At 71.3% G+C, this 111,361-nt stretch carries 116 protein-coding genes (2 of these 116 only partly in view); 61 read left to right on the forward strand and 55 right to left on the reverse strand.

Translation table 11 applies throughout. The features are described from left to right. Positions 1-1,798, forward strand: the 3' portion of a protein-coding gene (katG, locus tag KOI35_RS10765) for a catalase/peroxidase HPI (RefSeq protein ID WP_215786097.1). 419 nt of this gene lie to the left of the window's left edge; only the last 1,798 of its 2,217 coding nucleotides appear in the window; the start codon falls outside the window, past its left edge; the stop codon is at positions 1,796-1,798. Positions 1,799-1,854: 56 nt separating this feature from the next. Here katG and KOI35_RS10770 read toward each other — a convergent pair whose 3' ends face one another. From KOI35_RS10770 to pgfA, 3 genes are all read right to left on the reverse strand, one after another. Next, the gene (locus tag KOI35_RS10770; RefSeq protein ID WP_215786099.1) at positions 1,855-2,280 is read right to left on the reverse strand and encodes a DUF6188 family protein; all 426 of its coding nucleotides are present in this window, start codon (positions 2,278-2,280) and stop codon (positions 1,855-1,857) included. Positions 2,281-2,355: 75 nt separating this feature from the next. Beyond that, positions 2,356-2,742, reverse strand: coding sequence for a response regulator transcription factor (locus KOI35_RS10775; protein WP_215786101.1), 387 nt, complete (start codon positions 2,740-2,742; stop codon positions 2,356-2,358). A gap of 249 nt (positions 2,743-2,991) precedes the next feature. Next, positions 2,992-4,059 carry a cell envelope lipid trafficking protein PgfA gene (pgfA, locus tag KOI35_RS10780; protein ID WP_215786102.1) on the reverse strand — a complete coding sequence of 356 codons (1,068 nt, stop codon included), beginning with the start codon at positions 4,057-4,059 and terminating at the stop codon, positions 2,992-2,994. 110 nt (positions 4,060-4,169) lie between these two features. On the opposite strand from pgfA, the gene KOI35_RS10785 reads away from it, so the two are divergent. Beyond that, entirely contained in the window at positions 4,170-5,369 is a 1,200-nt protein-coding gene (locus KOI35_RS10785; RefSeq protein WP_215786104.1) for an acyltransferase family protein, read from the forward strand. On the opposite strand, the gene KOI35_RS10790 is transcribed toward KOI35_RS10785, so the two are convergent. Continuing rightward, complete coding sequence (locus KOI35_RS10790) at positions 5,291-9,454, reverse strand: alpha-(1->3)-arabinofuranosyltransferase (protein WP_215786106.1); 4,164 nt, start codon at positions 9,452-9,454, stop codon at positions 5,291-5,293. The genes KOI35_RS10785 and KOI35_RS10790 overlap by 79 nt on opposite strands. 143 nt (positions 9,455-9,597) lie before the next feature. Between KOI35_RS10790 and KOI35_RS10795 the strand changes: the two genes are divergently transcribed. Then, entirely contained in the window at positions 9,598-10,791 is a 1,194-nt protein-coding gene (locus KOI35_RS10795; protein WP_215786108.1) for a glycosyltransferase family 4 protein, read from the forward strand. On the opposite strand, the gene KOI35_RS10800 is transcribed toward KOI35_RS10795, so the two are convergent. Together KOI35_RS10800 and KOI35_RS10805 are read right to left on the reverse strand one after the other, a co-directional pair. Further along, positions 10,776-10,937 carry a hypothetical protein gene (locus KOI35_RS10800; protein WP_215786110.1) on the reverse strand — a complete coding sequence of 54 codons (162 nt, stop codon included), beginning with the start codon at positions 10,935-10,937 and terminating at the stop codon, positions 10,776-10,778. The genes KOI35_RS10795 and KOI35_RS10800 overlap by 16 nt on opposite strands. 46 nt (positions 10,938-10,983) lie before the next feature. After that, the gene (locus tag KOI35_RS10805; protein WP_215786112.1) at positions 10,984-12,480 is read right to left on the reverse strand and encodes an MmpA family trehalose lipid delivery protein; all 1,497 of its coding nucleotides are present in this window, start codon (positions 12,478-12,480) and stop codon (positions 10,984-10,986) included. Positions 12,481-12,511: 31 nt separating this feature from the next. Between KOI35_RS10805 and KOI35_RS10810 the strand changes: the two genes are divergently transcribed. Continuing rightward, positions 12,512-13,732, forward strand: a complete 1,221-nt coding sequence (locus tag KOI35_RS10810; RefSeq protein ID WP_215786114.1) for a polysaccharide biosynthesis protein — start codon at positions 12,512-12,514, stop codon at positions 13,730-13,732. Between the two features lie 23 nt (positions 13,733-13,755). Further along, on the forward strand, positions 13,756-16,191 hold the full coding sequence (locus KOI35_RS10815; RefSeq protein WP_215786116.1) for a DUF5005 domain-containing protein: 2,436 nt from the start codon (positions 13,756-13,758) through the stop codon (positions 16,189-16,191). Here the strand turns inward: KOI35_RS10815 and KOI35_RS10820 are convergent. Both KOI35_RS10820 and KOI35_RS10825 read right to left on the reverse strand, forming a co-directional pair. Beyond that, positions 16,178-16,900, reverse strand: a complete 723-nt coding sequence (locus KOI35_RS10820) for a class I SAM-dependent methyltransferase (RefSeq protein WP_215786118.1) — start codon at positions 16,898-16,900, stop codon at positions 16,178-16,180. The genes KOI35_RS10815 and KOI35_RS10820 overlap by 14 nt on opposite strands. A gap of 67 nt (positions 16,901-16,967) precedes the next feature. Further along, positions 16,968-17,474, reverse strand: coding sequence for a methyltransferase family protein (locus KOI35_RS10825; protein ID WP_215786120.1), 507 nt, complete (start codon positions 17,472-17,474; stop codon positions 16,968-16,970). A gap of 55 nt (positions 17,475-17,529) precedes the next feature. Between KOI35_RS10825 and KOI35_RS10830 the strand changes: the two genes are divergently transcribed. After that, complete coding sequence (locus KOI35_RS10830) at positions 17,530-17,769, forward strand: STAS domain-containing protein (protein WP_215786122.1); 240 nt, start codon at positions 17,530-17,532, stop codon at positions 17,767-17,769. On the opposite strand, the gene KOI35_RS10835 is transcribed toward KOI35_RS10830, so the two are convergent. Together KOI35_RS10835 and KOI35_RS10840 are read right to left on the reverse strand one after the other, a co-directional pair. Next, positions 17,766-18,221, reverse strand: coding sequence for an AAA family ATPase (locus KOI35_RS10835; RefSeq protein WP_246612879.1), 456 nt, complete (start codon positions 18,219-18,221; stop codon positions 17,766-17,768). The two genes, KOI35_RS10830 and KOI35_RS10835, sit on opposite strands and share 4 nt — an antisense overlap. After that, positions 18,218-18,634, reverse strand: coding sequence for a PH domain-containing protein (locus KOI35_RS10840; RefSeq protein WP_215786124.1), 417 nt, complete (start codon positions 18,632-18,634; stop codon positions 18,218-18,220). Before KOI35_RS10840 ends, KOI35_RS10835 begins: the two co-directional genes overlap by 4 nt. 73 nt (positions 18,635-18,707) lie before the next feature. On the opposite strand from KOI35_RS10840, the gene KOI35_RS10845 reads away from it, so the two are divergent. After that, a complete protein-coding gene (locus KOI35_RS10845) occupies positions 18,708-19,367 on the forward strand; it encodes a hypothetical protein (RefSeq protein WP_215786126.1) in 660 nt (219 codons plus the stop codon). Here the strand turns inward: KOI35_RS10845 and KOI35_RS10850 are convergent. The 3 genes from KOI35_RS10850 to KOI35_RS10860 form a co-directional block, all read right to left on the reverse strand. Beyond that, on the reverse strand, positions 19,358-19,978 hold the full coding sequence (locus KOI35_RS10850) for a hypothetical protein (protein WP_215786127.1): 621 nt from the start codon (positions 19,976-19,978) through the stop codon (positions 19,358-19,360). The two genes, KOI35_RS10845 and KOI35_RS10850, sit on opposite strands and share 10 nt — an antisense overlap. 103 nt (positions 19,979-20,081) lie before the next feature. Further along, positions 20,082-21,488 (reverse strand): MFS transporter, encoded by a 1,407-nt coding sequence (locus KOI35_RS10855; protein WP_215786128.1) that lies wholly within the window; start codon positions 21,486-21,488, stop codon positions 20,082-20,084. After that, positions 21,485-22,150, reverse strand: a complete 666-nt coding sequence (locus KOI35_RS10860; protein ID WP_215786130.1) for a GntR family transcriptional regulator — start codon at positions 22,148-22,150, stop codon at positions 21,485-21,487. Before KOI35_RS10860 ends, KOI35_RS10855 begins: the two co-directional genes overlap by 4 nt. Positions 22,151-22,166: 16 nt before the next feature. Here KOI35_RS10860 and KOI35_RS10865 point away from each other — a divergent pair, with 16 nt between their 5' ends. Further along, positions 22,167-24,932 (forward strand): FAD-binding and (Fe-S)-binding domain-containing protein, encoded by a 2,766-nt coding sequence (locus tag KOI35_RS10865; protein WP_246612880.1) that lies wholly within the window; start codon positions 22,167-22,169, stop codon positions 24,930-24,932. Continuing rightward, on the forward strand, positions 24,929-25,342 hold the full coding sequence (locus KOI35_RS10870; protein WP_308120897.1) for a GNAT family N-acetyltransferase: 414 nt from the start codon (positions 24,929-24,931) through the stop codon (positions 25,340-25,342). The genes KOI35_RS10865 and KOI35_RS10870 overlap by 4 nt, the downstream gene beginning before the upstream one ends. On the opposite strand, the gene KOI35_RS10875 is transcribed toward KOI35_RS10870, so the two are convergent. The 5 genes from KOI35_RS10875 to KOI35_RS10895 all read right to left on the reverse strand — a co-directional run bounded on the left by KOI35_RS10875 (position 25,305) and on the right by KOI35_RS10895 (position 30,132). After that, positions 25,305-26,090, reverse strand: a complete 786-nt coding sequence (locus KOI35_RS10875; RefSeq protein WP_215786134.1) for a hypothetical protein — start codon at positions 26,088-26,090, stop codon at positions 25,305-25,307. The genes KOI35_RS10870 and KOI35_RS10875 overlap by 38 nt on opposite strands. A 56-nt stretch (positions 26,091-26,146) precedes the next feature. Then, on the reverse strand, positions 26,147-26,704 hold the full coding sequence (locus KOI35_RS10880) for a DUF1062 domain-containing protein (protein ID WP_308120898.1): 558 nt from the start codon (positions 26,702-26,704) through the stop codon (positions 26,147-26,149). Between the two features lie 175 nt (positions 26,705-26,879). After that, positions 26,880-27,836, reverse strand: coding sequence for a D-2-hydroxyacid dehydrogenase family protein (locus KOI35_RS10885; RefSeq protein WP_215786136.1), 957 nt, complete (start codon positions 27,834-27,836; stop codon positions 26,880-26,882). Further along, complete coding sequence (locus KOI35_RS10890; protein ID WP_215786138.1) at positions 27,833-28,465, reverse strand: response regulator; 633 nt, start codon at positions 28,463-28,465, stop codon at positions 27,833-27,835. The genes KOI35_RS10885 and KOI35_RS10890 overlap by 4 nt, the downstream gene beginning before the upstream one ends. Then, positions 28,462-30,132 carry a sensor histidine kinase gene (locus KOI35_RS10895; RefSeq protein WP_215786146.1) on the reverse strand — a complete coding sequence of 557 codons (1,671 nt, stop codon included), beginning with the start codon at positions 30,130-30,132 and terminating at the stop codon, positions 28,462-28,464. The genes KOI35_RS10890 and KOI35_RS10895 overlap by 4 nt, the downstream gene beginning before the upstream one ends. 140 nt (positions 30,133-30,272) lie before the next feature. Here KOI35_RS10895 and KOI35_RS10900 point away from each other — a divergent pair, with 140 nt between their 5' ends. Together KOI35_RS10900 and KOI35_RS10905 are read left to right on the forward strand one after the other, a co-directional pair. Then, complete coding sequence (locus tag KOI35_RS10900; protein WP_215786148.1) at positions 30,273-30,755, forward strand: hypothetical protein; 483 nt, start codon at positions 30,273-30,275, stop codon at positions 30,753-30,755. A 17-nt stretch (positions 30,756-30,772) separates the two neighbouring features. Further along, the gene (locus KOI35_RS10905; RefSeq protein ID WP_215786149.1) at positions 30,773-31,498 is read left to right on the forward strand and encodes a MerR family transcriptional regulator; all 726 of its coding nucleotides are present in this window, start codon (positions 30,773-30,775) and stop codon (positions 31,496-31,498) included. On the opposite strand, the gene KOI35_RS10910 is transcribed toward KOI35_RS10905, so the two are convergent. The 4 genes from KOI35_RS10910 to KOI35_RS10925 form a co-directional block, all read right to left on the reverse strand. Further along, positions 31,479-33,269: a CocE/NonD family hydrolase gene (locus KOI35_RS10910; RefSeq protein ID WP_215786151.1), complete on the reverse strand. Its 1,791-nt coding sequence runs from the start codon at positions 33,267-33,269 to the stop codon at positions 31,479-31,481. The two genes, KOI35_RS10905 and KOI35_RS10910, sit on opposite strands and share 20 nt — an antisense overlap. 34 nt (positions 33,270-33,303) lie before the next feature. Beyond that, the gene (locus KOI35_RS10915; protein ID WP_215786153.1) at positions 33,304-34,461 is read right to left on the reverse strand and encodes an RNA polymerase sigma factor; all 1,158 of its coding nucleotides are present in this window, start codon (positions 34,459-34,461) and stop codon (positions 33,304-33,306) included. Beyond that, on the reverse strand, positions 34,458-34,835 hold the full coding sequence (locus tag KOI35_RS10920) for a YciI family protein (protein ID WP_215786155.1): 378 nt from the start codon (positions 34,833-34,835) through the stop codon (positions 34,458-34,460). The genes KOI35_RS10915 and KOI35_RS10920 overlap by 4 nt, the downstream gene beginning before the upstream one ends. A gap of 63 nt (positions 34,836-34,898) precedes the next feature. After that, positions 34,899-37,505, reverse strand: a complete 2,607-nt coding sequence (locus KOI35_RS10925) for a putative bifunctional diguanylate cyclase/phosphodiesterase (protein ID WP_215786157.1) — start codon at positions 37,503-37,505, stop codon at positions 34,899-34,901. Positions 37,506-37,802: 297 nt separating this feature from the next. On the opposite strand from KOI35_RS10925, the gene KOI35_RS10930 reads away from it, so the two are divergent. Continuing rightward, entirely contained in the window at positions 37,803-38,843 is a 1,041-nt protein-coding gene (locus KOI35_RS10930) for an IPT/TIG domain-containing protein (RefSeq protein WP_215786160.1), read from the forward strand. A gap of 42 nt (positions 38,844-38,885) precedes the next feature. On the opposite strand, the gene KOI35_RS10935 is transcribed toward KOI35_RS10930, so the two are convergent. After that, positions 38,886-39,986, reverse strand: a complete 1,101-nt coding sequence (locus tag KOI35_RS10935; protein WP_215786162.1) for a zinc-binding alcohol dehydrogenase family protein — start codon at positions 39,984-39,986, stop codon at positions 38,886-38,888. A 90-nt stretch (positions 39,987-40,076) separates the two neighbouring features. Here KOI35_RS10935 and KOI35_RS10940 point away from each other — a divergent pair, with 90 nt between their 5' ends. Further along, a complete protein-coding gene (locus tag KOI35_RS10940; RefSeq protein WP_215786164.1) occupies positions 40,077-40,634 on the forward strand; it encodes a TetR family transcriptional regulator in 558 nt (185 codons plus the stop codon). Positions 40,635-40,708: 74 nt separating this feature from the next. Next, positions 40,709-40,897: a Flp family type IVb pilin gene (locus tag KOI35_RS10945; protein ID WP_215786166.1), complete on the forward strand. Its 189-nt coding sequence runs from the start codon at positions 40,709-40,711 to the stop codon at positions 40,895-40,897. Positions 40,898-40,901: 4 nt separating this feature from the next. Here the strand turns inward: KOI35_RS10945 and KOI35_RS10950 are convergent, their stop codons facing one another. Beyond that, positions 40,902-41,465, reverse strand: coding sequence for a DEAD/DEAH box helicase (locus KOI35_RS10950; RefSeq protein ID WP_215786169.1), 564 nt, complete (start codon positions 41,463-41,465; stop codon positions 40,902-40,904). A 138-nt stretch (positions 41,466-41,603) separates the two neighbouring features. On the opposite strand from KOI35_RS10950, the gene fdhA reads away from it, so the two are divergent. Genes fdhA through KOI35_RS10975 form a run of 5 tightly spaced genes read left to right on the forward strand, consistent with a single transcriptional unit; the run spans position 41,604 to position 46,117 of the window. Then, positions 41,604-42,842 (forward strand): formaldehyde dehydrogenase, glutathione-independent, encoded by a 1,239-nt coding sequence (gene fdhA, locus KOI35_RS10955; protein ID WP_215786171.1) that lies wholly within the window; start codon positions 41,604-41,606, stop codon positions 42,840-42,842. A gap of 49 nt (positions 42,843-42,891) precedes the next feature. Then, positions 42,892-44,031, forward strand: a complete 1,140-nt coding sequence (locus KOI35_RS10960; RefSeq protein ID WP_215786173.1) for a calcium-binding protein — start codon at positions 42,892-42,894, stop codon at positions 44,029-44,031. An 18-nt stretch (positions 44,032-44,049) separates the two neighbouring features. Then, positions 44,050-44,754, forward strand: a complete 705-nt coding sequence (locus KOI35_RS10965; RefSeq protein ID WP_215786175.1) for a hypothetical protein — start codon at positions 44,050-44,052, stop codon at positions 44,752-44,754. Continuing rightward, the gene (locus KOI35_RS10970) at positions 44,751-45,443 is read left to right on the forward strand and encodes a hypothetical protein (protein WP_215786177.1); all 693 of its coding nucleotides are present in this window, start codon (positions 44,751-44,753) and stop codon (positions 45,441-45,443) included. The genes KOI35_RS10965 and KOI35_RS10970 overlap by 4 nt, the downstream gene beginning before the upstream one ends. Next, a complete protein-coding gene (locus KOI35_RS10975; RefSeq protein ID WP_215786179.1) occupies positions 45,440-46,117 on the forward strand; it encodes a hypothetical protein in 678 nt (225 codons plus the stop codon). The genes KOI35_RS10970 and KOI35_RS10975 overlap by 4 nt, the downstream gene beginning before the upstream one ends. Here KOI35_RS10975 and KOI35_RS10980 read toward each other — a convergent pair. Next, positions 46,114-46,554: a TIGR03618 family F420-dependent PPOX class oxidoreductase gene (locus KOI35_RS10980; protein ID WP_215786181.1), complete on the reverse strand. Its 441-nt coding sequence runs from the start codon at positions 46,552-46,554 to the stop codon at positions 46,114-46,116. The genes KOI35_RS10975 and KOI35_RS10980 overlap by 4 nt on opposite strands. A 25-nt stretch (positions 46,555-46,579) precedes the next feature. On the opposite strand from KOI35_RS10980, the gene KOI35_RS10985 reads away from it, so the two are divergent. Both KOI35_RS10985 and KOI35_RS10990 read left to right on the forward strand, forming a co-directional pair. Further along, a complete protein-coding gene (locus KOI35_RS10985; RefSeq protein ID WP_215786182.1) occupies positions 46,580-47,527 on the forward strand; it encodes a tetratricopeptide repeat protein in 948 nt (315 codons plus the stop codon). A 67-nt stretch (positions 47,528-47,594) separates the two neighbouring features. Further along, on the forward strand, positions 47,595-48,026 hold the full coding sequence (locus KOI35_RS10990) for a hypothetical protein (RefSeq protein ID WP_215786185.1): 432 nt from the start codon (positions 47,595-47,597) through the stop codon (positions 48,024-48,026). Here the strand turns inward: KOI35_RS10990 and KOI35_RS10995 are convergent. Next, positions 47,935-48,372, reverse strand: coding sequence for a hypothetical protein (locus KOI35_RS10995; protein ID WP_215786187.1), 438 nt, complete (start codon positions 48,370-48,372; stop codon positions 47,935-47,937). The genes KOI35_RS10990 and KOI35_RS10995 overlap by 92 nt on opposite strands. Before the next feature lie 77 nt (positions 48,373-48,449). After that, a complete protein-coding gene (locus tag KOI35_RS11000; protein WP_246612882.1) occupies positions 48,450-49,898 on the reverse strand; it encodes an MFS transporter in 1,449 nt (482 codons plus the stop codon). A gap of 78 nt (positions 49,899-49,976) precedes the next feature. Between KOI35_RS11000 and KOI35_RS11005 the strand changes: the two genes are divergently transcribed. Further along, entirely contained in the window at positions 49,977-50,612 is a 636-nt protein-coding gene (locus tag KOI35_RS11005) for a TetR/AcrR family transcriptional regulator (RefSeq protein WP_215786189.1), read from the forward strand. Here KOI35_RS11005 and KOI35_RS11010 read toward each other — a convergent pair. Then, positions 50,599-51,060, reverse strand: a complete 462-nt coding sequence (locus tag KOI35_RS11010) for a DUF427 domain-containing protein (protein WP_215786192.1) — start codon at positions 51,058-51,060, stop codon at positions 50,599-50,601. The two genes, KOI35_RS11005 and KOI35_RS11010, sit on opposite strands and share 14 nt — an antisense overlap. A 20-nt stretch (positions 51,061-51,080) precedes the next feature. Between KOI35_RS11010 and KOI35_RS11015 the strand changes: the two genes are divergently transcribed. Next, positions 51,081-51,494 (forward strand): VOC family protein, encoded by a 414-nt coding sequence (locus KOI35_RS11015; RefSeq protein WP_215786194.1) that lies wholly within the window; start codon positions 51,081-51,083, stop codon positions 51,492-51,494. A gap of 59 nt (positions 51,495-51,553) precedes the next feature. Next, a complete protein-coding gene (locus KOI35_RS11020; protein WP_215786196.1) occupies positions 51,554-52,300 on the forward strand; it encodes a hypothetical protein in 747 nt (248 codons plus the stop codon). Here KOI35_RS11020 and KOI35_RS11025 read toward each other — a convergent pair. Together KOI35_RS11025 and KOI35_RS11030 are read right to left on the reverse strand one after the other, a co-directional pair. Next, a complete protein-coding gene (locus KOI35_RS11025) occupies positions 52,282-53,460 on the reverse strand; it encodes an FAD binding domain-containing protein (RefSeq protein WP_215786198.1) in 1,179 nt (392 codons plus the stop codon). The two genes, KOI35_RS11020 and KOI35_RS11025, sit on opposite strands and share 19 nt — an antisense overlap. Further along, positions 53,457-53,873: a cupin domain-containing protein gene (locus tag KOI35_RS11030; protein ID WP_215786199.1), complete on the reverse strand. Its 417-nt coding sequence runs from the start codon at positions 53,871-53,873 to the stop codon at positions 53,457-53,459. Before KOI35_RS11030 ends, KOI35_RS11025 begins: the two co-directional genes overlap by 4 nt. 90 nt (positions 53,874-53,963) lie before the next feature. On the opposite strand from KOI35_RS11030, the gene KOI35_RS11035 reads away from it, so the two are divergent. The 6 genes from KOI35_RS11035 to KOI35_RS11060 are packed head-to-tail and all read left to right on the forward strand — an operon-like array spanning position 53,964 to position 59,270. Then, positions 53,964-55,607 (forward strand): helix-turn-helix domain-containing protein, encoded by a 1,644-nt coding sequence (locus KOI35_RS11035; protein ID WP_215786201.1) that lies wholly within the window; start codon positions 53,964-53,966, stop codon positions 55,605-55,607. A 55-nt stretch (positions 55,608-55,662) separates the two neighbouring features. Next, positions 55,663-56,208, forward strand: coding sequence for an RNA polymerase sigma factor (locus tag KOI35_RS11040; RefSeq protein ID WP_246612883.1), 546 nt, complete (start codon positions 55,663-55,665; stop codon positions 56,206-56,208). Next, a complete protein-coding gene (locus KOI35_RS11045; RefSeq protein WP_215786205.1) occupies positions 56,205-56,984 on the forward strand; it encodes a zf-HC2 domain-containing protein in 780 nt (259 codons plus the stop codon). Before KOI35_RS11040 ends, KOI35_RS11045 begins: the two co-directional genes overlap by 4 nt. Beyond that, positions 56,981-57,835, forward strand: coding sequence for an ATP-binding cassette domain-containing protein (locus KOI35_RS11050; protein ID WP_215786208.1), 855 nt, complete (start codon positions 56,981-56,983; stop codon positions 57,833-57,835). The genes KOI35_RS11045 and KOI35_RS11050 overlap by 4 nt, the downstream gene beginning before the upstream one ends. Continuing rightward, complete coding sequence (locus tag KOI35_RS11055) at positions 57,832-58,677, forward strand: hypothetical protein (RefSeq protein WP_215786210.1); 846 nt, start codon at positions 57,832-57,834, stop codon at positions 58,675-58,677. The genes KOI35_RS11050 and KOI35_RS11055 overlap by 4 nt, the downstream gene beginning before the upstream one ends. Further along, a complete protein-coding gene (locus KOI35_RS11060; RefSeq protein WP_215786212.1) occupies positions 58,677-59,270 on the forward strand; it encodes a hypothetical protein in 594 nt (197 codons plus the stop codon). Before KOI35_RS11055 ends, KOI35_RS11060 begins: the two co-directional genes overlap by 1 nt. On the opposite strand, the gene KOI35_RS47255 is transcribed toward KOI35_RS11060, so the two are convergent. Then, the gene (locus KOI35_RS47255) at positions 59,227-60,009 is read right to left on the reverse strand and encodes an MBL fold metallo-hydrolase (protein ID WP_308120900.1); all 783 of its coding nucleotides are present in this window, start codon (positions 60,007-60,009) and stop codon (positions 59,227-59,229) included. The two genes, KOI35_RS11060 and KOI35_RS47255, sit on opposite strands and share 44 nt — an antisense overlap. An 80-nt stretch (positions 60,010-60,089) precedes the next feature. Between KOI35_RS47255 and KOI35_RS47260 the strand changes: the two genes are divergently transcribed. After that, positions 60,090-60,326 carry a hypothetical protein gene (locus KOI35_RS47260; RefSeq protein ID WP_246612884.1) on the forward strand — a complete coding sequence of 79 codons (237 nt, stop codon included), beginning with the start codon at positions 60,090-60,092 and terminating at the stop codon, positions 60,324-60,326. A gap of 8 nt (positions 60,327-60,334) precedes the next feature. On the opposite strand, the gene KOI35_RS47265 is transcribed toward KOI35_RS47260, so the two are convergent. Further along, a complete protein-coding gene (locus KOI35_RS47265) occupies positions 60,335-60,685 on the reverse strand; it encodes a hypothetical protein (RefSeq protein WP_246612885.1) in 351 nt (116 codons plus the stop codon). Positions 60,686-60,894: 209 nt separating this feature from the next. Here KOI35_RS47265 and KOI35_RS11070 point away from each other — a divergent pair, with 209 nt between their 5' ends. Then, entirely contained in the window at positions 60,895-62,364 is a 1,470-nt protein-coding gene (locus KOI35_RS11070; protein WP_215786217.1) for an SGNH/GDSL hydrolase family protein, read from the forward strand. On the opposite strand, the gene KOI35_RS48870 is transcribed toward KOI35_RS11070, so the two are convergent. The 4 genes from KOI35_RS48870 to KOI35_RS11090 form a co-directional block, all read right to left on the reverse strand. Further along, positions 62,334-63,788, reverse strand: coding sequence for a GGDEF domain-containing protein (locus KOI35_RS48870; RefSeq protein ID WP_215786219.1), 1,455 nt, complete (start codon positions 63,786-63,788; stop codon positions 62,334-62,336). The genes KOI35_RS11070 and KOI35_RS48870 overlap by 31 nt on opposite strands. A gap of 7 nt (positions 63,789-63,795) precedes the next feature. Further along, positions 63,796-64,911, reverse strand: coding sequence for an MFS transporter (locus tag KOI35_RS11080; protein ID WP_215786221.1), 1,116 nt, complete (start codon positions 64,909-64,911; stop codon positions 63,796-63,798). Beyond that, positions 64,908-66,104 carry a PucR family transcriptional regulator gene (locus KOI35_RS11085; RefSeq protein WP_215786223.1) on the reverse strand — a complete coding sequence of 399 codons (1,197 nt, stop codon included), beginning with the start codon at positions 66,102-66,104 and terminating at the stop codon, positions 64,908-64,910. Before KOI35_RS11085 ends, KOI35_RS11080 begins: the two co-directional genes overlap by 4 nt. 129 nt (positions 66,105-66,233) lie before the next feature. Next, positions 66,234-67,289 carry a LacI family DNA-binding transcriptional regulator gene (locus tag KOI35_RS11090; RefSeq protein ID WP_215786225.1) on the reverse strand — a complete coding sequence of 352 codons (1,056 nt, stop codon included), beginning with the start codon at positions 67,287-67,289 and terminating at the stop codon, positions 66,234-66,236. A gap of 254 nt (positions 67,290-67,543) precedes the next feature. Between KOI35_RS11090 and KOI35_RS11095 the strand changes: the two genes are divergently transcribed. From KOI35_RS11095 to KOI35_RS11120, 6 genes are read left to right on the forward strand one after another with little or no spacing between them, the layout of a single operon-like run. After that, positions 67,544-68,620: an ABC transporter substrate-binding protein gene (locus tag KOI35_RS11095; protein WP_215786227.1), complete on the forward strand. Its 1,077-nt coding sequence runs from the start codon at positions 67,544-67,546 to the stop codon at positions 68,618-68,620. A 31-nt stretch (positions 68,621-68,651) separates the two neighbouring features. Further along, complete coding sequence (locus KOI35_RS11100; RefSeq protein ID WP_215786229.1) at positions 68,652-69,500, forward strand: ABC transporter permease; 849 nt, start codon at positions 68,652-68,654, stop codon at positions 69,498-69,500. Beyond that, entirely contained in the window at positions 69,497-70,324 is an 828-nt protein-coding gene (locus tag KOI35_RS47275) for an ABC transporter permease (RefSeq protein ID WP_215786231.1), read from the forward strand. Before KOI35_RS11100 ends, KOI35_RS47275 begins: the two co-directional genes overlap by 4 nt. Before the next feature lie 11 nt (positions 70,325-70,335). Further along, positions 70,336-71,094, forward strand: a complete 759-nt coding sequence (locus KOI35_RS11110) for an ABC transporter ATP-binding protein (protein ID WP_215786233.1) — start codon at positions 70,336-70,338, stop codon at positions 71,092-71,094. Continuing rightward, complete coding sequence (gene hisD, locus KOI35_RS11115; RefSeq protein ID WP_215786236.1) at positions 71,094-72,392, forward strand: histidinol dehydrogenase; 1,299 nt, start codon at positions 71,094-71,096, stop codon at positions 72,390-72,392. The genes KOI35_RS11110 and hisD overlap by 1 nt, the downstream gene beginning before the upstream one ends. Before the next feature lie 9 nt (positions 72,393-72,401). Further along, entirely contained in the window at positions 72,402-73,391 is a 990-nt protein-coding gene (locus KOI35_RS11120; RefSeq protein ID WP_215786237.1) for an amidohydrolase family protein, read from the forward strand. 64 nt (positions 73,392-73,455) lie between these two features. On the opposite strand, the gene KOI35_RS11125 is transcribed toward KOI35_RS11120, so the two are convergent. The 3 genes from KOI35_RS11125 to KOI35_RS11135 form a co-directional block, all read right to left on the reverse strand. Continuing rightward, on the reverse strand, positions 73,456-75,645 hold the full coding sequence (locus KOI35_RS11125; RefSeq protein ID WP_215786239.1) for a tetratricopeptide repeat protein: 2,190 nt from the start codon (positions 75,643-75,645) through the stop codon (positions 73,456-73,458). A 224-nt stretch (positions 75,646-75,869) separates the two neighbouring features. Next, positions 75,870-76,313, reverse strand: coding sequence for a Het-E N-terminal domain-containing protein (locus tag KOI35_RS11130; protein ID WP_215786241.1), 444 nt, complete (start codon positions 76,311-76,313; stop codon positions 75,870-75,872). Between the two features lie 311 nt (positions 76,314-76,624). Further along, positions 76,625-77,176 carry a TetR/AcrR family transcriptional regulator gene (locus KOI35_RS11135; protein ID WP_215786243.1) on the reverse strand — a complete coding sequence of 184 codons (552 nt, stop codon included), beginning with the start codon at positions 77,174-77,176 and terminating at the stop codon, positions 76,625-76,627. Positions 77,177-77,265: 89 nt separating this feature from the next. Here KOI35_RS11135 and KOI35_RS11140 point away from each other — a divergent pair, with 89 nt between their 5' ends. Further along, on the forward strand, positions 77,266-77,979 hold the full coding sequence (locus KOI35_RS11140) for an SDR family oxidoreductase (protein ID WP_215786245.1): 714 nt from the start codon (positions 77,266-77,268) through the stop codon (positions 77,977-77,979). A 7-nt stretch (positions 77,980-77,986) separates the two neighbouring features. On the opposite strand, the gene KOI35_RS11145 is transcribed toward KOI35_RS11140, so the two are convergent. After that, positions 77,987-78,622, reverse strand: a complete 636-nt coding sequence (locus KOI35_RS11145) for a TetR/AcrR family transcriptional regulator (protein ID WP_215786247.1) — start codon at positions 78,620-78,622, stop codon at positions 77,987-77,989. 26 nt (positions 78,623-78,648) lie between these two features. On the opposite strand from KOI35_RS11145, the gene KOI35_RS11150 reads away from it, so the two are divergent. The 3 genes from KOI35_RS11150 to KOI35_RS11160 all read left to right on the forward strand — a co-directional run bounded on the left by KOI35_RS11150 (position 78,649) and on the right by KOI35_RS11160 (position 80,947). Next, entirely contained in the window at positions 78,649-79,389 is a 741-nt protein-coding gene (locus KOI35_RS11150; protein WP_215786249.1) for an SDR family oxidoreductase, read from the forward strand. 272 nt (positions 79,390-79,661) lie between these two features. Continuing rightward, positions 79,662-80,339, forward strand: coding sequence for a hemerythrin domain-containing protein (locus tag KOI35_RS11155; RefSeq protein ID WP_215786251.1), 678 nt, complete (start codon positions 79,662-79,664; stop codon positions 80,337-80,339). Between the two features lie 26 nt (positions 80,340-80,365). Further along, a complete protein-coding gene (locus tag KOI35_RS11160) occupies positions 80,366-80,947 on the forward strand; it encodes a TetR/AcrR family transcriptional regulator (RefSeq protein ID WP_215786253.1) in 582 nt (193 codons plus the stop codon). Positions 80,948-81,278: 331 nt separating this feature from the next. On the opposite strand, the gene KOI35_RS11165 is transcribed toward KOI35_RS11160, so the two are convergent. Beyond that, positions 81,279-81,611, reverse strand: a complete 333-nt coding sequence (locus tag KOI35_RS11165) for a winged helix-turn-helix transcriptional regulator (RefSeq protein ID WP_215786255.1) — start codon at positions 81,609-81,611, stop codon at positions 81,279-81,281. A gap of 65 nt (positions 81,612-81,676) precedes the next feature. Here KOI35_RS11165 and KOI35_RS11170 point away from each other — a divergent pair, with 65 nt between their 5' ends. Continuing rightward, positions 81,677-82,285: an NADPH-dependent F420 reductase gene (locus tag KOI35_RS11170; RefSeq protein WP_215786257.1), complete on the forward strand. Its 609-nt coding sequence runs from the start codon at positions 81,677-81,679 to the stop codon at positions 82,283-82,285. 4 nt (positions 82,286-82,289) lie between these two features. Then, entirely contained in the window at positions 82,290-82,799 is a 510-nt protein-coding gene (locus tag KOI35_RS11175) for an O-acetyl-ADP-ribose deacetylase (protein WP_215786259.1), read from the forward strand. Positions 82,800-83,124: 325 nt separating this feature from the next. On the opposite strand, the gene KOI35_RS11180 is transcribed toward KOI35_RS11175, so the two are convergent. From KOI35_RS11180 to KOI35_RS11190, 3 genes are all read right to left on the reverse strand, one after another. Then, entirely contained in the window at positions 83,125-83,919 is a 795-nt protein-coding gene (locus tag KOI35_RS11180) for a hypothetical protein (protein WP_215786260.1), read from the reverse strand. A gap of 78 nt (positions 83,920-83,997) precedes the next feature. Beyond that, positions 83,998-84,735, reverse strand: a complete 738-nt coding sequence (locus KOI35_RS11185; RefSeq protein WP_215786262.1) for an SDR family NAD(P)-dependent oxidoreductase — start codon at positions 84,733-84,735, stop codon at positions 83,998-84,000. Between the two features lie 170 nt (positions 84,736-84,905). Next, positions 84,906-85,601: a cyclase family protein gene (locus KOI35_RS11190; protein ID WP_215786264.1), complete on the reverse strand. Its 696-nt coding sequence runs from the start codon at positions 85,599-85,601 to the stop codon at positions 84,906-84,908. A gap of 139 nt (positions 85,602-85,740) precedes the next feature. Here KOI35_RS11190 and KOI35_RS11195 point away from each other — a divergent pair, with 139 nt between their 5' ends. Further along, positions 85,741-86,598, forward strand: coding sequence for an NAD(P)-dependent oxidoreductase (locus KOI35_RS11195; RefSeq protein ID WP_215786266.1), 858 nt, complete (start codon positions 85,741-85,743; stop codon positions 86,596-86,598). Then, complete coding sequence (locus KOI35_RS11200; RefSeq protein ID WP_215786268.1) at positions 86,595-87,014, forward strand: GlcG/HbpS family heme-binding protein; 420 nt, start codon at positions 86,595-86,597, stop codon at positions 87,012-87,014. The genes KOI35_RS11195 and KOI35_RS11200 overlap by 4 nt, the downstream gene beginning before the upstream one ends. 105 nt (positions 87,015-87,119) lie before the next feature. Here KOI35_RS11200 and KOI35_RS11205 read toward each other — a convergent pair whose 3' ends face one another. From KOI35_RS11205 to KOI35_RS11220, 4 genes are read right to left on the reverse strand one after another with little or no spacing between them, the layout of a single operon-like run. Further along, the gene (locus KOI35_RS11205; protein WP_215786270.1) at positions 87,120-87,695 is read right to left on the reverse strand and encodes a dihydrofolate reductase family protein; all 576 of its coding nucleotides are present in this window, start codon (positions 87,693-87,695) and stop codon (positions 87,120-87,122) included. Between the two features lie 57 nt (positions 87,696-87,752). After that, the gene (locus KOI35_RS11210) at positions 87,753-88,379 is read right to left on the reverse strand and encodes a GntR family transcriptional regulator (RefSeq protein ID WP_215786272.1); all 627 of its coding nucleotides are present in this window, start codon (positions 88,377-88,379) and stop codon (positions 87,753-87,755) included. 3 nt (positions 88,380-88,382) lie between these two features. Further along, entirely contained in the window at positions 88,383-89,078 is a 696-nt protein-coding gene (locus KOI35_RS11215; RefSeq protein WP_215786273.1) for an enoyl-CoA hydratase/isomerase family protein, read from the reverse strand. Continuing rightward, on the reverse strand, positions 89,078-90,562 hold the full coding sequence (locus KOI35_RS11220) for an aldehyde dehydrogenase (protein WP_215786275.1): 1,485 nt from the start codon (positions 90,560-90,562) through the stop codon (positions 89,078-89,080). Before KOI35_RS11220 ends, KOI35_RS11215 begins: the two co-directional genes overlap by 1 nt. 169 nt (positions 90,563-90,731) lie before the next feature. On the opposite strand from KOI35_RS11220, the gene KOI35_RS11225 reads away from it, so the two are divergent. Genes KOI35_RS11225 through KOI35_RS11235 form a run of 3 tightly spaced genes read left to right on the forward strand, consistent with a single transcriptional unit; the run spans position 90,732 to position 93,048 of the window. Next, complete coding sequence (locus KOI35_RS11225) at positions 90,732-91,826, forward strand: LLM class flavin-dependent oxidoreductase (protein WP_215786276.1); 1,095 nt, start codon at positions 90,732-90,734, stop codon at positions 91,824-91,826. Beyond that, positions 91,823-92,383 carry a carboxymuconolactone decarboxylase family protein gene (locus tag KOI35_RS11230; protein WP_215786278.1) on the forward strand — a complete coding sequence of 187 codons (561 nt, stop codon included), beginning with the start codon at positions 91,823-91,825 and terminating at the stop codon, positions 92,381-92,383. Before KOI35_RS11225 ends, KOI35_RS11230 begins: the two co-directional genes overlap by 4 nt. Beyond that, the gene (locus KOI35_RS11235) at positions 92,380-93,048 is read left to right on the forward strand and encodes an alpha/beta fold hydrolase (protein ID WP_215786280.1); all 669 of its coding nucleotides are present in this window, start codon (positions 92,380-92,382) and stop codon (positions 93,046-93,048) included. The genes KOI35_RS11230 and KOI35_RS11235 overlap by 4 nt, the downstream gene beginning before the upstream one ends. Here KOI35_RS11235 and map read toward each other — a convergent pair. Beyond that, entirely contained in the window at positions 93,045-93,812 is a 768-nt protein-coding gene (gene map / locus KOI35_RS11240; protein WP_215786282.1) for a type I methionyl aminopeptidase, read from the reverse strand. The two genes, KOI35_RS11235 and map, sit on opposite strands and share 4 nt — an antisense overlap. An 83-nt stretch (positions 93,813-93,895) precedes the next feature. On the opposite strand from map, the gene KOI35_RS11245 reads away from it, so the two are divergent. Then, the gene (locus KOI35_RS11245; protein ID WP_215786284.1) at positions 93,896-94,162 is read left to right on the forward strand and encodes a helix-turn-helix domain-containing protein; all 267 of its coding nucleotides are present in this window, start codon (positions 93,896-93,898) and stop codon (positions 94,160-94,162) included. Here KOI35_RS11245 and KOI35_RS11250 read toward each other — a convergent pair. From KOI35_RS11250 to KOI35_RS11260, 3 genes are read right to left on the reverse strand one after another with little or no spacing between them, the layout of a single operon-like run. Continuing rightward, positions 94,159-94,833: a hypothetical protein gene (locus KOI35_RS11250; RefSeq protein ID WP_215786286.1), complete on the reverse strand. Its 675-nt coding sequence runs from the start codon at positions 94,831-94,833 to the stop codon at positions 94,159-94,161. The two genes, KOI35_RS11245 and KOI35_RS11250, sit on opposite strands and share 4 nt — an antisense overlap. 31 nt (positions 94,834-94,864) lie before the next feature. Continuing rightward, positions 94,865-95,452, reverse strand: coding sequence for a GNAT family N-acetyltransferase (locus KOI35_RS11255; protein WP_215786288.1), 588 nt, complete (start codon positions 95,450-95,452; stop codon positions 94,865-94,867). A gap of 15 nt (positions 95,453-95,467) precedes the next feature. Then, complete coding sequence (locus KOI35_RS11260; protein WP_215786290.1) at positions 95,468-96,346, reverse strand: GNAT family N-acetyltransferase; 879 nt, start codon at positions 96,344-96,346, stop codon at positions 95,468-95,470. A gap of 91 nt (positions 96,347-96,437) precedes the next feature. Between KOI35_RS11260 and KOI35_RS11265 the strand changes: the two genes are divergently transcribed. After that, positions 96,438-97,526, forward strand: a complete 1,089-nt coding sequence (locus KOI35_RS11265) for a DUF3500 domain-containing protein (protein WP_215786292.1) — start codon at positions 96,438-96,440, stop codon at positions 97,524-97,526. Here KOI35_RS11265 and KOI35_RS11270 read toward each other — a convergent pair. Next, positions 97,498-98,502 (reverse strand): Gfo/Idh/MocA family protein, encoded by a 1,005-nt coding sequence (locus KOI35_RS11270; RefSeq protein ID WP_215786294.1) that lies wholly within the window; start codon positions 98,500-98,502, stop codon positions 97,498-97,500. The genes KOI35_RS11265 and KOI35_RS11270 overlap by 29 nt on opposite strands. A 116-nt stretch (positions 98,503-98,618) precedes the next feature. Between KOI35_RS11270 and KOI35_RS11275 the strand changes: the two genes are divergently transcribed. Then, positions 98,619-99,734 (forward strand): flavin reductase, encoded by a 1,116-nt coding sequence (locus tag KOI35_RS11275; RefSeq protein ID WP_215786296.1) that lies wholly within the window; start codon positions 98,619-98,621, stop codon positions 99,732-99,734. A 4-nt stretch (positions 99,735-99,738) separates the two neighbouring features. Here the strand turns inward: KOI35_RS11275 and KOI35_RS11280 are convergent, their stop codons facing one another. After that, positions 99,739-100,437 carry a GntR family transcriptional regulator gene (locus KOI35_RS11280; protein ID WP_215786298.1) on the reverse strand — a complete coding sequence of 233 codons (699 nt, stop codon included), beginning with the start codon at positions 100,435-100,437 and terminating at the stop codon, positions 99,739-99,741. A 96-nt stretch (positions 100,438-100,533) separates the two neighbouring features. Between KOI35_RS11280 and manD the strand changes: the two genes are divergently transcribed. From manD to KOI35_RS11310, 6 genes are read left to right on the forward strand one after another with little or no spacing between them, the layout of a single operon-like run. Then, positions 100,534-101,742, forward strand: a complete 1,209-nt coding sequence (gene manD / locus KOI35_RS11285) for a D-mannonate dehydratase ManD (RefSeq protein ID WP_215786299.1) — start codon at positions 100,534-100,536, stop codon at positions 101,740-101,742. Between the two features lie 5 nt (positions 101,743-101,747). Next, the gene (locus KOI35_RS11290) at positions 101,748-103,061 is read left to right on the forward strand and encodes a mannitol dehydrogenase family protein (protein ID WP_215786301.1); all 1,314 of its coding nucleotides are present in this window, start codon (positions 101,748-101,750) and stop codon (positions 103,059-103,061) included. A 29-nt stretch (positions 103,062-103,090) separates the two neighbouring features. After that, positions 103,091-104,413: an MFS transporter gene (locus tag KOI35_RS11295; RefSeq protein ID WP_215786303.1), complete on the forward strand. Its 1,323-nt coding sequence runs from the start codon at positions 103,091-103,093 to the stop codon at positions 104,411-104,413. After that, positions 104,410-105,426 (forward strand): L-idonate 5-dehydrogenase, encoded by a 1,017-nt coding sequence (locus tag KOI35_RS11300; RefSeq protein WP_215786305.1) that lies wholly within the window; start codon positions 104,410-104,412, stop codon positions 105,424-105,426. The genes KOI35_RS11295 and KOI35_RS11300 overlap by 4 nt, the downstream gene beginning before the upstream one ends. Continuing rightward, positions 105,423-106,376, forward strand: coding sequence for a sugar kinase (locus tag KOI35_RS11305; protein WP_308120903.1), 954 nt, complete (start codon positions 105,423-105,425; stop codon positions 106,374-106,376). The genes KOI35_RS11300 and KOI35_RS11305 overlap by 4 nt, the downstream gene beginning before the upstream one ends. A gap of 48 nt (positions 106,377-106,424) precedes the next feature. Continuing rightward, positions 106,425-107,027, forward strand: a complete 603-nt coding sequence (locus KOI35_RS11310; protein WP_308120904.1) for a bifunctional 4-hydroxy-2-oxoglutarate aldolase/2-dehydro-3-deoxy-phosphogluconate aldolase — start codon at positions 106,425-106,427, stop codon at positions 107,025-107,027. A gap of 3 nt (positions 107,028-107,030) precedes the next feature. On the opposite strand, the gene KOI35_RS11315 is transcribed toward KOI35_RS11310, so the two are convergent. After that, the gene (locus KOI35_RS11315) at positions 107,031-107,951 is read right to left on the reverse strand and encodes an alpha/beta hydrolase (protein WP_215786309.1); all 921 of its coding nucleotides are present in this window, start codon (positions 107,949-107,951) and stop codon (positions 107,031-107,033) included. Positions 107,952-108,089: 138 nt separating this feature from the next. On the opposite strand from KOI35_RS11315, the gene dhaK reads away from it, so the two are divergent. The 3 genes in view from dhaK to ptsP are tightly spaced (at most 4 nt apart) and all read left to right on the forward strand, a layout consistent with a single transcriptional unit that may run on beyond the window. Beyond that, complete coding sequence (gene dhaK / locus KOI35_RS11320) at positions 108,090-109,091, forward strand: dihydroxyacetone kinase subunit DhaK (protein ID WP_215786310.1); 1,002 nt, start codon at positions 108,090-108,092, stop codon at positions 109,089-109,091. Positions 109,092-109,095: 4 nt separating this feature from the next. Further along, positions 109,096-109,713: a dihydroxyacetone kinase subunit DhaL gene (gene dhaL / locus KOI35_RS11325; protein ID WP_215786312.1), complete on the forward strand. Its 618-nt coding sequence runs from the start codon at positions 109,096-109,098 to the stop codon at positions 109,711-109,713. Then, positions 109,710-111,361, forward strand: the 5' portion of a protein-coding gene (gene ptsP / locus KOI35_RS11330) for a phosphoenolpyruvate--protein phosphotransferase (protein WP_215786314.1). The gene runs 643 nt beyond the window's last position; only the first 1,652 of its 2,295 coding nucleotides appear in the window; its start codon is at positions 109,710-109,712; the stop codon falls past the right edge of the window. The genes dhaL and ptsP overlap by 4 nt, the downstream gene beginning before the upstream one ends.

Genomic DNA, 111,361 nt, shown 5'->3' on the forward strand with positions numbered 1-111,361 from the left:
CAACGCCAACCTGGACAAGGCGCGCCGCCTGCTGTGGCCGGTCAAGGCCAAGTACGGCCAGAAGATCTCGTGGGCCGACCTGCTGGTGCTGGGCGGCAACGTCGCTCTGGAGTCGATGGGCTTCAAGACCTTCGGCTTCGGCTTCGGCCGGCCCGACGTGTGGGAGCCCGAGGAGATCTTCTGGGGTCCCGAGGACGCCTGGCTCGGCGACTCGCGCTACGCCACCGAGAGCACGATGACCGACGGCGTCGGCGCGACCGAGATGGGCCTCATCTACGTCAACCCCGAGGGCCCGAAGGGCAGTGCCGACCCGGCAGCGGCAGCGCACTTCATCCGCGAGACGTTCGCCCGCATGGCGATGAACGACGAGGAGACCGTCGCGCTGATCGCCGGCGGCCACACCTTCGGCAAGACCCACGGTGCCGGCGTCGCCGACAACCACGTGGGTCCCGAGCCCGAGGGCGCCGAGCTCGAGTCGCAGGGCCTGGGCTGGCTGAGCACCCACGCCAGCGGCAAGGGCGCCGACACCATCACCTCGGGCCTCGAGGTCACCTGGACCGACAAGCCGACCCAGTGGAGCAACCGCTTCTTCGAGATCCTCTTCGGCTACGAGTGGGAGCTCACCACGAGCCCCGGCGGCGCCAAGCAGTACGTCGCGAAGACCACCGACGAGATCATTCCCGACGCGTACGACTCGTCGAGGAAGCACCGTCCGACGATGCTCACGACCGACCTGTCGCTGCGTGTCGACCCGGCGTACGAGCAGATCTCGCGTCGCTTCCTGGAGAACCCGGACGAGTTCGCGCTCGCCTTCGCCAAGGCCTGGTACAAGCTGCTGCACCGCGACATGGGCCCGGTCAGCCGCTTCCTCGGCCCGTGGGTGGCCGAGCCGCAGCTGTGGCAGGACCCGGTTCCGGCCGTCGCGGGCGAGCTGGTCAGCGAGGCCGACGTCACCGCGCTCAAGGCCAAGGTGCTCGACGCCGGCCTGTCCGTGGCCGAGCTGGTCTCGACCGCGTGGGCCTCGGCCGCCAGCTTCCGCTCGACCGACAAGCGTGGCGGCGCCAACGGCGCCCGGATCGCCCTCGAGCCGCAGCGCAGCTGGGAGGTCAACGCCGCGGCGGCGCCGGTGATCGAGAAGCTCAAGGGCATCGCGGCCGAGTTCAACGCGACCGGCGGCGCGCAGATCTCGCTGGCCGACCTGATCGTGCTGGCCGGTGGGGCCGCGGTCGAGAAGGCCGCGTTCGACGCCGGGGTCAAGGTGACCGTGCCGTTCCACGCCGGCCGCACCGACGCCACGCAGGAGCAGACCGACGTCGACTCGTTCGCCGTCCTCGAGCCGCGGGCCGACGCCTTCCGCAACTACCTGCGGCCGGGAGAGAAGACGCAGCCCGAGATCCTGCTGATCGACCGCGCCTACATGCTCAACCTGACCGCCCCCGAGATGACCGTCCTGGTCGGCGGCCTGCGCGCGCTCGGCAACAACTTCGGCGGCACGGCGCACGGCGTGCTCACCGGCAAGACGGGCACGCTGACCAACGACTTCTTCGCCAACCTGCTCTCCCCGGGCACGAAGTGGAAGGCGTCGCAGTCGGGCGAGCACGTCTACGAGATCACCGACGTCACCACCGGTGACGTGAAGTGGACGGCCACCGCGGTCGACCTCATCTTCGGCTCGAACTCGCAGCTGCGGGCGCTGGCCGAGGTCTACGCGAGCGAGGACGCCCGCGAGAAGTTCGTCACCGACTTCGTCGCCGCCTGGACGAAGGTCATGGAGCTGGACCGGTTCGACCTGAAGTAGTCCGCGTGAATGCAGTATCCGAGCCCGGTCGCCTGTGCGGCCGGGCTCGGCCCGTCTCAGGCGGGCTCGGAGCCCCAGGTGGCGGTCTCGCCGCCGGCCAGGCAGACGATCAGGAAGCCGTCGGGGTCGGTGACCGCCCACGACTCGACGTCGGGGTCGGGGCAGATCAGCAGGACGGCGCCGCTGGTGAAGGAGATCGTGAGGTCGCCCGCCTCGCCGGTCCAGGCCGTGCGGACGGTGTCGCCGAGCAGGCCGGCCAGGGCGTCGGACGGGTGCTCGCCCGGTTCGACCACGGCGTGCCCGTCCGGGCCGGCCAGGTGGGCCGCGGTCTCGATGAGCACCTGACGGCCACCGGTGAAGCTCAGCACGATGGCGTGCCCCAGCCGGACGTACTCCAGTCGCAGACCGGTCAGCAGCGCGATCGGCTGGCCCTGGTCCGGACGCCGCCGCTCACCCATGTCGGTGACCATGACGGGCAACATGCTTACCTCCCGGCTTGTGTTTGCAGGACCGTAGCCGGGGCTTTCATAACAGGGCCTTAAAGGCGCCGAAAAGATTCACACCGCGGCGAGCAGGCCGGACAGGCGGCGCAGCAGCTCCTGCGGGTTGAACGGCTTGATCATGTAGTCGTCGGCGCCGGCCGAGTAGCCGCGCTCGACGTCGCTGTCGCCGACCCGCGCGCTGAGGAACATCACCGGGATGCCTGCCGTACGGGCGTCGCGGCGCAGGTTCGCGCAGACCTCGAGCCCGTCCATGGCCGGCATGTTGATGTCCAGCACCGCCGCGTCGGGCCGGTGCTCGGCGGCCAGTTCGACGGCCGACCGGCCGTCACCGGCGTGCAGGGTGCGGAACCCGGCGATCTCCAGCTTCCAGGCGATCAGGTCGCGGATGTCCTCGTCGTCCTCGGCGATCAGCACGACCGGGGCGGTGGTGGTGGCGTTCATGGTTACTCCTCGATGGCGACGTCCGGCTCAACTGCCGGGTAGATCGACGCCGGCCCCGGCCGGAACAGGTAAGCGAAGGTTGCGGCTGAGTAGCCGCACCCTATGTCCAGCGGTGATTACGAAGCGTGTTCAGTGCTGACGCCGGACTGTGACGAACGGGGTGGAAGGGGGGTCACCCGCTCGACTGAGAGCGGAACAGAGAACGGCCCCGGGGATCACCCCGGGGCCGTTCTGTTGTGAGAGCGAGGATCAGGCCTTGGCGTCCGCGTCCGTGTCGGCCTCGATCTCCTCGGTGCGGTGCCGGGCCGCGGCGGCCGTGCGACGGCGACCGCTCGTGACCAGCACCAGACCGAGGATCAGCAGGATGGCGCCGAGCACGGCCAGGCCGATCGGCAGGTTGCGGCTGATCATCTGGACGCCGCTCTTGGTGTCACCGGCCGACTTCACGTTGTTGGCGATCGTCTGGTCGGTGTAGACGAAGGTGCCGTCGAGCAGGTCGGTCGGCGCCCCGGTGTCGGGCACCAGCGTCTTCTTCTGCTGCTCCTGCACCTTGATGAAGGTGCCGGAGACCGGCTCGACCCAGATGGTGCGGGTGTTGCTGTAGTTGACCTGGCCGCCGGTGGCGCCCTCGGCGAACCGGCTCAGCAGGCCGCTCAGACGCTCTTCGGAGAAGTTGAGCGGCGTCTCGGGGATGGTCTGCACGAACTTGTACGTCTCGAGGCCGTTGATCTCCTCGGCCGCCTCGTACTTGATCGGCATCGCCTTGCGCAGGTCGCGGTCGAAGTACTCGTAGTCCTTCTTCTGCGTGCCGAACGGGAACTTGTAGAGCTGACCCGAGAAGTTCACCGCCGACGGCGCGTCGGGCCCGGCGTCCTGCAGGAACTGGTCGGACCAGTCGACCGCGGCGGCGGTCTTGCGGTCGATGGCGATGCCGGCCTTGTACTGGCTGATCATCTCGCCGGTCTGGAGCCAGGTGACCGTGCCGTAGCCGTTCCACACCAGGGCCTTGCCGGCCAGGTCGCCGGTCATCTCGGTGTTGGTCAGGTCGGCCTGGGGCACGATCTCGATGGTCGAGCGCAGGTCACCGGTCTGGATCGCCACGACCGGGTCGTCGCCCCCCTTGGTCTGCAGGAACTTCGCGCCCTTGGCCTCGGCGACGCTGGGCCGCAGGCACCCCGAGGACTGATCCGGCTTGCACAGCGCCAGGTCGTAGGGCAGCTGGGCCACCCTCGGCGCGACGTAGAAAGCACACCCCGCCGCGATGACCACGGCAAAGATGCCGATTCCGAACAGCAAAGCGCCCCACCGAGCCCTCACGGAGCCCTCCCATCGTTATCAATCGGCCGGTATCCCCGCACGGCCCGATCGCCCATAATGGGCGCAGGTTACTCGCCAGTTACATAGTTGCGCGACCCCTTGGACGGTTTATGTCTGTACCGGTTTCGAATCGGCCCCTGCATCGACTCCCACCACTGGATGCGGTGCGGGTGATCGGTGCTCTGGCGGTGGTCGCGCACCACGTCGGGTTCGCCACGGGCATCAACGTCGGTGACAGTCCGTGGGGCGGCTGGCTGGCCCGTCTGGACGCGGGCGTGGCCGTCTTCTTCGTGCTGTCCGGCTTCCTGCTGTTCCGCCCGTGGGCGCATGCCCGGGCCACGGCGCAGCAGTTGCCGTCGGCCGGCCGCTACCTGTGGCGGCGGGCGCTGCGCATCCTGCCCGCGTACTGGGTCCTGGTGGTGGTCTGCCTGCTGGTCGTGCCGCGCAACCATGACTCCTCGGCCGCCGACTGGGCCCGGCACCTGACGCTGACCCAGATCTACGAGACGTACGGCCTGCGCAACGCTCTCGGCCACACCTGGAGCCTGTGCACCGAGGTGGCTTTCTACGCGCTGCTGCCGGTCCTCGCCATGCTCGCGCTGCGCGGGAAGCGGCGGGCCGGGCGGCCGATCGTCATCCTGGCCGCGTCCGTCGCCGTCACCGGCACGTGGATCGTGCTGCTCGGCACCGGGGTTCTCTCGCTGAGCCGGCACACCACCTGGCTTCCCTCGTACGCGATCTGGTTCGGCGCCGGCATGGCCCTGGCCTCGGTCCACGTGTCGCTCAGCAACGGCTACCTGCCACGATGGCGCTGGATCGACGACCTCGGCCGGGCCCCGCTGGCCTGCTGGGGGCTCGCCCTCGCCCTGCTGGCCGTGGCCACCACGCCGATCGCCGGTCCGCGCGACCTCGAGGAGCCGACCGTGGGCCAGTTCGGGCTCAAGGTCGTGCTCTACGCCCTGATCGCGGTGCTGGTGATGCTGCCGCTCGCGTTCGGTCCGGAGACGCGCACCAAGGCGGCGTTCGGGTCCGGCTTCGCGCGGTGGCTCGGCCTGATCTCGTACGGGCTGTTCCTGTGGCACCCGTTCGTCCTCGAGATGCTCTACGTGCTGAGCGGGCGCCCCGAGTTCACCGGTGACTTCGGGTGGACCTACCTGGCCACGGTGGCCGGGGGAGTGCTGCTCGCCGCGCTGAGCTATTACCTGGTCGAGCAGCCGTTCCAGCGGCTGAGTCACCGGCGCCGGCGACCGCCACCGGCGAAGACGACCGAGAGCCAGAGCGCGACCCCGGTGGCCACCGCGGCCAGCTGAGGCAACGCCGCGGTGTGCCTGCCGTCCCCGGTCACCGTGAACCAGCCGGCCAGCGCGAACAGCACGACCGGCAGCAGGAAGCGCGCCCAGCCGACGGCCCCGCGCAGCCACTGCCGGTCGTTGCTGTCCAGGTGCGGGCGCAGGGCCCGCAGGGTCACCACGACGGCGAGCCCGAGCGCGGCCAGCCCGGCCGCGGTCAGCCCGCCCACGATCAGCAGGGCCGCCCCGCCGACCAGGGGTGGCAACAGCCATCGGCGCCGCCGCCGGGCCGGTGCCACCACCCCGGCGGGAGCGGGCCGCCGGGACGGCACGTAGGCGGCCACGGCCACGCCGGTCAGCAGCACCGCGCCCGCGCCGAGGGCGACGCCGAAGGTCTGGTCGGGCGCGAATCGCAGGGTCACCTCGCCCGCCGGGCCGGCCGGCACGATCCAGCCCTGCTGCCAGCCGTCGACGATCAGCGGCCGTAGGGTCTGACCGGCCATGGTGGCCTCCCAGCCCGGGTTGGTGTTCTCGCGCAGGGCGAGCACCCGCTGGGCCGGGGACGGGTCGAGGTGCAGCCGGCGGTTGGTCGAGGTCCAGTCGTCGATGCGTACGGGACTCTCCAGACCGGCCGTGGTCTCGGTCTCGCCGGCTCCCTGACCGGAGGCCGGCCCGCGCAGCGGGGTGAGGTTGAGCCGCAGCGGATCGGCCGACGCGGACGCGATCGCCACCACCCGGGTGTCGCCCGCCGTCATCCGGACCGGAGTGTTCGCCGCCGGGCCGCACAGTCGCGTGGCCACCTCGCGCATCTCGAGCAGCTCGCGGCGGCTGGCCACCAGCTGGGTGGTGCGCTGCACCCCGCCGATCGACACGGTCGGACCGGTCCCGCACTTGAGGTAGAGCTTGCGGTCGGGGTCGGCCCGCAGCGCCGGCGGGTCGTCCAGCACGCTCAGCTCGCTGACCCCGATCGGCAGTTCCCGGGTGGTGTCGCGATAGGGGTCGAGCGATCGTGCGGGCAGCGAGTTGGAGAAGAGCACGGTGATCGCCCCGGTGCGCAACGGCGGGTCGAAGCGCAGCGAGCCGCCGTCGTCCAGATAGCCGCTGCGCACGCCGGTGTCGCCGAGCGCGGTGACCTGCCAGACCTTGGAGGCGGCGACCCCGCCGGCCAGCCGGATCCGGATCCCGTTGACCTGTCTCGGCTTGAGGAAGCTCAGCCGCAGCCACGGGTTCTCGTCCTCGTCGGAGGCGTACCAGGTGGTGCCGGGGTCTCCGTCGGCGACCACGCCGGGCCGGGCCGCCGGGTCGGCGATGCCGCTGCTGGACGCGGTCACGCTGGGCACGATGCCGCGGGTCGTCGACGCCGCACCACCCGGGTCGAGCAGGGCGTTGAGCGCCGATCCAGGCTTGGGTTTTGCCCGTACGGACACCCGGTACTGCGACGTCTCGGGCACCTGGACCGTACGGTCGATCCAGCCGGCGTCCTCGGAGTCGCGCGCCTTCCCGCCCGAGCAGTACGGGCGGCCCGCCGCGAAGTAGCAGGACGGGGTGGACGGCGCGGCGGTGAACACCATGGCCGCGGCCCGCCCGGGCACCGGCGACGCGGGAACCACGAGCGTGCGCTGGGGGACGACGCCGGGGATGGTCATCTCGGTGATGCCGACGCCGCCGTAGCCGAGCCGCACGTCGCGGACCGTGTCCACAGTGACGCGAACGGTGTCGGCCGGGATGTCGCCGGGCAGCGGGATGGTCACGGTGGTGCCGTAGATCTCGCGGGTCACCGGCTCGTTCGGCCCGACCCGCACGGTGAGGCGCGTGGGCAGCGAGTCGGTGCCCTGGTCGAGGGTGAGCCCGATCTGGTTGACGACCCGCTTCTGCGGTAGTTCGACCTCGAGCCACTGACCGGCCGAGGGTGCGCCCGGCGCGGACCGCCACGAGGTGCCGGGGTTGCCGTCGAGGGCGGCGAACGGCTGGTGGGCCGGGCGCGATCCCTGCAGCGGATCGGCCTCGGAGTAGGCGCTGGAGGCGCGGACCGACTTGATGCCGGTGTAGCGGACCACCGTGTCCTGGCGGTCGCCCCAGGCGGGCAGATAGTCGCGGGCGGGCGCGTCGAGCCGCCCGTCGTCGCCCGCCTCGAGCGTGGCCGACGCGCGGTCGGTGGCCATGCCGAACGCGACCTCGCGGCGGCGCATCCCGTCGGTCATCACCACCGGGCCGGCCGGCAGATCGTCCGGCCGGTCCCCGGCCAGCACCGTGGGACCCTCCGAGATCTGGCCCGCGGCCACGGCCGGGAGCAGTGACTCGGGTCCGCCGACCACGGTGGTAAGCGCGCTCGCGGCGTACGCGGAAACGGGTTTGACCAGGCGGTCGACCTGCCACACCTCGAGCGCGGGGACCCGCACGTCGAGCCCGTCGTCGACGAAGACACCGGGCAACCCGCCGCCGCCCACAGTCGGGCCGAAGGTAGCCACCGGGGTGAGCCCGGCTGAGCGCAACAGGGCCTGACGGGCGACGATCGGCTCGGTGGCCTGGGCCCGGCCGTAGTTCAGGTCGGAGCGCAGCAGCAGGTAGCGCACGCCGGAGCGGGACAGCAGGCCGGCCAGGCCGGGGGAGCCGGAACCGTTGGCCAGGACCTCCTCGACCGAGTCGAGCAGGCGGATGGTGGCGGCCGGGGTGAGCGGGATCGAGTTGCGCACGCCCCAGCGGCTGTGCAGCAGGGCCTGGGTGATCTCGTCGCTCGGGCGGCCCCACAGGTATTGCGGGAAGCGCGCGGCCGGCACCACGAGGACCTGCTCCTGGTCGAGGTTCTTGTCGAGCCACTTGGCGGCGTCGTGCCAGTAGCCGGGCACCTCGGTGAAGCTGCCGGGCGGGGTCAGACCGCCTGCCAGGGCCGGGCTGGCCACACCCGCGATCGCCACCAGCGCGACACCGGTGACTACCCCGGCTCGCATACGTGCGGGCTTTCTGTCCCGAGACGTGGTGGCCGAACGCATCGCGAGGCCGAGCAGGTGGGCCAGGCCGAGGATGAGCGGCAGGCGCAGCACGACGTCGAACTTGTGGACGTTGCGCAGTGGGGCGCCGGCACCGTCGAGGAACGCGCGCTGGCCGTCGGCGAACAGGCCGCCGATCGCGCCGACGTGGCCCAGGCCGACCAGGGCGAGCCCGGCCAGCAGGCCGGTGATCAGGAACCAGCGGTGCGGCATGCCCCGGCGGGCCAGCCCGGCGATGCCCAGCCCGGCCACCACCAGAGTCGCGATGATCACGGCGTGCTCGGTGGCCAGGCGCCAGGCAGCCGGCCACAGCGGACCGAACGCACTGCTCAGGTAGGCGTGCCAGTGCGAGGCGCCGCGCAGCACGGTCACCGCGTCGGTCGGCGCGGTGGTCACGGCGGCGGTCTCGATGTAGTCGAGGAAGGGCGGGCTGTACCGGCCGAGCAGCAGCAGCGGGACAAGCCACCACGCGGTGGCGGCGGCGACCGCGGCACCCCAGGCGACCAGCGCGGTGAACCGCAGCCGGGCCGGGCGCAGGCCGGCCAGCCACAGCACGGCGAGCGGGACGACGGCGAGCACGGCGGTCGCGTTGACGCCGCCCGCGCACGCCACCACCAGGGCCGACCGGGTCACCGCACGGCGTACGGAAACGCCCTGGCGCAGCCCGATCAGCGGCACCAGCACCCACGGGGCCAGCGCGCTGGGCCAGGCCTCGACCGAGATCGGGCCGAGCTCGGTGAGGATCCGCGGGGAGAGGGCGAAGGCGACGCCGGCGATGACGCGGGCCCACGGGGTGCCGATCCGCAGCCGCTCGGCCAGCATCACCAGGCCGGTGAAGGCCAGGCTGAGCAGCAGCGCCCACCACAGCCGCTGAACCACCCAGGCCGGGATGGCCAGGAGCTTGCCGAGGAGGAAAAAGGGGCCCATGGGCCAGAGATAGCCGTATGCCTGATTTTGCAGTTGACCGAAAGTCCCAGCCGGATCCCAGACATGCAGGGCCCGGCCGAGCCAGCCGGCCGGATCGATCACCAGGTCAACCTTGGTATCGATCGCAGTCGACCCGGGATCCTGCAGAAACGCGATCGCGGTCAGACCGGCGCAGACCGCGAGCAGGCGCAAACGCCAGACAGAACGCGGAACGCCATCGTCCACTGACGATTTCACCGCCGGCCGCATGTTGCTCCCGATTGCCCGTTGCGGAGTCGCCGGGCGACCCCATATCGTGACCCGACCGCGAATGCTACTCGCGAGTAGGGGTGATTGTGGACACTATTTCGGCTGATGCCCGGCACGTGCTGTTCCTCAACTGGCGCGATACCCGGAACCCGCAGGGAGGCGGTTCCGAGGTGTACGTCGAGCGGATCGCCGCCGAGCTCATGCGGCGTGGTCATCGCGCCACGCTGCTCTGCGCGAGCCACCGGTTCGGGCCCGCCGAGGAGCGTACGACGGACGGCGTCCGGGTCCTGCGGCGCGGGGGGCGGCACACGCTCTACCTGCGCGCGGCCCTGCTCTGGCTGGCCGGATATCTCGGCCTCGGGCCGCTCAGCCGGCGCCACGGCCGCCCCGGCGTGATCGTCGACGTCGGCAACGGGCTGCCCTTCCTGGCCCCGGTCTGGTCCCGCGTCCCGGTCATCGCACTCGTGCACCACGTGCACCGCGAGCAGTGGCCGGTGGTGCTCAGCCCGCGGCTGGCCAAGTTCGGCTGGTGGATCGAGTCGTCCCTCTCGCCCCGCGTGTATCGCAAGTGCCGCTACGTGACCGTCTCGGCCGCGACCCGCGACGAGCTCGCGGTTCTCGGCGTCGACCCGGAACGGGTGTCGATCATCCACAACGGCACTCCGGACATGACGACCGCGGCTCCGGTGGACCGTACGGCCGATCCGTCGCTCGTGGTGCTGGGCAGGCTCGTCCCGCACAAGCAGGTCGAGGTGGCGATCGACGCGGTGGCGGCGCTCGCCGATGAACTGCCCGGGATCACGCTGGTGGTGGCCGGGCAGGGCTGGTGGGACGTGGCCCTGAAGGACTACGCGGCGAGCCTGGGGGTGGCCGATCGGGTGCGGTTCGCCGGGTTCGTCGACGACGCGCAGAAGCGGACCCTGCTCAGCGAGGCCTGGGTGGCGCTGACGCCGTCGCTCAAGGAGGGCTGGGGCCTGACCATCGTCGAGGCGGCCGCCGTGGGCACGCCCAACGTGGCCTTCCGCGGCGCCGGGGGCGTCGAGGAATCCCTTGTCGACGGTCGGACCGGACTGCTGGCCGACGACTCGGCGGACTACACCGAAAAGGTCCGTCAGCTGCTGACCGATCACAATCGGAGGCTCGCGATGGGCACGGCGGCGCGGGCGCACGCGGCACGGTTCACCTGGCCGGCGGCGGGCGAGCGGTTCGCCGCCCTCGTCGAGGGTGCGAGCCACGTCCCGGCGCCGGCTTCGGCGGACCGGACCTATCTGGTGCCGTAGACCCCGGGTACGACCTGGGTGTCGTCCGTGGTCGCCGCGGCGTCCGACGACTTGCTGGTCAGGCTGGACGCCAGGGCGACCGACCCGATAGCACCGAGAGCCAGGGCGATCACCCCGGCCAGGACCAGGGGAAGGGCCTTACGCATGTGGGGACTCCTTCAAGGGACTGCGATGTGCGCGGGACGTTACCACCTAGTAACTTCTTTGCGAAGACCCGTTCTCGTACAACTGGAGGTCGGATCCGGCATGCACCATTGTCAATCCGGCCAGGGCGGCGGGCGGGACCGGGGGCTCACCCTCGACCCGCTGCACGACGACCCAGCGCATGCCCAGTTGGGCCAGGGGCTGCCCGGCGGCCAGAACCCGGCGGATCTCGGCCGCCCGGGTGCTCTCGCCGGCGATCACCTGACCCCCGACGAGCAGGCGATCGTCGCGCACGACATCGGCGTCGACGAAGCGGGGGAGCGGGTCGATCACGGTCCTTCCCCGGTTCCACCGGTAGGTGTGGTAGCCCACGAACGGCAGCGAGACGACCTCACCCGGCGACGCCTCGATCGTGCGGGCCACCACGGCGAAGTCGGCCGGGTAGCTCACCGGCCGCAGGCGTCCGCCCGCGCCGAACGCGAGGTCGGGCATGACCACCAGGGGCAGAACGAGGGCGCCGGCGAGGATGGCCCGGCTATGGAGGCGCTCGGCGCCGAGCGCGGCACAAAGGGCGACGATCAGCGCGTACGGGATGAGGAACTTGGCGCCGTCCCGCAGCACCCCGGCACCCGGCAGCGTCGTCACGGCCCACTCGAGCAGGCCGCGCCCGCCCGGGACGACGGCCAGCGCGGCCAGCAGGAAACCGCCCCCGGCCAGGATCAGCAGGCGGATCGCCGTGCCGTCCGGCCACCGGTCGCGCAGCGGTCGCCAACCCGTTACGGCCAGCGCGAGCAGCAACAATGTGCCCAGCGGGACCAGTGGGGAGGAACGGCTGGGCAGAGTCGTCTGCGCGTTCCAGATGCCGCCGGTGCCCAGCAGCGCGCCGATCGGCCCGGTCCAGTCGGTGCCGCGCGCGGCGAAGGCGGCCACCCCGCCCGGATCGCTGCGCCCGTCGGCCTGACTGAACGCGGTGGCCAGCAGCCACGGCAGGTTGAGCAGGGCCGGGATGACCGCCTTGCGCGGCGCCAGGACGAGCACGGTCGCGAACGCGATGAGACCACCGGTCGGCGTCACCGCGGCGGGCAGACAGGCGACGAGAAGTTTCCACCACTCCTTCTTCAGCGTGCCCAAGATCCAGGGCAGGCTCCCGTACGCGAGAAGCAGTCCCCACTGCCCGAGGAGCAGACGCTCAGCGAGAAAGGGCGTCCACGCGTACGCCACCGCGGCGACCAGTCGCGGGCCGACGCGCTCGGTCGGCACCAGACGGCCCGCGCCCCACGCGGCCAGCATCAGGATCGCGACCAGCGCCACCCGCTGGATCAGCCAGCCCGGCGCGACCAGCGAGGCGAGCGAGACCAGAGCGTCCTGCGGGACGGCGCGGGGCAGGGTGGCGCTCGGGACGATCAGGTCGGCCCGCAGCGGCTGGTGGGGCACGAACAACATGTCGTACGAGAGCACGTAGCCTGGCGCGGCCAGCGGGGCCAGCACGGCCGCGGTCACCACGACGGCCGTGGCCGGCAGCGCCCAGCGCGTCAGTCGGTGCACGGCGGTCACCTTATGCGAGTCAGGGGTTGTTGTGGCTAGGCAGAACGGGATCGGCGCGGCCAAGGCCGGTCTGGCCGTCACCGCGGCCGGGGTGCTGGCCAACCTGCTGGCCTACGTCGTGCCGGTGGTCGGCGCCCGCCAGTTGAGCGCGGCCGACCTCAGCGCCCTGGCCACGCTGCTGGCGATGACCGCGATCGCGGGCGTGGCCAGCACCGGCCTGCAGATCGCGGTGGCCGTCCACCGCGCCCGGCACGGACCGTCCTCGGTGGCCCGCTCGGCCGCGCTGACCGTGCTGGTCACGGCCGGGGCACTGGTCGCGGCGCTGCCGATCGCCGTGCTCGTGCTGCGACTGCCGGTCTTCGCCACCGTGCTGGCCGGCGTCTCGACCGTCGGCGTGGTCGCGGCCGGGCGCTGGCTCGGCGAGATGCAGGGCGACCAGCGGTTCGGGCCGCTCGCGGTCGGGTTGGCCGTGCTGGCCGGCGGCCGCTACGGCGGTGTCGTGGTGGGCCTGGCCGCGGGGATGGGCCTGACCGGTGCGCTGCTGCTCGGCGCGGCCACCGCCGTCCTCGTGCTGCCGGTGCTGCACCTGCTGGCCCGGCGGCCCGGTGTCGCCGCGGACGGGCAACCGCTGACCGCGCGGGCGGTGCTGACCGCGGGCGGCGCGACGCTGGCCATGCTCGTGGTCTCCTACGCCGACCTGCTGCTGGCCCGCCGGTTCCTGCCGTTCGACGCCTCCGGGGCGTACGCGGTCGGGACCGTGCTGACCAAGGGCGCGCTGTGGGCGCCGCAGGTCGTCACCATCCTGGCGTTGCCCCGCCTGGCCCAGTCCGACCGGCGGACGCTGCGGGTCGCGCTGGCCCTGGTCGCCGCGTGCGGTGTGGTGCTGGTGGCCGGGGCGGCGGTCGCCGGCGGGCTCGCGTTCCGGTTGGCGGGCGGACCTGGTTACGCCGATCTGGGCCGCTATGCGCCCGTCTTCGCGGCCACCGGTGCCGTCTACGGCGTGCTCTTCGTGCTGGTCAACGCGCAGGTCGCGGCGGGTGCCCGGTGGCCCGCGGCGCCGCTGTGGGCCTCGGCCGCCGGGTTCGCCCTGGTCGCCTGGCTGGCACTGCCGCACACCGTGCCCGGCATCGCGTTCGGTGCCCTGGGCACCGCGGTGGTCGCCCTCGTGATCACCTCAGTCCTGGTTGGACTGCGGTTGCGGGCGCCCGTTACCGAGCCGTCACCCGGGCATGCAACGCTGTCCGTCGATTGATCGGCGTGGACGGGGGTCCCTGCGTGCGGTGGTTGCTGGCGGTCTGGCTTTCCGTGGTGCTGCTCGGTTTCGGCGCCGCGGCTCCGGCCTCGACGCCGCCCGTTTCCGCCGGCACCTCGGCCGCCGATCTCACCACGATGTTCCAGCGGTTCGGCGACACCTCGGGGAACTGGCTCGGCGCCGACCGGACGGCCTCGGTGCCGCTGCCCGACGGGCGCACGCTGTGGCTGTTCTCCGACACGTTCCTCGGCCGCCCCGACCCGGACGGCGCCCGGCCCAGGTCGGCCGCCCTGATCCACAACTCGGCCGTCGTCCAGTCCGGTGACCGGCTCGAGCTGGTCACCGGGGGCAGCCCCGGCCGGCCCGCCTCGCTGGTGTCGACCGATTCGGACGACGAGTTCCACTGGATCGGCGACGCGGCGGTCCGCAGCGACGAGGTGCAGGTGCTGGTCAATCGCTACCGGCGCACCGGGCCTGGTCCGCTCGACCACGCGCTGGCCGGCACCGAGCTGGCCACCCTGGCGCTGCCCACGTTCGCCGCCGGGCGCACCCGGGAGCTGCCGCTCGGCGACAAGGTCTCGTGGGGCTCCGAGGTGATGGCCGACGGCGGTTACACCTATGTCTACGGCACCGAGGCGGCCGGACAGATGAAGTTCGCCCACCTGGCCCGGGTCCGCGGCACCGACCTCGCGGGCGCGTGGGAGTTCTGGACCGGGAAAGCGTGGTCGAGCCGGGTCGAGCAGTCGTCCCGGCTGCTCAGCGGGGTGGGAACCAGTTACGGCGTCCGGCGGGTGGGCGACCGCTACGTGCTGGTCACCCACGAGAACAACCTGATGTTCAGCGCGGACTTCGTGGCCTACACGGCGGCCGCGCCGACCGGGCCGTTCGAAGGGCCGCACTATCTGTTCAGCGCGCCCGAGGCCGGGGCCGGGCACGTGGTCTACGACGCCGACCTGCACCTCGACCTGGCCCAGCCGGGTTCGCTGCTGGTGTCGTACAACGTGAACGACCTGGACGAGGCGGTCGCCTACTCGGACGCCTCGATCTACCGTCCGCGGTTCTTCTCGCTCGCGTGGCCCCCTCGCCTGTCGAAGAAGCTCCCCGCGCCTCCGGCCGGGGTGGCCGCGCTGCCCGACGGCGCCGGGACGGCCAGCGTGACCTGGCCGGCCGAGGGCGGGCTGAGCTACCGGGTCTATCGGCGCGACGTGACGGCCGGGCAGACCCACTTCGTCCGCCTGCCCGGCGAGGCGGCCAACGGCACGTTCCGCTCGGAGTTCCTGACCAACGGCAACAAGTACGAGTTCGGGGTGACCGCCGTCGACAAGCGCGGCGAGAGCGCGCTGTCGGCCGTGGCGCCGATGACCGCCACCGTACCGCCGCCGCCCGCGCCCAGCCTGGTGCAGGCCGAGCCGGACAACGCCGGTAAGGTGACGCTGCGCTGGGCCGAGGTGCCGTTCGTCCAGCTGTTCAAGATCAATTACCGCGACCTGACCGCCGGTTCGCCGCGCCGACCGGCCGGCGCGTACCCGGGGCAGAGTGCGACCGTCGGGCCGCTCAGGCATGGGCACGAGTACGAGTTCACGGTGGTGGCTGTGGGCGGCGGCGGGGACAGCAAGCCTTCTGCGGGCGTACGGGCAAAGGTCGTGGTCGCCCCTCCGCCCGCGCCCGCGATGCCGAGTGCGCAGGCCCGGCCGGACGGCACCGTGCAGTTGTCGTGGCCGGCCGTGGCGCCCGGGCTCGGCTACCGCATCTATCAGCGCGACGCGACGACCGGCAACGCCGACTGGGGGCCGCCCGGTCTCGCGTCGACGACCCAGTTCCGGTCGCGGCCGCTGCACCACGGGCGCGAGTACGAGTTCGTGGTGGCGGCGGTCAACGACGGTGGGGAAGGGGCGCGGTCACCCGTGGTGCGGGTCCGGGCCGAGCTGGCACCGCCCGGCGATGCCCCGACCCGGCTGCGGGCCGAACCTCGCGGGCCGGCCGTCGAGCTGACCTGGCGTTCGCGGGCGACGTGGCACTGGGTGTTCCGGCGCGACCTGACCGCGGGGGAGCAGCAGTTCACCCGCGAGGAGGTCGCCGTGCAGGGCACCGAGGCGACGCTGAACAACCTGGTGGCCGGGCACGAGTACGAGCTGCGGGTGGCGGCGTTCAACCCGGGTGGGGTGGGTCCGCAGACTGATCCCGTACGGGTAAAGGTGTCTTCGGCTCTGCCCACGAACCTGGCCGTGGCGGCGACCGGGCCCGGCTCGGTGCGGCTGACCTGGCGGGAGACGCGCACCGACGTGCTCTATCGGGTGCAGATGCGTGACGCTACGGCGGGGGAGCAGTGGCGCACCGATCCGTACCCGGTGGACGGGAACAAGCACGACGCGTTCATGCTCGCCGCCGGGCACCGCTATGAGTTCCGCCTGCAGGTCGACGACCTCACCACCGGCGCTGTCGGGGTCACCGTCTCCTGAGGACGATCGCCAGGTTCCAGCTCAGCACCTCGCGGGCGGCCGGCACGCGGAGAACCCACTGGGCCCACGACGGGTGATAGCGGGCCAGCGAGTCGACGAGGGTCGCGTCGGGTGTGTTGCGCGCCCACTTGAGGGCGGCGCCGACCGAATAGGGGTGCAGGCTGTGGCCGAACTTGTTCTTGGGTGGCTTGCCCATGCGGCGCTCGTAGCGGCGGGCCGCGTACTCCCCGCCCAGGTAGTGCCAGGGGCCCGTCTCGTGCCCGCCGTGCGGTGACAGCCAGGGCGTGAAAGAGGCGTAGATCAGCCCGCCGGGCCGGGTCACCCGGACCATCTCGTCGAGCATGCGCGGCGGATCCGGCACGTGCTCGAGGACGTTGGAGGAATAGCAGACGTCGATGGATCCCGTACGGATGGGAAGCTCCATGCCACTCGCCTTGAGCGTGGCCACGTCGTCCTTCTCCAGCGCCATGTCGCCCGCCTCGGGCTCCAGGCGGACATAGCGGGCACCCGCCTTGCCGAACGCGGCCGCGAAGAAGCCGGGACCGCCACCCACGTCGAGAACGAGTTGATCGCGCAGATCCTGGTAGTTCTCGAGCTGGGCGACCGAGTCGTCGGCGAGGGTGCCGTAGAAGCGGTCGGGGTCGGTCTGCTCGACGAGAAACGCCTGGAAGAGCGTGACGGAACGGCGCAGCGTGGCCTTGTGCGTCACGCTTTCTCCTTGCTATAGACGGGGGTCGCTGGCAATCTACCGGCCGGTAACCCGCTCGTCCAGAGGTTCAGCGACCCGGCCGCCACGGGGTCAGCCGGGGCCACCAGCCCGGCACGGCCCGGCGGTAAGCCCGGTACTCGTCCCCGAACTTACTGGTCAGGGCGGGCTGCTCGTAGCCGATGACGAAGGCCACCATGGCCGCGCCCAGGATCAGGCCCCAGACGATCAGCACCGGCCGCCACAGCAGCAGGGCCTGCCCGGCGACGGTGGAGAGGACCGCGACGTACATCGGGTTGCGCACGAACCGGTAGACGCCGCCGACGACCAGGTGCTCGGGCGGGGCGACCGGGGCCGGGGTGCCGAGACCCTCGATCACGAACCGGCCGAACGCGTGCACCAGGAACGCGGCCCCGGCGGCCAGGACGACGATGCCCGCCACGCGCAGCGGCAGCCAGTGCCCGAACGGCGCGCCGAGCTGCCACCGGGTCAGCCCCCAGGGGATCAGGCCGGCCACGGTGCCCGGGGCGAGGGCGAAGAAGAGCGCGCTGCCGGCCGCGGCTGCACTCCTGCGCATGGTCCTCACTGTACGGCCGCTGTAACGGAAAGGCGCCGTCGCGCGCTCTACCACTATGACGACACTGCGCGTACGAGGTGAGGTCGATCTGACGACGAGGGAAGCCTTCGAGAACCTGCTGCGCACCGACGACCGGGACCTGACCATCGACCTGCACGATCTGCGTTTCATCGACGCCGCCGGCTTGCGCGCCCTGGCCCGGGCGTCTCATCGGCACGAGCTGCGTCTGCTCAGGCCGTCGTCCCACCTGCGGCGGCTACTGACCCTGGTCGGGCTCGACCATCTGGTCTCCTAGTCGCTGCACGGCGTCGGCTCTCCTAGTCGCTGCACGGCGTCGGCGAGCTCGGCCACCGGGCGGCGCCCGTCCAGCTCGACGGTGGCACCCCGGCGCAGCAGCGGCTCCACCTCGTCGACATAGCGGGCGATCTCGGCGCGTTGCTCAGGAGTTCTCCCGTACGGATTCGTCGTGCGGCCCGCCACCCGCTCGAGCAGCACGGAGAGCGGGGCGCTGAGCAGCACGACATGCTCGAACCGGTCGTAGAAGGCGCCCTGGTTGTCCACCGTGCCCGACACGATGACGTCTTGTTCGTCTTGCAGGAGGGCGGCCATTCGCGGCTCGTCCCAGAGCCCGTCGGGCCCGGTCCAGCTGTCGAAATCGGTGTCCACCGTACGGTGTCCACGCCGTGCCAGTTCATCGAGCAGCGTGGACTTACCCGCCCCCGACATCCCCGTGATCAGCACCCTCATGACCGGTGGCGCCTGCGCGCCTCCTCCATCCGCTTCGCCGCCTCGCGGGCCGGTTTCCGGGCCACGGCGATCGCGCGGGTGCCGTGCTGGAACGCCGAGGCGCGCAACTGCCGGCCGTCGGCCATTTCTATGCGTACGCCCTCGTCGTCGGTTCCGCATCGATAGATCTCCGGCCACGCTACCCGGACGGTGCGCAGCCAGTTGACCAGCACCAGCCCGGTCGGCCGGATCTCGACGCGCAGCACCCAGACCCGCACCGCGACCGCGACGGCCACCGCCCCCGTGGCGAGTCCGCCCGGCACCAGCCAGCTGCCCTCGTCCAGGCCGCCCCCGATCAGGACCACGGCCAGGAGCAGGAACAACGCCGAGGGAAGCACCCGCATCCAGACCGGTGGACGGAGGACGGTGGGCACCTCGTCATTGTCCCGCCCTCAACACGGAAAACTCCGTGGTTCCGGGACGGAGAGGATGCCAAGGTCTTCAGTCATGACGATCGACCTCGGGCCTGGGCCGGCCGACCATCGGGACGCCGAGCGGGCCTACCGGGCGGCCGGCTGGACCCCGTGCGGCACCGGCGACTGGGCCATCGCGCTGCGCTCACCGGACGGCACGGCGGCCGCCCGGATCAGCCCGTTCGACCCGACCGGCCCCTACACGGCCGAGCTCTACCGGGCGGCGGCGCACACCCGCCAGGTTCCGGTGCTGTTTTCCCACCGGCCGCTGACCGGAGGCGGTGATCTGCAGGTGATGGAGTTCCTCAGCCCGGTCGCGCCGGCCGAGGCGGCCGCCTTCCACGAGGCCCTCGAGCGGCCTTCGCCCGAGCTGGCCGAGCTGGCCGGCATCGTCCGGCGTGTGCACGAGAAGGCCCGGCGGGAGCTGCCGTGGTGCGGGCCGCTGGACAACAACCCGTCCAACGTCATGCGCACCGCCGACGGCCGGCTGGTGGTCGCCGACCTGTTCTACGCCGACGGTCCCCACCTGTACGCGACCGCGGCCGCGCACCCCGAGGTCGTCGCGGCCCGGATCCCGGAGGCGGCGCGGCGCTTCATGACCGAGATCCCGATGGCCGCCTCCGGCCCGTGGCCCCAGGAGCAACGCGAGGCGATGCGCGCCGGGCTGGCCGCCGCCGACGCTGGTCAGTCGTAGCCCGCGCACAACTCGGTCGGGATGCGGCGCGTGACCTTCATCGTCTCAGGGTCGAAGAGCAGGGACACCGGACCGTCGTCGGTGGTGAGGCGGACCGCGCCGGGCTCGATCGACTCGATCCCGGTGTAGTTGCCGGCCGACTCCGAATAGATGCAGCCGCCGTACGTCTCCACATAGCCGACGCCGTCCTGACGGTGGATGACGACGTCCCAGCCGTCCTCGCCCAGCGCCGCCTGCCAGTGCAGGACGCGCACCTCGTAGCGCCCGTCGGCCGAGGTGGCCTGATCGACCAGCTCGCCGTGGCCCGCCGACGAGCTGAACAGGATCGCCAGCACCAGCCGGAAGGTGCCGCCGCACACCACGACGACGCCGGTTCCGCCGAACACCGCCGCCACCACCGGGCGGGTCCGCCGCCACGACGGGATCATCAGCGCCACTGCGGCCGCGAGCAGCAGCCACAGCGCGGGCCAGAAGACCACCAGCGGCAGCGGATGATCACGCAGCACGACCAGGTGAAACACGTTCCAGTACGCCGTGGCCAGAGCGACCGCAGACAGCAGCGCGACAGCGGCCGCAGTCCACGCCGGTCGTCGTGCGAGATGCTGAAACAACTGGTCCCGTCCTTCAAAAGTCGCGCGGGCCCATCCGCCGCTTCGCACCCATCGGGGGCACATTACGCACGCGGCGGGACGTCCAGTACCTCCGTCCGGCTGATCACGCTTCGATCAGTTCGGCGGCAGTCCGGTCGGCCGTGGCGCGGGCCCGGCCGCTGGTGGTGACGACGCCCAGCGTGAGCACGGACAGGCCGCACCCGACGACGATCCACCAGCCGACGTGGCTGGCCGCGGCGAAACCGGTGGCCATCGGGCCGGTCACCGCGGACACCACGGCGGCGCCGATCACCGCGACACCCAGCGAGCTGCCGACCTGGCGCGAGGTCGAGGCGATGGCCGCGGCCACCCCGGCCTGCGAGCGCGGCATACCCGACACCGCGGTGGTGGTGATCGGGGCGTTGACCAGGCCGAACCCGATGCCGAAGAGCAGGTAGCACCCGATCAGCAGGCCGTCGGGGGTGGTCGCGGTCAGCTGGGTGAGCGGCAGCATCGCCGCCGTCATCGCCGCGCCGGCCAGGATCAGCGGGAGCCGGGTGCCACGGGCGGCCACGATCCGGCCCGAGAGCGGCGCGAACACCGCCGTCATGGCGGCCATCGGCAGCGTGTAGAGGCCGGCGTGCAGGGCGGACAGGCCGCGTACGTCCTGCAGGTAGAGCGTGTTGAGGAACAGGAACCCGGCCAGCGCGCCGAAGGCGGACACCGCGATGACCGTGGCGCCGCTGAACGGGACGCTGCGGAAGAACCGGAGATCCAGCAGGGGTTCGGGGCGGCGTGGTTCGTACGCGAGAAGGCTGGTCAGCGCCACGGCGGCCAGCACGAAACACCCGACGATCTCGACCGAGAGCCAGCCCGACGAGGGGCCTTCGATGATCCCGTACGTGAGGGAGGCGAGCAGCAGGAACACGAGCACCTGCCCCACGGGGTCGATCCGGCGCGGCCGGGGAGCACGCGACTCGGGCACGTACAGGGCGGTCAGCACGATCGCGGCCAGCCCGACCGGCACGTTGATCCAGAAGATGGACCGCCACCCCAGCGTCTCGACCAGGACACCGCCGAGCACCGGACCGGCGGCCATGCTCAGCCCGACCACACCGCCCCAGATGCCGATCGCCCGGGCCCGTTCGCGCGGCTCGGTGAACGTGTTCGTGATGATCGACATGGCCACCGGGTTGAGCATCGAGCCGCCGACCGCCTGCACCATCCGGAACGCGATCAGCCAGCCCAGGCCCGGCGCGACGCTGCACAGCAGCGAACCCACGGTGAACAGGGCCAGCCCGGCCTGAAAGGTGCGGCGCCGCCCGATCCGGTCGGCCGTGCTGCCGGACAGGATCAGCAGGCTGGCCATGACCAGCGTGTAGGAGTCGATCACCCACTGCAGCCCGGAGACCGGGGTGTCGAGGTCGCTCCGCAGCGCGGGCAGCGCGATGTTGACGATGGTCGCGTCCAGCCCGACGATCAGCAGGCTCATGCAGCAGATGGCCAGGACGAGCGCGTTGCGGCGGTTCATGCGGCGACCAGCCGGGCGACCAGCAGGCGGCCGGTGGCCTCGAGGTGGCTGCGCATCGCGGACTCGGCGGCGGTGCCGTCGCGGGCCAGCACGGCGGTGACGATCGGCTCGTGCTCGGCGTAGATCTCGGCCAGGGTGCGGCCGCTCGCGGTGGTCGGCGGGCCGAGCAGGGCCGTGGTGGAGCGCAGGCCGGTGATGACGGCGGCCGCCCGGACGTTGCCGGCCGTCCGCAGCAGCAGGTCGTGCAGGGCGCGGTCGGCGGGCCAGAACGCGGCCTCGTCGGCGCGCGCGACGGCCGACGCCATGGCGGCGAGCGCGTCGCGGATGTGGGTGTGCTGCTCGGGCGTACCGGAAACGGAGGCTTTGAAGGCGGCCGGGGGTTCGAGCGCGAGCCGGATCTCGACGATCTCCTCGATGTCGTGGGCGCGCGGCCGGAGCACCCGGAAGCCCCGGTTGCGGCGGATCTCGACCAGGCCCGCCTCGGCCAGCCGGAGCAGGCCCTCGCGGACCGGGCTGCGGGAGACACCGAGCAGGTCGGCCAGCTGATAGACCGAGTAGGTCTCGTCGGGCACGAGCTCGCCCGCGGCCACCCCGTCGCGGACGGCCTGGGCGACCGCGTCGGCCAGGGTGGGGGCCTCGGGCGGGAGGGTCAGCGTCGGCATGAGTAACATGTTACTCATGAGCGATGTGGTGGCGGCACTGGAGAAGGCCGGACTCGAGGTGCGGTCCGACGCGGGCACCCGGGGCATGTATGCGTCCGACGCCTCGCTCTACCGGATTCCGCCGCTCGCCGTGGTGCGTCCGCGGCACGTCGACGAGGTGGCCGCGGCGCTGGCGGTCGCGCGCGAGACGGGGGTGCCGTTCACGTCGCGCGGTGCCGGCACGTCGGTCGCGGGCAACGCCATCGGGCCGGGCATCGTGCTCGACTTCTCGCGTCATCTGAACCGCGTTCTCGAGATCAACCCCGATTCCCGTACGGCGGTGGTCGAACCCGGCACGATCCACGCGACGCTGCAGCAGGCGGTGACCCCGCACGGCATCCGGTTCGGGCCCGATCCGTCGACCCATCCGCGGTGCACGATCGGCGGGATGATCGGGAACAACGCCTGCGGGTCGCGCTCCCTGGCGTACGGGCGGACCTCGGACAACGTCGCCGCCCTGGAGCTGCTGACCGCCGCCGGCGACACGCTGGACACGACCGACCCGCGCGGCCCGGTCGTCGACAACGTCCGTGCGGTGATCGGAAAACACCTGGCCACCGCCCGCACGGAGTTCGACCGCTTCGGCCGTCAGGTCTCCGGCTACGCGGTGCAGCACCTGCTGCCCGAACGGTTCGACCTCACCCAGGCGCTCGTCGGGTCCGAGGGCACGCTCGGCGTCATCACCAAGGCGACCGTCAAGCTGGTCGTCGACGCGCCGATCCGGGTCGTGGTCGTGCTCGGCTTCAAAGACATCGTGGCCGCCGGTGCCGCCTCGCCCGCCGTCGTCGCGCACGGCCCGACCTCGTGCGAGGGCCTCGACTCCCGGCTGCTCGACGTGCTGCGCGCCCGCCGCGGTCCGGACGCCGTGCCGCCCCTGCCCCGGGGTGGTGCGTGGCTGTTCGTCGAGCTTGCGGGCGACGTCCCGGGCGAGGTCGAAGACCGGGCCCGCAAGCTGGCGGCCGACGGGATCGCCGACGACGCCCTGGTGGTCACCGACCCGCTGACCCAGGCCCGGCTCTGGCGCATCCGCGAGGACGGTGCCGGGCTGGCCGGGCGCTCACCCGCCGACCGGCCGGCCTGGCCCGGCTGGGAGGACGCGGCCGTCCCGCCCGAGCGTCTCGGTGACTACCTGGCCCGCTTCGACGAGTTGGTGGCCGACTACAAGATGAGTTCGGCCCCGTTCGGCCACTTCGGCGACGGCTGCATGCACGTCCGCCTCGACTTCCCGCTCGACCAGCCCGACGGCACCCAGGTGATGCGGGCCTTCCTGGTCGACGCGGCCAAACTGGTCGGCGAGTTCGGCGGTTCGCTGTCCGGCGAGCACGGTGACGGCCGGGCCCGCTCCGAGCTGCTGCCACACATGTACTCGCCCGACGCGATCGCGCTGTTCGCCGGCATCAAGCACGCGTTCGACCCGGGCAACCTGCTGAACCCGGGCGTGCTGGTCGACCCCGATCCGGTCGATGCTTCCGTACGCCCGGCCGCGTTCCCCCTCAAGCAGCTGGCGCTGGCCTACCCGCACGACGGCGGTGACCTGGCCCAGGCCGTGCACCGCTGCACCGGCGTCGGCAAGTGCCGGGCCGACAACTCGGCCGCGGGCGGCGTGATGTGCCCGTCCTACCTGGCCACCCGTGAGGAGAAGGACTCGACGCGCGGGCGGGCCCGGGTGCTGCAGGAGGTCGTGCGGGGCGAGTTGCCGTGGTCGCACCCGAGCGTGCACGAGTCGCTCGACCTCTGCCTGTCCTGCAAGGGCTGCGCGTCGGACTGCCCGACCGGCATCGACATGGCCACCTACAAATCCGAGGTGCTGCACCAGTCGTACGCGGGAAAGCTCCGCCCACGCTCGCACTACACCCTGGGCCGCCTGCCGTTCTGGGCCCGCCTCGCCGGGTGGACCCCGCGGCTGGCCAACCTGGGCACCCGGCTGCCCGGCATTCGGGGCCTCGCCCTGTGGCTGGCCGGCGTCGACAAGCGGCGCTCGGTCCCGGCCTTCGCCCGGCGTCCGTTCCGCCGCACGTTCCGGCCCTCGGAAAAACCGGGCAAACCGGTCGTACTGTTCGCCGACTCGTTCTCCGACGCTTTCTCGCCCGAGGTGGCCGACGCTACCGTCCGTGTGCTGCGCGCGGCCGGCTACGAACCGCGCCTCCCGTCCGGATCGGTCTGCTGCGGCCTCACCTGGATCACCACCGGCCAATTGGACTCCGCCAAGAAAATTCTTTCCCGTACGGTCGAATCGCTCGCCGCCGACGCCAAGGCGGGCGTGCCGATCGTGGGGATCGAGCCGTCCTGCACGGCCGTACTCCGTTCCGACATCCACGAGTTGCTGCCCGGCGACGCCGACGCCGACGCGGTCTCGAAATCGGTGCGGACACTGGCCGAACTGCTCGCCGAGACGCCCGGCTGGACCCCGCCCGACCTGTCCGGCGTCGAGGTCGTGGCCCAGCCGCACTGCCACCACCACGCCGTGCTCGGCTGGAAGACCGACGCCGACCTGCTCGCCTCGACCGGCGCCCGGGTGCGGCGGCTGGCCGGCTGCTGCGGCCTGGCCGGCAACTTCGGCGTCGAGATCGGCCACTACGAGGTGTCGGTCGCGGTCGCCGAGCAGAACCTGCTGCCCGCCCTCGACGCCGCCCCGGACGCGGTGGTGCTGGCCGACGGCTTCTCGTGCCGCACCCAGGTGGCCGACCTGCGCGACCGCCCGTCGGTGCACCTGGCGCAGTTGCTCGACCGGGCGAAGCCGTGACCGTCCGAAGGGGCGGCCCGGCCGACGTGGCCGCGCTGGCCGGGTTGCGCGGCATGGGGGAGGGGCAGCTGGAGGCGTACGGGAAATGGGTCGTCGCCCACGCGGAGACGCACCTGCCGTTCGTCGCCGAGGTCGGCGGCGAGGTGGTCGGCGCGGCCTGGCTGCACATCGCGGAACGGGTGCCCGGCGGTGGTTCGCTCGACCGCAGGTTCGGTGACGTCCAGTCGGTCGAGGTCCGCGAGGAGCACCGCGGACGCGGCCTCGGGAGCGCCCTGATGGCGGCGATCCTGGCCGAGGCCCGTTCGCGCGGGTTGATGCATGTAACCGTCCACTCCGGACGGCGAGCGGTCGATTTCTATCTGCGGAACGGTTTCACGCACCACCGCCAGATGCTTCTCTGGGAGCCGTGAGACGTCGCAGCGAGGCCTCGGTGGTGAGTTCCCAGCGGTCCTCGGGGTGGCGGATGTAGTGCGTCAGGGCGAGCAGCGCCAGCGCCGGATCGGCGGCCAGCCAGCGCCCGCTCACCGTCTCGGGGGCCGACATGAACGAGCCGAGCACGCGCCGGGTCCGGATGTCGGGCGAGCCGATGAACCCGATCCGGATGACCGGGCCCTTGTCCCAGCCCGCGGTGGCGCCGGTCAGCGCGATCCACGGGATGCGGGTGGTGAAGGTGAGCCCGCGATGGTGCACGCCGTCCGGCCCGACCACCAGCTCGCCCGGCATCAGCCGCAGCACGACCAGCAGCAGCACGACGAGCGGAACCGCGAGTACACCCCAGACCGCGGCCGGGAGGTAGGAACCCCGCCCGGCCGCGTCGACGCTGAGGTAGACGAGCGCGGCGTCGGTCAGCACCAGGGTCGCCGTCAGCAGATAGGTGGCCGTGCCGTCGTACCGGAAGATCAACCCGGCCGCCGTACGACTGACCCCGCCGCCGTCGTCCCGCCGCCGGGCGCCGCGATAGGCGTGCAGCCCGATCGCGGCCACATGCCCGGCCAGCAGCGCCCCGCCGCCGAAGAGGACCACCCCGAACAGGTCGCCGTCCCGCCCGAGCCAGACGGCGGCCGCCCCGGCCGCAGCCGCCACCAGCCCCAGGTAGGCGACGCCGAACAGCAGCCGCCGGGGCCGTCGCCGCGTCACCCAGGCCTCCGGCCAGTCCATCTTCCTGCCTCCCCGCGTCCGGCGCGCCGGACGATCCCGACCGGCGCGCCGGATGATTATGCGGTGCGCTTCCAGGTGAAGGCGAAGTCGCTGGAGAGTCGCCCGCTCATCCGGGCCATGGACACGATCCTCCCCTCATCAAGAAGGCGCCCTACCTCGGCCTTCGGGAGACCGAGGCCCGCGGCGATCAGGCGCACCGGCCGCACCGGGATCGGCGCCGCGAACCGGACCGAAACCTCCATCACCTCGGCCTCCGGGGGCGGCGTGTCACCGGTGTCGAGGCGCCAAGCCCCGGACCAGTCGAGAGCGATGCGATTGCGTTTGTGCACGAGCGGGTCGGCGAGCAGTTCGGCCACCAGCCCCGGGTCGTTGTCGTGCAGGCGGTCGAGCAGCTCGGGCCGTACGGTGCGCACGTTCTTCCGCTCGAAGAGAGTGAGCTTCGCGGTGTCTCCGCACGATTCACAGAGGACGAGAAGCCAGGCGTCGAGCAGCTTGTGGTTGGCGTTGACCCGGAACTTGCCGCTGGCCCGGAACCGCCCGAAGGCGCAGACGTGGCAGCGGCGAAGAACGACAGGAAGGCAGGACGGTATGACCGCCCAGGTGGTGAGCAGCACAGGGGTACACCGGTTTCCGTGAGAAATCCACAGCGGAGCGAGCGCCGCGCACAGGCGCGGCGCGCGTCAGATCAGCGCTTGGGGTGTCTCACATGGTGTACAACGGCACGTCCTTGCTCAGCCCACTCGTGTCCAGGCGGACGCTAGTTCCCGGGGTCGCCGCGCGCCACCGGTTTTAATTCAGCACGCGCAGCGGCTCCCCGGCCCGCCAGGCCGTGATGTCCTCGACGGCCTGCTCATACATGGTGCGGTAGGTCCGTTCGGTGACGTAGCCGACGTGCGGCAGCAGGACAGTGTTCGGCGCGCCCCGCAGCGGGTCGCCGGCCGGCAGCGGCTCGACGTCGAAGACGTCCAGGCCGGCTCCGGCGATCGTGCCCGCGGTGAGCGCGGCGGCCAGCGCGTTCCGGTCGACGATCGGCCCGCGCGAGGTGTTGACCAGCACGGCCGACGATTTCATGGCGGCCAGCTCGGCCGCGCCGATCAGGCCGGTCGTGCGCGGGCTGAGCTTGAGGTGGACGGTCAGCACGTCGCTGCGGCCGAACAGCTCGTCCCGGCTCACGTATTCGGCGCCGGCCTCGGCCGCGCGCTCCGGGGTGAGGTTCTCGCTCCAGGCGATCACCCGCATGTCGAAGGCCTGCCCGATCCGCGCCACCTGCGTACCGAGCTTGCCCAGGCCCATGACGCCCAGGGTGCCGCCGTTGAGGTCGGTGCCGACGGTGGTCTGCCAGCGCCCGTCCCGCAGGGCCCGGTCCTCGGTCACGACGTGCCGGTGAACGGCCAGGATCAGCGCCCAGGTCAGCTCGGCTGTGCTCGAGCTGCGTCCGGCTCCGCCCATCTCGGTGCCGCAGACCGTGACGTCGTGAGCCCGGGCGGCCGCCATGTCGATGGAGGCGTTGCCCATCCCGGTGGTGACCAGCAGGCGCAGGTCCGGCAGCTCGCCGAACAGCGCGGCCGGGAAGGCGGTCCGCTCCCGCATGGCGACGACCACCTCGGCCCCGCGCAGCGCCGCGACCAGCAGCCCGGTGTCGTCGAGGTGGTCGTGCAGCACCTCGACCTCGTCCCCGGCGAGCGAGTCGAACGGACCGTAGGAGCGCGCCACCCGCTGATAGTCGTCCAGCACCACGATTCTCATGATCCCCACCGTAGGCCCCGGAACTGGGCTATCGCCTCCTCACGGGTAGCGACGTCCAGCTTGGTGAGCATCTCGGACACGCGGTTACGGATCGTCTTGGGCGCCAGGAACAGGCGCGCGGCGACCTGAGAGGTCGACAGGCCCGAGGCCAGCAGCTCCAGGATCTCCAGGTCACGCGAGTTGAGGGCGGCGAGCGCGCCCGGCCCCGGGGCGGGTGCGGCCGAGGCGGCGGCGACCACCGCGGCCTGGGCGCCCCGGCCGATCACCATGCTGCCCCGGGCGGCGGCGTGGATGGCGGCCAGCACGTCGTCCGGGTCGGAGTCCTTGAGCAGGTAGCCGTCCAGGCCGGCGCCCAGGCTGCGGACCACGAACTGCTCGTCGGCGTGCATGGTGAAGACGACCACGCGCAGGGCGGGCCAGCGCTGCTTGAGGGTGGCGCCGAGGGTGATGCCGTCGCCGTCGGGCAGGTTGAGGTCGAGCAGGGCCACGGCCGGCTCGGTCGCCACCGCGAGGGCCTCGGTGACCGTGCGGGCGGCCGCGACCAGGTCGAGGGCGTCGTCCGAGCGGACCAGCGCCGACAGCCCGGACAGCACGATCGGATGGTCGTCGACCACCATCACCCGGATCACGGCAGCTCCACCCGCAGCCGGGTGCCGGCCGCGCCGCCGGTGACCGACAGGCGACCGCCGAGCTCCTCGGCCCGCCGGCGCAGCGAGGACAGGCCGACGCCCCACACGATCGGGCCCCCGCCGCCGTCGTCGCACACCTCGACGGCCAGGCCACCGCCGGCCTCGCCGTGCACGCTCACCCCGACCCGGGCGGCGCCGGCGTGCCGCATCGCGTTGGTGAGGCCCTCGGCGACCGACCGGTAGACCGCGATGGCGGCCTCCGCGGGCACCGCACGGTCGAGCCGGACGTCGAGCGTGACCGCCGGACCGTTGCCGTCGAACGAGCCCGCCAGCATCCGCAACGCTCCGGCCAGGTCGCCGTCCTCGAGCACCGACGGGGTGAGCCCGGAGACGACCCGGCGCAGGTCGCTGCGGCAGGCCGCCAGCTCGCGGGCCAGCTCGTCGAGCAGCGGCGTGCGCTCCCGCTCGGCGCGGACCCGCAGGCTCATCCCGGCCAGCGCCGGCCCCAGTCCGTCGTGCAGGTCGCCGAGGATGCGGGACCGCTCGACGTCGCGCTGGCGGGCCACGTCGCGGTGGGCGTGGGCGGCCTCGACGGCGAGCCCGACCGCCCGGGCCACCAGCGCCACCGTGGGCAGGAGCTGCGCGACCGTACGCTCCTGGCGCGGCTCGGGTCCCTCCGGATGCGACGGTTCGAAAAAGAGTGTGCCGACCCGGTCGCCGCCGACCACCAGCGGGCACAGCACCCAGTGCGGCGGCACCTCGGGCGCGTCGGGGCCGAGGATCAGCCGTACCTCGCGGTGCCCGCTCGCCGTGGCCACCATCGCCGCCGCCTGACCGAGCAGGTCACGCGGGTCCGAGCGGGTGTGCAGGCCGGCCGTGATCTGGGCGACGTCGGCCGAGGTCAGCGTGCCGTGGCCGTAGCGGTGGCGCAGGAAACGACGGCGCAGCCAGAGCCCGGCGGGCAGGGCCAGCGCGGTGGTCACGACCGCGGCGAACCCGCCGGACAGGTCGGGCCCGGGCAGCCCGGCCCGGGCCGCGACCACCCGGATCAGCGTGCCGACCCCGGCGCCGGTCACCACCGTGGCCACGCCGATCGCGATGTCGAGCGGGGGCTCGTCGACCGGGCGCAGCTCCCGCGCGGTGGCCAGCCGCAACACGATCGCGGCCAGGGCCCACATCCCGAGCATGGTCGCCACCGCCTCGGCCTGCGGGCCACCCACCCGGGACGCGATCATGAGAGCTCCGACGAGGGCCGCCGCACAGACGACGAGCCAGGTCAGACGGCGCCGGGCCAGCCGGTCGGCGGGCCGGTCGACCGCCCAGGCGAGCACGGCCAGTGCGACCACCACCGGGGCGATGCCGAGCCACTGCCACCAGCGTCCGAGGTGGGCCCAGGTGAGGGTGTCCCCGGTGACCAGCGGGCCCAGGAGGATCACCGCGACCGGGACGAGGGCCATCCCGGCGAGCGCGCGGCCCAGCCGGGAGCGGGGATCGCGATCGAGCAGCAGCGCGGCCACCAGTCCGAACGCGGGCCAGCCGAGGCTGCGGACGGCCGCCGTCGGCAGGCTCTCGTCGGTGAAGCCGAGCAGGCCCGGCGTGAAACCCGCGGCCGTGGCCAGGGCCGCGACCACGACGCCCCGCGACAAACCTCGCTCGACCTCGGTCATAGGTCCCATCTTGGGCCCTGGCGGGACGGGTGCCCAGGGGCGCGGGACGATCCGGGACGACGCGGGACACCGGGGGACTGGTGTGCGGGCCGTCGCGGCGAGCACGGTGAATCCATCACCACGAGAGAGGGAGGCCCGAGATGGCCGTCACCACTGATTCCCGTACGAGCCGAGGCGTCACCGGACCGGTCCTCGTCGGCGGCGCTTTCCTGCTGTCCACCGGCGTGAACCTGCTGTTCAAGGTCGGCGAGCTCCTGTTCACCGACGGCGACCCGCACCGGCCCCAGGGCCCGATCGACAGCATCGTCTCCATCTCGGTCGTGGGGGTCGCCGGTCTGGCGCTGGCCCTGGCGATCGCGTTGCCGTTGCGCGCCGATCCGGGCCGGGCACGGATCGGCGCGGTCGTCCTCGGCGCGCTGGCCGTGGTGACCGCGCCGTTCTTCTGGTCCGGGGCCCCGGCCGCGTTCGGCGCCGCCGCGGCCTGGACGGCCGGCCTGAGCAAGGGGGAGAAGCCCCTGACCGGCGTGGCCCGCGGGTTCGGCATCGTCGGCTTCGTCGTCGCCGTGCTGATCCTCATCGCCGTGTTCGTGGGTGCCCTGGCCGGGGTGTTCACCGGCGGCTGAGTGGGTACAGCCGTGGCGTGTGGAGCACCCGGGAAGTGGCCGACCTGGCCGGCACCAGCCTGCGGACCGTCCGGCACTATCACGAGGTCGGGCTGCTCGACGAGCCCGACCGGCGCACCAACGGCTACAAGCAGTACACCGTCGCGCACCTGGTGCGGCTGCTGCGCATCAAGCGGCTCACCGCGCTCGGGTTCTCGCTGTCCCAGATCGCCGCGATGGACGACGACGACCATCAGCCGGTCGAGGCCATGCAAGCCCTCGACGCCGAGCTCGCCGAGACCATCGAACGGCTCCAGCGGGCCCGCGAGGAGCTCGCCCTTCTGATGCGCAAGGCCGTCCCGGACGGGGTGCCGGTCGAGTTCGCCGAGGCCGCCAACCCGGACATGAGCGAGGCCGACCGGTCCTTCATCACGATCCTGACCGGGATCCTCGGTCCCCGGAGCCTGCAGCCGTACGTGGACCTGATGCGCGACACCCCGCCGTTCCCGGTGGGGACGGCGTTCGACGATCTGCCCCCGGACGCCGACGACGCCACCCGGCAGGATCTGGCCGAGCGGATCGCCCCGTACGCGAGGGAGATGCGCGCCCGGTATCCCGGGCTGAACGCCCCGGCGACCGACGCCCCGCGCGGCCCCCACCACGCGCGGACGACGGTCAACCAGGCGATCGTCCAGCTCTACAACGCGGCCCAGCTCGACGTGCTGGCCCGCATGGAGGTCATCCTCAAGGAGCCGGAATCGTGAACGAGGCCGGCAGCGCCGCGGTCAGGTTCACCTGGTGGCGCTTCAGGTAGAGGGCCTGGAACGGCGACGGCTGGCCCTCGGTGGCCACGTCGCCGGCCGGATCGTCCAGGGCCAGCTTCAGCCGCGCGTCCCGCACCCGGATCGTCTCGCGGGACGGCTTGTCGAGCCACGAACCGGTCTGGAGGGTGCCGATCTCGACGCCGAGCACGTGCCCGGCGGCCAGGGTCCAGTCGGTCGACTTCAGGTCGAACGTCGTGCGGCCCGCTCGGACCGCCGACACGTTCTCGTTGATGATGACCGCCTGGCCGCCCGGCCCGACGTCGTAGAGCTTGACCATCACGTTGCCGGTGCCGCGGGCGGCCAGCGACACCTGCGGGGTGCCGGTGAGCCGGGTGGCCTGAGCGACCGGCTTCGAGAATTTGTAGACGGCCGAGGTGGTCCGGCCCTCCTGCAGGCGCTTGAGCTGCACCGCGGCCAGGTTCTTGGGGATCACCGGCTCGAGCGCGCCCGCGCCCTCCTCGGGGTCGGGGTTCGGGTTCGGCGGCACGGGCGGCTCGGTCAGGCCCGCATCGTCCAGTGCCTTCCGCGCATCGGCGCCGCCGTCGTCGACATAGGAACCGCCGCCCAGTGACAGGGTCGCGGTGCGGTCGACGACCGGCCACGTGTCCTGGGCCCGCCACTTGCCGTTGCTGTCCTGTACGGCGTACGGAGGGAACTCGGTCTTGGGTTCGATGCCCTTGAGGTGCTCGTCGTAGAACGACATGACCTCGGTGAACCAGCCGTCGCGGCCCATCTTGAGCTGTCCGTCTTCGGTCTTCTCGTGGCCCTGCACGTGGTTCCACTGGCCGAGCCAGGCCCGGGTCGGTCCGCGGTGACCGGCCAGGAACTCGTCCATGTCCTCGGGCTTGGTGTTGTCCTCGATGAAGCCCTGGGTGACGAAGAGCGGGGTGTCGCTGCCCTTGGCCAGAGCAGGCAGGTCGCGCGCCCGCCAGTGCGCCGATTCCGGGTCGTCGATCAGATAACCGGCGAGGTTCTCGTCCAGGCAGTGCGGATTGGTCGCCTCGTACGCGGCGTTGGCCTGATATTTCTTGTCGTCGTTGGTCATGCCGGGCAGCGACGCGATGCTGTTGTAGACCTGGGACACGCTCAGCATGTGCACCCGCGGGATGCCGTTGGTGTGCGGGCTGTTGACCGGGTTCCAGATGGGTTCCTGGGCCACCACGGCCTTCAGCGGGTCCTGGTTCAGGCCGGCGCCGATCAGACCGGTGATGGCGTCGTACGACTTGCCGAACATGCCGACCGCGCCGGTGGACCACGGCTGCGAGGCGGCCCAGTCGATCGCCGCCCGCACGTCGGCCTGCTCGCCCGGACCGGCGAAGTCGAGGCACCCGGTCGAGCCGCCGAAGCCGCGCGAGTCGACCATCACGAAGGCGTAGCCGCGCTCCATCAGCCCGGCGCCGTCGACGAACGGCCGGAACCGTTCAGACGGGCCCGGCGTCTTGTGGCCCTCGTCCTTCATCTGCCCGGCGTGGCCGAAGTACGGACCGACCGACAGGATGACCGGCACCTTTCCACCCTTGGGCAGGTCGTCGGGCAGCAGGACATCGGCGTGCAGTTCGGCACCGGAGTCATCGGCCGACGGGAAGTAGTGCTGGGACCAGGTCGCGCCCTCGGGCACCCGGGTGTTCGGTTCGGCCGCCACGGCCGCGCCGGCCACCCCCGTCACGATGGCCGCGGCGGTCACTGCGCTCAGGACCTTGATTCTCTTCACGGATTCCAGCAGAACCTGTGCCGTTACGGCATGGTCAAGCTCGCGCCCGCAGAAAGGCCGCCACCAGCGGATCATCGGCCAGCGAAGCCGCCCGCTCGTACGCGTCGCCGGTGTCACGCCCGGCCCGGGCCAGCAGGTCGGCCCGCGCCGCCCAATAGGGCTGGAACGACTCGGCCTCCGCGGGCAGCGCGGCCAGACCGGCCTCCGGACCATCGATCCTTCCCCGTACGGTCGCCGCCGCCACCCGCGCACCCAGGCTCGGCGCCACGGTCAGCAGGGCCGCGTACAACGTCTCCAGCGCGGCCCAGTCGGTCACCCCGGTGCGGCGGCGATCGCAGTGGACGGCCTGGATCGCGGCCTCCAGCTGGAAACGCCCGGGCGGCCCGTCCGGCCGGGCCCGGCGCAGGTAGGCCTCGCCCTCGTCGATCAGCGTCGCGTCCCAGTCGCCGGGGTCCTGGTCCTCCAACGGCACGAAACCGGTGGCCCGCCGGCGCGACAACGTGAGCGTGGTCAGCGCGGCCAGCCCCCACGCCTCGGCCTCGTCGCCGAGCAGGGCGGCCAGTGTCACCGCCAGATATTGCGCCTCGCCGTCACCCTCGCGCCACAGGATGGCCTCGCAGCCGTAGATGGCCTCGAGCACCGGCGGCAGCCGCGACGGCATGGCCCGCCGATCGGGCACGGCGAACGGAATCCGGGCCTGCTTGATCCGCCGCTTGGCCCGGACCAGCCGTTGCGCCATCGTCGCCGCCGGCATCGCGTACGCGCGGGCGATGTCGGCCGCCTCGAAACCGAGCACGGTCTGCAGCATCAGCGGCGTGCGGGCCGACTCCTCGATGGCCGGGTGGGCGCAGACGAACAGCAGCTCGAGCCGCGTGTCACCGATGGCGTAGGGGTCGTGGTCGGCCAGCGGGTCGAACCGGGCACTGTCGTCCTCGAGCGGCGCCGATGTGCGTGCGGCGGCCGATTTCCACATGTCGCGTCGGCGGTTGCGGGCCACGGTGAGCAGCCATCCCTCCGGGTTCTCGGGCACACCGGTCTCGGGCCACCGGCGCAGGGCCTCCTCGAACGCCCCGCCGAGCGCGTCCTCGGCCGAGGCCAGGTCACCGTCGGCCCGGGCGATCAGGGCGACGAGTTTCCCGTACGAGGAACGCGCGGCCCTCTCAGCGGCCGCGCGCGCCTCGTCGCGGCTCACTTGTTCGGCGTCCAGACACCCTCGACCGTGTAGGTGGCCCCGGGCCGGACCTCGACCGTGCCCCACTGCGCGGCCGGCGCCTGCTTGGCCCAGTCGATCGCGGCGTCGAGGTCGGCCACGTCGATCACGGCCGTGCCGCCGAGCTGCTCCTTGGTGTCGGCGAACGGCCCGTCCTGCACCTGGGCCACCCCGTCGCGCACCTGCACGGTGGTGCTCAGGTCGGAGCGGTGCAGCACCTCGGCGCCGACCAGCACCCCGGCCGCCTGCAGGGTGGCCGCATAGCTGGACATCGCCTGCCGGCCCTGCTCCATCGCTTCGGCGCCGAGCTCTTCGGACGTGGCCTCGTGGTAGTGAAACAGCAGCGTGTAGCGCATCTTTCCTCCTCGTTCGTCAGCCTATTCGAGGTGATGACGACCGAGCCCGGTCCCGATCGACAGCTACACCGTGGTTTTTTCGAGCAATGCTTCGAGCCGCTCGGCGGGCATCGGCCGGCCCAGCAGATCGCCCTGGCCGAGGCGGCATCCGGCCGTGGTCGCGGTGTCGACGTCGAGCCCGTCCTCGACGCCGTGGGCGACCACCTCCATGCCCAGCCGCCGCCCGAGCGTCACGGCCACGTCCATCACGGCGCCGGCCTGCCGGAACGTCTCGACCGGGTCGGCGAACACGGCCCGGTCGATCTTCAGCAGGTCGATCGGCAGGATCCGCAGGCGGCTCAGCGACGTGGGCCCGGTGCCGAAGTTGTCGACCGCGGTGCGTACCCCCAGTGCCCGCAGCCGGCCCAGTTGCGCCGCTATCTGGTCGACTGGCGGATCATCCCGTACGCCGGACAGGTGTTGCTCGGCGATCTCGATGACCAGGGCCGAGTGGGGCAGGTCGTGATCTTCCAGCACGGCGTGCACGGTCGCCGGGAAGCCGGGGTCGACCAGCTCGCGCGGCCGCACGTCGACGGCCAGCCAGAGTGACTCGTGCGTCCGCCGCCAGCGGGCGAGCAACCGGCACGACCGCTCCAGCACCGACCGCTCGATCGGCCCGAGCAGTCCCAGGTCGTCGGCGATGTCCAGCAGCTCGGCCGGTGGCACCGGGCCGAGTTTCGGGTGCTGCCAGGCCGGCAGCGCCTCGACGCCGACCGGCCGGTGCCCGTCGAGTTCGACGATCGGCTGGTAGCGGAGGTCGATCTCGCCCCGCTCGACCGCGCCGGGCAGGTCCTGTTCCAGGGTGGAGCGGCGCAGCAGGCGGATCTCCATCTCGGCGTCGTACCACTCGACGGCGCCCGGCGGCCCGGAGCGTACGGACCGCAGCGCCAGCGCCGCCCGCCGCACCACCTCGTCGGTGTCGTGCTCGTCGGTGACGTCGGCCAGACCGCCCCAGGCCGACAGGTGTGACACCGTGCCGGCGGCCAGATAGGGCGCGGCCAGGGCGTTCACCAGTTGGCCGGCGAGCAGGTGGGCGCGGACCGCCCCGGCGTGGGTGAGCACCGCGAACCGGCTCTCGCCGACCCGGGCCGGGATGTCGGCCGCCGCCACCTGCGACCGTAGCCGTCGCGCGGCCTCGACCAGCACCAGTTCGGCCAGGTCACGGCCGTGCACGTCGCCGATCGCGGTCAGCCCGCCCAGCTCGACCACGATCATCGCGCCCGCGTCCGGGATCAGTTCGGCCGCGCGCAGCAGCCCTTCCCGGTTGGCCAGGCCGGTCTGCCGGTCCAGGTGGGTGTCCTGGCGCAGCGCCTGCTCGAGGTCACGCTCGTTGGTGACGTCCCGCACGTGCACGACCAGCGTGTGCGCCGCCTCGGCGGGGTCGGCGCCGCCGGTCGTCCACTGGGTCTGGCGCCAGCGGCCGAAACCGTCGCGCAGCCGGACGTCGAGATGAGCGCCCGGCTCGGTCATCTGCGCGGTCAGGAACGCGTGCACGGCCTCGACCTGATCCGGATGGACCAGCGCGGACACCTCGCGGCCGAGCACCTCCTGGTCGGACAGCCCGAACCGGCGGGCCGTGGCCGGCGACTGCCAGCGCACGGCCAGGTTGGAGTCGAGCACCATGACCACGTCGGCCGAGCCGAACATCAGGGCGCGCAGCCGGTTGCCCTGGTCGGTGAGGTGACCGGCCTGCCGCCGCAGCCCGACCGAGGACACCCACTCGCGGGCGGCCACGGCGGTCACGGCGAGCGCGCCCAGCGCGATCGAGGGCGCGTCCAGGCTCCCGCCGTTGAGCAGGTGATAGACGGTGACCAGGGCCGAGGCGAGCACCGGCAGGGCGAGCAGCGGGAAGCCGGCCGCGGGCTCGGCGCCCGGCGGCGGCATCGGGCTGTCGTCGGGGGAGAGGCGCACCGAGCCGTGCCAGAGCAGCCCGGCGGCCACGTTGATCGCGACGGCGCCGACCACGGCGGCGATCTCACCGTTCGGCTCACCCGGGTGGTCGAGCCCGGCGACCAAGGCGGTCAGCGCGATCAGCAGCAGCGCCGCAGCCGGGCCGCACCACTGCAGCGCGGCCCGCTGGCGCAGCGCGTGCACGCCGTGGACGGCGACGGTGGCGGCCGCGCTGCCCCCGAAGATCAGCGCGGTGATCGTGGCCCCGCGCCGCTCGCCGCCGTCACCGAACAGCAGCATCCAGCTGGCGAACAGCAGACAGGCGGTGACGGCCACGACGTCGAGCCCGATCCGCAGGCGGGCGAGGGAGTCGCGGCGCTGCTGCGGGCGCAGGATCGCGGGCAGAAAGGTGATCGCGACCAGGAACAACGTGACGAGCGGGATCTCGGCCGGCAGCGGGACGCCACCGACCAGGGTGCCGCCGGCGACCAGACTGGCCACGGCGCTGGCGGCGCCCGCGATCGAGGTCAGCCCGATGCCGGCGGCCAGGGCGACCACACGCAGCCGGGGCCCGGCCGGGCGTCCAGTGTGGGCGGCCCGCAGCATCACGACGGCGACCAGACCCGAGCAGGCTGTGAGCAGGCCCGCGACGGCCGGCGGGCGGAGCAGGACGAGCGCAGCGACCAGTGCGGCCGTGGCCACCAGGGCGGCTGCGGCGAGGACGGCGGTTCGGCGATTCATCGATTTCCAGGCAGGGATGTCAGGGGTTACCGGTCATCCTGTCACTTTTGGACGTTCGCACCTATCCACAGGACGGGGGATTGTGGGGCCGCCGAGGCGATCCCTGAGCCTCGTCGGCCCCCAAGAGTCGACGTGGCTCTGGTACGGAGATGGACTGGCCGGCCGAACGGAGATTGGCGGATCGGCTCGCTCCCGTTGAGAGCGGATCTTATCGGGTGACACGCCCTGAATCGCCGCGATACGTGCATCTCTGAGGTGATGTAAGCTGCGTTGCTCTTACGTGGACGGAGCTCAACTTTGTTCAATGGCGAATTTTTCAACGCACTTACCCTGATAGTTGCCTTGATTGCACTCGTTGTCGGAATATTCGCAGCAAGATACGGGCGGCGAGCATTGTTTCCGGCGAAACGCAGGCTGATGTTCAGTGCGCTGCCTCCGGCGCCGTTGCTGGCAGCCGAATCTGTTGCCGATCACGGGGTGTCGGTCACGTATCAGGGTCGAGATCTCACCAATCCTCACGTCGCTACCATCTCGGTTGAGAATAATGGAAGACATGCATTGTCTTCTGATCAGTTTGACCAAGATCGCCCCATTGTCATTGATGTAGGCGTGCCCATCAGGGCCATTCTTAAGGCATCCATGATTCCTGATTCGGGGCGCGCGTTCAAGAATGGAACGGATGGTACCGAGATCAGACTTGGTCCCGATCTGCTGAACCCGGGAGAGACGCTTGTACTCCAAGTTCTGACCGATGGCGTGCCGGAGACATCGGACTTGGACGGGCGGATAACCGCGTTCTTAGGTGACACGAAGTTGGACTACCGTATCGATAATGGTCGGACATCCTCACGTGGTGTCGGTGCGGTGGCAGGTGCAGCTGTCGTGGCTGCGATGCTTTTCATCGTGGTCGGCGGCGCGGTCGCCTACGCCGTGAACAAGATCGGCGAGGTTGATGTTTCCATGACACCTGATAATGGACCGACCGGAACGGCTGTAACTGTCACGGGAAGCGACTTCGACCGGTACGAGGTCATTACTGTCTTGATTGACCCGATGCCCGTCTGGATAACTCCGAGCCCAACTCCGGCGCCGTCCGATGAATCTAGCAGCGATTCTCCGCAGCCGTCACCATCCCCTAGCCTGACCCGTGTGGATCAGCCTCCAGTGGCCCAGGTGCAGGCCGACAAAGATGGCGACTTCACCGCGACATTTACCGTGCCACCCGGTTATCCGAAGGGGCGCCTTGAGTTGACTGTTCGTGGTGAGAGCGACTCTGGTGATCAATATTCCTATGAGTGGGATACGCCAAGCGTGACCAAGACCTTTTATGTTCGGTAGTTGCGGGATCGGCAAGTCGTACGGGAGTTCGGCTGGGCGGTCTCAATGGAGGGTGACCACGAGCTTGGTCGCTGAGACGCCGCGGCGCTGCTGGTCCATGGCGTCCTGCAGGTCGGCCAGCGAGGTGCCGACGACCGACGCGGCAGGCAGCGGCCGGTAGTGCCCGGACGCCAGCGCCGCGGGCAGGAAGTCGCGGAAGATGGCCGGTCCGACCTCGTTCTTCTTCAGGTTTGAGCCGAAGATGAACTTCACGCCGACCCCGCGCCGCCGGGCCTCCCACTGCAGCTTGGCCATCCCGCCGGCCATGCCGGTCACCGTCGGCAGCAGCGAGAACCCGTTCTCGAAGGTGACCGGCGCGGTGGCGGCCGAGACGAAACGCCGGCCGCGTGCGGCGGCGGCGATCCGGACACACGCCAATGATGAGCCGGGGCCGATGGCGACCGCGCCGGCCATCGTACGGTCGCTGAAGGTCTTGATGATGTCGCTCTCGACCGTGGGACTGCGGTAATCGAAGACCCGCGCCGCGCCAAGCGAGGTGAGCAGCTCCGCGTTGCGCGGTGACGCCGTCGTGATCACCTCGTATCCGGAGGCCACCGCCAGCTGTACGGCGTTGAGGCCGACGCTCGTGGACCCGCCCCAGATCAGCACGGTCTCGCCGGTGGGCTCGGCGTCGGCCGCCGGGTGGTGCAGGCCCAGGTGGGTCGTCTGGAACAGGGCGCACGCCGCGGTGGAGAGCCCGAGCGGCAGCACGGCCGCGTCGGTGAACGGCATGGACTCGGGAATGGCCGAGGCGAGCCGTTCCAGGACGACCGTGTACTGCTGGTAGGCCCCCTGCGCCGGGCTGTTGGCGTCGCGGTCGGTGCCCACGGCCAGGGCGAGCACCCGGTCGCCGGGCCGGAAGCGGGTCACGGCCGAGCCGGCCTCGACCACCTCACCGGCCACATCCGCCCCGAGCACGGCCGGGTACTTCAGCCACATGTAGGCCAGGCGACCGGCGACCTGGATGACCCAGTCGACCGGGTTGACGGCGACGGCGTGGTTGCGGACGACGATCTCGTCGGGCCCGGGCGTCGGATAAGGCGCCGGGCCGACTTCGAGACGGCGGTTGCGGGCGGGAATCCAGGCGGCGGCGTTGGTGGGCATGGCGACTCCCCAGAGATTGTGAGTGCACTTGGTGCAGTCACGAGTGTGGCACGTGACTGCACCGGGTGCAATCGTGGGTAGAATCACCGCATGGCTCGGTGGGAACCGGACGCGCGCGGGCGTCTGCAGACGGCGGCCATGACCCTGTTCCAAGAGCGGGGCTTCGCCGAGGTCACGGTGGCCGAGATCGCCGAGCGGGCCGGCCTGACCAAGCGGACCTTCTTCAACCACTTCGCCGACAAGCGCGAGGTCTTCTTCGCCAACGCCCAGATGTTCGAAGAAAGTGTGCTGGCCCGCCTCGACGAGGCCGATCCGGAGCTGAGCGCGATCGACGCCGCCGTGCACGCGGTCACGCTGGCCGGCCGCGAGCTGGCGCCGTACTACGACTTCGCCAAGGCCCGCATCGCCGTTCTCGCGGTCACGCCCGAGCTGCGCGAACGTGACCTGGTCAAGACGGCCGGGCTGACCGCGGCGATGGCCCGGGCGCTGGGCGAGCGGGGGGTGCCGCCGCGGACGGCCGAGTTCGCCGCCCAGGCCGCCCTGACCGTCTTCGCCGTGGCTGCGGCCGAGTGGATCGCCGGGAAGGACGCTGACCTGGCCGTTCTGATGCGGCGAGCGCTCGACGAGCTGCGGGACGCGATTGCATAAGCCCCGAATCCTCAGCCCGGGCCGCGCGGACCCGATCAGTGAGGTCACGGAATCGCAAACAGGCGGGGGCTCTCATGAACTACTTGATCGCGTACGTGCAATCGCGTCTGACCCGTAACGGGGACGAAGGCGCCACCGCCGTCGAATACGGCCTGCTCGTCACTCTGATCGCGGTGGTCCTCATCGCCGGTGCCACGATCTTCGGCAGCAAGATCAGCGACATGTTCTCCGCCGTCGGCAACAAGCTGACCTCGCCGTCCTGAGCGATCACTCCAGGGCCAGCAGGCCGTTGGTCAGCACGGCCGGGGTGAGGTGCCGGTAGCCGACCGCGTCGAACAGCACGGTCAGCTCGTGCTCGTCCCGGGTCAGCAGCAGCCCTGGCCCCCACAGCTTGTGCCGCACCCGTACGCCGTCCCCGCCCCCGTCGCGCGACGGGGCCGGGGACGGCGCACGGTCGTTGTCGCAGTTGCCGCACGGCGCCGGGTAGTGCTCGCCGAAATAGGCCAGCAGCTCGGTTTTTCCCGTACGGATGTCAGCCAGCGCCCCGGTCCGGTCGGTGTGCCGCATTCCCGAGTTGAGCATCCGGGCCGGCACCTTGCGTTCGGTCAGCGAGCGCAGTTGGTCGCGCTGCAGGGCCAGCAGCGGTGACACGACCACGGTCAGCCCGCCCCGCGCCAGCCCCGCGACCTGGTAGATCGCACTCTTGCCGCTTCCGGTGAGCAGCACCGCCAGCGTGTCCCGCCCGGCCACCACCGCCGCTACCGTTTCGCGCTGCACCGGGCGCAGGTCGAAGCCGAATACAGATCGCGCGATTTCCCCGGCGTCGGCCACCGCCGATTCTTATCACCAATTGCGCATCTGACGACACCGTGGACGGTTCAGTTTCGGGAGCCGCGAGGGAAACATGGCGGTCATGGTGCCGTGACGAGATCGTCACTCACAGGTGCCATCCGACGATGGGAGGCAACGATGCCAGCCAATCGCGCGGTGGTCTACGACGGGCCCGGCAAGGTCGAGGTCCGCGATATCGACTACCCCACGTACGAACTGAAGGACGGGCCCGGCGTCAACAAACTGAACGTGGGCCGCAAGGTGCCGCACGGCGCGATCCTCAAGACGGTCGCGACCAACATCTGCGGCAGCGACCAGCACATGGTGCGCGGGCGTACCACCGCCCCCGAGGGCCTCGTGCTCGGGCACGAGATCACCGGTGAGGTCGTCGACGTCGGGCCGGGCGTCGAGTTCATCAAGGTCGGCGACGTGTGCTCGGTGCCGTTCAACATCGCCTGTGGACGCTGCCGCAACTGTAAAGAGGGCAAGACCGGTATCTGCCTGAACGTCAACCCGGACCGGCCGGGATCCGCCTACGGCTACGTCGACATGGGTGGCTGGGTCGGCGGGCAGGCCGAGTACGTCCTGGTCCCGTACGCGGACTGGAACCTTCTCCGCTTCCCCGACCGCGACCAGGCCATCGAGAAGGCGCTCGACCTCGCCATGCTGGCCGACATCTTCCCGACCGGCTACCACGGCTGTGTCAGCGCGGGCGTCACCACCGGCTCCACTGTGTACGTGGCCGGCGCCGGACCGGTCGGCCTGGCCGCCGCCACCTCGGCCTGGCTGCTCGGCGCGTCGGTCGTCATCGTGGGCGACCTCAACGAGGAACGTCTGGCCCAGGCCCGCAGTTTCGGCTGCGAGACGGTCAACGTGGCCCAGGGCGACCCGATCGAGCAGATCCACCGGATCCTCGGCAACGACGCACCCGCGATCGGCGAGCCGCTGGTCGACGCCGCGGTCGACGCGGTCGGGTTCGAGGCCCGCGGGCACGGCGCCGAGGCCGAGGTCGAACGGCCCGCCACGGTGCTCAACTCGCTGATGGAAGTGACCCGGGCCGGCGGCGCGATCGGCATCCCCGGTCTGTACGTCACCGGTGACCCGGGCGGCGTCGACGAGAACGCCAAGGTCGGCTCGCTGTCGTTGCGGCTCGGCCTGGGCTGGGCCAAGTCGCACTCGTTCGTCACCGGCCAGTGCCCGGTGATGAAGTACAACCGCAACCTGATGATGGCGATCCTGCACGACCGGGTGCAGATCGCGAAGAACGTCAACGCCGTGGCGATTCCGCTCGACCAGGCCCCGCAGGGCTATCAGGACTTCGACCAGGGCGCGGCCAAGAAGTACGTGATCGACCCGCACGGGATGACCCGGAAGTAGAAAGGTGCGGCGGGCCCCACGGAGGGGCCCGCCGCATTACGATCCGCCTATGTTGACGGCTGCGGTCCTCGTCCTGTCCGCCCTGCACGCTCCCACTCTCACGCCGGGTGTGGTCTCGGTCGACAGCCCCACGGCGGTGCGCTACAACGGCGGGCAGAAGGCGGTCAACTACGTCGTCGTCACCCGCTCCGGCCGCACGGTCACGATCGACGACCGGGTGCCGGTCCGGGCCGGTAAGGGCTGTGTCGCGGTGAAGGGCGACTCGACCAGGGTGCGCTGCACGACGGCACAGACGCCGACCTCGGTCCTCGTCTTCACGTACGACTACAACGACACCATCGTCAACAAGAGCGACCTGTCGATGACGGCGAACGGCGGCCCGGGCAGCGACAAGATCTACGGCGGGCCCGCGTCCGACTTCCTGCAGGGCGACACCTTCACCGGGCCCAACCCGGGCAACGACTCCATCTGGGGTTACGGCGGCCGCGACTTCCTGATCGGCGCGGGCGGCGACGACGGCCTCAACGGCGGCGACGGCGACGACTACCTCGACACGTACATCGCCGGTCCGGTCGGCGGCGTCAACCCGGCCGCGCAGCTCGGCAACGACCGGCTCTACGGCGGCAACGGCAACGACTGGGCGGTCGGCGGCGCCGGCGACGACCTGCTGTCCGGCGGTGCGGGTGGCGACACGCTCGAGGCCGGCCCGGGCACGAACGTCGTCTGGGGCGGCGAGGGCAACGACTCCATGTCCGGTGGCACCGGCCCCGACGTCTTCCACGGCGGCCCCGGCACCAAAGATGCGGTGAACTACAACGGCCGCAGCAACCCGATCACCGCCGACCTCGACGGCGCCGCCGGTGACGACGGCGAGCGGGGCGAGGGCGACACCATCGGCGCCGACGTGGAGTGGCTCTATGGCGGCACCGGCGACGACGTGCTGACCGGCAACGACGCCGACAACGAGATCTCGGGCTGGCTCGGCGACGACATCGTGCGCGGCGGTGCGGGCAACGACTTCCTGGCCGGCACCCAGGGCCACGACCAGGTGTACGGCGAGGCCGGCGACGACGACCTGCGGGTCATGGACTTCGAAGAGTCCGGCACCCCCGACCTGGCCGACGGCGGCCCCGGCACCGACACGTGCCAGGCCGATTCCGATGACAGCGTGGTCCGCTGCGAGCGATGATGTTCTACCTTTCCATATGTGCAGCTCGAAGCGCTCCGGACGACCTGGCCGGAAGAGGTCCTGACCGGACAGTACTTCTTCCAGGCGTACGGCCCGACGACCACCGACGACGTGATCAGCTTCCTCACCGATGACCTGATCGATGCGGGTGACGACGTCCGGCTGCGGATCACCGACGCCGGTGGGCGCGTGCTCATGAACGTCCTGCGCGGGCGGCACCCGGGCATCCAGGCCGTCGGCGTCCGGCCCGCCCAGACGTGGATCACTCTTCTGCAGCACGTCCGGCCGCCCCAGGGTGAAGAACCGTTCCTGCTGCGCCGGATGCGGCGGCAGCTCACCGATCGGCGGCGCCACTGGAGCTCCCGGATCCGCCGGGCCGCTCGTGAATTCACCGCCGACGTGCACCGCCTCCGGCCGGCGCCGCAGCTGGTCTGGGACGTGCTCGACAATCGGGCCGGCCACGTCATCGGCCGCCTGACCGTGCCGATCGGGGTGCCCGGCGCCCGCACGGCGATCCACAGCGCCACCGGCGGCCCGGCCGCGCTGCTGATGGTCGAGGGCGGCCTGCTCACGGTCCGGATCGGCGAGCGGCCGGTAGCCCAGTTCATGTCCGCCGGGCCCGCCCACCGGGTCGACGTCGCCGGAGCGGTCCCGGCCGGACTTGACCCGCGGCTCGTGCTCGCGTGCGCGCTTCTCGAATACGCCCGGCTGAGCACCACATGATCGACGAACTCCGGACCGGCTGGCCGGAAGCGCTTCTCACCGGGCAGTACACGCTGCGGACGTACGGGGGAACTCTCGGCGGTGAGATCCTGGACGACCTCGGCCAGATGTTCACCGTCGGGCTGCACCGGCCCGGCAACGACCGGCTGCTGAAGGTCACCGTCGACGGCCACCCGGTGCTGACCGTCCTCAACGACCGCGACGGGGTGCCGCCGCGCATCAAGGCCGTGGCCGAGGTCCCGTGGCTGAGTCTGGTGAAACGGCCGGACGCGCAGAGCCGGCCGGACCGCCGGACCATGGTCTTCGGTCCGCTCCTGCAGTCACAGCTCAGCTGGGGGACGCGGCTGCGCCGGTCGGTCCAGGCCTTCCGGACGCCGCCCCCGCCGGACGTGTGGGACGTGGTCGACGACCGCCTGGGCCGCGTGATCGGCCGGTTGGCCGGGCCGGTCGACGAACCACCGGGCACCAAGCGGGTCATCTTCCGTCCCGACGGCTGGCCGGCCGCGCTATTGATGGAAGACCCGTACGGCCGCCTCACCATCGTGGTCGACACCCTGGCGGCGGCCCGGATCTTCCGCGTGCACGCCGGCCACCGGATCGACGTCACCACCCTGACCCCGACCGGCCTCGACCCCCGGCTGGTGCTGGCCTGCGCGATGCTGCAGTTCGCCTATCTGAGCGACAAATGATCGACCACCTCCGGACCGGCTGGCCGGAACCGATGCTGACCGGCCAGTACGCCTTCGTCACCTCGGGCGGGGGCCTGGCCGGCGACCTGCTGAGCGGGTTCGCCGGGATGGTCAGCGCCGGGCTGATCGAGCCGGGGAACCCTTCCTTCCTGCGGATCGCCGTCGACGGCAAACCGCTGCTGGCCGTGGTTCCGGGCGAGCGCGGGCCCCGGGCGGTCGCCCGTGAGCCGTGGATCAGCCTGCACGAACACCCGCTTCCCCCGCGTACGGAGTACAGACAGTTCGCCCGCGTGGTCGGCTCGTTGTTCCTGCGCCGGTACGACATGCGGACCCGGATCCGTATGTCCGCCAGGGAGCTGACCCGCCCGACGCCGGTGCCCCGGATGGCCTGGGACGTGTTCGACGACCGCCTCGGCGAGGTCATCGGTCAACTGACCAACGGGGTCGGCGCCCGCACTGTGATCCTCGGCCCCGACGGCCGGGTCGTCGCACGCCTGCTGCAGGATCCGGACGGCAAGTCCCCGCCGCGGCTGCTCACGCTCGTAGCCGGCCGTCAGCCGGTGGCGCACATGACGCGCGCCGGAAGAGACACCTACCGCGTCGACGTCTCGGGGATCGCCGCCGCCGGTCTCGACCCACGCCTGGTGCTGGCCTGCGCGATGCTGCAGTTCTAGTTGTTGCTGTAGACCCGTTCCGGCGTGACGAGCACGGCGGCGCGACGCTGCTCGACCATGACCCGGTCGTACTCGTCCCAGTCGTCGTGACTGCCGCCGGCAGCGGTGAACACCTCACGCAGCAGCACCCGCAGCCGCTCGGCGTCGACCCCTTCGACCGGGTCGTCCGGCCCGATGATCTGCGCCGGGCCCTCGACGGTGGCCCACTGCCACCCCGACCGCACCGACACGGCGATCCGGGGACGCGCCCGCAGATTGGCCAGTTTGACCTGGCCATAGGTGACAAACCCGATTTCCCGTACGCCGGTGAGCGGATGCCCGAGCACGCCCGCGTTCACGATCGACGCCTGCACACTCCCATCCGCCCGCGTCGTCGCCACGGTCACCAGCCCCTGCTCACCACTGGCCATCCCCGCGAAGTCGTCCAATGTCGTCATGCCTTTTTGTGTACCATCCCGGACCGTGTCCAACACCGCTTCCCTCGCGTTGGCCCGTGTCCTGGCTCATTGCGGCGGCTCGCCGGCCGAGGCAGTGGCCTACGTGGCCGCGGCGATCGAGCACGATCCCGCCGACCCGGAACCGTACGACCTGATTGCCGAGCTGCGCCCCGACCTGGGCGCCCCGACCGGCCTCGCACAGTTCGTGGCCGGTTCCTACCTGCAGTTCCTCGACGGGGACACCGACGGGGCCGCGCGCATGCTGGGCTCGGTGACCGGATTTCGGCCCGAGGTCGCCTGGGCCGCGGCGCCGTGGTTCACCAGCGACCGCTTCCGGTCGACGGTCACGATCGGTGGGCTCGCCGACGCCACGGTCGCCATCACCGACTACGACCGCGATCTCGACAACGACGTGGTGCGCGACAATCTGCGGCCGTGGATGCGGCTGATCGACATCGTCTGCGAGCGGGATCCGGTGGCCGAGCAGATGGCCCGGATGGCGATCCTGTTGCGCTACTGCGGGCGTACGGAGGAATCGTTTGCCTTGTGCGACCGGGCCGACGGCATCGAGAAACTGATGCTGACCGAGGTCGTCCGGGCCGGCACGTGGGGATTCCTGGGCCGCCGGGACGAGCAGGCGGCCGCGTTGCGCCGGGCCCTCGCGCTGGATCCGGCCAACTGGTCGCTCTATCTGGACCTGGCCGATCACGCGGCGATGGCCGGCGATTTCGGCTCGGCGGCCGACCTGGTGAACCAGGGGCTTCAGCACGAGCCCGACGACGTCACGCTACGGGCCGCCGGGGCCACCTACCGGCTGCGGGCCGGCGGCCCGGTGGACGACGTCGACCTGCTGCTCGAGCTGGCCCCGGACATGCCGCACGCCGGATACCGGAACGGCCTGATCGAACAGGCACTCGGCACGCCCGGGCTCCCGGCCGACCGGACCGAGCAGCTCAGCACCTGGTTGTCGTGACCCGCATACCCCGTCAACGAACGGGTGCGGGCGGACGCCGTCGGCCGGACGGACCATACTGTCGGTCGTGAAGGACGAGTCCGTCGACGAGGGTGTCGCGCTCCTCGCGCTCGCCCTGAACCATCCGGATCCCGACGTGGTGCTTCCGCGGATCAGGCGGGCGCTCGCATCGTCCAGCCCGCAGACCCGGGCCAACGCCCTGCAGTCACTGGGGCATGTCGCCCGCCTGCACCGCACGATCGACGCCGACCTGATCGGCCGGCTGCGGTCGGCTCTCCGTGACCGCAGCCGGCTGCACCGCACCGAGCTGCGCGCCTATGCGGCCAACGCCGCCGATGACGTGGCCATGTTCGTGCCCCGGCGCGACCTGCCCCGATGGCTGCGACGCGCGTACCCGGGCCCGCGCCTCAGTTCGCGGGCGGGCGGTACAGGTCGCACCGGCGGCCGCGCTCGGCCTGGTTCACGTTCCAGCCGGCGCACAGCCGGACGGGCGGGTTGACGGCCCGGAACATGTAGTTCGCCTGCGCGCGGAAACTGGTCCGGCCCGGGCCGCAGTGCCGGCCGACGGTCTGCCATTCGAGGCCGTCGGCCGGGCCGCTGCGACCGACCTGGATCACGGCGCACCGCCACAGGCTCCGCGCGGCCAGCGTGCCGGTGATGCTGATCGGCGGCACCGGTCGCTCGGGGATGCTCATCATCTGCTGGTACGTGCCGTAGCCGACGGCGTTCCCCGCGGTCAGCCGGAACTCATTGGTCGCGGCGGCCGTCGCCGGTGCCGCCGCGACACCGAGACCAAGACCGGCGGCGACGAGGCCACCGAGCGTACGCAGGACGAGAGACCGCACAGGATGCTCCTAGGACGAGGACTGCTACCAAGAGCATCAACGCCCGAGCCTGCTTCGAGATGCGTCGAAAGCGGCAATTAACGGACGCTCAGGCCGGCCGCGCCGAGCACGTCGTCGGTTTCGACCTCGGCCACCGTCAGCTCGGGCTCGCGCACCCGAGGCAGGGCCCACGCCACCACGCCGGCGGCGGCTGCGGCCAGCACCGCCCCGACCACGAAGACGGTCACGAACTGGGACTCGTGCGGCAGCGGGACCGACGCCGAGATCGGGTTGCGGGTCATCATCGTGATGACGAACGCGGTGCCCAGCGACATGCCGACCGAGCGGGCGATCGAGTTGACGCTGTTGGCGATGCCGGTCTCGGCCGGTCCGACGTGGGCGATGAGCAGCGCCGGCAGGGCCGCGTAGCCGAAGGTGACGGCGGTGTTGACGATCAGCGCGCCGGCGATGACTTCCCAGGTCGCCGAGTGCAGCACGGCCAGCAGCGTGAAGCCGGCGCCGGCCAGCACGGCCGCGATCACCAGCGTCGCCTTGGCGCCGAAGCGGGCGACCAGGCGGCCGCCGAGCGGGGCCGTGACCACGCCGAGGGCGGTGCCGGGCAGCAGGTAGACCAGGCTGGCGGCCAGCACCGAGGCGCCGAAACCGTAGCCGGCCACGTCGTGCGGGGTCTGCACCAGCGCCGAGACGGCCAGGAAGACGGCGAACATCGCGAAGCCGAGGAACAGGCCGGCCGCGTTGGCCACCACGATCGGGCGGTGGCTGAGCATCCGCGGGCTGACCAGCGGGTGTGTGACCCGGCGTTCGAACAGCACGAACGCGACCAGCACGACGACCGCGCCGGCCAGCAGGCCGAGGACCCGGGCCGAACCCCAGCCCCAGCCGTTGCCCTCCTCGAGGGGCAGGAGCAGCAGCACCAGGCCGAGCCCGAGCAGGGCGGCGCCGGCCCAGTCGAGGCGTCCGGTGGCCACGCCGGCGCGGCGGGGGAGCTGCCACACCCCGGCCAGGCCGATCACGGTCAGCGCGGTGGCCAGCCAGAACAGCTCGTGGTAGTCGCCGCCGTCGCGCATCAGCAGGCCGGTGACGACCAGGCCGAAGCCCGCGCCGACCGAGAGCATGCCGCTGACCAGAGCCATCGCGCCGGTCAGGCGTTGCGGGGGCAGCTCCTCGCGGAGCATGCCGATCGCGAGGGGGAACAGGCCGAAGCTGGCCGCCTGGGCGACCCGCCCGACGATCAGCAGGGGGAGGCTGCTGGTGGTGGCGGCGAGCACCGAGCCGAGCAGCACGAGGATCAGCACGCCCAGCATCACCGGGCGGCGGCCGTGCAGGTCACCCAGCCGGCCCAGGGCCGGCGTGAGCACGGCGGCCGCGAGCAGGTTGGCCGTCACCACCCAGCTGGCCGCACTGGTCGAGACGCCCAGGTCGGCCCGGATGTTGGCGACGACCGGGACGACCAGGGTCTGCAGCGCCGAGACGAGCAGCACCACGTAACAGGCGACGGGCAGCACCAGCCGCGCTTTGAAGGTCATGGGACCGAACGCTAGACGCGTCGCCGAGAATTTTCAACACCGTGTCGATTCCGTGGACCGGCCGGTAGAGTCAGTGCCGTGCCAGCCATCAAAAGCCGTCGAGCTCCCACCAAGGGCGACCAGCGCGAGCAGGCCCTGCTCGACGCCGCGCGGGCGGTCTTCCGCGACAAGTCGATCAGCCAGGTCACGATCGACGAGCTGGCCGGGGCGGCCGGCATCGCCCGGTCCGGGTTCTACTTCTATTTCGAGTCCAAGCAGGCGCTGCTGGCCGCACTGGTCGACCAGCGGCTGGCCGAGGCCGACCTCGAGATGGCCGAGTGGCTGGCCTCCGACGGGCTCGACCGCGACGCGCTGCGCCGGGGCCTGACCGCGGGGCTGGCCCGCTGGAAGGCCGACGGGCGTTGGCTGCGTGAGGCGTTCATCACGCCCGACCCCGGCCCCGAGGTGAAGCATGTGCGCGACCGGCTGGTCGACGAGGGCTGCTCGCTGTTCAGTAAGCGCATCGAGCGGGACGCGCGCGCCGGGCGGACGGTGGCCGGTCCGCCCGCGCTGATCGCCAAGATGGCGGTCCACCTGCGCAGCATCACGTTCGCCGACGCCTATGCCCACCCGTCCCAATACGACGAGGACGAGCTGCTCGACACCCTCACCGACGCGATCCTGCGCCTGGTCTACGGCGACGCACCGGATCCGGCCAGGTTCACCAGCCCATAGTCCCCGGGCCACCCTTGAACGGCCCGGTGATGTCGTCGGTGATCCAGCCGCCGTAGAAGTCGCCCTCCTGCGCGCGCACGAGCTCACCGTCGACCCGGCACTCGTCGACGCGGCTCGGATAGAAGGCCACAGCGCCGGAGATTTCCCCGTACGCGGGCACGGGGTCCTCGTAGGACCAACCGACCTGGGCCACCCGGGTCGAGCCCACGACGAGATCCCAATACCCGGCGACGCCCTTGAACTCGCACAGCGAGCGGCCCGTCCCGGGTTCGAGCACGCCGTCGGCGATGTCGTCGCGCGGGATGTAGTACACCGGCGGATGGGACGTCTCGAGCACCCGCCAGGCCCGTACGCTGTCCGCGACTGTCCGTCCCGCGTGCATGACCGTCACCCGGGCAGCGGTGCGTTCCAACCGCGGCGGGCGCGGGTAGTCCCACACCGACTCCATGGTCCAACGATAGGGTGCACATGCGGATTGCGATGATCGGAATGGTGGCGGCCGCCGAGAAGCCGTCGGCCAGCGCGGCCTGGTTCGCCGAGCATTTCGGGTTCAAGGTCAACATCGACCTGGGCTGGTACGTCAACACCCAGGCCGACGGTCACGAGAAGCTCAACCTCGACTTCGTGCAGCGCGATCACGAGTCGTGGCCCGAGGCGACCCGCGGGAAGAGCGTCGTGGGCACGCTCATCGCCCTCGTGGTCGAAGACGTCGACGCCGAGTTCGAGCGCCTGACGGCGTACGGGATAAACGTGGTCACGCCTCTGGTCACCGAGCCCTGGGGGCAGCGGCGTTTCCAGCTCGCGGGCCCGGACGGCCTGCTGGTCGAGGTGCTGCAGCAGGTCGCGCCCGACCCGCAGTGGCTGGCCGACAACGGGTTCTGAACCGACGGATCAACGACGGCCCGCTGGAGTGAGCCCGGATTCGGGACCACGGTGGGTGGATGCGATTCGACGGTGTCGAGGTCAAGGTCAGCCTGGACGGTAAGGCCGCGGAGACGCTGAACCTGCCGGACGTCGATCCGTGGAAGATCTACTTCCTCGAGGACGTCACGACCGGGCTCGGCGCGGGCACGCCGCTGCAGGACCGGCAGCTGATCCTGCGGGCCCGGCAGAAGACCAGGGGCAAGGACGACGTCACGGTCAAGTTCCGGCCGGGGCGGCGGTCGCAGTTCACCGACGCCTGGCTCGGCACGACGACGACCACCAACGGCAGCCTGGAGTCCGAGTTCAAGGTCGAGGCGGACTGGGCCGGCGACCGGCGCACGCTGGCCGTCTCGCTCACCGCCGACCGGCCCAAGGATCTGGTGGCCGGCGTCGCGGCGGGCGAGCGGAGCATCCGGGCCCTCTTCACCGACGACCAGAAGCGGCTGATCGAGACCTGCGCGGGCTTCCCGGTGAATCTCGAGGTGCTCACCGTGCTGCCCGCGGTGGCGGCCCGGCGCTGGCCCACCTTCGCGGTGAGCGAGCCGGGCCGGCCGCCGCTGGACGTGCGGGCCGAGCGCTGGACGGTCGGCGATCTCGACTTCCTGGAGCTGTCGATCGCGGTCGCGCTCGACGTGGCCGAGGAGGCGCAGAAGGCCCTGCTGGCGTTTGTCGCGCACCGCGGCCTCCAGGTCGCCGAGGGCCAGGCGAAGACGTCACAGGTGCTGGCGCTCCTGGTCGATCAGGCTCAGCGGTCCGGGCCGTAGAGTCCGAAGTGCAGGGCGGGATCGGCCGGGTCCCAGGTGTTGGTGAACTGGGACCGGGCGCCCATCTCGGCGACCCGGCTCAGCAGGTCGTTGCCCAGGGCGAGCCGCTCGGGTTCCCAGGCGGCCAGCGCGGTCGGGATGTCGGTGTGAGCGGCCAGCGCGGCCGCCAATGACCAGGCGTCGGCGGCGGCCTTGGCGGTTCCGGCCGCGGCGTGCGGGCGGGCGGCGAAGGCGGCGTCGCCGATCAGCGCGATCCGGCCGAAGGCCATGCTGCGGACGGCGATGTCCAGGACGATCTGGATGTACGGCTCGGCCGTGCGCTCGATCAGCTCGGCCGCCGCCGGGGGCAGCAACGCCGTCGCTTCGGCTCGCATCGCGTCGACGAAACGTGGCTGCACCTGTCCGGGATGGACGGAGACGGGAGCCGTGAAGCCGCGCAGGTCGGTCGTCATCTCGTCCAGCTCCGGCCCCTCGGCCACGTTGCGGTACCAGACGTAGTTCATCTGCCGGTTGCCGCGGCCCAGGCTGCCGTCCGCCCCGGGAATGGCGTACATGCAGATGTGCGAGTTGTCGATCACCGCGTACGCGAGGGCGTCGTTGATCAATTCGGCCGTCTCGGGCGTCACGTCGCGTTCCGGCACGCACCCGCGCCACCCGATGTAACCGGCGTAGCGGGGGAGCACCCGCGGCTGCAACCGGCGGCGGCCCACCGACGAGATACCGTCGGCGAACACGACCAGCTCGGCCCGCTCGGTGCGCCCGCTGACGAACCGGAGCTCGGCCCGGTCGGCGTCCTGGCTCACGCCCACCGCGTATTCGCCCAGGTGATAGTGATCAGTGCCGAAGTCGTCCAGCAGCACCCGGTACATCGTCGTCCACGAGCTGAACCGCCAGGTGGCCGGTTCCTCGTACGTGATCTTGTTGTCCGGGCCCAGGTAGCGCATCACGGTCGAGCCGATGCTGACGTCGTCCACCCCGAACGGGTGCGGCCGCTCGGCGATCCACCGCACGGTGTCGGGCTGCAGCACGATGCCACCGCCCCGGCCGTCCAGGTGACTCGGCGTACGTTCGAAGATGTCGACCTCGAACCCCTGCTCCCGCAGCAGCAGACCCGCGGTGAGCCCGGCGAAGGAGCCGCCGACGACAATCGCGCGGCTCACCGGATCACCGGCCCGTACGGGTGGTCGTCGAGGTTCACGACGATCGCGTCCTGGGTCGTCCGCGCCACGATCATCCGCACCGGTTCGGTGTCGCTGGCGTTCTCCTCCCAGTGCACCACGTCGGGCTTGATGTAGACGAAGTCGCCCGGATGCGCCTCCTGCATCGTGTCGAGCTGGTCGCCGATCCACCATCGCCCGACGCCGCTGAGGATGTAGAGCGCCGTCTCGGACCGCCCGTGGTGGTGCACGCCGGTCCGGCCGCCGGCGGGCAGCACCGAGAGGCCCATCCACAGGTCCTGCGAGCCGAGGCGGCGGGCCGACACGGCCTCGAACCGCTTGAGTCCGGCCGTCTGCGGAGTCTGGTCGGACAGATCATTGGCGCGAACAACAACTACGCCGACGTCTTCGTTCATGGGCTCAACTCTGCGGATCAGCCGACCGCCGGGACATGTGCCGCCACACAGCTCTAGCGCGGGGTCAGTTGTGCTGGCACAGTCTCCGGCATGCAGACGACGGGTGCCGTGCAGCTCCGCCCCTGGCTCGAGGCGATCGCCGCCATCGCGACCGCGCTCAACCGCCCGGTCTCGCTGCCCGAGGTGCTCGACCTGGTGTCGGCGACGGCTTCCAACCTTCTCGGGTACGACTTCTGCGCCGTCCTGCTGGTCGACGACGCGCGCACCAAGCTGGTCATCACCGGCGCCCACGGCCTGTCCCCGCGCTACATCGAGCAGGTCAACGCCGACCACCCGGTCGTGCTCGAGCCGGACGGCGAGCCCCGGGCCCCGTCCAGTCGCGCCTTCCTGACCGGTGCCTCGGTGCAGGTGGCCGACACCGTGGCCGACGCGACGTTCCTGCCCTGGGGCGGGGTCGCCCGGCAGCAGGGCTACCGCTCGATGATCTCGGTGCCGGTGTTCTCGGCCGGGGTCCCGGTCGGCACGCTCAACTGCTACACCCGCATCCCGCACGACTTCACCCCGGGCGAGCAGGAGCTGCTCTCGCTGCTGGCCGACCAGGCCGGCGTCGCCATCGAGACGGCCCGGCTGCGCGAGCGGCAGGTCGCCACCATCGCCGACCTGACCACCGCCAACACCGCGCTGCGCCGGGGCGAGGAGGTGCACGAGCAGTTCACCCGGGTCGCGCTGCGCGGCGGCGGCGTCACCGGGGTCGCGGCCGCCCTGGCCGAACTGCTGGGCACACCCGTCGCGGTGGTCGAGGAGCCGTCCGGCGCGCACCTGGCCGGGGACGAGACCGCCGCCGGCTGGTCCACGCCGGTCGTGCTCGGCAACGAGACGGTGGCCCACATCCGGATCACCGGGTCGCGCCGGCCGGTGGCCGTCCTCGACGTGCGCGCGCTCGAACACGCGGCCACCGTCTGCGCGCTCGAGATCCTGCGCTCCCGCACCGCCCGTGAGGTGGAGTGGCGGCTGTCCGGCGAGGTCGTGTCCGACCTGCTGACCGGGTCGCCGGCCGGTCTCGTCACGGCGGCCGAGCGCGCCGCCCGGCTCGGGTTCGACCTGGCCAAGCCGCACTCGGTGATCGTGGTCAGCGCGGGTTCGCCGCGGATCCTGTCGGTGGCCCGGTCGCTGGCCGGCCGCGGGCTGGTCGGCACGGTCGGCGACGACGTGGTGCTGCTGTGGCCGGGCGCCGCCGCCGACCGCGCCGACGACCTGCTGGCCCAGTTGCGCCGCGCCGGCGTCGGACCCGAGACCGCGGTGGCCGTCTCCCCGCTCTGTTCGGCGCTGGCTGACTATCCGTCCGCCTACCGCCGGGGCCGGGGCGCCGCGACCGTGGCCCGCCTGCGGGGCCGGACCGCGAGTGTGGCCACCTTCGAGTCGCTCGGCGTCCACGGCCTGCTCCTCCAGTTGGAGGACGTGAACGAGCTGCGCCGGTTCGCCGCCGAGACCCTGGCCCCCGTACGCACCTACGACGCGGCCCGCGGGACGGCCCTGGAAGAGACCCTGCGGGCGTACGTGACCAACGACCTGAACACGGCCGCGACCGCCGCCGCCCTGTTCGTGCACCCCAACACGGTCAACCTGCGCATCCGCAAGGCCGAGCAGCTCCTCGGTGTCTCCACGACCCAGGTCCGCGTCCTGGCCGAGCTGCAAGTGGCGTTGAGCGCCGACGACGTCGCGGACGCCCTCTGAGATTTGCCCGCTGAGCCGGTGAACCGATCGGGGTCCGGCCCGCGACAGTGTGGGCATGGAGACGAGCGACGCCGAGCTGCTCCGGCGGGTCGCGTCCGGCGAGGAGAGCGCGTTGCGCGAACTCGTCGAACGCCACTCGGCCTGGCTGCTGCTGCGGTTGCGACGGCGTACGGCCGACGAGGAGCTGGCCGCCTCGGCCGTGCAGGACACGTTCGTCGCGGTCTGGCACAACGCCAAGGGCTACCGCGGTGACGGCGACGTCGGCGCGTGGATGTGGGGCATCGCGATCCGGCAGCTGGTCTCCCGGCTGCGGGTCCGCCGGCAACCGACCCCGGTCAGCCAGCAGGTCATCTCGGCCCTGTCGCCCCGGCTGCGCAGCGCCGAGGACGAGCTGCTGATCGCGGTCGAGCACGGCGACCTCGGATCGGCCATGCGCGGCCTGTCACCCGAACTGCGGCAGGCGCTGCAGGTGACCGTCGTCGACGGGCTCACCACCCGCGAGGCGGCGCTTCTCCTCGGGGTGCCTCAGGGAACGGTGAAGAGCCGCGTGCGGCTGGCCAAGGCGCAGTTGCGGCAACAGCTGATGGGGGGTCTGGCGTGAGCTGGCATGTCGATCGAGCGACCTGGACGGCGTACGCGGGAAACGGTCTTGATCCGATCGCCGAGGCCGCGGTCGAGGCCCATGTGACGGCGTGCCCGGACTGCCGCGCCGGAGCCCGCGAACTCGTGCCGGATGTGGGGCCGGTCTGGGCGGCGGTGCATGCCGAGATCAGCCGCCCACGACGCTCGTGGCTGGCCCGGCTCGGGATTCCGGAGGCCGATCTGGTGGTGGCCGGCGCCGCCCGCGATCTGCTGCTGTCGTGGTCCGTCGCGGTCGGGGCGGCCGTGTGCTGCGCGCTGCTCACCGGGCTGGCCCCGATCCATCTGCCCGGCGGTGCCCCCGCCTTGTTCCTGATTCTGGCGCCGCTGATCCCGGTGCTGGCCGTGGTCGCCGCCTACGACGCCACCGATCCGTTGCGCTCGCTGACCGGGACCACGCCGTACTCGCCGTTGCGATTGGCCCTGTTGCGGACGGCGGCCGCCCTCACCGCTGCCGTCCCGTTGACTGTCGCATCGGCGCTGGTGGTCCCCGCGTTGCACGGCTACTTCGCAGCCTGGCTGCTGCCCGGACTGGCCCTGACCGTGGCCGCGCTGATCCTGCTCAAGTGGCTCACCGCATGGGTCGCGTGCGCCGTGGTCGGGGCGGGCTGGCTCGTCGTGGCCACCACCGCGAGCGTCACCGCGCTCACCACCACTCCCGGCCAGGTCACCTCCGCGCTCGGCGTGACCGTGCTGGCCGCCGTCCTCGTCCGCGTCAACCGGGGAGTCGCCCGATGACCGCCCGTCTCGACAACGTCGCCAAGTCCTTCGGCCGTACGGTCGCCCTGCACCCGACCACCCTCGACCTCGGTCACGGCGTGATCGGCCTGCTCGGTCCCAACGGCGCCGGCAAGACCACGATGCTGCGGATCCTGTCCAGCGCCCTGCCACCCAGCCAGGGCACGGTCGTGGTGGCCGGGCACGAGGTCACCGGCACGCACGCCGAGCGCACCGACGCCCGCCGCCGCATCGGCTACCTGCCCCAGGAGGTCGTCTTCCCGCGCGGCATGACCACGTTCGGCTTCCTCGACTACATCGCCGTCCTCAAGGAGTGGACTCTCACCGCGGCCCGGCACGCCGAGGTGCGGAGGGTGCTTGCGCTGGTCGACCTGGCCGAGCGGTCGACGGTCAAGGTGAAGGCGCTCTCCGGCGGGCAGCGGCGGCGGCTGGCCATCGCGCAGGCGCTGCTCGGCGATCCGGACCTGCTGATCCTCGACGAACCCACCACCGGCCTCGACCCCGAACAGCGGGCCTCGCTGCGGGGTCTGCTCTCCGGGCGCCCCGGAACCGTGCTCATCTCGACCCACCAGACCGAAGATGTGTCGGCCCTGTGCGACCGCGTGGTCGTGCTCGACGCGGGGCGGATCCGCTTCGACGGTTCGGTCGCCGACCTGCTCGCCACCGCGGTCGGCCGGGTGCATCAGGGCCCGTCGGCCGCTTCGGGGGCGATGCAGACGTGGCGTACGGGAACCGGTCTCATCCGCTCGGTCGGCGGCTCACCGGCCGCCGGCTCCCAGGCCGTCGAACCGACGGTCGAGGACGCTTACCTGCTGCTCAGAAGCTCAGCACCCGAAGGGGCAACGGCATGACCACAACCGCTTTTCCCGTACGCGTCCTGGCGCGCCGCGAGATCCGCCACTACCTCGGTTCCTGGCTCTACTGGGTGGGAACCGCCCTGCTCGCCCTGACCCTCATCCCGCGCGATGCTTCCTCCACCGCCGCCGCCATGATCGCTCCGTCCGCTCTCATCGGCGTCTTCGGCATCATCATCATGGCCGGACTGACCCGTCGCTCGGACCGGGCCGCCGCGGCCGCCGGTTCCGTCGCCGTGCCGGAACGCGCCCGCACGCTGGCCCTGGCCGCCGCGGTCGTGGTCCCGGTGGTGACCGCCCTGCTCTGGTACGTCGCGGCCGTGATCATCTACTTCGTCGACCCGCCCGCGCCGGAAACCGTGCCGTTCCCGCCGTTCGGCGACGGCCACGTCCTGACCGTGATGTTCGCCCTGAGCGTCGTCCCCGCGCTCAGCGGCCCGATCCTGGGTCTGGTGCTCGCCCGCTGGCTCCCGCGTCGCGGCGTCGTCCCGCTCGCCGTCGTGCTGGTCGTGCTGATCACCATCGTCATGCAGGGCAACTTCGAGTCGACCTGGCACTGGCGGGTGATCTGGCCGTGGACCTACTGGTACGGCCCGATCGGCTGGAACACCGGCGACGACCAGTGGGTCGCCCTGCCCGGCTCGCCCCAGCTGTGGATCGTCTACCTGCTGGCCATCTGCGCCGTGGGCGTCCTGGTCGCCCTCTATCACGACCCCGAGTCCGACCGTTCCCGCCTGCGCATGCTGATCGGCATCGGCGCCGCCGTCGCGGTGGTGGCCGTGGTGCTGACCATGGTGCTCGGTCTGCCCGACGCCGTTCCCAATCCGCTGACCGCCTGATGCTCCGCCACGCGGCGCGGGCCGTGCCCTGGTTGCTCGTGGGCGCGGCCGCGCTGCTCATCGTGGGCCTGCTGGCCGCCGTCCGCTACGACAACTGGACGCTGTGGCCGTTGCAGGGCACCGCGGTCGGCCTGCTGGCCGGGGCGGTCGGCTGGTGCCTGGACGAGCCCGCCGCCGCCGTCGTCGATCCCGCGCCGCGCGGCCTGGCCTGGCGGACGGCCGCGCGCGCATCGGGCATCGTGGTGCTGCTGGCCGCCTGGTCCGGCGCGGTGTGGTGGGCGCGCGACGCCCTCTTCGGCCACGCCTCGACGGTGCTGGCTCAGGGTCTGACGGCCGCGGCCGTGGCAACCGCCTGGGTCACCTGGCGTCGCTCGGCCGGCGAGGCGACCCCCGGTCAGCGCTGGGCGACAGTGGTCGTTCCCGTCGTCACCGCGTGGGCCCTGGTCCGGCCCTTCGAGGAGCACATTCCCGTTTTCCCGTACGCCTTCAGCGGCTGGGACACCAGCATCATCGGCTGGAGCACGGCCGGCATCGGAGCTGCGGTGCTGCTCATGCTTGGAGCCGCTGGACCTGCCCGGCGTGTACGTCGCTGACCCACTCCCAGCCCGGCTCGGCATCCGGGCCGATCCGCGGGTCGTCGGGCGTGCGGCCGTCGCGCAGGGCCAGGACGTAGGCGCGGTCCTGCTCGATGCGCCCCTTGGGTTCGCCCACGTTTCCGTGGCCCGGCACGACGACGTCCGCTTCCACCGTCTCCAGCAGGTCGAGTGCGGCCAGGTAGTCCCCGATCGGGTCGGCGGCGTCCAGGTCGAACATCGGAACCAGCACGTCGGAGAGCATGTCGCCGGCGACGAGAACGCCACTCTCCGCGAGAAACAACGCGGCGTGCCCCGGGGCGTGCGCCTGATGCTCGAGGATCCGGGCCTCGGGACCGTCCCACGGCACGGTGGTCGCATCGACGGGCAGGCCGGTGATCTCGCCGAGCAACTCGAGCGGAACCTGGTCGGCGATGCCGGTCTCTTCCAGGTGCTCTTTGATCCGGGCCTTGATGTCCGGCTCGGCCAGCTGTTCGCGGGCGGCGGCGGCACCACGGGCCGTGGCGTAGCGAGGGGCCGCGCCGAACTCGGGGATCCAGAGCATGTGATCCCAGTCCGGGTGTGTGGAGAAGCCCGCGACCACGCTCCGCCCCAGGTCTTCGGCCAGGCAGGCCATCTCGTTCGCCTGAATGCCCGGGTCGACGAGCAGCACCCCGTCACGGCCCGTCACGACAACGGCGTTGCTGAGCAGGAAGTCGCTCACATGGACCTGCACACCCTCGGCAACCTGCTTCAGCACGGACGGGCCTCGCTTCCCCGATCGGTGGCAACTCGCCCCGACGATAGCCTCCCGTTCTCCCCGCGGTGGATCATGGGCGGGTGAGTCCTCGTACGGTCGCCGGGTCGCGCGAGGCCGGCGCCGACGCGGTAACGCTGATGTTCGGCCACGGGACCGGGTCTCGCCGGCACGCCGAGAGCAGCCTGACCGACCTGCTCCCGCTGACCGGTGACGACAGCTACGTCCTGCTCGCCGATCTGTCCCACGCCGAGTACTGGATCCGCTCGAGCGACCTCGCCCATCGCGAGTTCGGCTCGGCGCAGGCCTTGCCCCGCTGACGACTCGCTCACTGCAGTCGCAGCGCGTCGCCGGGCGGCACGTCGAGGGTGAAGATCGCGCCGATGTTCTCCTCGAACCCGAAGTCGACGTTCTTGACCCGCAGGCGCTCGGGGCTCGCCTCGACGATCTCGACCGCGATCGGTTCGGGCCGCCCGTCAAGCGCCAGCAGCCAGCGGCCGGCCAGATAGCTGAGCCCGACGGCGTCGAGGATCTGCCGCGCCTCGTGCTCGTCGGTGACGTCACCGAGCGGATATCCGAAAACGGTAACCGGCCGGAACCGATCGTCGACGGGCCGCAGATAGCCGAGAAGCTCGTCATCCTCGCCACGGCGGTGTGGCATCCAGTCAGCCGGAATCATGGCGTGAACCTAGGCAAGCCACCCACGATCCGCAACGCCAATGCTCGACGGGCGACGCGAATGGGCTGCGGCCAGGCTGCCGGGGCCGGAAACAGGGGGTCGAGCGGACGACCCCGCGCGGGCGATTTTCGAGCTGCCGAAAGGATTCTAGGGTCGGGTGACCCCGCGGCCGATGCGGGCTCAATCGTTTCGCAGGTGAGGGATGGTCCGTGGCTGCCCGTAGACGGAAGTTGCCGCTGGTTCTGGTGGCCGTGTGTGCTCTGATCGCGGGCCTGCCGGTGCCGGCCTGGGCGGCGGATGCGCCGACCATGCCGGTCGACGGCGTGGTCGACGTGGTCGTCACCCGGGTGAGCAGCGGCTCGTGGCCGAACTACGTGACCGTCGGCGACAACAGCCGGCTCTGCTCGGGAGCACCGTCACCGTGTTCGGCTCGGAGCGGCTGGTTCGCGGCGGGAACTGTTCTCGCCGTGTACGCCAAGGAGGGCGACGGCGGCCGCGCGCTGCGGGAGGCCGAGCGCCGTGAACTCGGGCCGGGCCATTGGCTCTTCACCCGGACGCTCAGCTCGGGGCACACCTACACCGTCGAGGTCACCGCGGTCGCCCAGGCGAAGCCGGCCACGCCCGTACCGACGTCGGCCGCCCCCACGCCCACGCCATCTCCGGCGCCGCCCGTTCCGGATGCCTATGTGGCGCTGGGTGACTCCTACGCCTCGGGGGAAGGGTCGCCCAACGAGACGTACGAGAAAGGCACCACCTTTACCGACAAGGACACGCCGCGGGGGCAGACCGGATGTCACCGGTCGAGCCGGAGCTGGGCCCACGGCGTCTCGGCGGCCGCGGTCGAGAAAGGTCTGCTCAAGACGAAGGCCGAATCGATGACCTTCGTCGCGTGTTCCGGGGCGGTGCTCGAGGATCTGTTCTACCCGAACGAGACCTACACGGAGTACGGCGAGTACGAGGATCCGCAGATCGACGCCGTCATCGCCAAGACGCCGAAGCTGGTGACCCTGTCGATCGGCGGCAACGACGCGGGGTTCGCCGACATCCTCAAGGACTGCGTCGATCGTATGTTCCACCGCGGGTTCGGCTGCCGGAACCGCAGCGGGAAGAAGGGTGCCGCGGGCATCGTGGCCGAGCGGCTGGTTCCGCTGGAGCAGGACCGGATCGTGTTCGAGCACGATCCCGGGCATGTGCATTCGCTGGCCGATGCCTACATCGCCATCGCGCGCCGGATGGCGCCGGGCGGCCGGCTTGTCGTCACCGGCTATCCGCTGATGTTCGCGGAGTCCAAGCTGCTCTACACGCGGGTCCGGAACGTAGCGAACTGGGGCAGGTTCGACTGCCGGATCGGTACGGCCGAGGCGGTGATCTCGGCGTACATCAGCTACGAGGACGGCCAGTGGCTCAACGACATGGCCGAGCGGCTCAACGAGGCGATCAGGCGTTCGGTCGTCGCCGCCAACGCCCAGTTGCGCATCACCCGGCCCGGCGTCGAGGTGGACTTCGTCACGGTGACCGAGGAGTTCAAGGGCCACCGGCTGTGCAGCGGCGACCGGTGGCTCAACGGCGCGGTCATCCCGTTCAACCCGAAGGGCCTTCCCGGGCCGGCCAAGCAGAGCTTCCACCCGAACAAAGAAGGCCAGGAAGCCTACGTACGCGCCGTCTCGAAGGTGTTGTAGACGCGGACGCAGCCCTTGCCGGCCCGCTTGGCCTCGTACAGGGCCGCGTCGGCGTGGGTGAGCAGAGAGCTGACCGTGGCGCCACCGCCGGGCTCGTGCACGACACCCACGCTGACGCCGACCCGGGATTCGCCGAGGGCGGAGACCTCGTCGATGACCCGCGACGCCGTGTCCAGCGCTGATGAGGAAGCGGGGTGCAGCAGGATCGCGAATTCGTCGCCGCCCAGCCGGGCGACCAGGGCGTCCGGCGGCACGGCCCGGTGCAGGGCGGCGGCGACCCGGATCAGCACGTCGTCGCCGGCGGGATGGCCGCTCTCGTCGTTGACCTGCTTGAAGCCGTCCAGGTCGGCCAGCAGCAGGGCGACGCCGCCGCCGGCGTCCAGGGCCCCGGCGATCCGGGTGTTGAGCAGTTTGCGGTTGGCCAGGCCGGTCAGGTCGTCGTGGGTGGCCTGGTGGGCCAGCTGGCGGCGCTGTTCGCTGAGCTCGGCCAGCAGCAGGCCGGTCGTGCGCAACGCGAGGAACTGGCGGCCCAGCACGAGCGCGGTGAGCAGCAGGACCGCGGCCACGGCGACGCCGTCGATCTGGCCGCGTTGCTGCAGGACGGCGGCTGTCCCGTACGCGAGCACGACCGGCACGTACGGCAGCGCGGCCCGCACCCCGGTCGGGGCCTCCAGCCACGGCCGGCTGTCCACCGGCATCGGCAGGCGTCCGGCCAGCAGCAGGAGCACGGTGGCCGTGGCGAACAGCCCGGCCATGCTGTGCACCTGCCACGAGCCGCCCCGCAGCGCGACGGCCAGATAGACGAGCACCGAGGCGGCGAACACCGCGAACGCCCCGGCCAGCGCGGTCACGGCGTTGGCGGCACCGGCCCGGCTGCGGGAGAGCAGCACCACGGCGATGGCGAGGCAGACGATGTGGGTCGCCGGGATGCTGATCGCGAGCAGTCCGCCCGCGTTGCCGAGCAGTTGCTGGGTCGGGTGCAGCAGCAGCGGCCACGCGGGGACGAACAGCGCGGTGGCCACCATCAGGCCGTCCAGCCCGAGCCGGACCTGGATGTCGCGGGCCACCGGCGCGGACGGGCCGGCCAGCAGCACGCCGGGCGCGAGCAGGGCCGCGGCGAGCGAGAGCCAGTCGCCGAGCCGGGGCGGGGCCACGTTCGTACCGCGTACGGAATCAAGGGTGTAGAAGGCACTGCCGAGCGCCCACAGGCCGGTCGCGGCCGACGTGAAGATCCAGGCCGAACGGGCGCGGCCGGTCTCCCGGTGGGCCAGCACGGCGTGCCGGCCGGCCGCGGCGAAGGCCAGCGCGGTGGTGGCGAGGCCGGCCGGCACCACCAGCCACGCCGGATGTCCGGTCGTGGTCAGCCAGATCTGGAGGAGGGCGCACAGGAACAGCGCACCGGCTGCCCGGGCCCGAGGATTCACGGACGCCTCATCGGCGGCCGGCGGGCTCACCTGAGAGGACGCGGGGCAGGACTGCGAGCGGCACCAGCCACAGCAGGGCGACGACGAGCAGCGTCGGCGCGGCCCGGCCGTGGTCGGCGGCCCAGCCCACGATCGGGGTCGCGGCCACGACCAGGCCGAAGGCGGCCGTGTTCATCAGGCCGACGGCGGCGGCCGGGCGTTCGGGGGCGCGTGCCTGGCCGGCGCTGACCACGCTCGCGAAGGGCAGCCCGCTGAACAGACCGAGTGCGAGGACGGCGAGTACGGCGACCGCCGGCGTGGTGCGCCACGACAGGGCGGCGGTCGCGAGCGCGCAGGCGATCAGGGCGACGACCCAGACCGTACGGGTGCGGGCGGGCGGGACGAGACCGCCGAGCGGCCGGCTGACCACGGACAGGCCGAGGATGCCCGAGCCGACCACGGCGGCCACGGCCGGCGAGAACCGCCAGATGTCGACCAGCAGGGTGGTCGCCCACGACGACAGCACCAGCCCCAGGCCGAGGGTCACGGCGTGCACCGAGGCGAGCCGGAGCAGTTGGGGGTCGAGTACCGAACCCCGGGCCGTTCTCCCCCCAGAAGAAACGGAAGGAGAGAAGAAGGCGAGCACCAGGGCCGGCACGGTGACCGCCAGGGTGGTCGCCCACGGCCCGCGCCAGCCCAGCGGCACGGACGCGAACGGGACGACCAGCACGGCGAAGCCCGAAGTGGCCAGGGCGAAGCCGCCGAAGACGCCCATGCCACGCCGGCCCAGACCGCTGGCCCGAGCCAGTTCGGCGCCGCAGACGAAGCACACGGCGAAACCGGCGCCGGACAGGGCGCGGGCGGTCAGGGCCAGCCACGGCAGGGGAGCGGTGAGCGCGACCAGATGCGCGGCGACCACCAGAGACAGCCCGGCGACGGCCATCGCCCGCACTCCGAACCGGTCGACCAGGATGCCGGACGGGAACTGCAGGGCGGCGTACGGGAAAGCCATCGCCGACGTCAGCAGACCGACCCAGAGCAGTCCGGCGCCGTAGCCCGTGGCCATCGCCGAGGCGCCGGCACCGGGTGCCGTCAGGGCCCAGCCGGCCGAACCGCCGAGCAGGCAGGCGAGCAGCAGCTTCACATCAGCAGCCGGGCGAGGCGCAGCGCGGCCTGCAACTCGGTGCGCCGCTCGGTCAGCGGGCGGCCCAGCAGCTCGGCCGCCTTCTGCAGGCGGTTACGCACGGTGTGCTCGTGCAGATGTAGGTGGGCGGCCGTGGTCACGTGGCTGCCGTGGCGGTGCGAGGCCTCGACCGTCTCGCGCAGACGGGCCGCGATCTCGTCGTCGGCGCCCAGTTCGCCGAGCTCGGTGCGCACGAACGCGCGGGCCCGGCCCGGGTCGGCCATCAGCAGGATCTCGAGGCTCACGTCGGGGTAGGTCAGCACGCCGCCGCCCCAGGCCGCGCGCACCTGCTGCATGTCGCGCACCTGCCGCCAGCCGTCGCGGATGCCCTGCACGCCCACGTGCGGCTCGCTGATCGAGGCGTCCACGCCCAGCGCGCGGAGCCGGTCGGCGATGAGTTCGGGCCGGCGGGGCCGGGCCAGCCAGACGACGGTGCTGGTCAGGTCGATCGGGTGGACGAGCGTGTCGCGGACGTGGCACTTCTCGCGCAGCGTGTCGAGAATCTGCCGGGCCGCCGCCTCCGGGGTGCCGGGCAGCAGCACAGCCAGGTGCGAGGTGTCGAGCGGATAGTCGAGCAGCACCAGATCGGCCGGCGGCAGGGGAGTGGAGTCGTCGCGGAGCAGGTGCTGCACCAGTCCGGCGCGAACGTGTTCGCGCGACCGGCTCAGCACGTCGTCCGTACGGGCAAAGCTGTCGGCCACCTGCGACGCCACGTGATGCTGATAGGCCAGCACGAGTTCGGTCAGCGCCTGCAACGCCTCCAGGCTCTCCCGGCGCGGCACGTCCTCGGCCTCGGCCCGCTCGACCAGCCGGTCGCTCCACTCCTGCCACATGGTCAGGAACCCCACCCGGTACGACCGTTGCAGCGCGGTCTGCGGCAGGCGCAACCGGGCCTGCAGCACGGCCAGCGCGAACGGCTCGGTCAGCCGCACCCCGGTCAGCGGGATCCGGCCGGTGAGCACCTGACGCAGCGCGCACAGGTTCTCCAGCACGCTGGCCCGCAGCCGGGTCACGAACTCGTCGTGGTCCCGCAGCGTCTCGAAGGCGGCGGCGAGGTCGGCCTCGACGACGCGGCCGGCCAGCGCGGGCAGGTCCACGGCGTCGGCGGCTTCCCGCGCCCAGAGGGGCAGAGGAGCGACTTCGGTGGTCGTCATGGACCTACGGTGCCGCCGCCCGTCAGAGAGGCCGATGTGCGGCCCACCACTGAGTGGCCCGAGAAATGGTCGGCCACACATCGCGGCGGTCACAGTGCCGCCCCGAGGCTGGGGCTTGTAACACAGCCGTCACAGGAGGGAGCCGCCATGCCTCTGGGTCGTCGACCGCTGTACGAGGCTGGTGGCGAACAGTCGCTCCCGTCCGGCGCCGATGTCGCCGTCGTGCTCGATCCGCTCGACCAGCAGCCGGGCCGCCGCACGGGCCATCTCGGAGAGCGGCTGATGCACCGTGGTCAGCTGGAACACCTCCCACGAGGCCATCGGCACATCGTCGAACCCGAGCACCGAGACGTCGCCCGGCACATCCAGGCCGAGCGACTTCACGGCGTCGATGGCCCCGAACGCGATGATGTCGTTGCCGCACAGCAGCGCCGTCGGCGGTTCGGGCAGGCGCAACAGATCCCGCGCGTTCTGATAGCCGCTCTGGTGCGAGTAGGGCCCCTCCTTGATCTCGAGCGAAACATCAAAACCGGCAATTCCTTCCCGTACGCCGGCATAGCGGTCGCGGCTCGTCGAGGTGTTCGCCGGACCGCGGATCACCCCGATCCGCCGGTGCCCGAGTTCGAGCAGGTGCCGCGCCGCCGTCCGGCCGCCGTGGTGGTTGTCCGCGGTCACCCGGTCGACGTCCATGCCGTCGACGTAGCGGTTGAGCAGCACGATCGGCAGGTCCCGCTCGGCCAGGGCGGGACCCAGCTGCGAGTCGAGCGTGGCCGTGGTCAGCAGCACCCCGTCGATCGACGAGTTCAGCAGGCTGAGCAGCGCCTCCTGCCCGGTCGGGAGGTCGGTCCGCTCGGCGAACAGGACGAACCGGTAGCCCATCAGCTGCAGTTCGTCGTGCATCGGGTTGAGCAGCGTGGGGAAGAACGGGTTGGTCAGGTCGGACGCGACGACGGCGATCGACCGGGTCCGGGCCGGCGCATTTTTTGCTGGAGCCAGTGCGGCCCACGACGGGCGGTAACCGAGCCGGTCGGCGGTCTCCTCGATGAGGCGGCGCGTGTCCTCCCGCACCCGGGGGTCGCCGCGCAGTGCTCGCGACACCGTCGACTGGGCCACGCCGGCCGCCTCGGCCACGGTCGAGCTGGTCGCACCGCGCGCGGGGCCGCGGCGGCGTTCCGGATGGGTCATGAGCCTCCTTCGGTCGGCGGAGTGCATAAATTATGCACAGCTCTCGACACTACTCAACGTGCTTTTTGCCAGCCATCCGCATGCATAAATTTCCGAGAAATGCTTGACTTGCACAGGTTGCCAAGGCAGTGTCGGGCGTCACATCCCGGAAACATTTCCCGCACCTTACTGCCGGATCTTTCCGCCGGCTTTGTGCAAGTCCTCGCCTCTGGTCGCACCCATCGATGTGTCGAACCCCTGTGAGAGGTACACCCATGAATGCATCACGCATCCTCCGTTCGAACAGCCGCCGACTGATAGCCACCTCCGCCGTCCTCGCCCTGGCCGCCGCCTCCGGATGCGGCGCCCGTCCCGGCGCCACCTCGGGCGAGAACGCCGAGGCCAAGGACGCCAACGGCGTCGTCAACATGGTCATGGCCCCCGACCCCGTCTGGAAGTGGATGGAGTCGCAGGGCATCAAGCAGGAGATGGAAGAGGCGGCCAACATCCAGATCCTGACCTCGTCCAGCTGGGACGAGTTCGGGGTCTACGCCGGCGGTCACGCCGATGTCGTCTCCGCGGCCTCCTACGAGGTGCCCGAGCTCGAGAAGCAGACCGGCGAGAAGACCACGATCTTCGGCAAGTTCAACTCCGACCGCAGCATCCTGGCCGTCGGAAAGGACAGCACGGCCAAGGACATCTGCGAGCTCAAGGGCAAGAAGATCGTCACGCACAGCGCGGTCTCGATCACCATCATGTGGGGCGTCTTCGCCAAGAAGTGGTGCAACCTCGACCTGCGCGCGGGCGGCGGCGACTACGAGCTCGTGGTGACCGACCCGCAGAACGCGGCCGGCCTGATCCAGCGCGGCGACGCCGACGCCGGGCTGCTGCTGCCCGACTTCTCCATCCCACAGCTGTCCAGCGGCGCGATCAAGCCGCTGTACGACTCGAAATCGGTGTCGCAGATCTACGCCGAGCAGTTCAGCGACGACAAGACGGAGCTGACCCACCCGCAGAACAACGTGTTCGTCGCCCGCAAGGCCTGGGTCGACAAGAACCCGGAGGAGGCGGCGTTCCTGATCAAGATCTGGGACCGCGGCGTCCAGGAGTGGGCCAAGAACCGCGACAAGATCATTGAGGCCTACCCGGAGGACTTCGCCGCCGAGAGCGACAAGGACAAGGCGTTCATCCGTGACTGGCTGGCCAACAAGTACGACTGGTTCGTCGAGTCGACCTACCTCGACCAGGCCTGGGTGGACAGCGAGACCAAGCTGTTCAACCTCATGAAGGAGGCCGGTTACGTCGCCTCCGACGTCCCCGACCCCAACTTCACCATCCTCCCGAAGTCCTGACTCCTTCTCGCCGGGAAAGTAAGGAGAGAACATGACGGATCAGCTGGTCGGTGCGGCTCCGGTCGCACCACCCGCCGACCCCGAGGCCGGCGCCAAGCGCACCGCCCGCCGCCGCCGGTGGAGGCTCACCGGACTGGTGATCCTGGGCTGGCTCGCGTTGTACGGCGTCTGGGAGTACGGCTCCTGGTGGTTCGGCTCGCGGCTGCTGCCCACCCCGTACGAGGTCCTGCTCTCGGCGGTCGAGATCGTCGAGAGCGGCAACTTCCTCACCGACTTCTCGGCCAGTGTGCTCAAGACGTTCGCCGGATTCGGGGTGGCGGCGGCCGTCGGCGCCCCGATCGGCTATCTGATGGGCCGCTACAACTACTGGCGCGCGTTCTTCCACGACGGCGTCACCATCGCCGGTACCATTCCCGCCATCGTTTACGCGGTGATGTCGCTGATCGTCTTCGGCCTGTCCAACCTGGGCCCGATCCTCGCCGTCGCCCTGGTCTCCGCCCCCTACATCGCCCTGAACGTGGCCGAGGGCATCCGCGGCGTCGACAAGTCGCTGGTCACCATGAGCGAGGCGTTCGGCCGTACGCCGCAGCAGATCCGCAAGGAGGTGCTGATCCCGACGATCGTCCCGTACGTGTTCGCCGCGATCCGCATGTGCTTCGCGGTGGCGTGGAAGGTCGAGGCGCTCACCGAGGTGTTCGGCGGCCGCAACGGCGTCGGCTTCCAGATCCGTACGGAATATCAGCTGTACGACATCGCCGCCGTGCTCGCCTGGATGTTCCTGTTCATCGTGTTCATGCTGATCATCGAGCGCCTGGTCCTCGCCAAGTCCGAGGCCCGCCTGCTCTCGTGGCGGCCGCAGGAGAGGAGCTCCGCGCTGTGAGCACCACGATGACTCCCGTCAAGGCCCGCCGCTCGACCACCGAGAAGGAACAGGAGACGCCGGCCTGGAAGAAGCGGCTCACCTCGGACAACGCCGCCCGGGTGGCCGCCCTGCTCAGCTTCTTCCTGTTCTGGGTGCTCATGTCGGCGCTGTTCGAACGGGTCCCCGGCCCGATCGAGGTCGTCCAGCGTCTCGTCGAGGAGTTCCAGCGCGGCGAGGTGTTCGGCAACTTCGGCATGACGCTCTACCGCTTCGGCGTCGGTGTCGCGCTGGCCACCGTCGTCGGCATCGCGGTCGGCGTCATCATGGGCCTGTCCCAGCTGGGCCGCGCGTTCTTCGAGAGCCCGGTGCTGGTCGGCCTGTCGATCCCGGCGATCATCTGGTCGTTCCTGACCGTGATGTGGTTCGGGTTCGGCGACCTCAGCCCGATCATCACGACGTTCCTCACCTCGGTGCCGTTCGTCATCGTGAACGTCGCCCAGGGCGTACGGGGGGTCTCGCGCGACCTGCGGGACATGTCGACGACGTACAACGTGCCGTTCTCCCGCCGCGTACGCGATCTGGTGCTCCCAGCCGTCACCGGTTATGTGGCCGCCGGCGTCCGCTTCGCCATCATCATCGGCTGGAACGGCGTGCTGCTGGCCGAGTGGTTCGGTGGCGGCGGGGGCGTCGGCTACCGCGCCCGCTGGTGGTACGACGCCAACCGGTTCGGCGGGTTCGCCGCCTGGGTCGTGCTCTTCGTCGGCTTCATCGTGCTGCTCGACCGCTTCGTCCTCGACCGCGTGATCCAGCGTGCGTTCCGCTGGCGCGACGCCTCAGCGTAGGGATCTCTCACATGGCTGTTCTGACCATCAAAAACCTGGCCAAGACCTTCAACGTGGGCACCCCCAAGGCCAGCCGGGTGCTCGACGACATCTCGTTCGACGTCCGCGGCGGCACGTTCGTGTCGATCGTCGGCCCGTCCGGCTGCGGCAAGAGCACGCTGCTCAACATCATCTCGGGCGTCGAGGAGCACACGTCCGGCGACATCAGCCTGACCAGCGATTCGGGTGGGCCGGCCCGGATGGGCTACGTCTTCCAGGACCCGCGCCTGCTGCCGTGGCGCAGCGTCATGAAGAACATGATGTACGTGCAGAACGACCGCAGCGAGGAGACGGTCGCCCGGGCCCGGAAGTACCTCGACATGGTGGGGCTGGCCAAGAACGCCGACTTCTTCCCGGGGCAGCTCTCCGGCGGCATGCAGCAGCGCGTGGGCATCGCCCGGGCGTTCGCGGTCGAGCCCGACCTGCTGCTGATGGACGAGCCGTTCAGCCACCTCGACGCGATCACCGCCCGGGGTCTGCGCGCGCAGTTGCAGGACATCTGGGCCCAGTCCAAGAAGACCGTCGTCTTCGTGACCCATGACGTGGTCGAGGCGGTCGAGCTGTCCGACCGCATCATCGTGCTGCAGCCGGGTGGGCGCATCTACGAGGACATCACCATCGACCTGCCACGGCCGCGCCGGCAGACCGACCCGACCGTGGCCACGCTGCAGGCCGAGGTGCTGGGCCGGCTGGAAGCGATGAAGACCCTTTCCCGTACGGCGGCCGCCTGATGCCCACCCTCAAGAACGCCGCGGGCGGCCCCTCGGCCGGTCCCGATGTCCGCGATGTTGTCACCGGTGTCATCGCTGACATCCGGGCCAACGGGGACGACGCGGTCCGCAAGTACTCGGCCAAGTTCGACAACTGGTCGCCCGAGTCGTTCCGCCTGTCACCGCAACAGATCGACGAGATCGTCGCCACGGTGCCGTCCGGTGTCATCGATGACATCAAGACCGTTCAGGCCAACGTGCGCACCTTCGCGCAGCACCAGCGCGACAGCATGCACGACTTCGAGGTCGAGACCCAGCCCGGTGTCCACCTCGGACAGAAGCATCTGCCGATCGTGGCCTCCGGCGCCTATGTGCCCGGTGGCCGCTACCCGCTGACCGCCTCGGCCCACATGACGGTCGTGACGGCCAAGGTCGCCGGGGTCGAACGGGTCACCGCCTGCACGCCCCCGCTGCGCGGGCAGATCCCGCCGGCCACGATCGCGGCGCTGCACCTGGCCGGGGCGGACGAGATCTTCGTGCTGGGCGGGGTGCAGGCGGTGGCGGCGATGGCGCTCGGCACCGACTCTGTTGGCCGGGTCGACCTCATCGCCGGGCCGGGTAACGCCTATGTGGCCGAGGCCAAGCGGCAGCTGTTCGGTGAAGTGGGCATCGACCTGTTCGCCGGGCCGACCGAGATCCTCATCGTGGCCGACGAATCGGCCGACCCGTTCATCGTGGCCGTCGACCTGCTGAGCCAGGCCGAGCACGGGCCCGACTCGCCGGCCGTGCTCATCACGACCTCGTCCGCCCTGGCTCAACGGGTGATCGAGCACGTCGAGGCGATCCTGCCCGGCATGCCGACCAACGACATGGCCGGGCCGGCCTGGCGCGACCACGGCGAGGTGCACGTGGTGTCATCGCTCGACGAGGCGTACGCGCTGGCCGACACGTATGCCAGCGAGCACGTGCAGATCCTCACTGCTGAGCCCCGGCTCGCTCTCTCCGCGATGCGGCACTACGGCGCGCTGTTCCTGGGCGAGGGCACCTGTGTGTCGTACGGGGACAAAGCCATCGGCACCAACCATGTGCTGCCGACCCGGGGTGCGGCGCGATACACCGGCGGCCTGTGGGTCGGGAAGTATCTGCGGACCGTGACCTATCAGGAAGTCACGTCCGAATCGGCGTCGGCTTCGCTGGGCGAGCTTTGTGGCCGCGCGGCTCGGGTCGAGCTGTTCGAGGGGCACGCCCGGTCCGGTGACGTCCGGGCCGCCAAGTACGGCGGGGCGCCTCTGCCCTGGTCTCCACTCGCTTCTCTCTGAAGGACGTTCATGCGCACCATTGATATCCACGGCCACGTGATCCTGCCCGACACGCTGCCGCTCACGGCCGGGTTGATGTCCCCCGAGATGGACCCGTTCACCTACTACGGCGGCGACGAGACCAACGCCTACCAGGTCGGGCACGTCCGCGAGATCATGCCCCAGGCGACCGATCCCGTACGCCGGATCGCCGATCTCGACCGCATGGGCATCGACGTCCAGGCCATCTCGGTCGCGCCGGCCGGCTACTTCTACTGGACCGACCCGGCGCTCGGCCTGCAGCTGGCGCAGATGCAGAACGACAACCTCGCCAAGATCGTGGCGGCCCACCCGGACCGTTTCGTCGGCCTGGCCACGGTCCCGATGCAGGACGTCGACGCCGCCGTGCAGGAACTCGAGCGGTGCGTCCGCGAATACGACTTCCGCGGCGTCGAGATCAACACGAACATCATGGGGCTCGACCTCGACGACCGGCGGTTCCGGCCGTTCTGGGCGAAGGCTTCGGAGTTGGACGTGGTTGTGATGCTGCACCCGAACGGTTTCACCGGCGGCGAGCGGTTCCGCAAGTACTACCTGACCAACGTGATCGGCAACCCGCTCGACACCACGGTCGCGCTCACGAAGATCATTCACGGCGGCGTGCTGGAGGACTATCCCGGGCTCAAGATCGTGGCGGTGCACGGCGGGGGATACCTGCCGTTCTACTCGTCGCGCATGGACCACGCGTACGCGCAACGCCCGGAGGGCAAGCATTTCATCAGCCGGCCGCCGTCCACCTATCTGAAGCAGATCTACTTCGACTGCCTGGTCTTCGACGCCCCGCACCTGGAGTTCCTGGTGCAGCAGATGGGCGCCGACCACGTGGTGATCGGCACCGACTACCCGTTCGACATGGGCCACTACGACCCGCTGGATCAGATCGCCACCGCCCGCCTGGACGAGTCCGTGCGCAACGCGATCCGCGGCGAGACGGCGGCCCGCCTGCTCAAGCTCACGTAGCCGCCACAGCCCCATGCTCGCCGGCCGGCAACGGCGCCGCCCGGCGAGCGTGGTCTGGTTTCGCCTAAGGACTGCCTTTCTGCGGTGGCTGCTCCGCAGGGGTCGCCGGTCTGCCTCGCCAGTAGGCGATGTTGGCGCGGGTGGTCAGGGTGTATGGGTGGTCCGGGCCGAGCACTCGTATGTAGTCGGTGAGCAGTTGCTCGAACGTGGTGGTGGCCTCGCGAGGGTCACCCGCCTGCCCTCGCCAGTGGGCGATGTTGGCGCGGGTGGTCAGGGTGTCCGGGTGGTCTGGGCCGAGTGCCCGCATCTGGTCGGTGAGCAGTTGCTCGAGCTTGGTGGTGGCTCCGCGAGGGTCGCCCGCCTGCCCTTGCCAGTAGGCGATGTTGGCGCGGGTCCTCAGAGTGTCCGGGTGGTCCGGGCCGAGTGCCCGCATCTGGTCGGTGAGCAGTTGCTCGAACTTGGTGGTGGCCCCGCGAGGGTCGCCCGCCTGCCCTTGCCAGTAGGCGATGTTGGCGCGGGTCCTCAGAGTGTCCGGGTGGTCCGGGCCGAGCACCCTCATCTGGTCGGTGAGCAGTTGCTCGAACTTGGTGGCAGCCTCGCTCGGGTCGCCTGCTTTGCCGGTCCACCCAGCGAGATTGCTGCGGGAGTTCAGGGTGTCCGGGTGGTCCGGGCCGAGCGCCCGCAAGTCGTCGGCGAGCTGCTGCTCGAATGCGGTGGCGGCCCCGCCCGGATCGCCTGTCTCACCCCGCCAGTGGGCGACGTTTGCGCGGATGGTCATGGTGTGTCGGTGGTCCGGGCCGAGCACTCGTAAATAGTCGGCAAGCAGTTGCTCGTACGCGGTGGCGGCTCCACCCGCATCGCCTGCCAAACCTCGCCATCGGGCGAGATTGCTGCGGGCGGTCAGGGTGTCCGGGTGGTCCGGGCCGAGCACTCGTAGATTGTCGGCAAACAGTTGCTTGAACGCGGTGGCTGCCCCGCCCGGATCGCCCGCCTCACCCCGCCACCGGGCGAGATCGCTGCGGACGTTCATGGTGTCTCGGTGGTCCGGGCCGAGCGCCTGTTCAACGTCGGCGTGTAGCTGCTGAAAGTGGCCGTGCGCGGCGGCGACCAGCCCGATCTCCCCGAGGCTGCGACCGGCCTGGAAGAACACCGCATGGGCGTCGCCGACACCGTCGAGGGTGTGCCACAGGTGCCCGCCGGCCACGGCCGCCAGGGCGGTGGTGTTCACCCGTAACAGCTGCCCGAGCCGGTCAGTAGCAGTGTCCCGTTCGATGTCCGGCCACAGCTGGATCAGCGCGTCGGCGGCGGCGTGTGCGAGGGCGGCCTGCCGGGGGTCGGGGGTGCTTTCCCGGACGACGCGCTGGACCAGGGCGTGTACCCGCAGCAGCTCACCGTCGAGGTCCGGGTCGGTGACGGTGTCGGCCAGGCCGAGCCGATGCAGCATCCGGATCGCGTCGCGCGTGTCGTCGCCGTCCACGGCCCGGTCGAGGCGCTGCCGGTAGTAGCCGGCTGCCGCCTGGCTGGTGAACAGGCTGCTGGGGATGCCGTTGGGGTCCAGGATCGCGGCCAGCTGCAACACGACCCCGGCCAGCCGGTCGGTGAGAGTGTCGGCCAGCTCGATGGACAGGCCCCATGTGTCGGTGACGGCCCGCTGCTGACCGTCCGGGAGCACCTGCGGCTGCATCCGGTCCAGCCGCCGTCGCTGCAGCCGGTCACGGTAGCCGGCGCAGGTCATGTCCTGATCCCGGATGTAGATGGCGGCCTGGGCGAGGGCGAGGGGCAGGAACCCGAGGTCGGCGGCCAGCAGGTCGGCCTCGGCGAGCCGGTCCGGGTCGAGCCGCCCGTGCAGATAGTCGGCCGCCTGGCCGGGGGTGAACGTGCCGACGTCAACGAGGTGCCGGCCGTCGAGCAACGCGGCGTCCCGGCGGCGGGTCGTGACCACCGTTCGCCCGTACCGGGTGTCCGGCGGCCACAGACCGGCCAGGGCCTGCGGATCGGCGACGTCGTCGAGGATCACCAGCCACCGCTTCCCGGTGGACGCCAGCCATCCCAGCAACCGCACGGCGGCCCGCTGCGGGTCCGGGTCGTCGGTCCCGGTCAGGTCGGCGTCGGCTTGCGCATAGGTGTTGATCACACTGTCGCGGCTGGTGGCGGTCACCCACAGCAGCAAGTCCACCGCTCGGGCCTGCCACAGGTGCTCGGCGAGGTTCGCGGCCAGCTGGGTCTTCCCGACCCCGCCCATTCCGGCTACCACTTGACACACCACTGCTGTCCCACCCTCGGCGAGCGCAGCGGCGAGCACATCGTCGGCTGGGCGTCGCTGCCGGTCGACCGCCAGCCGGGGCACTGCCCCCACCCGATGGGGCCACGACACCGCAGCCCGTCCACCGATTGTGACCGGGCCGTGGAAGATCCCCGCCGCCCCGTGTACCGGGCCGGTGTCCACACCGGGCAAGTACGCGCCGGTAGCCGCTGCCCCTACCCGGCTACCGGCGGGGCTGGGGGGAGTTGCGTGCGCTGGTCGAACGACACGGGCGCGTTGAACTGACCCGCCGCCCCGTGCACCGTCCCGCTGATGTTGAACGTCGCCGCCCGTCCCGGTTCCACCAGAGCGAGCAACTCCCGTGCCGCCTCCAGGATGTGCTCGTCGATGGCCGCGCCCGAATCCTCCAGGGCCTCGCCGATGCTGGCCTGCCACACCCCGGGCTCGGTCTCTTCGGCCTCCAGAGCCGCCCGCGCCTGATCCCGGCCGGCGAACCGGCGACGGATCAACGCCTTCAACAACGTGTAACCATCTTTGATCGCCTCGGTTGCGGTACCCGACACGCCGGCACTCGCTCCGGCCGCCAACGCTGCCACGATCACGTCTACCACTGGGCCGCCACCCTCCAAAATGATCACCAGATGGAACCGCAACACCACGTAGAGTCGCAGACTATCGGGCGGCGGCAACCGGCACGACACCCGAACAGTCCGCCTGTCGCCCCGCCGTTCGGGGCGTACTCAGCGGACGGTCCCGGCCGAACGGCGTCGTTCCCGACCCGGGGTTCCGGTCCGCGCGGCCGGATCGGAGTCGGCGACGACTCGTCTGCTCGATCGCCCGCACAGCCCCCGCGACCGGGGTCGCCGAGCATATGGCGAGGCGCCGGCCGTTCGTGCCAGGGGTTCACGCCCCGACGAGTGTCAAGCTCACCAAGGCGACCTGAAGTCGGGGAGCCCGAGCGGGCTTGAGGTCAACTTCGGATCGCGGCTGTGGCCAGCAGGACTCGGCGGCGGGCGGTGGCCTCGTCGTCGCCGAAGCGGTCTACCGCCCACGAAAGAGCCAGCACCAGCTGGTAGGCCTCGTCGGCGGTGACGCTTTCGGCGCCGGCTTCGGTCAGCAGCGCGGCCGTGCGGTCGACCAGGGGATCGTTGGTCGGGCGCATCGGTGACTCGTCTTCGGTCAGGGCGGAAGCCAGGCAGTAGGGCAGGTCGTGCCAGATGCGTAGCTGCCAGGTCAGGTGGACCAACCACTCGGCCAGCGCCTCGCGAGGTGACAGCGTGCGTGCGAGCGACTCCGACTCGGCCAGCGCCTCGGTGATGCTGCTCTGCATGACGGCGGCGAGCAGGTCGTCGCGGGTGGGGAAGTTGCGGTAGAGCGTCGCGTTGCCCACCCCGGCCCGCAGGGCGATGCCGTCGAGCGAGGTGAGGACGCCCTCGGCCTCGAACGTCGCGCGGGCGGCGGCCAGGATCGCGTCGCGGTTGCGTTGCGCGTCGGCGCGCAGTTTCTTCCCGGCAGTGGCCATCAACACTCCTCGCGACTTCTCATGGACGAAGTGGGGACTGTCCCCGCATAGTGAAGCGGGGATGTTCCCCACTTGCCTGAGGAGTTTAGATGAACGGTCGGACAGTCCTGGTCACCGGTGCCAACGGCGGGCTCGGCGAGGAGTTCGTACGCCAGGCGATCGAGCGCGGGGCGTCGAAGGTCTACGCTGCCGCCCGTACGGGAAAAGAATGGTCTGACCCTCGCGTACAGCACCTCGCGCTCGACCTCACCGATGCCGCGAGCGTGACCCGGGCCGCCGAGGCCGCGCCGGACGTCGACCTGCTGATCAACAACGCGGCCATCGCGCCGGCCGGCGACTGGATCCTCGGACCCGAGGACGAGGTGCGGAAGATCTTCGAGACCAATTTCTTCGGTACGCTCCGGGTCGCGCGCGCGTTCGCCCCGGTGCTCGCGGCCAACGGCGGCGGCACCCTGCTCAACATCCTGTCGGCAGCGGCGTGGATCAGCGTGCCGACCGCGTACGGGGCGTCCAAGGCAGCCACCTGGTCGGCCACCAACGCGATGCGGGTGCAGTTGCGCGGCCAGGGAACGCACGTGATCGGCCTGCTGGTCGGCATGATCGACACGCCGATGGGGGCGCGCTGGGACGTCCCGAAGGTCAGCCCCGCCAGCGTGGTGACCCAGGCCTACGACGCCGTCGCGGCGGGCAAGCTCGAGGTGCTGGCCGACGATTCGACGCGCTTCGTCAAGTCGCGGCTCGGGACCGAGGCCGAGGAGCTCTACCCGTGGTTCGACGAGCAGCTGGCCGCGTTCGTCCCGTGACCGGTGGTCAGTCGCGTGTGGCCCGGAGGCCGTCGACCAGGATGGAGAGCAGGCGCGGGCCGCGGGCGTCGAGTTCGGTGTCGTCCAAGCGGGACAGCCAGCTGATCAGCACGATGACGTCGCGAGCCTCGGCGTCGGGGCGGACGGTGCCGGCTGCCCGCCCCGCGATCAGCAGCGACTCGACCGCGTCGCCGATCGGGCCGAGGCTGTGCGCGGCAAGATCCCGCGACGTCCCCGCCTCGACGGCGGCGAACACGTCACGCTTGATCCGGGCGTAGGCGGCCACGCGATCGAACCAGGCGGCCAGGGCGTCGAGCGGTTCGTGCCGTGCCAACAGCTCGGGGGCGGCGGCGATCAGCTCGTCCACCTCGTGGCGGTAGACCTCGGCCAGCAGGTCCTCACGCGTCGGGAAATGCCGGTAGAGCGTCCCCTGCCCGATCCCGCACGCCTTGGCGACCGCGTTGAGTTTGAGCTCGCCCGGCTCTCGCACCAGCTCTCGGGCCGCCCGCAGAATCCGCTCCCGATTGAGCTGTGCGTCAGCCCGGCGCGGCGGGGCGGCCAGCTGGGCCTCCTTCTCGCCGGGGCCGCTGCGACGGGCGGAAGCGGACACGTGTCCGCTAGGCTGGATGGGATAACCGGACATGTGTCCAGTCTAGCCGGGAGGCACTCATGACCATCCAGGGCAAGGTTGTCACGGTCACCGGGGCCAGCAGCGGCATCGGTGAGGCGACGGCCCGTCATCTCGCGTCCCGCGGCGCGGTCGTCGTGCTCGGTGCCCGCCGGACCGACCGCCTTGATCGGGTGGTCGCCGAGATCGAGGAGGACGGCGGAACCGCGGCCGCGGTCCCGGTTGACGTCACCGACCCGGACGACCTCAAGGCGCTGACCGCCACGGCCGTCGACCGCTTCGGCCGGCTGGACGTGCTGGTCGGCAACGCCGGGATCACCCGGATCGGCCCGATGGCCGACCTCGACGTCGCGGGCTGGTCGGCGATGGTCGACGTGAACGTCAACGGCATCCTGCACGGGATCGCCGCCGCCCTGCCGATCTTCCGCCGTCAGGGGAGCGGCCACCTGGTCACCGTCGTGTCGACGTCGGGTCTGAAGATCGTCCCCACGCAGGCGGTCTACGCCGGGACCAAGAACGCCGTCCGCACCTTCCTGGAGGCGCTGCGCCAAGAGAGCACCGACGGCGTCCTGCGGACGACATCGATTTCGCCGGGCTACGTGCGGACCGAGCTGATCGACAATGCCGTCGACGATCCGGCCGTACGGGAACAGGCTCGTCAGCATATGGCCGACCTAGGCATCGATCCGTCCGCGGTGGCCCGCGCAATCGGTTTCGCCATCGACCAGCCCGACGATGTCGAGATCGGCGACCTCACCATCCGGCCCACCCGTCAGGGCTGAAGCCCACCCGCGCCGAAGTCCCGCCCGGCAGGGCTGAAGCCCACCCGTGCGCTGAAGTCCCACCCGCAGGCCGAAGTCCCACCTGCGCGCTGAAGTCCGCCCGCGGGCCGAAGTCCCACCTGCGCGCCGAAGTCCCGCCCGGGCGCCGAAGTCCCACCCGTCAAGGCCGAATCCCGGCGACACGAACCTGCCAGGCTTGTTTGTCAATCAAGCACTTGATGGATACAGTGGCCGCAGCCGTAGCGGAGGTCTGCGGCGGGGAGGACTTCGCCATGACCGCGCTGCCGCACTTCGACGGCCCCCTGACCTGCGACGCCAGCGGGATGATCGAGATCCACCGCATGTTGCGGAAGTCGTTCGAGGAAGCGCCGGGCCTGGTCGACGGCGTGGCCGATGGCGACCGGGCCCACGCCGCGGCGGTCGCCACCCAGCTCCACCTGATCTCGACGGCGCTGCACGCCCATCACGAGGGTGAGGACACGCGGCTCTGGGACATGATCGATCAGCGCGCGCCCGCCTGCGTGCTGCACGTCGAACGGATGAAGGCCCAGCACGCCGAGATGCTCGTACACCTGGAAGCCATGGATCGTGCCCTGCCCACGTGGCGGGCGAGCGCCTCCGTAATCGATTCCGTCCCGGTCCGGGCCGCGGCCGAAAGCGTGGCCGCCGCGCTGGCACGGCACTTCCCCGACGAGGAGGAGTCCATCGTCCCGGCCATCGAGCACACGGTCACCGACAGCGAGATCGGCTGGTTCGAGAAGCACGGCCGCGCCGCGACGCCCAAGGGCCAGGCGTGGAACATGCTCGGCGCCATCCTGGCCGCCCAGCCCGACGGCGGGAAAGCCTGGCTCAGGAAGCACATGCCCGGCCCGGCCGGTCTGATCTGGCGGTTCATCGGCGCGCCCCGCTACGCCCGCTTCCGGGCCGCGGTCGAGGGGCGCCTAGGCTGAACGCCCACCACTTCTCAGGAGGCCCGATGCCGGCCGGCAGGCGCAGCGGGGTCGACGGCGAGCAGCGCCGGGCCCAGATCGTCACCGCCGCCCAGCACGCGATCGCGACTTTGGGCTTCGAGGGTTTTCGCGTACGCGACGTGGCCGCGCAGGTGGGCATCAACATCGCCACCCTGCACTACCACTTCCCGACCAAGGAGGCGCTGATCGCCGCCGTGGTGCAGCAGATCGTCGGCAACCTCGACCGGGTCCCGTACGATCCGTCGGCCGACCCGCGCCAGGTCCTGACCGACCACCTCGGGCACATCCTGGGCCGCTTCGACACCGAGCGCGAGCAGTTCCTGGTGCTCAACGAGCTGTACGCGCGCGGCGGCCGCGACCCCGAGCTGCGCACCATCCTGGTCGCCAACGACGAGGCCTGGGCCGACTACCTGCGACCGGTCTTCGTCGCCGGCCGCGACCAGGGCCGGTTCCGCGCCGACCTCGATCCCGACGCCGCCACCGCGCTGGTCATCGGCTTCCTCAAGAGCCTGCTTTTCCAGTACGACCTCACCCCCGACCGCATCCAGCGCACTGCCGCCGAGATCCTGCGCGCGGTCGAAGCCTGACCTACGGCAGGTCGTCGCCCTCAACCAGCGGACGGCCCCGAGACCCGGCGGGTGGTCGAAGCCTGGCCTACGGCTCGAACAGGTCGTCGCCCTCACCAGCGGACGGCCCCGAGACCCGGCGGGTGGTCGAAGCCTGGCCTACGGCTCGAACAGGTCGTCGCCCTCACCAGCGCACGGCCCCGAGACCCAGCGGGTGGTCGAAGCCTGACCTGCGCCAAGCCAGGTCGTTGCCGTGCCGCCGGCGCCCACATCGGTCCGTCGATCGACGAGCGGCCCCAGCGTTTTCAACGGCCAAGGCCGCTTCGTGGCTGGGCGGTGCTGTGGCGGGGCCTCAGGCGTCGACCAGGTCGTCGCCGTACTGCAGGACCCAGTCGGCCAGCGCTCGCATCGGCCCGTCGGCGAATGAGCGGCCCAGCGCCGTCAAAGCGTAGTCGACCCGGGGCGGCGCCTCGGCGTACGACCTCCGTTCGAGCAGACCACAGGCGACGAGCCGGTGCAGCGACTCGGTGAGCGCCTTGTCGCTGATGCCGCCGATGCTCACCCGCAGCGCGCGCCGGCGTTGCGGCCCAGCGACGAGTGCGGCCACGACGACCGGATCCCACACGTGGGCGAAAAGGTCCGTGCCCTGTCGCATCCGGCAGTCCGCCACGAAGTCGCCAGCCATCAAGCCATCGTGGCACGGCCGATACATACCTCCCGGTGCGCGCCGGACTGTCTAGCGTCCGACCCATGCGTATCGGCATCCTCGGCACCGGAACCCTCGCCGCCGCCCTGGCCACCGCCTGGGTCCGGACCGGACACGACGTCAGCATCGGCGGCCGCTCCCTCGCTCGGGCGGAGCTCGCCGCGAAGGCCTCTGGCGCACGGGCGCGGCCACTGCCCGAAGTCACCGGTGACACGGACGCCGTGCTGCTCGCCGTGCACCGGGATGGCATCGCCGACATCCTCGCCGCGGCCGGCCCGTTCACCGGTCAGCCCCTGATCGACCCCACCAACGCGGTCGAGCACGGCATCGGCGTACTGCTCACCGAGCCCGGGCGTTCGATCGCGCAGCACGTCGCCGAATTGGCCCCCGATGCCCACGTGGTCAAGGCCTTCCACCTGTTCCCGGCCACCCAATGGGCCACGCCGGGCATGTCACCGGTGACAGTCGCGATGTGCGGTGACGACCCGCAAGCTTTGGAGACAACCGCTTCCCTCGTACGTGACACCGGTGCCATCCCCGCCGTGGTCGGCCGGCTCGATCGGGCCCGCCAGCTCGAGGAGGTCGCCGGTTTCGTCATCGCGCTCGCCTTCGCGGGCCTGGATCCGCGCTCGGCGGTCCCCGCAGTACCGTGAGTTCGTGCACATCGAACTGGTCACCGGTGACATCACGACCGAGACGGTCGACGCGATCGTCAACGCGGCGAACTCGTCCCTGCTCGGCGGCGGCGGGGTCGACGGCGCGATCCACCGCAAGGGCGGACCGGCCATTCTGGAGGAGTGCCGCGCACTGCGGGCGAGCCGGTACGGGCGCGGCCTCCCGGTCGGCGAGGCCGTGGCCACGACGGCCGGCCGGTTGCCCGCGCGCTGGGTCATCCACACGGTCGGCCCGGTGTTCAGCTCCGAAGTCGACCGTTCCCCGCTGTTGCGCAGCTGCTACACGAGGTCGCTCGAGGTCGCCGCCGAGCTGGGCGCGCGGTCGATCGCCTACCCGCTGATCTCGTCCGGCGTCTACCGCTGGCCCAAGGAGGACGCCGTCCGGCAGGCGCTGGCCGCCCTCAACGCCGCAGACACGAGCATCGACCTGGTGCGACTGGTTCTCTTCGACGAGGCAACCCGTCTCATCGCCGAAAAGGTGGCCCACGAGTAAGCCCCGCTGGCTCGGCCTTTGTCGAGTCTTCCGCGCCAACCTGTGCGGGCTGAGCCGCGGGCGCTGGCTCGGCCGTGCTGAGCCGTGCTTGCTGGGTCGGTCGTGCTGGGCCCTGCGTGCTGGGTCGGTCGTGCTGGGCCCTGCGTGCTGGGTCGGTCGTGCTGGGCCGTGCGTGCTGGGTCGGTCGTGCTGGGCCGTGCGTGCTGGGTCGGTCGTGCTGGGCCGTGCGTGCTGGCTCGGTCGTGCGTGCTGAGTGGTCCGCGCAGGTTTGGCCCCGCTGCGTTGGTTGTGCTTTGCCGGCCCCGCCCCGTGAAGCCGTCTGCGGTCAGTCGGCTGTGCCGGTCTGGAAGAGCACTCGCCCGTCCTTGGCGATGACCATGTTTCCGTCCGCGCGGAGGATCAGCACCGCCCCCGGATTGCCGTCCGTTTCGCTGCGGAAGACGGCCGCGTTCTTGCTGTCGTAGAGCACCAAGTGCCCGTCGTTCTGCATGACCAGCTTGACGCCGGTCGTTGTCCCCGTCTGCCACACCGTCCGACCCTGGTCCTGCAGCACCAGATTGCCGCCACTGGTAACGGTGAGCCGCAGACGGTTGGTCGACCAGCTCTGCCCGGTGGTGAGTTCGCTGGTCGCCTCGATGGTCTTCTGCCCGAAGACGACCGGCGCCTTCGACCGGGCGGGCGATTTCGACGTCGCGGGAGGGCGCGTCGTGGCCGGCGGCGAAGCATAAGTAGGCGACGCATACGTAGGCGACGGCGTGGGCGTGGGGGACGGCTCCGGCGCGACCGACACCGGAATCGCCGGGTTCTCACCTACAGCCGGCGCGGGCAGGGTGAAATCGTCCAGCGGCCGCCCGTCGTCGCCGAGCCGGACCCCGATGTAGACCGCCGTGACCAGCCCGACCAGCACGGCGGCGCCCACCACGAGGGCCGTGCGGCGCACACTCCCGGAACTGTCGTGCCACCGGTGACGTGGCTCGCGCAGATACAGCACGACCCGGTTGTGCCACCGGTGACGCTGCTCGCGGAGACGAGGCACAACCCGGTCGTGCCACCGGTGACGTGGCTCGCGCAAATAGAGCACGACCCAGCCGAACCAGGCCGGGCGATCGTGTCGAGCCATGTAGTCCTTCCCGGGTCCGATCAAGACCAGGAGGGTACGTCGATCAATGCATCGCCCGGCTCACCCGGTCGGCCGGTTTCAGGGGGCCACCATTCCGGCCGAGAGGTCGATGTCGGCGGCGCACAGGCCCGGCATGTGCAGCATCGCGATGACCGCGTCGGCCACCTCGGACTCGGTCAGCATGCGGTGCAGGGCCGCCCGCGACACGAACGCCTCCTCGGCCTGCTCGTAGGTGACGCCGGTCCGCTCTGCCTCGAGCGTGAAGTTGCGTGTCATGCGCGGGCCGTCGACCGGGCCGGGGGAGAGCGAGTTCACCGACACGCCCGCCGGCCCCACCTCGTACGCGAGGGTGCGGGTCAGGCCGATCACCGCCATCTTGCTCGCGGTGTACGGCGTGCGGCGGATGAGGGGACGTTTGCCGCTGACCGAGGCGACGTTGATGATGTCACCGGTGCCACGGGCCACCATCGCGGGCAGGAACGCGCGGCACATCAGGTAGGTGCCGCGGACGTTCACGGCGAAGACGTCGTCCCACTCGTCCGGCTCGATGTCGGTCAGCGCGGCCACCGGGCCGGGCACGCCCGCGTTGTTCACCAGGATCGTGACATCGGTGACTTGAGCCGCGAGGGCGTCGACGCTCGCCGGGTCGGAGACGTCGGCCGCCAACGCCCGGATGTTCGGCCCCGGCAACGCCTCCAGCTTGGCGAGATCCCGCCCCACGGCGATCACGTTCGCGCCCCGGGCGGCCAGGGCGAGCGTGATCGCCCGCCCCAGCCCGTTGCCGGCACCGGTGACAACAGCGGTCCGCCCGGCCACACGATCGACGCCGACATGTCCAGAAAGGCCCGGGCCGGCCACACCGGCATGTCCCGATGCGCCCGGGCCCGCCACGCCGGCATGTCCCGAAGCGCCCGAGCCGGCCACGCCAGCATGTCCCGATGCGCCCGAGCCGGCCTCTCCAGCATGTCCAGAAGCGCCAGGATCGGTCATGCCGGCTCGTCCAGCAGCGCCACCGCGCGGGTCGGCCCACCGTGCGCACCGATCACCTTGAGCGGGAACCCCGAGAACGTGAACCGCTTGCCGATCAGCTGGTCGAGGTTCGTCAGGTTCTCGTAGTGGGTGATGTGGTGCCGCCGGCACATCATGTGACACGGGTAGGACTTGCTGACCGGGTTGTCCGGCGTCGGGCTGTCGACGCCGAACGTCTTCACGCCGTGCGAAACGATCCACTCGCTGCCGGTCTCGCCGAGCCCCGGGAAGTCGGTCAGATACTGCGCGGTCCCCGCGTACCGGCCGTGGGTCCCGGTGTGCAGCAGCAGGATGTCACCCGGCTGCACGGTCACGCCGTCAGCAACCTGAGCCGCGTCGAGGTGCTCGGCCGTGATGTCCTGCGCCGCCTCGACGTGCGACACGTCGAGACAGACGGCCGGCCCGTAGAACAGGTCGAGCGACATCTGGTCGATGGTCTGCGCCGACGGGTCCGGGTCGAGGTGCGAGAACGAGTCGACGTGGGTCGGCCCGTTGTCGTTCATCATGAAACCCTTGGTCTGGAACGAGAACCCGCCCACGAAACGCAGCGCCGTCTCCTCGTGCGACGCGTGGTCGAACACCACCGTCTTGAGGTGACCGGGATAGACCTGCATCCCCTGGTAGATGTCCTGCGACAAGTCGACGAGGCGCACGGCGGTTCTCCTTCCATCGGTGGGAAGAACACTAATTTTCCCGTACGCCGTAACGACTCCCGCCGAGCAGCAGTCCGGCCCGGCCCCACTGACGCCGAACGACAGCCGGTCGCCCGCCGCCGCGAAATACGGTGCTCGGATGACGACAAGGACGACGGTCGGCGTGGTCGGTCTCGGCATCATGGGATCGGCGATCGCCGGCCACCTGCTCGATGCCGGTTTCGACGTGACCGGCAGCGACGTGTCACCGGTGGCACTCGACGAGTTCCGGGCCCGCGGCGGCCGTCCCGCGCCCGATCTGGCCACCCTGGCCCGGGAATCCGCGGTGGTGGTGACCTCGCTGCCCACCGCCGAGGCGGCCCGCCAGGTCTGCCGCGAACTGTCCGGCGTCCCGATCGTGGTCGAGACCTCCACCCTGTCGCTGGCCGAGAAACAGCAGTGCCGCGCCCTTGTCACCGGTGGCGAGCTGCTCGACTGCCCCATCAGTGGAACGGGGGCCCAGGCCCGCGTACGGGATCTGGTCATCCTCGGCAGCGGCGACCCGGCGGCGTTCGAGACCGCGCGCCCGGTCCTGAACGCTTTCGCCCGCTCGGTGCGCCACCTGGGCCCGTTCGGCGACGGAACGCGCATGAAACTGGTCGCCAACCTGCTCGTTTCGATCCACAACGCGTCCACCGCCGAGGCTTTCGCGCTGGGCGTCGCCGCCGGCCTGGACCCGCAGCTCCTCTACGACACCGTTCGCGACGGCGCCGGCGGTTCGGTCATCTTCGACAAGCGCGGCCCGCTCATGGTGGACCGTGCCTACCGCCCGGCCACGGCTAAGGTGTCGATGTTCATCAAGGACGTTTCCCTCGTACGCGACCTGGCCGACTCGGTCGGCGTCCCCACCCCGGTGCTCGACGCGACGGTGCCGCTCTACGAACGGGCCGCCGCCACGGGCTGGGCCGACGCCGACGCGGCCGCGCTGCTCGAGGTGCTCGAGGAGGGCAAGCCATGACACCGTTGACATTGGCCCGCGCCGACGCGCTCGCCGATTCCACCCTGCGCCAGGCCCGCTCCGTCAACGCCGCACCTCTGACCGTCGTGGTGCTGGACGCCGGAGGCCACGCGGTGGTGGTCAAGCGCGAGGACGGCTCCGGCATCCTGCGCGTCGAGATCGCCACGGCCAAGGCGTACGGCGCCCTGGGCATGGGTTTCTCCTCCCGCGAGATCGGCGACCGGGCCGACGCTCAGCCGGTCTTCTTCGGCGCGGTCGCCACCGTAGCGGGCGGCCGCCTGGCCCCCGCCGCCGGCGGCTTGCTGATCCGCGACCCCGACGGCCATGTCATCGGTGCCATCGGCGTAAGCGGCGACACTTCCGACGTAGACGAGGCCTGTGCGGCCGCCGCCCTGAGCGACTCGCCCGGCCTCTGACGTCGCGGGCGCCGTGTTGAGCGACCGGCCGGGACGTCGCGGTCGTCGCGTTGAGCGACCCGCCCGGACGTCGCGGCCGCCGGGTGCGCCCGCCACTGATCAGGGTCAGGGGTGCAGGGTGGGGCGGTAGGTCAGCTCCTGGGTACGGCCGTCCAGGGTTCGGGTGTCTACCAGGTCGAGGTCGAAGTCCTCGGCGCCGGCGAAGATCGGGTCCTGGCCGTTGCGGCCGGTGATGACCGGGAAGACAGTGACCTGCACGAAGTCGACCAGGCCGGCCGCCATCAGGGCGCGGTTCATCGACAGGCTGCCGTGGGAGCGCAGCGGCACGTCCGACTCTTCCTTGAGGCGGGCCACGACCTCGAGGGCGTCGCCGGCGACGACCGTGGCGTCGGGCCAGTCGATCGCCTTGTCCAGAGAGGTGGACACGACGGTGGCGGGCAGGTTGACCATCTTGGTGACCCACGGGTCGTAGACGGCCTGGTCGACGCCCGAGGAGAGCAGCTGGGCGAAGATGCGGTAGGTGTTGGCGCCGAGCACCATGCGTTGCGGCTGGTCGTAGAGGGCCAGGCGGTGTTCGAGCAGTTCGGGGCCCTGCTTGCCCCAGTATCCGGACCAGTCGCCGCCGGCCGCGCCGAAGCCGTCGAGGCTGCTGAATACGTCGAACGTGTACGTCGTGGTCATGGTTGCTCCTCTGCCGAAGTGGGCTTTCGACAGAACAGACCGGGGACGGGCTCGAAACTAATCGGTCAGCAGGTAGTCGAGCACCACGGCGTGTGAGGACGCGAGGTGCGCGCGGGTCAGCTCGGCGGCGGCGGGGGCGTCCTGAGCCCGTACGGCGGAAAGGATCTGCTGATGCTCGTCCTGCAGGTGGGCCGCCCGGCCGATCACGTCGAGGTGCAGGTAGAGGTAGCGGTCGGTCAGGCGGCGCAACTGCTCGACCAGCGCGATCATGCGCGGGCGGCCGGCCAGGGCGTAGACCTCGGCGTGGAAGGCGGCGTTGGTCTCGACCCAGGTGCCGGGTGGCAGGCCGGGGTCGTCCATCTCGGCCAGCAGGCGGGTCATCCGGGTGATCCCGGCCCGGCCGACCCGCGGCGTGCCGAGGCGGGTGGCGACCGGCTCGACCGCCTCGCGCAGTTCGTACAGCTCCTGCAGGTCGTCGACGGACAGGGGAGTGACGACCGCGGTGGTGCCGCGGAGTTCGACCAGGCCCTCGCCGGCCAGTTGGTGCAGAGCATCCCGTACGGGGATCCGGCTCACGCCGTACTCGGTGGCCAGGCCGGCCTGCGACAGCGCGGTCCCGGGCGGCACCTGGCCGCTGGAGACACGCTCGCGCAGACCGGCCGCGACCCGCAGTGCGGCACTCACGAGCTAGCCCTCGCCCCGGCGCAGCGAGCCGACCACGAGCCGGTCGACGCTCGCGTCCAGCGCGCTGTCGTCGCCGAGCTCGCCGAACGCCCGCAGCATGTCCTTGATGTCGGCGTGCACCCGCGGACTGTGCGACCGGAGTTCCGCCACCATCTCGTCGACCCGCTTCGTCAGGGCCGGCTGATCCGCGACGACCTCGTTCAGCAGGCCGAGCGAACACGCGCGGTCAGCGGCCAGCGGCGAGCCGGTCGCGGTCAGCCAGAACGCCTCCCGCCGCCCGACGACCCGGGGGAGCCAGGCCAGCACCAGGGCCGGCGCGAGGCCGATGCCGACCTCGGGGAAACGGAACGACGCATTCCGTACGGCCACGGCGATGTCGAACGCAGCGATCAGCCCGACGCCGAAGCCGGCCGCGTCGCCCTGTACCTCGGCCACCGTGACCAGCGGCGTGCGGCGGGCCGAGCGGGTGAGCCGGGCGAGTGCGCCGGCCTCGCCCTTGATCTCAGCCGGCGTGGCGCCACCCCGGTCGCGGCCCATGCAGAACGTGTCACCGGTGGCACGGAGTCGCAGGACATGGGCGCCGGCGGGCGGGTCGTCGAGCAGGTCGGCCAACCGGTGGCAGAGCTCGATGCTGAACAGGTTCTGCGGCGGCCGGTCGAGCTCGGCCGCGATGACGCCGTCCATCAGATCGAAATGCATCAGTTCAACCTCCCGGTCGCGATTCCGCCGTACCAGTCCACGTCGTCGGGGGCCGTCCGCACGGTCACCGCCCGTACGTGGGTGAAGTCGTGGAACGATTCCCAGCCGCCCTCACGGCCGATCCCGCTCTCCTTGAGCCCGCCCCACGGCGACGACGGGTCGAGCCGGTGGTGGTCGTTGACCCACACCATCCCGGCTTCGATCCGCGACGCCACCCGGTGGCCGCGCGCGATGTCCCGGGTCCAGACGGCCGATCCCAGCGCGTACGGGGAATCGTTGGCGATCGCGACGGCCTCGTCCTCGTCGTCGAACGGGATGACCACGACCACCGGGCCGAAGATCTCCTCGCGGGCGACCGGCATGTCATTGGTGACATCGGCCAGCACGGTCGGCTGCACGAAGAAGCCGCCCTCGCAGCCGGGCACCTCGGCCGCCGTGCCACCGGTGACAACGCGTGCTCCCGAGTTGGCGATCGTGGCCAGGATCCGGTCCCGCGCCTTGGCCGAGATGACCGGGCCGAGCTGGGTCTCGGGGAGAGCCGGGTCGCCGATGCGGATCTGCTCGGCCAGAGAGGCGAGAGACGAAAGGAACTCGTCGTGGATGCTTCGCTGCACGATGAGCCGGCTGCCCGCGATGCACGTCTGCCCGGCCCCGATGAACCCGCCGAACGCCGCGCCCCGGGCGGCCACCTCGATCGGGGTGTCGTCGAAGATCAGCACCGGGGACTTGCCGCCCAGCTCGAGCGTGGTCTTGGCGAAGCGCTGCGCGGCGGCGACCGCGATCGACCGGCCGGGCTCGGTGCCCCCGGTGAAGACGACCTTCTTGACCAGCGGATGCTGAGTCAGGGCGGCGCCGACGACCGGGCCGAGGCCGTTCACCACGTTGAGCACGCCGTCCGGAATCCCGGCCTCGTGGGCGATGTCGGCCAGCAGCATCGCCGTCAGCGGGGTCTGCTCCGACGGCTTGAGCACCACCGAGTTGCCGGTCGCGAGGGCGGGGCCGAGCGACTTCGACGCGATCATCATGGGGTGGTTGAACGAGGCCAGGATCGCGACCACGCCGAGTGGCAGGCGGGTCGTGTAGGAGTGGTAGGGCCCGGGCATCGGCACCACCGCGTCGCGATCGGCCAGCAGCAGCGAGGCGTTGTAGCGGTACCACTCGGGCAGCCGGGTGATCTGCGCTTTCGTCTCGGTCAGCGGCCGGCCGTTGTTCGCGGTCTCCAGCTCGTAGAGCTCGGTCATCCGGTCGGCGATGCCGTCGGCGAACCGGTGCAGGATGCGGGACCGCTCGTGGATCGGCATCCGGCTCCACACCCCGGAGTCGAACGTCCGCTGCGCGACACCGATGACATGTTCGAGGTCGTCGGCGTCGGCGCTGTCGGCCACGGCCAGCACGCCGCCGGTCGTGGGGTTGATGACGTCGAGCCGGGGGCCGCGGCCGGCGACCACCCGCCCGCCGATACGCAAACCGGTGGGGAGATCCACAGGGCCTCCAGAGAAAGGGCGTATACCGAATGACCGGACGGTATACAGCGCACCCGGGCCGGCGCACTGACGGCGAACGTCATCCGGCCGCCCCGGAATCACCGTCAACGCCAGTGCGCGCGTACGGGCGGACGGCAAAACTGCAGAAAAGAGGAAGCGAGGCCAAGCCGTGAGACTGGGTTACTTCTCGATGCCGCTGCACCCGCTCGGCCGCACCTGGGCCGAGACCCTGCGCGAGGACCGCGAGGCCGTCATCCTGGCCGACTCGCTCGGCTTCCACGACGCGTTCATCGGCGAGCACCTCACCGACCGGCACGAGAACATCACCAACAGCCTGCTGTTCCTGGCCACGCTCATCTCCGGCACCCGGCAGATCCGGCTCGGCACCGGCACCACGAACCTGTCGCAGCAGCACCCCGTGCTGGTGGCGGCCAACTCGGCGATGTTCGACCACCTTTCCGGCGGCCGGTTCATCCTCGGCATCAGCCCGGGCGCGCTGACTTCGGACGCCGAGGCGCTGGGCATCCTGGCCGAGGACCGCAACAAGATGTTCGCCGAGGCCATCGACGTCATCACCGCGATCTGGGAGGGCGAGCCGCCGTACGCGATCGACCTGCCGGACAACCGGTTCAAGGTGACCACGGCGTCCACCATGGACACCGACTTCGGCGTCGGCTACCTGCCCAAGCCGTTGCAGCAGCCGCGGCCCGAGATCGTCGGTACCGTGGTCGCGCCGTTCTCCAAGGGCGTGATCGCGATGGGCCGGCGTGACTTCCACCCGTTGTCGGCCAACTTCCTGCTGCCGCAGTGGGTGGCCACGCACTGGCCGAACTACGTCGAGGGCAAGCAGGCGGCCGGCGAGACGGCGGACCCGGCCGACTGGCGGGTGGCGCGCACGGTGTTCGTCGCCGACGACGATGCGGTGGCCGCGGCGTACGGGCGGGACAACGAGGACAGTCCCTACCGCTTCTACTACGCGCAGATGCTCAAGAAAATGCGCAAGCTGGGCCGGCTCGAGCTGTTCAAGACCCGGCGCGACCAGCCGGACGACGAGATCACGCTCGACTACGTGCTCGACAAGCTGGTCATCACCGGCACGCCGGAGTCGGTGACCGAGCAGATCCTGGCCCTGCGCGATGACATCGGTGACTTCGGCGAGCTCGTCTACGCCGGCCTCGACTGGGTCGACCCGCGGCTGGCCCAGCGCTCGATGGAGCTCATGGCCCAGAAGGTGATGCCGGACGTGAACGCGGCGCTCACGTGACCGACCGGATGCCGTTGCCGGTCACCCTGACGCCCGAACAGCGCGTGGCCTCCGAGCGGATCGCCTCCGGTCCGCGCGGTGCGCTGTTCGGGCCGTTCGTCCCGCTGCTGCGCAGCCCCGAACTGATGACCCGCCTGCAGCTCGTGGGGGAGTACCTGCGCTTCGACAGCGTGCTCGACGACGACCTGGTCGAGCTGGTCGTCCTGGTCGTGGCGCGGCAGTGGGACAACGATTTCGAGTACGGGTTCCATGAGCCGCTGGCCCGGAAAGCGGGGCTGCCGCCCGATGTCATCGATGACGTGGCCCACGGCGTGCGGCCGGAGGCATCGTCGCGGGCGGAGATCGGCGTCGTGTGGGACCTGCTGGACGAGTTGCATCGGACGCGGCAGGTGGGCGATACGACGTACGGGAAAGCCCGGGAACTGCTCGGTGAGGCCCGGGTGGTCGAGGTGGTCGGGACGGCGGGCTATTACACGACGCTCGCGATGACGATGAACGTCGCGCGCACGCCGCCGCCGGACGGGGCGCCGCGGCTGCCGAAGCTGAGGCCCGCGTGACGCCGCCGCTGGTGCTGCTGCATCCGCTCGGCGTCGACCACCACTTCTGGGATCCGATACGCCCGTACTTCCAGCCCGCCGTGGTGACTCCCGACCTCGACGGATCCACTGTGGAGGAGATGGCCGACGCCGTGCTGGCCGGCCTGTCGACCCCGGTTGATGTCACCGGTGTCTCGCTCGGCGGCCTGGTGGCGCAGGTGATCGCGGCCCGCCGCCCTGATCTGGTGCGCCGGCTCGTGCTGGCCGACACCGTCGCCGTCTATCCCGAGGCGATGCGCACCATGTGGCGGGAGCGGGCTTCCCTCGTACGCCGGGAAGGCCTCACGCCGATCCTCGCGCCGACCGAGGCTTTGTGGTTCCCCTCGGCCGTGCCGCCTCCGGTCCGGGCGCGCCTGCGTTCTTTGCTGTCGGCGGGCGACCCCGAACGGTATGCGCGCGCGTGCGAGGCGCTGGCCGTGGCCGACACGACCGCGACGGCCGCCGCGCTGACCATGCCGGTGCTGCTCGCCTGCGGCCAGGACGACGCGCCGCCGTTCCGGCAGGCCGTCGGGTGGTTCGGCGTCACCCTGCCGGACGCCACCGTCGCGTGGTTGCCGGGCGGGCATGGGACGGCGTTCGAGCACCCGGACGAGTTCGCCGAGGCGGTGAGCGCCTTCCTCTACTAAGAGCGGGCGGTCAGGACCTGCGGGCCGTTGACGGTGATGGCGACCGTGTGCTCGGAGTGGGCCGTACGGGAGCCGTCGGCCGACCGGATCGTCCAGCCGTCCTCGTCGTACCGGATCTTGTCGGTGGTCTTGCACAGCCACGGCTCGATGGCGATCGTGAGGCCCGGGTTGAGCTTCATGCCGCGGCGGGCGCGCCCGCTGTTCGAGATGTGCGGGGCCTCGTGCATGGTGCGGCCGATGCCGTGGCCGCCGAACTCGCCGTTGACGCCGTAGCCGTACGAGTGGGCGACCTCACCGATCGCCGCCGAGATGTCACCGATCTTGCCGCCGGGCTGCGCGGCCTTGATGGCGGCGTCCAGTGCGACCTCGGTCGCCTCGATCAGCTTGAGGTCGGTCGGATCGGGGGTGCCGACGACGAACGAGAGTGCCGAGTCCGCGTTCCAGCCGTCGATGCCGACCGCCATGTCGATGCTGAGCAGGTCGCCGTCGGCCAGCACGTAGTCGTGGGGCAGGCCGTGCAGCACGGCGTCGTTGACCGACAGGCACAGCACGTTGCGGAACGGGCCGCGGCCGAACGAGGGGGCGTAGTCCCAGTAGCACGACTCGGCGCCGCGCTCCTTGATCCGGCGGCGGGCGTGGTGCTCGATGTCCATCAGGTTGACGCCGACCGCGGCGACGCCTTTCAGTTCGCTCAGCAGCTCGCCGACGAACTGGCCGGCCACCGCCATCTTGCCGACCTCTTCGACGGACTTGAGCTCGATCACGACAGCCTCCCCTGGTTCACGCTTCCGGTATTTTTATACCACGCACCCGGCGCCACCGGTCCCGGCAGGGGTAATGTGCTGGCATGGTTCGCCAACCACTGACCCCCGAACAGATCGCCGCGGGCCAGCGCCTCGGGGCCGCGCTGCGGGTCGCCCGCGCCGGTCGCAGCCTGGTCGAGGTGGCGGTGGCGGCCGGCATCTCACCCGAGACGCTGCGCAAGATCGAGGCCGGCCGCCTGCCCGCTCCCGCGTTCGGCACCGTGGTCGGGCTGAGCCGGGCCCTCGACATCCCGCTGAGCGAGCTGGCCGACGTCTGGGTGGCCGACGTGCCCGTGCGGCAAGCGTCCTAGCTCGCCAGCTCCCCGGCGATGGTCCACTTCTCGGGGGCCGGGCCGAAAGCGCGACGGCTGGCCTTCACCGCCAGCACAGCCAGGGCGGCGTTGGCGCCCCCACCGATCACGGCGCCGATGCCGAACGGGGCCACCCGCCCGAGCACGATGATGCCCTGCTTGGTGCCGTACTTCGTGATGAAGTGTTTGCCGAGCACCTTGTTGATCTGCTTCAGCGTCGCGGCCGGCACCTTGGCCACCACCTGACGGCCCCAGTGCTGGCCGGTCCGCTCGGCCACCTTGCCGATCGTGGCGGATCCGCTGCCGCCCAGCATGATGCCCATGACGATCGTCCGCCGGCGCTCGAGATCGTCGATGTTGACGCCGTGCACCTCGGCCACCGACAGCGCGAAGAGGGCGCTCAGCTCGAGCGACCCGAGGAACTCGCCGGCCGACAGTGCCACCGCGACGGCGGTGCCGACACCGGGCGCGGCCGCGGTTCCGCCCACCGCGGCACCCGTGCCGGTCAGCGCGCTGACGTACATCTTCTCCAGGTTGCGGATGACCTGTTCCGGTGTCGCCTCCGGGTTCCGCCGACGCGCCCGGGTGATGTTCTTGCGCACCAGTGGCGTCTGGAGGCCGATCGCCTTGTCCAGGAGATCGAGGACTCGCTGCCCAGCGCCGTCAGTCATGCGTGGAGCGTATCGGTGCGAGCCACGATTCTCAGTCCGCCGATCGGCCCGGCGGCGACGCGGGGCGGCTCGTGCCGGTCAGGTGGTCGAGCACGGGTGAATCGTTGCTCCGGGCGTGGACGACCAGGGGCCGGCCGCCGTCGGGGGCGGTGGTGGTGAACGAAGGCGTCAGGCCCAGCTTCTCCATCACCCGGGCCGACCGGTGGTTGTCGACGTGCCGGATGCTGATCAGCCGGTCGAGCCCGACCTCGTCGAAGGCGAACTCCAGCGCCGCCGCGGCCGCCTCGGTGGCGTAGCCGTGACCCCACGCGTCGCGCGAGAGCCGCCAGCCGATCTCGACCGCGGGCAGCACCTGCGGCAGGAACAGCGGCACGGCCAGCCCGGCCCACCCGATCAGCTCGCCGGTCGCCCGCACCTCGACCGGAAACAGGCCGAACCCGTTCTCCGACCAGTCCCGCATCATCTTCTGCAGGCGTTCGGCACTCTCCTCGCGGGTCAGCACGGAACCGTCACGGATGTAGCGCATCACCTCGGGGTCGGCGTTCAGGGCGGCGAGCATGTCGAGGTCGTCGTCCCGCCACTCGCGCAGCGTCAGGCGGTCGGTCGTCAGCACGGGCATGACGTCATTCTTTCGTCATGCGTCGGCCGAGTAGCGCACGGTGCGGGTCAGCTCGCTGAACCCGGCGGCGGTCAGGAAGGCCGCGTAGGACGGGTCTTCGTCGGACGACGCGTAGTCGAGCAGCCGCGCGACCCCGCCCAGTTCGAGCCACGTCGCCGCCTGCCCGAGCAGCCAGGTCCCGACGCCCCGGCGGCGGTGCTCCGGCTCGACCCACAGGTTGCCGACGTCGGCCCACGCGCCCACCCGCGACATGCGCGGGCCGGTGTCGAGGTTGGTGTCCACCTCGATGTAGCCGACGTCAGTGGCGAATCGCGTTCCGTTCACCCCGAGTGTGCGGCGCACCGCCCAGGGTCCGGCGGGCCGGGGCAGGTCCGGGACCCGGGCCACAAACACTGTTTCCGTACGGTCGGAAGCCCGGAACCCGATCCGCGAGTAGAGGTCGCGGATGTGCGGCCATTGCTCGGGCACCCCGTAGACGGCCGGAGCGGGCAGATTGCCGTCGGCGTATCGGCGCCCGACTCCCCACCGCTGCAGCTGGGCGTGGCACGCGACGGCGAGCTCGTCCCCGGCCTTCGTCGAGCCGGGCCAGAACGGCGCGTCCGGCCAGCACACCAGCCACCGGATCTCGCCGGCGTTGCGGTAGTGGTCACCGGTGTCATCGTCGTCGGTGTAGCGCAGCAGGTGCGCGGCGGCGACGATCCGGCCGTTCTGCTCGGCGACCAGGGTGACGCGCTCGCGCACCCAGCGGTCGACGATGAACTCGCCGGGCTCGCGTTCGAGCTGGCTCAGCAGCGTCTGCACGGAGGCCGAGACCCCGGGCACGACGGCGGCGATGTGGGCGTTGACCAGGGAGGTGACCTGTTCGCGGTCACTCCGCGCGAACGGACGGATCATGGCAAAGACCTTCCACACGGAGACACGAGGAATGCCGGGGACGACCCGCTACCGTGCGGTACCCGCTCACCATACGGCTAAGTTGGTGAGCATGGTTGCCGCGCGGATGGCCGAAGCGGCTCGGGCCTGGCTCGAGCGGCTGAACGACGAGCAGCGGGCGGTCGCCGCGCGCCCCGGGACGGCCGACGAGGACCGCCGGCGGTGGTTCTACACGCCGACCGACCACGGTGGCCTGACCTTCCACCAGCAGGGGCCGGCGCAGCAGCAGGCGGCCATGCAGCTGGTCGCGTCGGGTCTGTCGCGGGCCGGCTACAACACGGTGGCCACCATCATCGGGCTGGAGAACATCCTCGACCACACGGGCGACTTCACCTCACGCTTCGACCGGGAACGCGGCCGTGACCCGGGCCTGTACTACCTGCGGGTCTTCGGCGAGCCCGGTGACACCGGTGTCTGGGGCTGGCGGTTCGGCGGCCACCACGTGTCGCTGAACAACCTGATCGTCGACGGCGAGCTGGTGTCGACCACACCGTGTTTCTTCGGCGCCGACCCGGCCGCCTCCGAGCTGCTCGGCGGGGCGGTCAACCGGCCGCTGGGCCGGGTCGAGGACCTGGGCCGCGAACTGGTGCGTTCGCTCACCGCGGCCGAGCGGGGGCAGGCGATCCTACGGGCCAAGGCGCCGTCCGACATCGTCACGGCCAACCGGCCCGCGATCAGTGAGGGCGACCGGGTCGTTCCGCTGGCCGGGATCTGGCGCGGTGAGTTCGCCGATCGCGCCGAGTGGGCCAAGCTGCAGGCGTCGAGCGACCGGATCGACGCGGCGGCCGGCTACGACGAGGACGACCACCGGGCGCTGGAATACACCGTCGCGCCGAAGGGGATCGCCGCCGGCGAGCTCGGGGCCGAGCCGAGAGAGCTGCTCCGGGCGTTGCTCGGCACCTACTTCGGTCGTGTGCCTGCGGAGGCGATTCCCGCGTACGGGGAAACGGGTCTGCATTTCGCGTGGGCCGGCTCGATCGAACCGGGGGAGCCGCATTACTACCGGGTGCAGGGGCCGCGGCTGCTGATCGAGTGGGACAACACGCAGCGCAACGTCAACCACGCTCACTCGGTGTGGCGGGACCCGGCCAACGACTTCGGGCTCGACGTGCTCAGGAACCACCGCCGGCGCCACCACTGACCGGCTCGACGCGCCCGCTGCGGGCCGAGCGGGTGATCGCCTCGAAGGTGTCGGCGTTGGCCAGCATCTCGTCGTAGGAGACCGGGTAGTCGGCCCGCTTCTCGGCCGCCGCGGCGAAAGCCTCGAGATTCGCCCGTACGGACGGATGGGGCGGATAGAACTCGGTCGACGGCTCGCCACCCCGGAAGACCGTCGTGACGTCCCAGCCGCGCGGCGACTCGGGGTGGTTGCGGTCGCGGATCTCCATCCAGCCCTGCGAGCCGAGCACGGTCACCCGGCCCGCGAACGGCGTGGTCAGGATGGCCGTGAGTAGTGCGGTCCGACCGCCCTCGAAACCCAGGGTGACGGTGAGGGTGTCACCGTTGGCGAAGTTCGTCGCGTGGGTGCCGAGCCGGGCCCACACCTCGACCGGCCGCCCGAACACGGCGATGGCCAGGTCGACCAGGTGGATCCCGGTGGCCGAGAGCGGCCCGACCGGCGCGTCGGTCGCGGAGAGCCGCCAGTTGTCCGGCGGCAGCGCGAGGAACTTGTCCTGGCTGAAGTTGCCCTCGAACACCAGCGGGAGGCCGAGGTCGCCGTGGCCGCACATGTCGCGCAGCAGCTGGACGGCCGGCTCGAAACGCCGTTCGTGGCCGATGCCGAGCTGCACGCCCGCCTTCTCCACGGCGGCCACGGCGGCGCGGGCCTCGGCACCGGTCGTGGTGAGCGGCTTCTCGCAGAACACGTGCCGGCCGGCCGTGGCGGCGGCGACGATCTGCTCGGCGTGGCGGGCGTGCGGCGTACAGAGAACGACGGCCTCGACCTCGTCGTCGGCCAGGGCTTCCTCGAAGGTGGACACGGTGCGGAGGCCGGTGCCGGCGCGCGCCGCGGCGGACGGGTCGACGCCGAGCACCGGCCGGATCTCCGTGCTCGAGGCGAGGTCGGCGACGATCTTCCGGCCCCACCATCCGAGGCCCACCACGGCTACGTTGATCACCCCTTGAGTCAAGCCGGACCTGTTCTCCGGAGCAGTGACGGCGAGCGTCACCGTTGGCGGCGACGATGACGCTCCCGGCCACTCCGCGCGCGGCCGGGGCCGGATTGCATGAACGCATGGACGCAGCGCATTTCCGGCACGTCGTCGGCCACCTCGCCAGCGGCGTCACCGTCATCACCACTGACACCGGTGACATCCGGTACGGCATGACGGCGAGCTCGGTGACCTCGCTGTCGGCCGACCCGCCGATGATGCTGGCCTGCCTCAACAACTCGGTGCCGACGGCCGGGGCGGTGACGAGTTCGGGCCGGTACGCCGTCAACGTGCTCGGCGACGGCCAGGGCGAACTGGCCCGGCAGTTCGCGAGCCCCAGCACGGACAAGTTCCGGGGCGTCGCCGTGCACCCGGGCACGCTCGGCCTGCCGCTGCTGAGCGACGCCCTGGCCCACATCGAGTGCGAGGTGGCCGAGCGTGTCACCGGTGGCACGCACACGATCTTCCTGGGCCGGGTGCGGTCGGCCACGGCCGGCAACGGGCAGCCGCTGACCTACTTCCGGGGGGGATTAGGCCGGTTCGCCTTCGCCCGCGACGACGAGGTGTACGGGCGGGCGCGTGAACTCGTGCTCAGCCGGGCCTACGCCGCCGACGAGACGCTGCCGCTGGAGGATCTGGCCGAGCGGCTCGGCGTCGACCAGGCAGCCGCGTTCTACGCCCTGACCCGCCTGTCGTCGGACGCCCTGGTGCGCCGCGACGCCGACCGCGGTTACGTGATCGCGCCGCTCGACGTGCGGACCTCGGACGAGACGTTCGACGCGCGGCATGCCATCGAGCTCGGCGTGCTGTCGATCATCATCGGCGCCACGACGGACGACGAGATCGCCGAGCTGCGCCGCCGCTTCGACGCGATGGCCGCGCTGCTGGTGGGGGAGCGGTTCGTCGACTTCCACGGCTACCTGGACGCGAACTACGCGCTGCACGAGTACCTGGTGTCGCTGGCCCGGAATCCGTTGCTGACGGCCACGTTCGGGCGCCTGGGGATCAAGAACGTGATGACCCGCTCGTTCGGCGTGACACCGGAGACATCGCAGAAGTTCGTCGAGGCCCAGCGCCACCTGATCGACGGCGTCGCCGCCCGCGACCTGGAGGCCGCCCGCCGCGGCGCCGTCGAGTATTGCGAGCTGGCCAAACAGCGGGTCCGCGAGATCATTGCGGCCGCCGGCGGAAGCATCTAGGCGGTCAGTCCCAGGTCACGACATTTCGCCGTACGGGCGTGGAGCCGTCGTTCGAAGCGAACAACGAAGGTGACTGCGCCCGAATCCGCTCGACATCGTCGAACACGGCCCGTAGATGGGTGCGCATCGCCGCTCGGGCCGCGGCCACGTCACCGCCCACGATGGCGTCGAGGATTGCCCGGTGCTGCCCCGCGTTGACCGCCGGCGGCGACGCCTCGCCCAGACCCAACCGGCGCGCCCGGTCGAGGTGACCCTTGGCCGCGCTGACCGTGGCCCACGCCGCCCCGTGCCCGCTGAGCTGCAGCAACCCGTGGTGGAACTCCTCGTCGAGCGCGAAGAACTCCTCGAGCCCGATGCCCGCCCGGTCCTGCTGATCCAGGTTCGCATGCAGTGCCGCCAGGACGTCGGCGTCGAGCACGGAGGGCAGATCGTCGAGCGCGGTCAGCTCGACCGCCTCCCGGATGAACTGGGCGTCGGCCACGCGCACCGGATCGACCCGGGACACGAACGAGCCGACCTTGGGAAAGACCTGAACCAGTCCCTCCTCGGCCAGCAGGATCAGACTTTCCCGTACGGGGGTGCGCGAGACGCCCAGCGCCGCGGCCAGCTCGTTCTCGCTCACGGGCGCTCCCGGCGCCAGCTCCATCGTGAGCACCTTGCGCCGCAGCGTCGCGTACACGGTCTGCCTGTTCGTCCCAGCCACGGTGACCAAGCATAGGGCCTTGACATCCTGAGCGACCGGTACTTGTATACAAGCACACGCACACAAGTCATCCGGCCGTAACGGAGGAGTGATCCGATGGCAACGATCGAACGCGTCGAGGTTCTGGTGACGTCGCCCGGGCGCAACTTCGTGACGTTGCGGATCACCACCTCCGACGGCGTGACCGGCCTCGGCGACGCCACGCTCAACGGGCGCGAGCTGGCCGTGGCCTCCTATCTGCAGGATCACCTGGCCCCGCTGCTGATCGGCCGCGACCCGGCCCGCATCGAGGACACCTGGCAGTACCTCTACAAGGGCGCCTACTGGCGGCGCGGCCCGGTCACCATGACCGCGATCGCCGCCGTCGACGTCGCCCTGTGGGACATCAAGGGCAAGGTGGCCGGCCTGCCGGTCTACGAGCTGCTCGGCGGGCGCTCGCGCGACGGGGTGCTGGTCTACTGCCACGCCAGCGGCGCGAGCGTCGACGAGCTGCTCGACGACGTGGCGGCGTACCAGGAAAAGGGTTTCCAAGCGATCCGCGCCCAGGCCGCCGTGCCCGGGCTGAGCGGCAGCTACGGGGTGCGCAAGGGCGCCTTCTACGAGCCCGCGGCGACCAACCTCCCCGACGAGCAGGCGTGGAGCACCGAGGCCTATCTCGGCTTCGCGCCCGGCTATCTGGCCAAGGTGCGCGACAAGTTCGGGTTCGGCTTCCACCTGCTGCACGACGTGCACCACCGGCTCACCCCGATCGAGGCCGCCCGGTTCGGCAAGAGCGTCGAGGAGCTGCGCCTGTTCTGGATGGAGGATCCGACGCCGGCCGAGAACCAGGAGGCGTTCCGGCTCATCCGGCAGCACACGACCACCCCGATCGCCACCGGTGAGGTGCTGAACTCGATCTGGGACGTGCAGCAGCTGATCACCGAGCAGCTCATCGACTACGTCCGCACCACCGTCGTGCACGCGGGCGGCATCACGCACCTGCGGCGCATCTTCGACCTGGCCGCGCTCTATCAGGTGCGCACCGGCTCGCACGGCGCCACCGACCTGTCCCCGGTCACCACGGCCGCGGCCGTGGCGGTCGACATCTCGGTGCCCAACTTCGGCATCCAGGAACACATGGGCCACACCCCGGAGACGTACGAGGTCTTCCGCGGCACGCCCCGCCTCGAGAACGGCATGCTGTTCCCCTCCGACGAGCCCGGCCTCGGCATCACCTACGACGACGAGGTGGCGGCCCGCTTCCCCTACGAGCCCAGGTACCTCCCCGTGGCGCGGCGCCTCGACGGCTCCGTGCACGACTGGTGACCGCCATGACCAGGCAGCCGCGCATCGTGCACTTCGGGCTCGGAAACTTCCACCGCGCCCACCAGGCCGTCTACACCCAGGCGGTCGGCGACTGGGGCATCGCCGGCGTCGCCCCGAGCTCCCGCGCGACCGTGGCCAAGCTGCGCGCGCAGGACTGCCTCTACTCGGTCACCACCCGCGGGCCCGGCGCGCCGGTCGTGCGGGTGTGCGACGCGCTGGCCGAGGCGCTGCACCTGGGCGACGACGCCGATCGCGTGCAGGAGCTGGTCGCCGCGCCGGGCACCACGGTCGTCACGCTGACGATCACCGAGAAGGGCTATTTCCGTACGCCGGACGGCCACCTCGACACGGCCGCCCCCGAGATCGCGGCCGACCTCGTGGCCGGCACCGCCCACACCGTGATCGGCGCCCTGGTCCGCGGCCTGACCGTGCGGCACCTGACCGGCGGCGCCCCGCTGACCGTCATCTCGTGCGACAACATGGCAGCCAACGGCGCCGTCCTGGCCGGGGTGGTCCGCGAGTTCGCCGCGCTGGCCAAGGCGGGCGACGCGTTCCTGAGCTGGCTCGACGAGAGCGTCGCGTGGCCCTCGACCGTCGTCGACCGGATCGTGCCCGCTCTGGCCCCGGGCGACGTCGAGGCGGCGTCGGCCGTGCTGCCGTTCCGCGACGAGGTGCCGGTGGCGGCCGAGCCCTACCGCCTGTGGGTGCTCGAAGACGCGTTCGCCGCCGACCGGCCCCGCTGGGAGCTCGACGGCGCGCTCATCGTGCCCGACGTGACGCCCTACCAGCTCACCAAGCTGCGCCTGCTCAACGGCTCGCACTCGGCCCTGGCCTACCTGGGCCGGGCCGCCGGGCTCGAGACCGTGGCCGACACCATGGCCACCGACTGGGGCCCGAAACTCGTCCGGCAGCTCGCCGACGAGGTCGCCCCGACCCTGCCCACCTTCGGTCCCAACCCGGCGCAGTACGCCGACGACCTGGTGACCCGCTTCGAGAACCCGGCGATCCGGCACTCACTGCGCCAGATCTCCTCCGACGGCTCGGGCAAGCTGCCCGAGCGCTGGTTCGGCGTCCTGCGCTCCACCCGCAGCCCGATCCTCGAACTGGCCCTGGCCGGCTGGGTCGCACAGACCGGGGATGCCCTCGACCCCCTCGCCGACCGGCTGGCCCGGAACTGGGCCGAGCACCGCACCGCCCCCGAACTGGTCGCCGCCCAACTGAGGCTGGTTGGCGCTTCCGACCTCGCCGACCGCCCGGAGCTCGTACGCTCCGTCGCGGAGCGGCTGCCCGCCGTCCTCGACGGGCGCATCGAAGTCTGACCGTTCTCTCTCCGACCACGGAGTGCCACATGACCGACACCTCCGAGCGGGCCACCCCCGTTCAGCGCTCGACCCGCGACCTCACCCGCGCCGCCGTGTCCGGCTGGCTCGGCACGGCCATGGAGTTCATGGACTTCCAGCTGTACTCGCTGGCCGCCGCCATCGTCTTCAACCGCATCTTCTTCCCCGACGTCAGCCCGGCCATCGGCCTGATCGCGGCCATGGCCACCTACGGCGTCGGATACGTGGCCCGCCTGGCCGGTGCCGTCTACTTCGGCCGCATGGGCGACCGGATCGGCCGCAAGCGCGTCCTGTTCATCACCATCACGATGATGGGCGCCTCGACCACGCTGATCGGCGTGCTGCCGACCTATCAGGCCATCGGCATCCTCGCGCCGATGCTGCTGGTGCTGCTGCGCCTGATCCAGGGCTTCGGGGCGGGCGCCGAGATCGCCGGCGCCACCGTGATGCTCGCCGAGTACGCCCCGCCCAAGAAGCGCGGCCTGATCGCCTCGCTGGTCTCGCTCGGCACCAACTCGGGCACGCTGGCCGCCTCCGGCCTGTGGGCCATCCTGGTCGCCACGCTCTCCGACGAGCAGCTGCTCAGCTGGGGCTGGCGGCTGCCGTTCCTGCTCAGCTTCCTCCTGATGATCTTCGCCGTGTGGATGCGCCGCAACCTCAAGGAGAGCCCGGTCTTCGAGCAGCGCGAGTCGGCACCGGCAGACAAACTGCAGGTCGCCGTCCACGAGCGCAAGGGCCGGGCGTTCTTCCTGGCCCTGGGCCTGCGGTTCGGTCAGGCGGGCAACTCCGGTCTCGTTCAGACGTTCCTCGTCGGCTACATCGCGACCGACCTCGCGGTCAGCAAGAGCGTGCCGACCACCTCGATCGTCTGGGGCTCGCTGCTCGGCTTTGCCACCGTGCCACTGATCGGCCTGCTCGGTGACCGCGTCGGCCGCCGCCCGGTCTACATCGGCCTGTCCATCCTCACGATGATCTTCGCCGTCCCGATGATGCTGCTCATCACCGGTGGCACCACGGCGGGCATCATGGCCGGCATGATCCTCGGCCTCAACGTCGGCGTCCTCGGCCTCTTCTCGCTCGAGAGCGTCACCATGGCCGAGCTGTTCGGGGCGCGCAACCGCTTCACCCAGCTCGCCCTGGCCAAGGAGATCGGCGGCATCCTGGCCACCGCGATCGGCCCGGTCACGGCGGCCGCGCTCACGGCGTGGACCGGTCACTGGTGGCCGATCGCCGCCATGCTCATCATCTACTCCGCGATCACCCTGGTCTCGGCGATCCTGGCCCCCGAGACGCGCGGCCGCGACCTCGTCGCATTGGAGGACGCACGATGAAGGCAGTCGTGGTTCATGGGGCTTGCGACGTACGCGTCGACGAGCTCGACTCCCCGCCGGTGCAGCCGGGCGAGGTGCGGGTAGCCGTGGAGTGGGGCGGCATCTGCGGCTCGGACGTCTCCTACTACGCCCACGCCGCCTCGGGCACGGCCACCCTCAAGCACCCGCTGATCCTCGGCCATGAGATAGCCGGCCGGGTCGCCTCGGTCGGCGCGGGTGTTTCGTCCGACCTGGTCGGCACGGCGGTCGCGGTTCACCCCTCGACCCCGATCGGCGAGCTTCCCGTACGCCTGCACGGGCGCGACAACCTCAACACCCAGGTCCGCTATCTCGGGTCGGCCGCGTTCGACCCGCACACCGACGGCGGGTTCGCCGAAGAGGTCGTGGTCCGGGCCGACCAGTTGCGGCCGCTCCCGTCCGGCGTCTCGACCCGGCACGGCGCCCTGGCCGAGCCTCTGGCCGTCGCCATGCACGCGGTGTCCCGGGCCGGCCGCGTCGAGGGCCGCGACGTGCTGGTCAACGGGGCCGGCCCGATCGGCTGTCTGGTCGTGGCGGCGCTGCGGCTCGCCGGAGCGGCCACCGTGACCGTCGCCGACGTGGCCGGCGCTCCGCTCGCGATGGCCCAGGCGCTCGGCGCCGACAAGGGACTCAACCTGCGTGCGGGCGATGCTCTGCCCGCCGACGCCGAGCTCGTGTTCGAGGCGTCGGGTGTTCCCGCTGCGCTGGGCGCGGTGCTGCGGGCGACCGCCCGCGGCGGCACGCTCGTGCAGGTCGGCAACCTGCCCGGCTCGGCCACCCCGGCGATCCTGGGTGACCTGGTGACCCGCGAGATCACGTGGATCGGGTCCTACCGGTTCGCCGACGAGATCACTGACGCCGTACGGGCGCTGGGGGAAGGTCTTGACCTCGAGCCGCTGATCTCGGCCACCTATCCGCTGGCCGAGGCCCCGGCGGCACTCGCCCGCGCGGCCCAGGGCGGCGGCAAGGTGATGCTGCGGATCGGCGACGCGTGACCGGCGGCGTGGTCACTCTGGGCGAGACGATGGCGCTGCTGGCGGTGCCGGCGTCCGGGCTGATCCGGGAACCGGTGCCGGTCGGGCTGGGCGGCGCCGAGTCGAACGTGGCGATCGGGCTGGCCCGGCTCGGCGTGCCGGTGACGTGGATGAGCCGGCTCGGCGACGACGCACTCGGCGTGTTCGTGCGGCGGGAGATCCGTGCCGAAGGCGTGACCGTGCTGGCCGCCACCGACCCCGGCGCGCCGACCGGCCTGATGCTCAAGGAGCACCGCGACGGCACGCCGACCCGGGTGCGCTACTACCGGGCCGGCAGCGCCGCGTCGCGGATGACCACGGCCGACGTGTCGGTCGCGGCGATCGAGGCCGCCGACGTCCTGCACCTGACCGGCATCACCCCGGCCCTCGGGCCCGGGCCGCTCGACGCGATGCGCCACGCGATCGGGGTGGCGCGGGCGACCGGGACGCTGGTGTCGCTCGACGTCAACCACCGGCGGACGCTGTGGGCCGACGCCGACGCGCGCGCCGTTCTGGTGTCGCTGCTGCCCTCGGTCGACCTGCTGTTCGCCGGGGTGTCCGAGGCGGCCATGCTGCTCGACCGTCCCGACGAACTCGACTCGTGGGCGGCCGGGGAGTCGCTGGCGTCGGCGCTCAGCCCCGCGACCGTGGTCATCAAGCTCGGTGCGGTGGGATCGCTGGCACGGACCGGCAGCGACGTCGTGCGGGCCGCGGCCTCACCGCGGGTAGTCGTCGACCCGGTAGGGGCGGGCGACGCCTTCGTGGCCGGTTATCTGGCCGCCCTGTGCGCCGGCGCGTCCGTCTCGGAGCGCCTCGCGACCGGCAACGCGGCCGGCGGTCAGGTCGTGACCGTCCCGGGCGATTGGGAGGGCCTGCCCTACGCCCACGAGCTGCTCCGGCCGGCCGGGACGCCGGCCGAGGTGGTCCGGTGATGGTGCCCGCGTCAGCGATTCGAGGAGACCGTGGGGAATGGTGTTTCTGTGAGTAGCCCGATTTTGCCCGTGGTGGTGCTGGACGAGCCGGGGCAGGCCGTCCCGCTGAGCGAGGCCCTGCTGGCCGGCGGCATCGACCGCATCGAGATCACGCTGCGGACCGCGGCGGGGCTCGAGGGGATCCGCCGCGCGCGGGCCGTCGCGGGCATGCGGGTGGGGGCGGGCTCGGTGCTCACCCCCGCGCACGTCGATCAGGTCGTCGAGGCCGGCGCCGAGTTCATCGTCTGCCCCGGCTTTTCGGCCGCGGTGATCGAGCGGGCCCGTGAGCACGGCGTCGACATCCTGCCCGGCGTGGCCACCGCCTCCGAGGTGATGGCGGCCGTCGCTCTCGGCCTGGACGAGGTCAAGCTGTTCCCGGCCGGTCTGCTCGGCGGTCCGGCCTACATCGAGGCCCTGTCGGCACCGTTCCCGGGCGTGCGGTTCGTCCCGTCCGGCGGGGTCGGCCCGAAGAACCTGCGCGACTACCTGGCCGTCCCCGCCGTGCCGACAGTCAGCGGCAGCTGGATGGTCGCCCGCGGCCTGCTCGCCGCAGGCGACTGGAACCAGGTCACCGCGCTCTCGACCGAGGCCGTCGCGGCCGCTGCCGAGTAGGCGTCAGTTCCCGGGCCCGGCCAGGGCACGGTCGAGGAAGCTGATCACGTAGTCCCAGGAGAGGGCGACCGGGCGGTCGGGATAGACGTAGGCGCCCGCGTTCGTGGCCGGCCTGGTCAGGAAGTCGTTCCACTGGCCGTGGCCGCCCTCCGGCAGCAGGACCAGCGTCGAGGTCGGGGCGGCCTCGTGCAGCAGCACGCTCTGCTGCCAGGGGACCAGGATGTCCCGCTGCCCGTGCAGGATCAGCATCGGCGGGGACGTCGTGGCGGCGTACGGGATGGGGCTGGCCTTCTCGACCAGGTCGGGACGCTGCTCGATCGGGGCGCCGAGCAGCAACGACTCGGGGGAGTGGGGGTCGTTGTGGGTCAGCGGGCGGCCCGGCTCGAGCATCTGGGAGTCCATGCTCAGGAACTCGGTCGGCGGATAGAAGGCGACCGCCGCCTGCACCCGTTCACCCGGCGTGACCGCAGCCATCGCGGCCGTCCAGCCACCGGACGACTCGCCCATCACGGCGATGCGGGCCGGGTCGAGGCCGAAGCGGGCCGCGTTCGTCCGCAGGAAGCGGATCGCCGACTTGATGTCGTTGAGCTGGCCGGGGAACTGGGCGTGGTCGCTGGAGCGGATCGCCACCCCGGCCACCGCGTAGCCGTGCGGGTTGAGCCGGGCCGCGACCACGTCGGCGCCGTCGCGGCCGTTCTCGGCCAGCCAGCCCGAGCCGTGCGACCAGATGACCAGCGGGGCCGGGTGGGCGGTGCGGCGGGGCAGATAGAGGTCGAGCAGGTGGCCCTTGCTGCCGACGGGCTCGGCCGGGGCGTACGCCAGCCGCTTGATCACCCGGCCCCCGCCGGATGCCGGGCCCGGGGCCGCGACCAGCACGGATACGGCCAGTCCGAGTCCACCCATCACTGCCAGCCAGCGTCGCACGCTCTCATCGTGAGGTCTCGGCGCAAGGCGGGACATCCCCCCAACGGCTCCTGGTAATCGTGGCGTGACGGTCTCGTAACGGAGCGATCTCGGGCGTAACTTGAGGACGGAAGTCGATTAGCGCGGTGAGGAGCCACCATGAAGAAGCTCATCAACGATCCCGCCAACGTCATCGCCGACGCGCTGCACGGCCTCGCGGCCGCCCATCCGGAGCTGCGCGTCGATTTCGAGAACCGCGTCATCGTGCGGGGCGATGCGCCCGTACGGGGAAAGGTCGGTCTCGTCTCCGGAGGAGGCTCGGGGCACGAACCGTTGCACGGCGGGTTCGTCGGGCCGGGCATGCTCGACGCCGCGTGTGCCGGTGAGGTCTTCACGTCACCCGTGCCCGACCAGATGGTGGCGGCCACCCAGGCCGTCGACGGCGGCGCGGGCGTGCTGCACATCGTCAAGAACTACACCGGCGACATCATGAACTTCGAGCTGGCCGCCGAGATGGTGGCGGCCGACAGCGGCACCGAGGTCGCCACCGTGGTGATCGACGACGACGTCGCCGTGCAGGACAGCCTCTACACGGCCGGGCGTCGTGGCGTCGGAGCCACCGTGCTGGTCGAGAAGATCGCCGGCGCCGCGGCCGAGGAGGGACGCCCCCTGGCCGAGGTGGCCGAGGTGGCGGGCAAGGTCAACGCGTACGCGCGCAGCATGGGTCTCGCCCTCACCTCGTGCACGGTGCCGGCGGCCGGGCGCCCGACATTCGATCTGCCCGACGACCAGATGGAGGTCGGCATCGGCATCCACGGCGAGCCGGGCCGCCGCCGGGTGCCGGTCGCGCCGGCCAACGAGATCGCCGAGATGCTGGTCAGCCCGATCCTCACCGACCTCGACTTCACCGGCGGCGACGGTGTGATCTGTTTCGTCAACGGCATGGGGGCGACGCCGCTGATCGAGCTGTATGTGATGTTCCACGAGGTCAACCAGCTGCTGGCCAAGAACGGGATCCCGGTTGCCCGGTCGCTCGTGGGTCCGTACATCACCAGCCTCGACATGGCCGGCTGCTCGGTCACGCTGCTCAAGGCCGACGACGAACTGCTCCGGCTCTGGGACGCACCGGTCAACACACCGGCCCTGCGGCGGGGGGTCTGAGTCAGTGGAGGTCTCCGATCTCACGGCCTGGGTCCAGGAGTTCGCGCGCCTGGTCGCTCTGGAGCGGGACGAGCTGACGGCCCTCGATTCGGCGATCGGCGACGGCGACCACGGTTTCAACATGGACCGCGGTCTGTCGGCGGCGGTCGCCGCGCTCGAGGCTTCGCCTCCGGAGTCACCGTCGGCGCTGTTCAAGACGGTCGGCATGACCATGATCAGCAAGGTCGGCGGGGCCAGCGGTCCGCTCTACGGCACCGCGTTCCTGCGCATGGCCGCCTCGGCCGGCTCGCCGGTCGACGCGGCCGGGTTCGCCCAGGTGCTGCACGCCGCCCTGGAGGGGGTGGTCGCCCGCGGCAAGGCATCAGTGGGCGACAAGACGATGGTCGACGCACTCACCCCCGCCGTGGAGGCGTTCGATGCGGCGCTGGCGTCCGGCGGTGACCCGTTCCAGGCCGCCGCCGACGCCGCCGAGAAGGGCCGGGAGGCGACAATTCCGCTGGTCGCGCGCAAGGGCCGGGCCAGCTATCTGGGCGAGCGCAGCGCCGGCCATCCCGACCCCGGCGCGACCTCGGTGACACTGCTGATGCGGGCCGCGGCCACGACGCTGGGTAACGCCGGATGACGGTCGGGCTGGTGGTCGTCTGCCACAGCCGGCCACTGGCCCGGGCCGCGGCCGCCCTGGCGTCCGAGATGACGCCCGGGGTGACCGTCGAGGTCGCGGCCGGGCTGGACGAGACGACCTTCGGCACTGATGCGGTGGCGATCAGCGAGGCCCTGGTCGCGGCCGACAGCGGCGACGGCGTCGTCGTGCTGATGGACCTCGGCAGTGCCGTGTTGTCGGCCGAGACCGCCCTGGAGTTCCTCGACGATGATCAGCGTGCGCGGGTGCTGTTGTGCCCGGCGCCGCTGGTCGAGGGCCTGGTCGCCGCGGTCGTCACTGCCGCTTCCGGGGCGTCGCGGGCCGAGGTGGCCGCCGAGGCGATGTCCGGGCTGGCCGGTAAGCAGTCCCATTTCGGGGCTTCCGTGCAAGATCCAGTTCCTTCCGGTACGGAATCGGGCGCCCCGGACGCCGTCGTCACGGTGACCAATCCGCACGGACTGCACGCGCGGCCCGCGGCTCGCCTGGTGGGAGCGATGCGGGTTTTCGACGCGCGCGTCGAGCTGCGGAACGTGACCACGGACTCGGCGTGGGTGTCCGCGTCCAGCCTCACCCGGGTCGCCACTCTGGGTGCTTTGCAAGGCCATGAGCTTGCCGTACGGGCGTCGGGCGCCCAGGCGCAGGCGGCCGTCGACGGGTTCGTGGCGCTGGCCGCCGGTGCGTTCGGCGAGGCCACCCCGGGCGTGGCCATCGGCCCATCGAGGGGCAGCGGGTCGTCACCCGGCGTGGCCATCGGCCCGGCGATGCGCCTGCACGAGCCGAAGCTCGACATCCCCGACGAACCCTCCCAGGGCGCCGAAGCCGAACTCGCCCGGCTCGACGAGGCCATGCAGGCGACCCGCCAAGAGATCAGCCAGATCCCGGGCGAGATCTTCGAGGCCCACCTCCTCCTGCTGGACGACGACGAACTGCTCGGCGGCGCCCGCGCCCGGATCGAGCGGGGAGCCACCGCCCCCGCGGCCTGGCAGGCGGCCACCGACGCGGTGGCGGGCGAATTCGACGCTCTCGACGACCCCTATCTGCGGGGGCGGGCCGCCGACGTCCGCGCAGTCGGCGCCCAGGTGCTGCGCGAACTGCTCGGCGTCACGGCATCGACCGTCCCGGTGACAGCCGACGGAGTCGTGCTGATCGCGGCCGATCTCACGCCGGCCGAGGCGGCGGGGCTCGACCCGGCCCGGATCGAGGGCGTGGTGCTGGCCGGCGGCAGCCCGACCTCGCACGCGGCGATCCTCACCCGCACCCGCGGCATCCCGGCGGTCGTCGGGGCGGGACCGCACGTGCTCGAGGTCGCCGAGGGCACGCTGGTCGCGATGGACGGCGGCACCGGCGAGGTCGAGGCCGATCCGCCGGCCGAGCGGCTGGCCGAGCTGCGGGCCCGGGCGGCGGCGCAGGCGGTCGCGCGGGATCAGGCCCGCGCGCTGGCATCCCGGCCCGCGGTGACCCGGGACGGCGTGACCGTCGAGGTCGGCGCCAATGTCGGGTCGGTCGACGAAGCGCGTACGGCCGCGGCCAACGGCGCCGATCTCGCCGGACTCGTGCGGACCGAGTTCCTCTTTCTGGATCGCGATCGGGCTCCGGACGCCGACGAGCAGGAAAGCGTCTATCTGCGGAT

This window comes from Paractinoplanes bogorensis (assembly GCF_018829635.1).
Classification (GTDB): domain Bacteria; phylum Actinomycetota; class Actinomycetes; order Mycobacteriales; family Micromonosporaceae; genus Actinoplanes; species Actinoplanes bogorensis.

Bases quoted from the DNA above. Each gene is read 5' to 3' on its own strand.
- KOI35_RS10770 (WP_215786099.1), bottom strand. From the start codon at position 2,280: ATGTTGCCCGTCATGGTCACCGACATGGGTGAGCGGCGGCGTCCGGAC.
- KOI35_RS10775 (WP_215786101.1), bottom strand. From the start codon at position 2,742: ATGAACGCCACCACCACCGCCCCGGTCGTGCTGATCGCCGAGGACGAC.
- KOI35_RS10785 (WP_215786104.1), top strand. From the start codon at position 4,170: ATGTCTGTACCGGTTTCGAATCGGCCCCTGCATCGACTCCCACCACTG.
- KOI35_RS10800 (WP_215786110.1), bottom strand. From the start codon at position 10,937: ATGCGTAAGGCCCTTCCCCTGGTCCTGGCCGGGGTGATCGCCCTGGCT.
- KOI35_RS10825 (WP_215786120.1), bottom strand. From the start codon at position 17,474: ATGCGCAGGAGTGCAGCCGCGGCCGGCAGCGCGCTCTTCTTCGCCCTC.
- KOI35_RS10830 (WP_215786122.1), top strand. From the start codon at position 17,530: ATGACGACACTGCGCGTACGAGGTGAGGTCGATCTGACGACGAGGGAA.
- KOI35_RS10835 (WP_246612879.1), bottom strand. From the start codon at position 18,221: ATGAGGGTGCTGATCACGGGGATGTCGGGGGCGGGTAAGTCCACGCTG.
- KOI35_RS10845 (WP_215786126.1), top strand. From the start codon at position 18,708: ATGACGATCGACCTCGGGCCTGGGCCGGCCGACCATCGGGACGCCGAG.
- KOI35_RS10855 (WP_215786128.1), bottom strand. From the start codon at position 21,488: ATGAACCGCCGCAACGCGCTCGTCCTGGCCATCTGCTGCATGAGCCTG.
- KOI35_RS10860 (WP_215786130.1), bottom strand. From the start codon at position 22,150: ATGCCGACGCTGACCCTCCCGCCCGAGGCCCCCACCCTGGCCGACGCG.
- KOI35_RS10865 (WP_246612880.1), top strand. From the start codon at position 22,167: ATGAGCGATGTGGTGGCGGCACTGGAGAAGGCCGGACTCGAGGTGCGG.
- KOI35_RS10875 (WP_215786134.1), bottom strand. From the start codon at position 26,090: ATGGACTGGCCGGAGGCCTGGGTGACGCGGCGACGGCCCCGGCGGCTG.
- KOI35_RS10885 (WP_215786136.1), bottom strand. From the start codon at position 27,836: ATGAGAATCGTGGTGCTGGACGACTATCAGCGGGTGGCGCGCTCCTAC.
- KOI35_RS10895 (WP_215786146.1), bottom strand. From the start codon at position 30,132: ATGACCGAGGTCGAGCGAGGTTTGTCGCGGGGCGTCGTGGTCGCGGCC.
- KOI35_RS10900 (WP_215786148.1), top strand. From the start codon at position 30,273: ATGGCCGTCACCACTGATTCCCGTACGAGCCGAGGCGTCACCGGACCG.
- KOI35_RS10920 (WP_215786155.1), bottom strand. From the start codon at position 34,835: ATGCGCTACACGCTGCTGTTTCACTACCACGAGGCCACGTCCGAAGAG.
- KOI35_RS10925 (WP_215786157.1), bottom strand. From the start codon at position 37,505: ATGAATCGCCGAACCGCCGTCCTCGCCGCAGCCGCCCTGGTGGCCACG.
- KOI35_RS10935 (WP_215786162.1), bottom strand. From the start codon at position 39,986: ATGCCCACCAACGCCGCCGCCTGGATTCCCGCCCGCAACCGCCGTCTC.
- KOI35_RS10940 (WP_215786164.1), top strand. From the start codon at position 40,077: ATGGCTCGGTGGGAACCGGACGCGCGCGGGCGTCTGCAGACGGCGGCC.
- KOI35_RS10945 (WP_215786166.1), top strand. From the start codon at position 40,709: ATGAACTACTTGATCGCGTACGTGCAATCGCGTCTGACCCGTAACGGG.
- fdhA (WP_215786171.1), top strand. From the start codon at position 41,604: ATGCCAGCCAATCGCGCGGTGGTCTACGACGGGCCCGGCAAGGTCGAG.
- KOI35_RS10960 (WP_215786173.1), top strand. From the start codon at position 42,892: ATGTTGACGGCTGCGGTCCTCGTCCTGTCCGCCCTGCACGCTCCCACT.
- KOI35_RS10970 (WP_215786177.1), top strand. From the start codon at position 44,751: ATGATCGACGAACTCCGGACCGGCTGGCCGGAAGCGCTTCTCACCGGG.
- KOI35_RS10975 (WP_215786179.1), top strand. From the start codon at position 45,440: ATGATCGACCACCTCCGGACCGGCTGGCCGGAACCGATGCTGACCGGC.
- KOI35_RS10980 (WP_215786181.1), bottom strand. From the start codon at position 46,554: ATGACGACATTGGACGACTTCGCGGGGATGGCCAGTGGTGAGCAGGGG.
- KOI35_RS11000 (WP_246612882.1), bottom strand. From the start codon at position 49,898: ATGACCTTCAAAGCGCGGCTGGTGCTGCCCGTCGCCTGTTACGTGGTG.
- KOI35_RS11010 (WP_215786192.1), bottom strand. From the start codon at position 51,060: ATGGAGTCGGTGTGGGACTACCCGCGCCCGCCGCGGTTGGAACGCACC.
- KOI35_RS11015 (WP_215786194.1), top strand. From the start codon at position 51,081: ATGCGGATTGCGATGATCGGAATGGTGGCGGCCGCCGAGAAGCCGTCG.
- KOI35_RS11020 (WP_215786196.1), top strand. From the start codon at position 51,554: ATGCGATTCGACGGTGTCGAGGTCAAGGTCAGCCTGGACGGTAAGGCC.
- KOI35_RS11030 (WP_215786199.1), bottom strand. From the start codon at position 53,873: ATGAACGAAGACGTCGGCGTAGTTGTTGTTCGCGCCAATGATCTGTCC.
- KOI35_RS11035 (WP_215786201.1), top strand. From the start codon at position 53,964: ATGCAGACGACGGGTGCCGTGCAGCTCCGCCCCTGGCTCGAGGCGATC.
- KOI35_RS11040 (WP_246612883.1), top strand. From the start codon at position 55,663: ATGGAGACGAGCGACGCCGAGCTGCTCCGGCGGGTCGCGTCCGGCGAG.
- KOI35_RS11050 (WP_215786208.1), top strand. From the start codon at position 56,981: ATGACCGCCCGTCTCGACAACGTCGCCAAGTCCTTCGGCCGTACGGTC.
- KOI35_RS11055 (WP_215786210.1), top strand. From the start codon at position 57,832: ATGACCACAACCGCTTTTCCCGTACGCGTCCTGGCGCGCCGCGAGATC.
- KOI35_RS11060 (WP_215786212.1), top strand. From the start codon at position 58,677: ATGCTCCGCCACGCGGCGCGGGCCGTGCCCTGGTTGCTCGTGGGCGCG.
- KOI35_RS47265 (WP_246612885.1), bottom strand. From the start codon at position 60,685: ATGATTCCGGCTGACTGGATGCCACACCGCCGTGGCGAGGATGACGAG.
- KOI35_RS11085 (WP_215786223.1), bottom strand. From the start codon at position 66,104: ATGACGACCACCGAAGTCGCTCCTCTGCCCCTCTGGGCGCGGGAAGCC.
- KOI35_RS11090 (WP_215786225.1), bottom strand. From the start codon at position 67,289: ATGACCCATCCGGAACGCCGCCGCGGCCCCGCGCGCGGTGCGACCAGC.
- KOI35_RS11095 (WP_215786227.1), top strand. From the start codon at position 67,544: ATGAATGCATCACGCATCCTCCGTTCGAACAGCCGCCGACTGATAGCC.
- KOI35_RS11100 (WP_215786229.1), top strand. From the start codon at position 68,652: ATGACGGATCAGCTGGTCGGTGCGGCTCCGGTCGCACCACCCGCCGAC.
- KOI35_RS11110 (WP_215786233.1), top strand. From the start codon at position 70,336: ATGGCTGTTCTGACCATCAAAAACCTGGCCAAGACCTTCAACGTGGGC.
- hisD (WP_215786236.1), top strand. From the start codon at position 71,094: ATGCCCACCCTCAAGAACGCCGCGGGCGGCCCCTCGGCCGGTCCCGAT.
- KOI35_RS11120 (WP_215786237.1), top strand. From the start codon at position 72,402: ATGCGCACCATTGATATCCACGGCCACGTGATCCTGCCCGACACGCTG.
- KOI35_RS11135 (WP_215786243.1), bottom strand. From the start codon at position 77,176: ATGGCCACTGCCGGGAAGAAACTGCGCGCCGACGCGCAACGCAACCGC.
- KOI35_RS11140 (WP_215786245.1), top strand. From the start codon at position 77,266: ATGAACGGTCGGACAGTCCTGGTCACCGGTGCCAACGGCGGGCTCGGC.
- KOI35_RS11145 (WP_215786247.1), bottom strand. From the start codon at position 78,622: ATGTCCGGTTATCCCATCCAGCCTAGCGGACACGTGTCCGCTTCCGCC.
- KOI35_RS11150 (WP_215786249.1), top strand. From the start codon at position 78,649: ATGACCATCCAGGGCAAGGTTGTCACGGTCACCGGGGCCAGCAGCGGC.
- KOI35_RS11155 (WP_215786251.1), top strand. From the start codon at position 79,662: ATGACCGCGCTGCCGCACTTCGACGGCCCCCTGACCTGCGACGCCAGC.
- KOI35_RS11160 (WP_215786253.1), top strand. From the start codon at position 80,366: ATGCCGGCCGGCAGGCGCAGCGGGGTCGACGGCGAGCAGCGCCGGGCC.
- KOI35_RS11165 (WP_215786255.1), bottom strand. From the start codon at position 81,611: ATGGCTGGCGACTTCGTGGCGGACTGCCGGATGCGACAGGGCACGGAC.
- KOI35_RS11170 (WP_215786257.1), top strand. From the start codon at position 81,677: ATGCGTATCGGCATCCTCGGCACCGGAACCCTCGCCGCCGCCCTGGCC.
- KOI35_RS11180 (WP_215786260.1), bottom strand. From the start codon at position 83,919: ATGGCTCGACACGATCGCCCGGCCTGGTTCGGCTGGGTCGTGCTCTAT.
- KOI35_RS11195 (WP_215786266.1), top strand. From the start codon at position 85,741: ATGACGACAAGGACGACGGTCGGCGTGGTCGGTCTCGGCATCATGGGA.
- KOI35_RS11200 (WP_215786268.1), top strand. From the start codon at position 86,595: ATGACACCGTTGACATTGGCCCGCGCCGACGCGCTCGCCGATTCCACC.
- KOI35_RS11205 (WP_215786270.1), bottom strand. From the start codon at position 87,695: ATGACCACGACGTACACGTTCGACGTATTCAGCAGCCTCGACGGCTTC.
- KOI35_RS11215 (WP_215786273.1), bottom strand. From the start codon at position 89,078: ATGCATTTCGATCTGATGGACGGCGTCATCGCGGCCGAGCTCGACCGG.
- KOI35_RS11245 (WP_215786284.1), top strand. From the start codon at position 93,896: ATGGTTCGCCAACCACTGACCCCCGAACAGATCGCCGCGGGCCAGCGC.
- KOI35_RS11250 (WP_215786286.1), bottom strand. From the start codon at position 94,833: ATGACTGACGGCGCTGGGCAGCGAGTCCTCGATCTCCTGGACAAGGCG.
- KOI35_RS11255 (WP_215786288.1), bottom strand. From the start codon at position 95,452: ATGCCCGTGCTGACGACCGACCGCCTGACGCTGCGCGAGTGGCGGGAC.
- KOI35_RS11260 (WP_215786290.1), bottom strand. From the start codon at position 96,346: ATGATCCGTCCGTTCGCGCGGAGTGACCGCGAACAGGTCACCTCCCTG.
- KOI35_RS11265 (WP_215786292.1), top strand. From the start codon at position 96,438: ATGGTTGCCGCGCGGATGGCCGAAGCGGCTCGGGCCTGGCTCGAGCGG.
- KOI35_RS11275 (WP_215786296.1), top strand. From the start codon at position 98,619: ATGGACGCAGCGCATTTCCGGCACGTCGTCGGCCACCTCGCCAGCGGC.
- manD (WP_215786299.1), top strand. From the start codon at position 100,534: ATGGCAACGATCGAACGCGTCGAGGTTCTGGTGACGTCGCCCGGGCGC.
- KOI35_RS11290 (WP_215786301.1), top strand. From the start codon at position 101,748: ATGACCAGGCAGCCGCGCATCGTGCACTTCGGGCTCGGAAACTTCCAC.
- KOI35_RS11295 (WP_215786303.1), top strand. From the start codon at position 103,091: ATGACCGACACCTCCGAGCGGGCCACCCCCGTTCAGCGCTCGACCCGC.
- KOI35_RS11300 (WP_215786305.1), top strand. From the start codon at position 104,410: ATGAAGGCAGTCGTGGTTCATGGGGCTTGCGACGTACGCGTCGACGAG.
- dhaK (WP_215786310.1), top strand. From the start codon at position 108,090: ATGAAGAAGCTCATCAACGATCCCGCCAACGTCATCGCCGACGCGCTG.